This is a genomic window from Butyrivibrio sp. INlla16, from assembly GCF_900104155.1.
Taxonomy (GTDB): Bacteria; Bacillota; Clostridia; order Lachnospirales; family Lachnospiraceae; genus Butyrivibrio.
Genome location: NZ_FMYB01000015.1, coordinates 1 through 93980 on the forward strand (window position 1 = coordinate 1; position 93980 = coordinate 93980).

A 93980-nucleotide genomic window follows, 5' to 3' on the forward strand; every position below is an offset into this window, starting at 1 on the left:
AAGCGAACTTATCGCATGGGTCAAATGGGCAAGGCACTGTAGGATCCCGGTGTTTGTGGAGCTGCAGAGAAAGATCATGCGCCACAAGGATCATATCCTTAACACTATCGAGCTTGGTGTGACCAATGCCCGCATTGAGGCAACCAACAACAAGATAAAATTGCTTATCCGGAAGGCGTATGGATTCAGGGACGTAGACAGTATGATCGATATGGTTTTGCTATACTGTTCTGACCTGAAAATACCGTTACCAAATCGCAACCGTGTAAAGTACGCTTAAGCCGCATGGCATGAGGACTTCAGCGTATTTAACTAACCACACTCATGCCAGAAGAGCCTTATTATTTCCAAAATAAATGTTACAAGGCCAAGTGCAAATGAATACCAGATAACGCTGCCGAATTTCTGTAAAACAGGCTGATTCCAATACCAGGAATCACCGAAATCGAGTGTTATTGCCTTTGAAGCCCATTTAAAGTAGCCCTGGATTACCCCCGTGTCCAGACCGTACTGAGCATTTAACTGTTTAACCCATTCAGAGTAGCTTTTAGCTCCGGGCTTTGTTGATAAAGCCATAGCCTGCTGTTCAACGTATGATGTAGGCATACATCTCATGATAGTGTAAATAATCATAGATACGAAAAACAATAATACTACTGATATGAGTAGACGTTTAAGTATGAATTTCTTCATTGTTGCCTATACTCCTTCTAAATTTAAATATCTTCTACCTGAATAATTCTGAATATTACTCGGGGATTTATGTAATCTATGTAAAATTTCGCAGTGCGAAATATTTTTTTCGAACCCTATTATTTTATAGCATTTTGCTCAAAATGCAACCTTATATCAATTTAAAGCTGTAAAGTAAAAAAGTATAAAAGTACATAACATGTCCGTGGAAGCTAAAAAGCCCCCACGGACAAAGCCATACGTACTTATAATGTTAAATACGAATTACTTAGTCATAAGTCTCTCAATTCCGTTATGAGCACTTGTTGTTGCAAAGAAGTTGTAGTATGTTGTCTCGTCATGAAGCATATCTGAATTCTCAACATCAACACGCTCTGATGAGTAAATTGAGCAGTTCTGTCTCTGATAAATCGGGATTTCTACTGCATAATCTACTACATAATCAAGAGCTTCCTTGTAAATAGCCTTACGTACTGCCTGATCTGTTGTTGAACGACCTTCTACTACAAGCTCATCAAGCTCAGGCTGGTTAATCTTGTACATGTATGCAGAACCACCTTCTGAGTGATAGATCTGATACATATCAGGATCCATTGATCCGCCCCAAGCTGCGCACCAAATCTCAGCTGTGCCGCCTTCTGTTGCAGACCAAAGAACTGAAGAATCTGAAAGGTCATTGATGATAAGATCAAAGCCAATCTTTGCAAGGTCTTCCTTAGCTGCTGTAAGGATACCGAATGAAGGGTGATCACCCTTACCATCAGCAGGAATCATAGCCTCATATGAAAGCTTAGCACCCTCGGGAGCTGCTGTAAGCTTGCCATCAGAAACTGTGTAGCCAGCCTTCTCGAAGAATCCAAGTGCTGCCTGAAGAGCTGCATCATACTTCTCATCCTCGCTCATACCATCTGTATAGATAGGATTTCCATCAACATCTGTTGAGAAAGCTACCTTATAATCAGGATCTGAAGCCTGAGGAGCTGCCCAAGATGTGTTAGAAATAGGATAGTTGATAACATTAGCAGCATCGCCATAGTAAGAATCAACCACAACATCACGATGAACAGCAAGAACAGTTGCAATAGCCTTACGAAGTGCCTTAGACTCTTCGCTTCCGGCATCTGAACCAACCTTAACATTCTGAGAGTTCATTCCGATGTATCCATAACCATTATTATCTACAAGTGAAGTAGAAATCTTGTCACCTGTAAGCTCGCCGTTTGAGTTGTCACCAGCGATCTGCTCAAGTGTTGACTTATTTGCTGAGGGCTCTGCTACATCAAGTGTACCCTGAACAATTGCAGGCTCAGCATCAGACTGCTGAGTAACCTTCATCTGAACTTCCTTAATCTTGGGAGCGCCAAGATAGTAGTTCTCGTTAGCTGTGAAGTAAACAATCTTATTCTCGTATTTGTTGAATACATAAGGTCCTGCACCAAGAGGCTGAGTTGTCTTTGAACGTACAGCTGAAAGATCACCCTTTGTGAATCCGAAGCTATTGTTGTCATAATCATAAAGAGCCTTGTCACCATAGTAGTGAAGAGGACAGATTTCTACAGGAAGGCTATAGATAGCTGTTGCGTCAAGCTTATCCATATGTACAACCATTGAATAGTCGCCTGTCTTCTCGATACCTGTGATAGAAGGAGCAGAATCACCTGTCTCAATTGCATTCTTGTACTCATCTGAAAGCATATCAAGGATTCCGTCGCCAGCCTTCTCCTTGTCAGTAGCTGCCATAACGTCTCCGTCATAAGCTGCAACGATTTCATTCCAGAAATCATCTACTGTAGGAGCTGTGCCACCCTTAACATCGAATGTAGCACCTGAAGGAGCTGTAAGAACGCCGCCTTCTACTGTACCATAGCCCCAGTTTGCCATTGCATTGGCAATAGGATCCTTGGCAATATCTTCATCATCAGATACAGCACCGTTTGCTGTACAGTAATCTGCGATATCATTGATGAACTGTTCCTTAGCTGCAGGGAAATCTGTCTCCCAGAACTTCTTCTGCTGATCTTCTGTGAAGTATGTGAAGTCTGTGTTGTCCTCACCAGCCTTAACAAGAAGGTTGAAGAGTGTATCAGAACCTTTTCTGTAGTCTTCCATACCTGTAATAGGAAGTGCACTGAATGTAGCAGAACCATCATAGGAAGGATCAGCAACAACATACATAGAGAAAATTACATCATCAATAGTAAGAGGCTCACCATCTGAGAAGGTGATATCATCACGAAGTTCAAATGCATAATCTACTGTTCCATCTTCATTTTCAGTAATTACGCAATTTGCAGGTCCCTTGTACTCATAGCTGTTACCATTATATTCCTTTGTTTCTCCGTCGATACCATTCAGAATCATCTCTCCTAAACGATCAACAGTAAGAAGAGGAAGTGATGTCATCTGAGATACGTTATTGTCATATACTGAATTGCAGAAGAAAGGACTGAACTTCTCAGAAAACTCTGATTCTCCAATTACAAGTGGAGCTCCGCTTCCTGTGCTCTCTGTAGCTGTTTCGCCCTCTTCAGTAGATTCAGCAGCTGTAGCATCGCTATCACTGCTCTCCTCAGTAGAAGCATCTGCAGTAGACTCAGCTGTATCTGCAGATTCGGTTGTTGTGCTTGCTTCGCCGCCATTATTAGCATTGCCGCCGCAGCCAACTGCACTGACAACCATTGTTCCGGCAAGTCCTAATGCCAGAAATTTGCCTAACTTTTTCATGTTACCCTCCATTCCGGGGTTTACTCCCCCTGGTATTTATGTGCATCCACACTCGTGGCTGTCACCATTAGTTATTTACCGGATTCAACCGATATACCGGAAAACTTCCTATTGTAATATCTCGCAAAAAAGCACGCGAGAACAATCACCGGCACATGCAGAAACAGGTATATCAGTTCGCGGCCAATATCGTACTGCCCTCTCCTGATAATCAGATAAACAGCTTCGCATACAATGCTTAGAGCTGCCATCACAATCACAGCTATACCGCAAAAATGCATGCGTCCTATGCCCTTGTCATACTGCTGTCTCGTCATTCTCGGAGTAGCGCCCGCAAATTCCACAATTCCTATAAGGAAGAAAAGTACCGGCAAAAACTGAAAGAAATAAGGCAGCACCACCCACAATGTACGTGAAGAGGTCTGATTCACAAGGCCCTGTACCACAAGCGCAGCAAACATTCCCGCTCCGAAAAGCAGACATGGCAAATAGGTCTTTTTCTTTTCTGTTTCGTCGTAAGGAAGCACATAGATATCCCCTTTATAGAAGAATCTATCACGAAACCTCCCTTTTTTATCCATCTCGGGAACATGATCGTAATCGCCCTTGTACGGATTGTGCAGAATACTCATTACCCCAAAAATCCTGTTTCTGTATAAATATAATAAGCGCTCCCGCACTTACACCCTGCAAGTAGGAACGCCGTTGTTCTTAATGTAAGCATTACAATATTAATTATTTTAAATCATAACCGAGATTAAATTATATCAAATAGATGAAATAAGTCAAGCGCTCGCGCACTTTTGTCTTTGTGTGGCGGACACTCTGTTAAGGTAACGTGCTACCTTGGAAACGCGATGAAATCTACATTTTCTTATTTTCTCATAAAAATGGCTTTCCAAATAAACTTTATATTTGACTCGAAGTATCTCTTGAAAAGACGTTTTGGATCCTGGAACAATCTGTAGAGCCATTCCATACCGATCTTCCTGACCCACCTTGGTGCTCTTTTTATATTTCCTGCAAAAAAATTGAAACCGGCACCCACTCCGAGCATAACTCCATGTATCTTTCCTTCATGTGCCGCCATCCATTTTTCCTGCTTCGGAGCGCCGAGTCCTATCCATACAAGGTCTGCACCGGATGAATTGAGCATCTCCACAATCTCTTCATCCTCAGCTTCCGTGAGCTCTCTGAACGGCGGTGAATAGAAGCCTCTGATATCCATTCCCGGAAATCTCTCCGGAAGCTTTTCCTTTAAAAGCGCTATAGTCTCCTCGGATGAGCCATAAAAGAAATGCGACAGTTTTCCGTCCATAGTGGAGTTAAACATTGCCTCCATGAAATCCGGGCCCGCTATTCTCTCCGCTTTGACATATCCGGCTTTCTGAATTCTGTTTACTATAGGCTGTCCGTCAGGAAATGTCAGCGCCGAGGAGTTCTGTATTTTCATATAGTCTGCATTCTCGCTTGCTTCGACAGTAGTATGTACATTACAGAAACAGATATATTTTCCGAAGAAATCTCTGATGTGGCTTCGAACATACCTCACTGCGTTTTCTACATTGGATACAGCAAAATTGACACCCAGTACATTACATCTCTTTACCATAGCGGTATAGTAAGTCGCCTGATAATAGCCAAGCTCTCTTATAAGATTGCCTGTAATCCACTGCCCGTCCATGGACAATGCATAGTAAGTGTTAATACCGACGTTACCAAATCTTCTTACAAGATCATTTCTGACAAAATCTGCCAATTCCAATTTATCGGGAATACATATAAAGACATCACTGCATCCGGAATTTTGAACCGCATCAACCAGTTCTTCCCGTTTCTTTATGACCTCATCCTCATTGGAAAGTCTTACACCCTCCTCAGGATATGCCTCGTCAAGGGGATGTATGCCTTCCAGTGAAAACTCGAGCCCAAGTTCCTTTTCAAGATGAGCCCTTGCCGCATTAATATCTGGTGAATAGACAAGTGCGGCAATCTTTCTCCTGTGGAATTCAGGATTACCGCTTTTGATAAGAATTGCTCTATAGAGCATTCTGAATGTGAAAACAAAGACAAAATTGGTTATAACCAGAATACCCATTGCAAGTCGTGATACCAGCTGGGTATTCTTGGTAGCCATAAGAACTACCAGCAAGAAAACAAAAAGTATCACTTGGTTCTTAAAAAACTCAACAAAAACTTCAAGGGGATCGCAGTCCTCTATCGGCTTATAATCAAGGCTTCTTCCTCTGTAAACATTAACCAGTGTGGCAAACAGAATTTCCATGATGAACAGCATGGAATAGAGCGGTATCATCCACTCCCTCTTAAAATACCACTGAAAACGTAGAGTAATCATGACAATATAAGAAAGCGTAAGCGATACGCCATCAACAAACAATAATATTCTTCTTCTTTTATGTGAGCGTGACATGCTCATAGCAAACGACCCTCATTCCTTGATTATTCGGAGAATCTTTTATTTAAAACATCTGTGGATAATATCAATAACGATGTCCTGCTCCTCCTCAGTCATCTTGATATCCGAAGGAAGGCAGAGTCCCCTCTCAAAAATATCCATACTGATATCGGCGGCAGTTCCCTCATCAATATACGCATTACTGCGACCGCGAAGAATACCCTCCTCTGTCACAAAGATGTTGTTCCTGTAAATCGGCTGCATATGCATGGGTTTCCAGATAGGTCTTCCCTCAGCGTTAAAGCTTGCAATTGCATCCAAAATCTCTGTGGGACAAGATTTCCCGGCTTCGTGATTATAAAGAGCTTTTCTCTCAGACCTCACATGAGGGCACATGGCATCCTTATCAATAATCATGCAGCTAAGCCAATAGTTGGGCTCACAATTATCGGGAACAGGATTCATTGATATGGGAAGATCCTTAAGTCCCTCTTTGTATCTGTCATATACTTTTTTCTTTAAAGCGATATGCTCATCAAGATATGGGATCTGTCCCCTTACAACACCGGCAACAATATTGGACATTCGGTAGTTGTATCCAACCTCCTCATGCTGATACCAGGGAGCATCCTCTCTGGCCTGAGTGCTCAGCTTCCTTACCTTATGACAGTCGGCTTCGCTGTCCGTAAGCAGCATTCCGCCTGAGCTTCCGGTAATAATCTTATTTCCGTTAAAGGAAATAACGCTGTAATCTCCGAATTTTCCGGTCTGTTTGCCTTCATAGGTTGCGCCAAGTGATTCAGCGGCGTCCTCTATTATAAGAGCGCCGTGCCTGTCGGCAATCTCTCTGATCTCATTTATCTTGCCGGGCGTTCCGTACAAATAGGCAACCACTATCAGCTTAACATCAGGATATATCTCAAAGGCCTTCTCCAGAGCTTCGGGGCTCATGTTCCAGCTGTCATATTCCGTATCGATAAAAACCGCTTCTCCACCCTCGTAGGCGACAGGATTAACAGTTGCATCAAAAGTCATATCGGAGCAGAATACCTTATGCCCTGCCAGAGTTCCGACATTTGCGGGCTTTGGTCCGTAGAGCTTTTCACCGGCAAGTCTCATTGCAAGATGAAGCGCAGCAGTTCCGGAGCTCAGTCCTATTGCATACTTTCTTCCGACCTTCTCCTGAATCAGTCTCTCCGATTCATTGATGTTCTCGCCAATGGTTGATACCCAGTTGGCCTCTATTGCCGCATTTATCCACTTAAGCTCGTCTCCGTGCATAGTGGGAGATGAAAGCCATACTTTGTTTTCGAATCTTTTTATTCCTTCAAATCTGTCCATATATACCCTCATCCGTCAGCTTCGCTGACACCTGTCTCCGTTCCACTCCGGTCCGCGCTGAACCGACGTCCCCCGGACGTCGAGCGCCCCCAGGGGAAGGCTTTTTAATATCTAATCATTCCGTCTCATTAATGAGCTCCGCTGCACGTTCGAGCGCCTTCTGGTGCTCTACTGAGTGCGAATCTGCATTATCCTCCGGGTGATAGGTGGTTACTATCTTCTGAACAATCTCTCGTATCTCGTCGGCATGCTCAGCCTTGGACGCTCCGTTCAGCTCCTCAAGCTGTGAAAAGAACTTCATATCATCCATATTTATAGGCTTGCCGATATGTATCATTCTGTTCGCGGTATCCTGAAGACCCTCTTCGTCCATGAGCATCTCCTCATAAAGCTTCTCTCCGGGTCTAAGTCCCGTGAACTCAATCTTGATGTCCTCACCGACCTTATATCCCGAAAGCTTAATAAGGTTTTCTGCCAGGTCAAGAATTCTCACAGGTTCACCCATATCGAGGACAAATATCTCTCCGCCCTTTGCATAGGCTCCTGCCTGCATTACGAGGCTGACAGCCTCCGGTATAGTCATGAAATATCTGATAATATTGGGGTCCGTAACTGTTACGGGTCCTCCTGCCATAATCTGCTTTTTGAAAAGCGGAATAACCGAACCGTTGGAGCCAAGCACGTTACCGAATCTGACTGCAACAAACTCCGTATCATAGTGCTTGTTGAAGGTCTGGACTATCATCTCACAGATTCTCTTGCTGGCACCCATGATATTGGTCGGATTTACAGCCTTATCCGTGGAGATCATGACAAACTTCTGACATCCGTTCATAGCGGCTGCCATCGCTGTCTTAAAGGTTCCGAATACGTTATTTTTAATTGCCTCGTTCGGGCTGTCTTCCATAAGCGGTACATGCTTATGAGCCGCAGCATGGTACACGATCTGAGGCTTGTACTCCTCAAAAATCCTGTTGATTCTGTTTGTGTTACGCACAGAAGCAATAAGGACCACAAGGTCAAGCTCCGGGTGGTTCCTCTTAAGTTCCTGCTGGATATCATAGGCATTGTTTTCGTAAATATCTACGATCACAAGTCTCTCGGGTTTGTGATTTGCGATCTGTCTGCAGAGCTCCGATCCGATGGATCCGCCGCCACCTGTAACAAGTACGGTCTTGCCGCTCACATAGCCTGCAATCTGATTAAGGTCAACCGCAATTGGATCTCTTCCGAGAAGATCCTCAACCTCAACCTCACGAAGCTTACTAACATTAACTTCGCCGTTAACCAGCTGATATACACCGGGAAGTGAACGAAGCTTACAGTTTGTCTCCTTACACAGATCGAGAAGTTTTCTCATCTCACTTCTTGAAAGTGAAGGTATAGCTACTATAATCTCATCAATATCATATAGATCGGCACATTCGAGGATCTTATCTCTGCCACCGACTACACGGATTCCCTGAATATAATGTCCCCACTTGCTTCTGTCGTCATCGATGATACATCTGATAACCATGGTGGAGAAATTGCTGTTTACAATCTCTTTGATAATTATATTTCCGGACTCACCGGCACCTATCACCATTACAGAGATAGTGTTTTTCCTGTTCTCGGTCTTATGCTTTACGCTCCTGAAAAACCTGTAGCTGAATCTGCTTACAAAAATAAGTGTGATCAGAATAAAGGTGTACAGAAAGTAATAGCTCTGCGGAACAGGCTGTCTCCCGACTCTGAAAAACTGAAGGCCGACGGCATTCATAACACCGGAAGCCACACATGCCATAACCAGATTCTGAAGTTCTGTCTCCCCCGCATATGCCCACAAGCTGTTATATAGTCTGAAAAAATAGAAAAACAACAGCGAGAGCACAACATTGATGATAAGAAAGTTCGAAACCGGTTCCATAAATTCATACGGAACAAGATCAATATTGAACTCATATCTCATCAGGAGTGCAAGGTAACTGGCAATTATGATACTGAGAATATCATAGAGGATCAGACCCGTTCTTCTATAAAATTTTGCAAAATTAAATGGTTTCTTTTCCTGTTTCATATCATTTTATAATATCATAAATCGATTTTTTATCATACCTTAGGCAGATTTTCTGTTCTTAAAAGCAATTGGCATAAGCGCCATCAAAAGAGCTACAGCCATGGGATTACTGAACTGGAACACCCACTCTGACAGAGCTGCCACACCCACTCCAACTATCATTGCAAAGGCAAACAATGCTCCGGGTGCGTCATCCCTATTCTTTAAATAGAATATAATCCCGCTGAAAAATGCGCAAACAAACATAAGGAAGAATACGATTCCCGCCAAAATTCCGTTATCATACATCACCTGAAGGTACGTATTATGTGCATGAACCGCTATCTCTCCGGATGGAAGTTCAGCTCCCATCTCATCATGTCCAAAAGGCGTCATCTGCTTAAGATATGCCTTAAAAATAGTTATCCTTCCGTTGGAAAATTCCTCAATTCCGTCCTCCGGTGTTCCGCTGTTTTCTTCAGCGTTCTCCTCCTGAACTTCGTCAGTATTCTCTCCACTGTCTGCGGACGCCATAGCTTCCGCTGCAGCTGCCTCTGCTTCCATTCTGGCAAAGAGCTCATTTCCTCCGGTCTCCATCAGGTATTCCTTTATCTCAGGATCGGTCTGCTTGGAAGCAACTATCTCCGGAAGTGTATACATCATCCTGTCTGACTGATCTTCAGTAAGCGGAACTCCGTTTTCACCTATAGTTGACTTTCCTTTGCTATTGTAGTTCTCGATATCCTCCGGATAATTGTAATCCATCACATCTATATTCAGTATCTTTTCAGCGAAAAGATCCACAAATCTCTCGATACTCATATAGAGATGGCTGTCCGGCTGTCCGCCTCCGTAAAGTCCGAAATTGCCGGTTTCAACCAGGAATTTTTTCGGTCTTGCCACAATTGCCGGCATAGTTCTCTGTAGCATAAATGCTGCCGGAAAACTCAGTATTACCGCAAGTGCCATGGTTCCTATCTGAATCCCCAGATAGCGAAGCTTACCCTTTTTGCAGTCACCCGATGTGAGCACAAACATGCAGATAAACATCACAAGGCATGCAAGGTAGGATGTTCTGGAAATTGTAAACATCATGTAGGATGTCACAAAACCAAATAAAATGAATTCCTTCCAGAGATATTTAATTCTTGCCGCGAAGGACGTCATTTCTCTGGTCAGATATATCTTATACAGAAGAAGCACAGCAGAAGCGCATTCCATCACAGTCATATACTCTGCGGTTATGGTTACCGTATGAAAAACGAAAGCATATCTTCCTGTATTGAATGCCGCAAAGCTTCTATACATCCAGCAATAAAGCATGGAAACTACAAAATTCAGAAGAAGTCCGCCTATGATAAGCTCCGAATACTCCTTAAATCCGTATAACCAGTAACTGAGCATAAGGCCTATGGCAAAAGCTGCAAGTGCAACTCCCCACCATCTTGTATTCCTGAATACTACCAATACTGCAAAAAGCACCAGAAGAACTATTCCGAAAATACTGATCTTATATTGGGATATCGCTTTTTTCTCAGCCTTCTCATGTACTCTGTGATAGAGTTCTACTGTAAAATTCAGCAATATGAAGCCTGCAAGTATAACCACAATAACCCCATAAGTCATTGCAGCATTATGAAGGTCATACTCCTTCTCTGTCTCCGGGAGAAGATGCATGATTCTGTAGATCACTCCGAGCACAATCGCCGCTGCGCAATAGTAGACATTATGTTCCTTGAATATCCTATCCGCAGGAAATAGAAGACACAGGAAAATCAGGAGACAGACCATCTCCTTTCTCTCTGCCAGAGTCTGATAAATAGTATAAAGAGCATTCATGTACTCACAGCAAAACCATATCGCAGCTGCGATTGCAGACATCTGAAGAATGTTTTTGACATTATGCCAGAGCTTTACGTCAAGAGTTGCATCGCTTTCATGGTTTATCGCATAGAATACAAATCCTGCAGCAATTATCACCCCTAACTCAAGGAAAAGATTTTCAACAGGCCTGATGTCAAAATATTTCATCGGCCAGATCAGTATCATCATCGCAAGAGTCATTACGGCAGCGATGGGATTGCCGACATATTTAATAACTTTATGAGCAGAAATAAGCGGATCTTCCTTATCCGCAAAGATCAGTTTTTGCAAACCTAACAGCGCAGCAGCAAGAAGAATAACCACAAGTATGATAAAGCCTGAAACCTTCTTGGAAAGAGGCTGGGTGTAATTATACTTTGCCGCAAGCTGAACGCCTTCAACACCGGTATCATGATATGCAAAGGATACGAAATAGGGTGATGTATCCTCGCCGGCATGCTCATAGGCTACATAATAGGTGGAAAAGGCTCCGTTAAGTATCATGGTGTAGGTCTCACCGACATTGAGGTCAAGCCCCACTCTCACATTAAGATACCCCGGAAGTTCGGAATCCCTCAGATACACAAACCTCTGGTAGACTTCCTCCATATTTTCGTTATAGAATACCAGGCTCATATAATTGCCTAGCTCGACACTGTCAACATATATGTCTATTGATTCAAGCCTGTCATACTGAGCAATAAATTTCTGAACCACATCGTGATAATCATTTACTCTGTCCGAAGTCTGGACAATATCCCCGCCGCCCCTCTCGGTAATGGTTCTTTGCCATATTCTGAGCGGGAACACGGAAACAATTGCCAAAAAAGCAAATATAAGAATTACAGCTCTTATAGCTGCAGATCTGTAAACAACTTTTCTTCTCATAAATCCTCCACTGCATCATTATTATGCAGTAAAACAGTATATATCAGAATCGGAACCGCATACCACAAATAAACTGTATATCTCACAAGGTAAGTCGGCCCAAGCAGTATCGTCATCCATACAAGTCCCAGGAGTATCCAGGGATACATTCCAGCTTCTCTCCTTATCACGGCAGCTGTCATCATAAGATACAAAAATACCCAGAAATAAGCAGCCGGCGAAAACAAAAGTGAAAGGACCGGTATATTCTGCTGGAATTTCTCTATTGAAAGCTTTCTGTAAAAAGCATCTATAAACGGAATCGCACTGTGTCTTTTTCCCGGAAGTTCAACCTCATATCCGAAATAGGAACTGTCCTCATAGGTAAACGTAAACACCGTATTTCCCTGATAAACATTGATAACCGCGCCGGGGTACCAGTAGCCGTAAGAGGTCAGAAACCACCCGTTCAGATAGCTCATGGGATTCTCTATTCCCTTCTTTGCCCAGAGCTTCCAGAAAGAGGCCTTATCCTCCTCATAGGTTTTGTTATCAAAATACATTTTTAATATATCCGAGATTCTGGGTGTGTAGTGTGAAAGAGCCTCCTCGCTCAGATATTTATGTAAGGTCTCCTTCTCCTCCCCGGAAAAATTCTCCGGGTTGTAGTAATAAACTCTCGAAATCTGCTGTATCGGCACAGTAAGCATCTCCTGATGCTCACCCGTCTCGGCAGAGAGCACTGCTCCAATAGCTGTGTTTATGCAAAAATATATGATCACCGGAGCTATAAGAAAAGTTACTCTATGGAACCGATCTTTTTCTCTCATTATCTTTGCCGATATCATCACAACAAGAGCAAAGACAATATAAGCATAAAATCCGTTGTGCCTAAAAAGCATCATCAGCACTGCAGACACAATGATTTCCCAGGCTTTCTTCTTTTTCTCTCCGCGCCCCGTAAGCTCTTCCCACTCCAGCATCAGAACAATCGTCATCACAAGAAATGACGAGAATAGCCCGTCCTTACAAGAACACAGGGTGTACATGACAATTGTGGGAAAAAGTCCGAAAAAAGCTCCTATTATTCTTCTGGCCTTTACTCCTGCCCCGTGTTTTTTGAGGAAATTCAAATAATACGTAAATATATGTGTCATCAGAAGCATCTGACAGAGAATGTAGAAGAATATTCCCGCATTATAGTTTCCCGTAAACTTATGGAAAAATGCCACACTTCCGCCAAGAAGAAGCACATGTAAAAGCGGATGATGAGTATTGAAGCTCCTGCTTAAAACCTCGATAACCTCTGTCTGAGCATCATAGACAAAAAATCCGGGGAAAACTCCGAGTAGCACCACAAAATTGCAGGCCGCCAGCATCATCCACACCTTGAAGAACTCTTCTCCGGTATAGCCGCGCCTACGCGCCGCCTGCAGCATAGTCCTCGCCCCGGTAATTACCGTTATGCCACCCGTTTCCTTATTTTTTCCCGCCTCAAGCCTGCACCAGCTGTACTTAACCGCAGCCGCAATCACTGCTGACAGAAGGAGAAAAATAAGCAGCATCCCGATATTGCCTATATCTATATGATCCGATGTCTCAAGTTGGTATCCCCAAACCAGAGACAGGGACATGCCTACACCAAATAAGACCGGCATCAGCCAGGTCTTATTCTTACTCTTCTGATTTCTCATGCGAAACCTCATCCCGGATAACGTATTGAGGATTGTTATTCTGGGATATATAGATTCTGCCTATATACTCTCCAGCCATTCCCACCATAAGCATGAGCATTCCGCACATGAAAGTTATCGCCGACATAAGTGCCGAAAAGCCCACAGCCGGCAGATCCGGGTACATAATCTTTTTAATCACGGTATATATTCCATACAAAAATCCGATAGCTGCAAATATACCGCCCATCAACGTTCCAATACGAAGCGGCTTAATACTGAACGCAGTGAAGCCGTTTATCCACAAACCCATGAGCTTGGAAAAAGTATAGCCGCTTTCGCCTACTTCCCTTGCTCTGTGGGTAACATCAACATTAACGATATTTCTGGTGGTTCGAAGGACCAGTCCTATGACATACGGATAAGAGCTTTTATACTTGATCATCTCATCCACCACAAATCTTCTGACCGCAAAATAGCTCGACACATGAAGATCCTTGGGCTTACCCAACATAACATTAGCCATCCACTCATTCATGGCCGTGCCGAAATTCCTGAAAAAGTTGTGCTTTTTATGAGCATATCTTGCATAGACAACATCTGCCCCCTTCTCAATCTGATATAGGAGCTTACCAACCTCATCCGCGGGAGTCTGTCCGTCGTCATCAAGGCATACCACAATATCACCCTTGGACGCATTAAGACCCGCCATTATAGCTGCATGCTGTCCAAAATTCTTAGCAAGATTGAAGGCCTTGATCTCCTCATGCTCCTTTACAAGCTCACAGATTTTCCCCCAGGTGTTATCGGGAGAACAATCATTCACAAGAATGATTTCGTAGCTGTAAAGAACCAGCATGTCCATAGCGCCTTCAATTTCATTTATTACGTCTTCAATTGTCTGTTCCGAGCGATAGCAGGGAATCACAAAACTCACTAATTTATTTCGCATATCGTTATTTTACACCATTTCACAGTATCTTTTCCATCAGTATCATGTCCCCGGTCTCACCATCGGAGCACAGCACCTTCGGCAGATCCTCTGTCTTTACAAACCCTGCATGTTCATAGCTTTTAAGTGCAGAGATATTATCCGCAAAAACCCTGAGTATAAGCCTCTTCAGGCCAAGCTTTGATGCTGCATACCTGCACATGAGCTCGGCCGCTTCATTACCGTATCCATGACCTATAGCATCGTCCTCACCGATGAAAATTCCGTACTCGGCGGTTTTCTCCGTCATATCTATATCTCTTAAATATACGCTTCCCACCGGTCTTTCCGCATTGTCACCGGTACCTTCACCATCTGCCGCATCATCCTTTGGACAAATGATAAGCTGTACCACTTCTCCGGTCTCCACCTTGGTCTTCATCCAGTTGTTGTGGATCTCATCAGTGAAAACCTCTCTGTATATAAAATTGTTCCTAACCCTCGGATTGTTTCTCCACTTCACAACCATGGGCGTATCGTCATAGGTTATCTCCCGCAGATAAACCTTATCACCTTCTATTACCTTCATACTCTTAGTTCACTTTCCAAATTATAAACTCCCCGGCGACTTCATCAACCTTTTCCGCCTCTACCGTTTTTCCCGCATCCGCGTAGTATTCCTTCATCCATTCAAGGTCCGTATCCTTATCCGTTATCACGAAGGCTTTATCATCAAAAATCGCATTCCCCATGTTCTCGCTAAGCCCAAAGGCACGAAGCTTTTCCTTCTCAATGGGGCTCTTGGATGCCCAGCCTCCCATCAGCGTAACATTGCTGACAGCATTGCTTTCTCCAAACATCTTCTGAGAATAGGTATACCCGGTATCCTCGTAGGCAACCGAAGTATAGACATCCATAAAATAAAAGTTATCACTGTTCATACTGCAGTAATCATAAAGCTCTTCGTAGGCTTTGTTATATTCTGCTCTTCCCTCACACTCCGCCTCGGTTACGGCCAGAGACGGTCCCATAAACCTGAAACACATTGAAGCAAATGCCACAAGACAGAAGCCCGCAAAAATATGAAGAACCTCGGTCATATAGAGCCTTGGCATATCGCTCTCACTGTCCCTTTCGCGGATAGGTCCTGTCACGACTCTCCTTAGCATTTCTTCCGCAAGCACCACAAGTACTGTAATTTCTATGAGATATAGTGAATGAGTTATCCTTATCGGATCCCTGCCTCTGACCAGAATATAAAGCCATATCAGGGTTCTTCCGGCAAATAACAGCGCAGGTCTCCAGGCTGCGAAAAGCAGTCTGCTCACGGTCTTTTTATGCCTTTTGCTCTCGTATAAAAGCAGCATGACATAGGTGACAAGATACATGATCCACGTCACTATATTCCAGGGAGAATCTGTCATAGGATATTCAAAACCCGCCGGTTTTGCCACACTTCTTAGTCTGTACAAATATGGTGAAATACATCCTGCCAGTCTGTAGAAAACAGATTTCTCATTATATAGCTTTTTCCCATAGGCGGCAATTTCCGCCATCTTTTCCGCATCTATTGCATCATCCAGGCCGAAATTGTAATTGACCAAAAGCTCATACTCACTTTCCTTAAGGCCGATGCTGTCATAGAAATCCTTGTTCTCATCATAAGAAGGTATCTGATAAAAATCGTATACCTCGGTTCTGCTGTCAAAAAATGAATTAAACTCTCTCCAATCCTTTGAGGAATATCCTGCAAAATGAAGGAGTTCGCATATTATCAGCCCCGCTGCAATTGCTATCACAGGCAGAGCATTTTTCTTTAAACCATTTTCCCTAAAAAATCCGTCATCCTCAAATCTGTAAAAGATAACAAGAAGTACAAACGGAAGCATCAACAATGTCATCTCTGACCTTGTAAGAAATGCCAGTATGATAAAACCTGTCGCCGCTATATCCTTCCTCTCAAAGAATAAAACTGCTGCCGCACTGCACATCATTGCTACCACAAAGGTGTACTGAACAATAACAAAATGTCCTCCTACAACAGTAAGGAAAACGGCCATAACCACTAAAATGCATATTATGCGCATCGCTGTCGCCGCTATCTTCGGCGCCTTATGTCCTACCTTGTCTACAAGGATATCCGAAATAACTCCCGCGAAGGATCTGACAAGCACAAACAAGCTCACATATTGACAAAGCAAAAGATATATCCCGTAGTAGTCAATTTTCCCGAACACCTTGTAAACAAGGCTTATCAGGAAGCTTATCGGATAGAGCATCTGGATATTGTGTCCCTCAGGTGTACCCGTGAAAACTCCCGCGAGAATATCCTTCATCAGGACATCATCGTTTAAGTCAAACCAGTAAGAGTACAAAAGTCCCATAACAACTGCAAAAGCAATTGTTATGAGACCTGTAATTATAGAATTGGCTGATGGGAAGCTCTTTTTATTTTCCATGTCACTCATTTTCTACATTGCAATTATATAGCTTTGTAATACTCTTTTACTCGCATTACTACTTCATCAAGATCATCGTTTGTAAGACTATAGTACATCGGCAGTCTAAGGAGTCTTAAGCTTTCCTTGGTTGTATACTTATCCTCGCCGTGGAATCTGCTGTACTTAAGACCGGCTGTGGATGTATGAAGCGGCACATAATGTGAAGCAGGAAGGATATCGTTGGACTTAAGGTACTTTATAAGTCCCTCTCTCTCCTCGAAATCCTTGCACTTTATATAGAACATGTGCGCGTTGTGCTTACATTCCTCCGGAACATAAGGAAGCTCTATTTTACCGGCATCCGAGAGATCGGCAAAAGCCTCCATGTATCTGTTATAGTGATCCATTCTCGCATCATTTATCTCATCTGCCATCTGAAGCTGTGCATAGAGATATGCCGCATTCATATCACTCGGAAGATAGGATGAACCGGGCTGAAGCCAGGTATATTTATCAACCTTTCCAAGCTGGTAAAGTGTTCTGTTGGTTCCCTTCTCCCTTATGATGATCGCATCGTTTACAAAAGTCTCATCGCGAAGAAGAAGCGCTCCGCCCTCTCCCATACTGTAATTCTTGGTCTCATGGAAGCTGTAATTTCCAAAATCACCTATCGCGCCAAGGGCTTTTCCCTTATAGGTAGCCAAAACGCCCTGCGCCGCATCCTCAATAACAAAAAGGTTATGACGCTTAGCGATGTCCATAATGGTGTCCATCTCGCAGCCAACGCCCGCATAATGAACGGGAACAATCGCCCTGGTCTTAGGCGTTATCGCTGCCTCGATCAGATTTTCATCAATGTTCATCGTATCCGGTCTGATGTCGACGAATACCACCTTCGCCCCACGAAGTACAAAGGCGTTTGCTGTGGAAACAAAGGTGTAGGAGGGCATTATCACCTCATCCCCCTCCTTAATACCCGCAAGAATCGCAGACATCTCGGTGGCATGGGTACATGAAGTGGTCAAAAGGCACTTGTTTACACCTGTCTTTTTCTCAAACCACTCGTTATCCTTTTTTGTGTACTCACCATCTCCGCAAATCTTCTGGTTTTCCACACATTCCTTTATGTATTCCATCTCCTTCCCGGTATAGGGAGGTACGTTAAAATTAATTCTCATAATCTCTCACCGATCAGTTTCAAAGTTGTCTGAATCAATTGTCCTTTTGCTCAAGAAAAATCTTTCGTGTGATAAAGTTATATACCATTACTATGCCTGTTGCTCCGAACTTGAAGAACAGGTTCTTTGCAAAGCTTTCGCTCATGATACTCTGAAGCCAGTTCCAGTGCATGTAGATAAGGTCAACACCCACGTAAAGGCAGAGCTCATTAAGTCCCATTCCGATAATGCTGAGGATAAGGAAAATCGTAAACTCCTTTTTCCTGCTCATGTCGTCTCTGCGAACAAAGACAAATTTAAAGCTCAGAATATAGTTCACAACCACCGACACTGTAAAGCCGATAAGTCCCGATATCAAATAGTAATACGGGAAAACCGATGCAATACCAGTCTTGGTAAATACAAAGTTTGCTCCAAGATACAGGAAGTAATCCACAAAAAAGCAGAATACTCCAACCAGTCCAAACTTCATTATCTGTTGCAATAAATTATTCATAATTCCTCCGTTAAATATAGCTTCTTCGCGGAGAAATCTGTCTCCACTTTCACTCACCTCGCCGCATAAACTTCAAAGCGGTCACTTTCAAAGATTTTATTATACTTCAGGGTTTCAAGGAAGTCCAATAACATGGTGTATTTTTTGTCTGCCGTGACTTCTCCCTCAAAGTTCGGGTTTACTATAACCACTGGAAGCTCCGTACTATCGCCCGCCTTAAATTCGGAAATAGCGTCTTCAAATTTTTGTATCGTATTCGAATCAAGATTTGGCCATGTACTGAAAATGGCCGGCTCCATGTCAAGGAGATACGAAAGCCCCGGGGCATTTCCGAACTGTAAAAGCTTTTTATCCCTAAGCCCCTCTTTGCTTAATAGACTACTTAGCTCCGCAAGGCTGTCAGCATTTTCAGGTGTCGTATACATACCCGCTGCCTTGGGAAGCTCCTGCGTCCCGATAAGGGCGGATCTCTCCGTTCCGTCAGTCCCATCCACAAAGCTGTATTTATAATGAAAGATCGTGCTCTGGAAAAATATCAGAACAAGAATCGCCATATACGTAGCCTTCCAGGTAAAGTGCAGTTCCTTTGCACCTGCTGCCTGTCTCACTCTTCTGAACATCCACATGATAAATGGCGCAACAATGAAGAGATTGTTAAGAAGCGGGTAGGTATAGTTATTGCTTCCAAGCGGTGTAATTATCATGATCAAAAGACACGCAAGGCAAAGGCTTCTCTCCGATGCCTGTCCGCGAAGGACCCTGGTAACACCGAGAGCAAAGAAGCAGATACCGCATATCAGGAACATCATCGCCGGTTCAAACATTGAGTCATAGTAAAAATAACTCCTGGTAAATACGCTCTCCTGATAGTAGTAATAGAGCAGCATAAAAATGCCGGCAATATATAATATTCTCTTAATCCAGTAAAATCTTCCGGGCTTCATAAAAAACATGATTGAGCCCACGATCATGCAGGGTATCATGATTACCATATGCTTAAAGCTTGTATACCATGCCGCTAATATTGCTCCTGCCATTCCGCCTGCCGAATAATCCGTTGCTTCGGCGGACATTGAAAACAGCGAGGAAATCATTTCGGGATAAGCTTCAAATCCGTAGGTAATACTGATTGCAATAAAAGGAATGATAAAACCTATCAAATATCCCGCAATGCAAAGTCCGGTTTTTCTCATAATTTCCTTGAAGCTATTTTTGTGGATACCCTCGTAGTACCATAAGATAAGTATCATGGCCGCTTCGACAATATTGGGAAATCTCACCATTACGGAGATTCCAAAGAAGAAACCGGCCAATACAAATTTCCATTTTGTGACCTGATAATCGGTCATGGCATGCATCAAAAGAAGTGTGCCTGTGGTGAAGCAAAAATATGTCAGATAATTATAAAGAATTACTCTGGGACACCAGCAAAGATTTATGGCGATTATTTCACCGATGAACATCATCCAGCCGGGCATCCATCGCTGAAGCAGATAATACGCCACGATTGCAGTCGCACTGATCACAAAGGAGCAGTAAATGTTCATCCCCAGCATGGTTTTTCCGCCGGGAAGCGCCATAAATAATCTGCCCACCATATTGGGAATGTATGTCGCAATGATCCACATGGGATCAAGGTTTCCCGTATACTCGTAATTCCCAAGGCTGTAGGTTGTGTCGGTTATATCAACCCCCTGCGCCACTCCGATAAGAGGGTACAGGAGCAGAATTATAGGAAAAACCCACTTTTCGAGCGGTTCCTGATATTTTTTAAGTCTGAATATTTTTTCTCTGACTGCACTCAGTGTAAGCATACCCTCACCTCTGTTGTGTTACCTTCTGGCTATCAACCCTGTATACCATGTCGCACTTCTCGATGGTCTGAAGTCTGTGCGCGATTATTACAAGAGTCTTCTTTCCGTGCAATCTGTTTATGGAATCCATGATTGCAGCCTCGGTCTCATTATCAAGCGCACTGGTCGCCTCATCGAGAACAAGAACCTCGGGATCCTCAAAGAGCGCTCTTGCGATACCGATACGCTGTCTCTGTCCGCCGGAAAGTCTGATACCTCTCTCACCGATAGTAGTATCAAGTCCGTCGGGAAGGCCTCTGACATATTCATCGAGCTGAGCCTCTTTAAGCGCTGCCCAGACCTTGTTATCATCTATATCCTCATCCGGAATACCAAAAGCAACATTCTTCCTTATGGTTGAATCCAGCATGAAAATTGTCTGCGGAATGTAACCTATATTCTTAAGCCACTCCGGATAATGTTCTCTTATCTCAACGCCATCAGCCAAAATCTCACCGGTCTCAATTTTCAAAAGTCCGAGCATGATATCAACGATTGTTGTCTTACCTGCACCTGAAGTTCCGACAATACCGATTGACTTTCCTACAGGAATTGTCATGTCCGCATTTTTAAGGACGTAAGCCTCGGAATTCGGATAGTGGTAGGTGATGTTTTTAAGCTCTATACTCTTATGAACAGGAAGCTTTTCAACCTGCTTCATCACCCTGTAATCCTCAGCTTTATAGGAAACAGAACCGTCGTTGATCTCCTCCTGGAGGTTATCACTTACGTTCATGAAAAACGGCTCAAAATAAGCTATCGAAGTGAGGTAGTTGTTGATTCTGTTTGCACTGGGAAGGAGTCTTGCCGCAGCTGCACCAACAACGGTGATTGTTCCCACCATGTCATTAAGATCCTTACCGTACGCAATCATAACCAGCATATATCCGATCATTCCGGCTATTCCGATAGTCTCTATAAGAAGTCTTGGCGTTGAATTATAAAGATTGTACTTCTGAACTGCATTCACATAACCGGCACCACAATCTGCATAGCCGTTTATGAAATAATTCTCTTTGTTGGCAATCTTTATTTCCTTGATTCCCATAACAGACTCTTCAATCCACTTAAATAGTCCGCTGTAGTAGTCCTGGTTATCCTGACCGGCCTTAACCATGATTGGCTTGATAATATATTTGATAACCAAAAGAACCGTAACAAGTAATACTGAAATAAACAGTGTCAACTTGAAATCCTTAATAAGCAACATGATAACAAGACATGTAAACACTATTACTTCAGAAATAAGCTGAAGACAACTCAAAATAAGACCATACATATTGTTAACATCAGAGGTTATATTTCTCTGAATTATTGATGTATCAGCATTTAAATAATACTCATAGGGTCTTTGCATGAAGTTGATCATCATTCGCCTTGAAGTAGCAAACTGATTTGTATATACAAACCGAAGCTGTATAACATTTATGATAAAAAGCACTATATTCTTAACTATAAATATCAATATAATGGACAGGAATATCAATATCGCAAACTGCTCTACGCTGCTACATCCAAGGAAATTGTAAGCAGCATAAAGATTTTTGTGTTCCGGTAAATTATCCTTCTCTAAAATCGTCTGCATAGCCGGTATCAGCATTGCAATTCCAAGTGTCTCAAGAATACCGCCCAAAAGCATCATCAGTACAATGAGCACCATCTGCTTTTTCTGACGGCCATCCAATAAGACCATCATCTTGTTATAAATTTTTTTCATGTTTCTCCTATTTAGTCATCAATTATCTGTTCGTTTAGTCGATGGATCTCAGGGGCTTCGTATTTGTCCATGAAATCATCGCCGAGGAAAAGTTTTTCGTCGACGAATTTAATTGAATCCACAACTGTATAAACAGATACTAGTTTATCAAATTTCAGGCCATCGATAAAGTTTAACATCTCCATAGGGAAGGTGCCTGCAAGGAGGATTACCTCCGGGAACTTTGTCTTGTAGTCAAGATAGTCGCGGGGATGTTGTTTTATCATCACTATGGCTTCCTTGCCGTTAACGGTGCCGTAATCTCTGACCAGGTCTTTAAAGAGTCTTTCTCTTGTTTCCAGGTCGCAGAGAGGCTCCGATAATATCAATACCCTCGGCTTGTCCGCGCCTTCCTCAAGCTGCTTTTTGAGCTCATCCATGTTCTCCACAAAGAGCTTCAGCATAAGGTCCTTATCGGACTGTGTGAGTTCCTGAACCAGCGGCTCGCGCGGAACTTCAATGTATTTAGGACAGGGGTAGTCGAGTATAGAGATATCGTTGACCTCCATGTCTATGCAGTATCTGCCCCATCCGTTTTGAATGAAGATGAGTCCGGTTGAAGCAAGCCACGCCTTGAACTTAAAATGTCCGTTGTTGTCGTAGCGCGCCTGGTCACCGTATTTTATGCAGTTAAGTCCGTCCTCCAGAGCATGGTATCTGATCTTCTTGTAGTTCAGATAATAGCCGATTGGATCGGAGTCGCAGAACACATAGATGTCCTTGTACTTTGTAAAATCCACAGGGACATACTTCTCCTGCAGCTGCGCAAATCTCTTACAGAATTTTATTCTGTTTATCATGTTCTTCGGAAGACTTCCGGTATTGGTGCGAAGCGGTGCAAGCTCAGGGAAAAATGTATCAACTTTTTCGTCGTACTCGATGACCTCTTCAAAAAGTCCGCAGTCTCTGGCTCTGTCCACCATGCTTCCAAACTTGTTGCTCATCTTGGAGAGCACAAGCGTGGCGCGTCCCGCCATCTCACTTCCCGCGCCGGCTTTGGAAGCTCCGATTATAGCTCCCGAAAACTGGTGTAATATATGAAATTCCTTAAGGCATGCCACATACACATGATAAAAGGTGTGGCATACATATATTCTCTCGTGCAATTTTTATCTCTTCTTTCTCAAATTCCTGTAAAACCACAACAGCCTGTAATAAGCATAAAACAGCAGATGCGACTTCATCTGCATTCCGATCAGCTTCTTTTCCTCTGCATGGATTCTCTCCAGATAATAGGGGTTATTCTGAAAACCAGGAAAAGCCTCCTTCATCTCTAGCCCCATCTTCTTAGTAAAATCGTAGCACCCCTCGATGTGCTGTTCCTTCGGCATGGCTGAAAACAGTGTGTTTACATAAAACAGCACCGTGTACATAAATTCTATCTCGGGTTTGTACTTCTCAAGATATCCGTTCTCCCTAGCCTCAGCAAGTATCTGTCTGCCCGCCGTCATTCTGTCCTCAAGGTTCTTTTTGGAGACAGTATGAACAGTTGAGGCGTCATGCTGAAAATAGAAGTAGAGTGGCTCCTCAATATATTCAAAATGCTTTACGCGAAGCATCCAGGTATTGCTGACAGCATTGTCTTCGTAGAAAATATCCTCGGGAAAAATGTAGGCCTTTGTCAGCGTACTTCCGTTCTCGGTAACGGAAACCGGCTTTGTATCTCCCATAACAATATTTCTTTTGTAGATCTTCACCACCAGGCTGCCGGTGTCCAGAAGGAGCTTCTTATACTTCTCCTCATCCATCACACCTGTCTGCTCTGCATTATTGTTGTGAACAATCTGACCGGGAGTGAAGGTATAACAATCCACAAGGCTGTAGTCGCAGCCCACCATGTCTGCGCCGGTTTCATCCGCTTTCTTAAGAAGTCTCTCGTAATAATCCGGAACCACCCAGTCATCAGCATCGATAAAGCCAAGCCACTCACCCTTGGCAATTCCAAGTCCTATGTTCTTGGCTCCGCCCTGGTGATGGTTGACCGGACTGTGTATTGCCACAAATCTTCCGGGATAGCGCTTCTCATAATCCTGCATCAGCTCAAGGGAATTATCCGCCGAGCAGTCGTCAACCGCAATTATCTCAATCTCCCCGTCAGGCAGGGTCTGCCCCACAAGTGAATCCAGACAATGTTTCAATTTATCCTCTCCCGCCATATTGTAAACGGGCACAATTACGCTAAGTCTCATAACCTGGAGAGCTCCTCCCCAAGTACTGCTGCTATCTGCTCCATATCAAAACGGTTATAGCGCTGATCAATCCAGAAAGTGAGCATGTTATCCGAAAAATGAGCCGAGCTTTCGCAGGCTTTTGCCGCATCCGGGAGGATCGGCCAAAGTACCGGCGCATAGACACCTTTTTCCGCAAGTATTCTCTCAAAACCATCGCGGGTTATATTTTTTCCTGCCTCTGTGATAGCACTCCTTCTCATAAAATCAATATCAAGCACAATGGGAAGCATAAACGGAGTGTATTTATACTCTCCCTCATAAACCTCCGGAATCTCCGGAAGAAGACTGAATGCTTTCCCGCAAAGAGGCATCTCCGATAACAGTTTATAGAGGCTCCTGTAATTAGCCCTTCTTCTGTCGCTCATTCTGTAGGTATCAAGATCGCTTAAAAGCTCTGCGCTCACATCCGACATATGATAGGGATCAAGTCCGTCACTAAGGCTGTCCTCAGCGTCTGAAAGAAGCTTTCTGAAATGCACCTTAAGCTCCGGATCTCCTTTTTCAAGATATTCACTCTTCTCAGTGAGAGCCTCAAGCCTGAGCGCGGTAAAATCTGTCTCTCCGGTAAGAGCCCCCATCAGAAATTCACTTTTACTTACCGCAAAGGCTCCGTCCGGAACTCCAAGCCATTTGCGTATGCTTCCCACCTGATAATCCGGGATAGCATTCTTTGTTAAATAGGCTTTATCATCAAACAGAATATGCGTGACGTCCTCAATTATCACAGCATCACTACATCTCTCTCTGATGCTCTTCGCAGCATCCGCAGTATCTGACACTCCGAAATAATTCATTATAAGAATGACAGGCTTAAAAGAGCCTACGCCCTTTTCCTTTTCAAGCTCGAAAAAAAGATCCTCCACATCTATACTGAGACCTTCCTTAACCTTGTAATACACAAGCTTAAATCCGCGCACTTCAAAAGGAAGTACCATCGAATCGCATGCAAGTGCCGGCAAAAACGCCGTAAGCGCTCCTTCTTCCCTGGGATTTATGCCATCATCCTGAAAACGGGCGATAATATCGTCTGCCACAAAGCCGATAGCATCCCTTCCGCATCGCAGAAACTCTATATAGCGCCCCGCCTTTTCGGCAACTTCTGAAAGTTCAAAGGTCAAATCCTTTCGCTCTGTAGTTTTTTCTAAATTGAACTCGCTTCCGATTTCGTACATTTTCACTCCCCGATTTCTAAATAATTACTGCCGCCGATTCATCAAAAGATCACTCGTAACTTCCGTGGTAATAGGTCTGTCTTACTTTTCCGTTTTTATATTCCCACACATAGCCTATACCCGTTGAGCTCAAGGCTGTCGGTCCCTGTCTCAGCCCCTCAACATAAATATAATACGTACCTGATTTCTTAAATCTGATGCCCTTGAATCTTTTTATGGTTTTCTGACTCTTCTTTTTTGATGCATGCCCAACCAGGGTATATCCCTTGTCGCGATTCTTCGACACATAGATATTATAACCTTCATTGGCATATTTCACGCGGTCCCATTTGATATTAAGTGATCCGCCCGCAATTTTGACAGCAAAATCATTCCCATAATTATATGACTTTATCATGGGCTGTGCAAAGAGATATATCCTGTCGGACCATTCACTCTCGTAGGTATTCCCGCCCACAAGCGCCACGGACCTTACCTTGAACGAATAGCACTTGTTGTTATCGATCCTTCTGCTGAAAGAATTCTTAAAGGAAACTCCCTCTCTTATGCGCCTTCCGAACCTGTCCATGAAAACATATTTGAAAGTCGCAGCCGTCTGCTTATCCCAGGTGACATATACGGTCTTCTTGTTCGAATACCATTTTGCCTGGGTGAGCCCCGTCACCTTCCCGGGAATAGTTTTCATTATCGCCGTGCCTACGGTTTCTTCCTTATCCCCCTTGGAATCCGTATACAGACACCTTAACGCAACATAATAAATTGTTCCGGGTTTCAGACTTTTAAAAGTATAGCTGATTTCAGTATCTCCAAGAACCACTCCATGCTTTTTTGCTGCCTCCTCAGCTTCACTTTTACTCTCAGCAATCGCCGGATAGTACTCCTTTGCTCCCGGAACCTTGATCCAGTGCATGGTCACGCTGTCGGTGGAATACATCGTCTGCGTGATCACCGTAGAAGCTGCACTTACATGAAAATTGTTTGCAAAGACAATGGAGAACATTGCCAGCACATTCGCGGTCATTATGAAAAACAGCCTTTTAAAATTGTACTTTTTCATGTCAGCTCTCCTTATCTTCTTCTATTTCTTCCTTTTCTGCTCTTTCTTCTTTTGTTCTTAGATGCTGCAGTTCCTACGTTATCGGCCTCTTCCTTCAGAAGCTTGTTGACCTCGGGCTTTTTCTCCTCTTTTTCTTTCTTCTCCTTACCCTTCCTACCGACAATTCTCTTCATGATCAGATTGAAAATGAAGGCCGCCAGAACTATCAGGACAATGATTATCGCCAGTTTCAGGATTTTCTTTATCAGTGTATTGGTATCAACTATAGCATAAACAGCTTCCTCACCGTCCATGTCCACTTCGACATAACTTCCGATCTTTTTGGAGGAAGTGTCCTTCCACTTTCCATCCTTATAAATCTTTACTATAGGATTCTTGTAAGGACTGTAAAGTCTGATCTTCCTGTCTGCAGATTGAATATAGGAACCCTCATGAACATTGATTCGATATACCACCGCTCCTCTCTCGGTGAGTGGCATCTCGGTATTATATGAAGGCTCGTCGACAACCTGTGCATCGATATAAGCATCATCCCCGTAGCTTCCGCCGAGAATCGCTATCGGCTTTCCGGATTCATCATCCTTTCCTTCACTCTCGATTGCTTTGTTTGTGGCAACATATTCACCTGTTAAAATATAGGTTCCTTCCATGACCAGATTGGATACATCCGGCCATTTTACATAGTAACCTTCCCTAAGCTCTTCCTCAGGGAACTCAAGATTGGCAAGGCTCTCTCCATAAGCAAGCTCCTGCTCACCGATTCTTATACCTTCTACCTCAAATATAACCTTAAGATGTCTGAAGGCATCACCTATTCCGTCCTTTTCCAAAAATTTCTTGTACTCCACAGGCTGCGCAATAGCTTCAAAGTTTATGTCATCAATTCCACCGACCTTGTTCTCGACAAAATAATTGCCGCTGATATTATCAAGCTTTGCCTTCCTTGTTTCGGAGTCGGAATTAACTATTCCTGCTATTGAACCGAATCTTTCACTCGGTTCCTCGTGCCATGTCGCCATGGCATTACAGCCCGTTATGGTCGTTCCGTAGCCGGTTATTCCGCCCACATACTTATTGCCTTCAAGGAGGCATAGAGAATCACAGTCTCGAATAATGGACATTGACTGCCCTGCAATTCCGCCCGTATAACTTCCTTCCGTACTTCTGGCGTAGCCGATACCCTCGCAGTTTGACACAATTCCCTGCGCCATGTATCCGACGATAAGTCCCGCTCCGTCCTTCTTTGACTCAACCGTTGCATCATTCGTGCACTCGAAGATAATGTTCTTAAGAGTATATTTACTTCCTCTTCCGATATTCAGATTGCCGGCTGCATTCTCCTCGGGATCCTCTTCGTCAATTGCCATGGAGCCCGCAATTCCGCCTATATCAATGTCTCCCTTGACCGTGCCCTTATTCTTGGAACTGTCAACACGGCCTGTTCTCGCCTGCTGTATATCTTCATCCGATACATCAGTAAAAACAGACGCATCATCGTTATAGATGATATCCAGTCTGTCAGACAGAATATGGTAGATTTCGTTAACCTGATCGTTTACCGCTGCCAGGTTGGCATTGAGCGTGTGGGAAGTGGACTTCCCATCCTGGTTTATATTTTCTATAGAACCCGATATTCCACGCAGATTCGCATGCAGTGAATCAAGGCTTGCATCCCAGTCGCTTCCAAGTCCCGAAAGTCTCAGCTTTTCCTGAGAATTCAGATAATCAATAATACTTCTGGTGCAGTTTGTTGCTTCACGAAGCTCGCCTTCCGCATCCTGCAGCGCATGAATCGCATTCTCGGTTTCTCCGATAACAGCGTCCGTAGCAGAGCTCGCGTAGGGTTTATAGGTCTCAAGAATAGTGGAAGCTCCGCCAAACATTCCGGACACATTGCTTCCCGTCTCGGATGCAAGCTGCTGAAGCTCGGCAAGATAAGCATTCAGCTGCGCCTGCTCTTCAGCTGTCAGCTTCCTCAGCTTTCTGTTTCCGTTTTCATCATAGACATAATTACCGTTCGCATCAGTCTCATACATTAAACGGTTAATGGCTTCCGACAGACTCTCCATCCTCTGAGTCTTCTCGTTAGTGTTGGCCATTTTGTCATAGATATCTCTTTCACTGCTCTCGATCGCATCTCTGTCTTCATCCGAAAGCTCGCCCTCGACGTTGATGTTCTCGATAGCTCTGGCTAGCGCATTATTAAAGTAATACATCTTATCCGACGCACTTGACATATGATCAAGTACCCCGGGGATATTCTGCATAACATATTCAAAGCGCTCAATTACAGCATTAACAACACGGACATTGGCATTTACAGAGGTTGTCAGTTCTCCCGTAAGTGCGCGGCCGTCATCCACAACTCCGTTCGCGTAGCCGGTCAGATCAGTGACATCAGAGGAAATGACATCCACATCTCCGTCCATATCCGTGAGAGTTTTATTAACAAGGTCGTGAAGCTTATCAGCTGCTTCAGGAAGCGTCTGGATATCCTCCGGCTCAAGGTAGGGTTCCATCTGACCGACGATTCCGCCTATATCCTTCCTTCCGTAGATAATTCCCATGTTTTCACAGTAGGACACGATGCCCATCTGTCTTCCGACAATTCCGCCTACATTGTAGCCAACATGCTCATAGCCGATGTTTCCTTTATTCTTACACCTTGCGATATTTCCTTTTGAGTAGCCGGCAATTCCTCCGGTATCAATACCTGAGCGAATTTTCGTCTCATCACTGCTGTCTGAGGAAATGGACTGGATTATACTCTCGCCCTTCTCATCATCCTTTACAACCCACTCAGCGTTATCATTTATACTTCCGTTATTGACGGATTCCGATACTATTCCGTAATTTTTGCCGGTGATTCCTCCTGTGTAGTAATACCCCGATACATGAGCATCATTTGTACACCCGCTTATAAGGCCGGTGTTTTCATTGATGGCTGCTATTGCGCCAACTGTATTATTGCCCTCCAGAATTCCGTTGTAAGTGCAGTTTTTGATAATGCCGAGATTCATTCCGCAGATTCCGCCGGTAAATTTCAGTTCGTCCTTCATCCTGACTTCACCGGATACATTAAGATTCTGCACTATGCCGTTTATTCCTATATATCTGAAAACTCCCGTGATATAGGGATCTTCGGCATTACTGTATCCTTTTATCTCATGACCTTCGCCATTGAAGATTCCGTTAAAAAACGGGATCATCTCAAAATCGGAGCCGGTAAGATCAATATCTGTCTTAAGGCTGACTGTCTTATCAAGAGACCATGCATCGCTCTTACAATTCTTTGAAAACTCAAGGAAATCCTCAAGACTTTCAATGGAAATACTCTTATAAACAATTTCCACCGGTTCATCTTCACCGGCAGCCGCATCTCCGGATGTGACTTCAGAGCCTTGGCGAAGCCTTATCTGATATGCCTCCTCATCGGCAAGCTCATCGCTGCTTTCCTTCTCGCTCTTTTCGAGCATGGAAGTAGTGGCTTCACTTTTAACCCTGTTTCGAAGTCCCTCTATCAGCTCATTTTCAAGTTCATTTATTGCACTAACATCTATGTGCGATGTGCCTGCAAAAACAGCAAACGCCAGTACAGATGCAGACAGTTTTTTCAGGATGAGTCCGGATTTTTTCTTTTTCATGCGTTCTCCTCCTCATTCACTGCGTCTCTGCCCTCAAGAAGCTTTTCGAGGTCCTCCGCGGTAATCCTGGTCGCATCAAGTCTCTCAAGATTACCACTCTGGATGAAGGCTCTCACATCGCCTCTTACAACTGCATGCATCTCACCTATAACCGTTCCGTTGATCTGTCCCTCTATTATGCCGTCAACTCGCATAAGGCCGGTATCGCGCTCCATGGTAAGAGGCAGCGTAACGGCGAATGAAGTTTTGTCTATAATACTTGCTCCTATGAGAAGTATCTGAGGCAGTACGAACATTACCAAAATAATGGATATGACAGTTCCTCGTCCGAGACACTGCCCGATACCGCATATAGCGCCGTCGGAAGTCAGCTGTCCGATTGCAAAGCCTGCAAGCGCAAGCATTGATCCCGAAGTAATAATTGTCGGGAACGCGAAGTTCATAGTCTCAATTATCGCATCCTTATGGGACATCTTATCCTTGAGTTCCATAAATCTTCCGGAAATAACGATCGCATAGTCGATATTTGCACCCATCTGAATTGAGCTGACAATCAGGTAGGTCATGAAGAAAATATTGTTGTTTTCAATGGTCGGGAACGCAAAGTTGATCCAGATAGCTCCCTCGATTACCAGGATAAGGAGCACCGGCATACCCGCTGACTTAAAGGTAAACAGAAGAACTACCAGCACGGCCAGAATTGAAATAACGGTAACCACAGTATTATCCACGGAGAAGGTCTTCTGAAGGTCAAATTGGCTGGTGGCTTCACCTATTACCAGAATTTGACCCTCATAAAAATTGTTCGCCATGGTGTGCATCGAATTAAGGAAATTAAAAGTTTCCTCGCCCTCCTGGGGGAGATTTAAGTACACAAGAATTCTGCTGTAATTTTCACCCTGCAGCTGTTTTTTGACGATATTCATCTGCTCATAAGCATCATCAAGCTTTTCCTGCATGCTCTCATCCAGCGTTACATATCCCTCATCCACCTCATCGTGGAGGAACATGATCATATCAATGAGAGGAACTCTGTAGGTTGATAGTCCGTTCACAAGCTTTGCATAATTCTTGTCGTTTACCGCATAGGCCATGTAAAGAAGCTCTGCCACCTCATAGTCAAGCTCAAGAAGTTCGGAAAACTCTCTCACTGTCAGCTTATCGGCAAGGCAGTAACCGCCCATCGCCTCGATGTTGGCAAGTCCCTGCGCGGACTTTACCTCATCGCACTTAAGGTAGGTCTGAATCAGTCTCTTTTCCTTGTCATAGTTGCCCGCGGGAACCACGACTGCAACCATATTTGAATCCCCGAAGGTCTCGCTTATGAGCTCGCTCGCTATCTGTGTTTCATTTTTAATCGGAGTTTCAACCTTGGAATAACCATAGACAAACGGGCATTTATTCTGAACGATAAATGCCCCTATGATAAGCACCAGGAAAATCGGCGGCACTATAAATCTTGTAAAGAAATCAAATTTTCCCACGAAAGGAATCTTGGGAACAAAGCTCTTGTGCCTTGTTTTATCCATAAGTGATCCGAAGATCATGATAAGACCGGGCATAAGAAGGAAAACTGCAACAAGGCTAAGAACAATAGCCTTGATAAGACATATTGCCATGTCGCGACCTATGCCGAACTGCATGAACATCATGGCAACAAGACCGCCTATGGTGGTTAGGGAACTGGAGGAAATCTCAGGAATTGCTTTACTGAGGGCTATAATATCCGCCTCTCTGATAGGCAGATTTTCATGCTCCTCTTTATATCTGTTACAGAAAATAACCGCATAATCGATTGAAAGCGCAAGCTGAAGTACGATTGTAACGGAATCGGATACAAAAGAAATTGTACCCAGAATGAAATTGGTACCGGCTGACATTACAGCCGCAGCTCCGAAGGTAAGAAGGAGAACCGGTATCTCAGCATAAGTCTGTGAAGTAAGGACCAGCACCACAAGCACAATAACCACAACCAGAGCACTTACGGTTTTCATCTCCTTGGCGATAGTCTCCGCAGAGGCATTGCCCATTGTGGTCGACACGAAAATATCGTAGGAAGAGAGCATTTCTTTAATCTCTTCGAGTCCCTGAAGCGCCCTTTCATCCTTCTCTTCGTACTTGAAAGTAACGTCAAAGAGCGCGGAAAAATTGTTGTAATGATCCGGAGTCTCGTCAAACTGAAGCATCGAGACGTCACCGCGGGCACGAATATCCTCTGCCAGTTTTTCAGCGTCCTCATAGACAATATTAGACACCATAATCTTGGCAGATCCGTAGGTTGTAAACTCTTTTTCCATGAGATCAAGACCGATACTGGTCTCAAAAGAGTCGGGAAGATAAGCCGAGAGCGCATTCTCGACCTTGACCATCCCCGACGCGATAGCACAGAAAATCAGAACTATTCCGAATATCAAAAAGAAAAGGTTACGTCTGTCTACGATAAAGGTCGCAACCTTGACCATGACATTGTCATCTTCCTTCTGAACAGAAGCCTTAGAACGAACTTCTCCGTGTTCAGCCATATTCAATTCCCCCTCAAAGCTTTTACATACAACAAAAAGTCAGTTAACAGCTATAGTACTATGATACCACAAACTCCCGTCAATTCGTTAAAAAACGAATTAAAAATGCCGCTTCTTCCGCTTTTTTTGCGGCATCCTCAGCACTGTCACCCTCTGCTATCACATGTCCCCATCTGTCACCGCTGCTCTTTAACATGGTAGCCTCATCTCCGGACTTTTTATAGATGACAACCTCCGTAACACCGGGCATATTTTCGGCTTCTTCCACGCCTGTAACCGACAAAATGGTCTTAGCCGCATCACCGGTTTCTCCGGATTCACTGACAGCCTCTTTCGCAAACAAAAATCTTATGGCTGAGCCGGCATTCTTGGTACTCTGCCACTTTACCTCTTCCCCAAGTGTCGAGGACAGACAGCAGTCAATAAGATCAACTCCCGTGGAAAGCGGCACCAGCTTAGATGTGATAAAATCACCGCCAAGGCGTGCTGCTATCTCAACAAGCTTCGCTCCGTCCTTTGTGACCTTAATCTCTGTGTGGGATGGACCGTTTTCTATTCCAACTGCTTCTATCGCTGCCCTTGCTACATTCCTGATATCCTCCTGAACAGCTTCCGGAAGTCTCGACGGTTCGGTGTGTCCGGTCTCTACGAAGAAGGGAATCTCTGTGACCATTTTATCCGTTATGGTGATGATATGTGTCTTCCCATCAACTGTGAAGGACTCCACACTGACTTCAGGCCCCTCCATGAATTCCTCCAAAAGGACCTCTCCGCTTCGTGAGTATTCCTTTGTGTAGGCATAGATATTTAAAAGCTCATCCTCTGCGGTACTATTCTTATCTACAAGTACCACGCCTCTGCTGGCTGCATTATCCGCAGGCTTGCAGACAAATCTCGCGCCAAGCTTCTTTGCGGCCTTGAGGAATTCTTCTTTCCCCGAAACTACATAGAACTCCGGAATCGGCACACCCTTTTCTTTCATGCGTCTTCTCATGGCTGCCTTATCCGTTGCGCAGATGGCATTTTCGAAAGAGATATCATTTTTCCTGCCTAGCTGCTCATTAACCCAGGACACGGTCCTTACCGGCATGTCACTGGTAGAAGTGATGATATAGTCGGGTTCATATTTCTTTGCAGCTTCAAGCACAGCTTCCTTATCAATTGTGCTTATGCACAAAAACTCATCGGCATCCTTTATTCCGACTGCCTCCGGATCATAGTCCAGCGCATAGACATACAGTCCCTTTTCCTTTGCTTTTTTAATAGCAGGCACCTGAAGTGCACTCGCTCCCAGTATAAAAATCTTTTTCATCGTAGTTACATCTCCGTCAGTACTTCCGCAATTCTGTCTGCGCCTTGTCCATCGATAAGCTTTTTCAGCTTTCCTGATATTTCAAGGCGCTGTGAAGTGTCCATAGATAACACTTCCTCAAGATATCTGAGTATGGCCGTCATAGTCTCATTGGCATCGTCTCTGAAGTCACCCGCATAGGGTATGTAGCCCTCGTTAGCAAAAAACAGCGCATCAGGCTCCTGGTTTTCCGCAAACACATAACTCACGGATAGAACACCCACCGCACATAATTCATACAGCGTGGTCCCGGCAGGTGTGATCGCCACATCGCAGGAACTCATGATATCCGCAACATTCGATACATTCTGATGAAGGACAACATATCCGTCCTCTATAAACTGCTGAATCTTCTCCATCACACGGTAAAATCTTCCCGCGAGAAGATGAATCTTTTTATCCCTGCTTCCTAAAAAGCCGAGTTCTTTATCTCTAAGAATCGCTGAGACAATAACCTCGGAAAGCCCCATGGTATCTGCGCCTCCGGTTGTCAGGAAAATATTTTTTATCTCTCCCTTATTGTAGCCGTAGGTTCTGTGAGCGCCTTCGAAAGCCTGCGCATTTTCACTTGCGACAAGGTCAATGTTTTGCAGGATCTCACCATCGGTTCCGTATCTCTGGGAGTCACCGGTTATCCCCGTGCCTTCGCTTTTCCTACTCTGTCTCACAAACTGTTCACGGATGGGAATATACTTGGTCCCCAAAAGAAGTTTTGGAGCTTCGCCCTCGTAAAACTCCTCGTAACCAAGTCCCGGTGCTCCAGGGCTGTAATTAAGGAGAACCGAAGCGGGGTATTTTTCCTTTTGCATGTCATCTATGTACATGGTCCTGATGCCATTGGATTCCAGCATCCTTATATACTCGGGAGTCGCATAATAGCTGTCTACAAGCATGCGATTAATCCCCTCCTCATGCAAAAAATCGAGAAGGGTAATTATTTCCTGCTCCATATTTCGCCAATTCGTTTCAAGAATCTGATATTCAAATTCGTCCTTTATGTAGGGCACAATATTATCATCCGCAGACACAAAAACGACAAAGCATTCCAGCTGCAAGAGACTGTGTGCTATTGTCCTGCAGCGCATGATATGCCCTGTCGCCACTATTTCATTTGCATCTACGCGAATTGCAATCTTATTCAATACAACTCCAATCCAGCGGTGTTCCGCGTGTCAGCTTTTGTTTTGCCTTTTTCCCAAGAACCTCTTCATAATACTTGGGCTTCATGCCCTGAATGTTGTAGGATCTAATGCTTCGCACATTTTTATCCGTAAGCACCTCACCCTCTTCAACATCCTCTACTATGAAAAGTGATCTGCGGTTGGTGTACTCTCCCGCCTCAGCCTCTGTCGGTCCGTAGAAAATCTGTCCGAGTGCCAACTCCGCATCGTGAACGCCCTTTACCATGTCGGCGAATTCCTGAGGTTCCATGGAAAAAGCGGAATCCGCGGAAGGAATATTTCTATCAAGGCAGAAATGCTTCTCAATGACTACAGCCCCCAGCGCCGCTGCTGCTATTGCTGCGGTCCCGCCCATCGAATGGTCCGAGAGTCCTATCGGGACTCCGAATTTTACTCTCATATCAGGTATGGTTCTAAGATTAAGATCAGAAGACACCGTGGGGTATACGCTGCAGCACTTAAGCAGAATAATGTTGTCATTACCCTCGGATCTGATGGCATCAACAGCCTCTCTTATCTCCTCCTCGGAGCCCATTCCGGTTGACATGATTATGGGCTTACCGGTTTTCGCAATATATTTTATAAGCGGGATATCCACAAGTTCAAAGGATGCGATCTTGTAGAACTCTTCGCCAATGTTTTCAAGGTAATCTACCGAAGTCGTATCAAAGGGTGTGGAAAGAAAATCAACTCCGCACTCCTCGCACTTTTTCTTTACGGGTTCCATCCACTCCCAGGGAGTATAGGCCTCCTTATAGAGGTCGTGAAGATTGTAGCCATCCCATAATCCGCCGTGAATCTTGAAAGCCTCGGCATCGCAGTCTATGGTGATGGTATCCGCTGTATAGGTCTGTGTTTTCAGACAGTCTGCGCCGGCCTTTGCAGCCGCTTCAACGATCTGCAGGGCATTATCAAGAGAGCCGCCGTGGTTGGCGCTCATCTCGGCAATTATATAGGCGCGGCCATTTTTAAGACATTCTTGTAATTTCATTTGAGTCCTCTTTTCCCCTCATCCGTCAGCTTCGCTGACACCTCCCCCCAAGGGGAAGGCTTATATTTTTTCTTCTCCCAAGGGGAAGGCATATTATTTCAGTATCCCCTGCTCTGTAAGGAAACGGTACTTCAGCTCCGCCAGTAACCAGTCGCTCTCGTTATCGATGTCCTGTGATTCCACCGGATCTATGATGTAGGGTATGGATTTCTCCATGGTTGTATCCTTCTGAATTCTGAAGGCATCGTTTCTGAAAATATAGAACTGTCCGCATTCGTGGTACTGTTTCTGAAGGTCCTGGCTTCTGGTGGTCGCATACTCCGGATGAAGCATCTTCACAAGTCCCTTATCATCTATGAAAAGACCTCTCTGAGGAGGATAGGAAAATTCCTGCATTGGAACAATTGACTCCGCTCCCGACTTTACAAGCTCGTCCATTGCTTCCTTCAGCTTCCTTGCAGTTACAAAGGGAGCTGTGGGATAGATGCAGCAGCCATATTCAAAGCTCTGATCTCTCTTCTCATATTCATCAAGGACTTCTAGAAGAACATCTGCGGTTGTTGCAGTATCATTTGAAGTCTCAGCGGATCTAAAGAACGGGACCTTCGCCCCGGCTTTTTTTGCAATCTCCGCAATCTCCTCATCATCGGTGGATACCATGACTTCGTCGAAGATTCCGGACGCAAGAGCTGCCTCTATGGAATAATTTATTATCGGTTTGCCGCAAAATTCTTTTATGTTTTTACGTGGTATGCGTTTGCTGCCACCACGAGCAGTTATTATTGCAATTGCGCTCATTTTTTGTAATACTCCACAATCTTAGTCACCGCTGCTATAACATCCTGCGCATCCTCATCGGTCATGGCTGCATAAAGCGGTATCGTAATCATCTCATCATAGAGCTTCTCTGCATTCGGGCAAAGACCCTTTTTATATCCCATCTTCTCATAATAAGGGAAATAGTAGGTCGGGATGTAATGTACGTTGCAGATGATATTTTCAGCTCCTAGAGCATCGAAGAACTCTTTCCTTCCGATTTTCAGCTTCCCGGGAACTATCCTTAAGATGTATAAATGTCTGCAGGAATCGGAGTTCTTATCCTCCTTCTGCACGAACAGCTCCGGTATTTTGGAAAAAGCTTCATCATATTTCTTCCTGATAGACTTCCTTCTCTCCACAAATTCTGGAAGTCTGTCGAGCTGACTGCATATAAGAGCTGCCTGAATATCGGTAAGTCTGTAATTCGGTGCAAGCAGGAGCTGCTCATAATACCACGGTCCGTCGCTCTCATGCTCCATAAGGGATTCATCCCTCGTGATTCCATGAGTACGAAGAAGGATCAGCTTTTTATATAACTCCTCATCAGTTGTGACTATTGCGCCACCCTCACCGCCTGTTATGGTCTTCACAGCATGAAAACTGAAGGTTGTCATATCAGCCAGTGTTCCCACATGAACTCCGTTATATTTTGTACCGATTGAATGCGCAGCATCCTCGATCATTACAAGACCATGCTTGTCGCAGATATCTCTTATCGCCTGAAGATCAGCTGTCTGACCGGTATAATCCACAGGAATAACTGCCTTGGTCTTATCGGTGATCTTCCTTTCAACATCTGCGGGATCTATCTGATAGGTCTCCGGATCGATATCAGCAAAAACCGGTCTGCCACCGCAGTAAAACGCACAGTTGGCACTGGCCGCAAAGGTAATGGGAGTTGTTATAACCTCATCACCCTCACCGACTCCGGCAGCGAGACATGCGATATGAAGTGCTGCAGTATCATTGCTTATAGCGACCGCGTACTTTGCTCCTGTTATCTCGCAAAGCTTCCTCTCCATCTCAGTGATGGCAGGACCTGTTGTGAGATAGTCACTTTTTAATACCTCAACAACCGCTGCGATATCCTTATCATTTATATCCTGATGCGAATAGTATAATTTTTTGTCCCTAACGGGCGAACCCCCGCAAATTGCAGGGATTCCGTTTTTATCATTATTCATTTTATGCTCCGATTTTAGTGGTCTACTGCCTCGTGAAGTCTTGCCTTGATATCTTCGACACTCATCCACTCTGTGTTATTGCCTGAGCTGTAGGAGAATCCTTCCGGAACCTTCTTGCCTGCAGGATCAGGGGTCTGTCTGTCATTGAAAGTAACCTGAGGATATACGATAAAGTGCTTATCAAACTCGTAGGTAAAAGGCGCATCCTCCACTGTTACCATGATCTCATCAAGCTTCTCACCCGGACGGATTCCGATCTCTTTTGTTGCGATTCCGGGGCACATAGCCTCTGCCAGATCCGTAACCTTGAAGGAAGGAATCTTGCTGATGAAGGTCTCTCCACCCTTTGCCTCGTTAAGAGCCTTAAGTACGAGCTCAACGCCCTCGGGAAGGCTTATCCAGAATCTTGTCATTCTGTAATCGGTTATAGGAAGCTCTTTTTCACCCTTCTCAATAAGGTTCTTGAAAAGCGGAATGATTGAACCGCGACTTCCCGCAACATTACCATATCTTACAATCGAGAAATTTATGTCCTTATTTCCGGCATAAGCATTAGCTGCGATAAACAGTTTATCTGAAACCATCTTGGTTGCACCATAGAGATTCACAGGGTTAACAGCTTTATCTGTACTGAGCGCAACTACACGTTTAACGCCTGTATTAAGAGCTGCATTAATTACGTTCTGCGCACCGTTAACATTGGTCTTTATAGCCTCGTCCGGATTATACTCGCAGGCAGGCACCTGCTTAAGAGCAGCGGCATGGATTACATAATCAACGCCCTCCATAGCGCGCTCCATACGGGCACCATCCCTTACATCACCGATGAAAAATCTCATCTGATCAGCGTGCTCTTTATACACCTTCTCATTGGCCATGGTATATTGCTTATATTCATCACGTGAATACACGATGATCTTCTTGGGATTGTAGTGCTCAAGAAGATACTCTGTGAAACAATGACCGAACGAACCGGTTCCTCCTGTTACAAGTATGGTTTTATCATCTAATTTCATTTTCTACCTCTTTTCAAAGCATAATTCTAATAGATTATACTATAATCAAGGAATTCCTACAAATTATTGCATCTCATAAACGGTCCACATATCCTTCTGCGATATCTTCCCGCACCAGGAAAATGTCGGATTATTTTTCATAAGTACATTAAGAATCTCGTCCCTGTTGTCATGATCTGCGGCATAAACAGCAAGGATATCGGCACCGGCAATTTCACTATCTGTTATAGCCTCCGTATTATCCGTGTCAACATAGTATAGCTTGTCATACACCAGCAGCTCATCCGTAAGTCTCCAGATATTATCCGGAGTTGCACTGTTATAAATAACCACAGCCTTTGCATCCTGGACCTTCATATCTTCGGAGAATTTGATTCTATCCCTGTCCTCCGGATATAGGAAAAGAACATTCCGGTCTATGAAGAGTCCTTTTGCTGTAATAATTGCAAATATTAAAAAGGTACCCAAAACCGGTATCGCTATTTCTTTTATTTTTCTTGCTCCCACTATGACTCTCAGTCCGATTCTTGTGAAATAAACCGCAAGTAAAAGTATTATCGGATAAATCGGCATCTCATAACGGTTTGAAGTATCGCCAAGAAGAAGCGCGGTTTTGGCAACCACAAAAAAATAACCCGCCGAGGCCGCAAAAAGGCTTCGGATATTTGCGATATGCAGCTTATCCTTCTCTCTTTTTATTCTAAGGAAAAAGAACAGTCCTATCAGAGCAATTACTATCATTACGATAATAAGCCATACCATACCTGACATAAGGTAATCATTTGCAAGGCCAATAAAAAATCCGAATCGCTCTATGATATTGGAGCCATCTGCAAAGGCAGCCTGGGCCTCCTGTCCCCTATACCCCCTGAAGATATGTGAAAGTGACGCCGGATATACAAGAACGGCGCAGCCAAGAGCAAACGCGCAGCCGATACCATATACCAGAATGTATATTAACCGCTTTGCCATAGATGCAGCCTGCCGGATAAACTCACTGTTCTTTGGCATGAGGAACAGGAACCATATTCCGAACGCAAGCCCCATCATTACCATGAAAATCAGGAAATAGTACTGTGTTAGAAATCCCAAAAAGCTTATGACTGCAATGGCTAAAATACTTTTTACGAATCCAATCTTAAAATCTTTATCAAAAGGCTTTGCAAGCGTGTAGCCTTCCATCTCATTTCCCGTATAATACTTCTTGATAAGGTTCATCAGTCTCATGTGACACAGCGCCGAAGCGAGCACGAAAACCGTGAGCCACATATACATCCTTATAAACATCACACAGGATATCGTCATGGGATTAAAACCGTAAGCAAACATCAGGATAAGCCTTAATCCCTTGCTCATGCCCACACTTTTCGCAAGACTGTTTAACAGAAAGAAACTTATTATGAACGCAATTATATTGACGATAAGCCCCTGCCACTTTGAAAAGACCTCCGGTGTCAGTGAACAAACCGTATGAAGCATATCATAAAAAAGCGGAGGATGGACATCCCAGGACTGCACAAGATGAACGAGTCCGTAATTAAATCCCTCGCCCTTTTTCACTACAAACTCATCCCGAAGAGTATCTGTATCCACCCATTCCCTGTCAGGATAGTAGAACCCCAAGCTTCTGTTTGTAGAAAAATATGAATAATACTCATCCTGATGAAATCCCTCTTTTTGTACGCCAAAAAAGCAGATAGTAACTATCTGCAAAACCAGGATAACCAGTAAAAGTAAGTTGTATTTTTTTGCGATTATTTTCATCAAAGTCCTCGAATTTTAGCGTGCACAACCCTGATTGTTTTTGGTGCTATTACAAAAAGAGTAAGATATGTCTTATCCCTTTTAGTCATATACTCATTATTATAGATGTTACTTATATGCTTTCTCAAAAAGCCCACCACGTTCTTTTTATAGAAACGGTTATGGCGATTCATCTTACTGATCGGTATGTGCAGCAGATAATCAAGCCTCTGAATGAGGCAGAATCGCATAGCTTCTTCCTTAAGTTCAGGGAAGCTTTTTTTCACAAGACTTCTTGCAACATCCGCATTTCTTACTATATCCGTAAATACCGGCGGGAAGTAATCCTTCTGATCAGCTTTCTTTCTTGAGTTACTTCCGCTTCTGTAAAAAACATGATAATACTGCTGCGGAAGAATGACGAGCTTCTTCACTCTTTTCAGCATGTGTATCATGAGATAAAAGTCCTCGTTAAGCTCACCCTCCGGGAAGCCTTTGCACTCTCCCTGAAAAAGCTTCCTGCTTGTCAGCTTGGTACAAAATGAGGCGTCACCTGTGTGCATAAGAAGTGTCCTCATATGCTCAGCACCGGTCACAGTGTTTTCCGTAACAGGCGGGATGCAGACATCCGGAAGTCTTGTACCATCCTCTGCAATCTCATCCCTTGAAATCTGAGCCATCAGAACAGGTTCCTTTTCAGTGCTGTTTTTGATTATGGCTTTCATCAAGGTCTCATACATATGCGGGTCCACATAGTCATCCGCATCGACGAAACCTATATAATCGCCGGTCGCCGCACTGAGCCCCAAATTTCTCGCCTTACTGCTGCCGCCGTTATCCTGGTGGAGCAGGAGGATGCGTGGTTTTTCTCCGGCTGCTGCGTTACTGCTATCCTGCGTGGAACTATCTTTTCCGTCAGCATTAAAGCCATGTGAGTCAATGTAATTCTGGACACGAGCGTAGGTATCATCGGTAGAGCCGTCATCCACAACTATGATCTCCAGTAGTTCATCCGGGTAAGTCTGGGCACAGACTGACTCTATGCAGCGGATTATAAGGTCTTCTATGTTATATGCGGGTATGATTATGGTGATTTTCTTTGTAAACAAATTATATTCTCCTGTCCCCTCATTCCAGGTGATTGTCTTCCTTGAGGGTTCGGATGAAGCCCGGCGCTTTAAGCACCTTCGCGATGCTCATGGGGCCATCCTTAGGCGTATTGTAATTCGTGCCGCCGGTAATGCTCTTACAAAATGAAAGGAGTCTTTCTGCCGCGCATTTTGCGTTCCAGGTAGTCACGATCGTTTTGTAGGCATTTCTCTGAAGGGCACGTTTTTCTTCGGTTGATAGATTTATGAAATCTGTGAGTTTTTTCCTAAGCTCATTCTCATCGCAGTTATCAAAGGTAAGTCCGTTTACGCTGTCCTCTATGAGGTAGGGCACAGCTCCGGCTTCAGACGATGCAATAACCGCGCAGGCGCTGTTCATCGCTTCATTTACCACTGCTCCCCAGCCCTCGAGATAATTACTGCCAAAGATGAATACATGGCTTTTTTCCATGATATCACGCACTTTGTCGGGATTCACAGCTCCATGCAAGGTGATATTTGCCAAAAGCTCTTTTTGCCGTATTTCTTTCGAAAGGGCTATGGCAAGCGGTCCGTCTCCGACCACATCTATATGGAAATCCATTCCCTTTTCTCGCAGTATTTCTGCAGCTGTTATCGCAAATTCAGGATGCTTTAACTTGATAAGTCTTGATGCAAGGCAGATCCTAAGCTGATCGCCATCCTTATAAAGCATCCCGTCAAGCTCTTCATCCGTATATTGCCTGAGCGGAGGATAATATCCCCATTTATACATCTTCCCGGGATAAGCACCTATAAGGCTAAAGTCTCCCGAGACATACGCTCCTGCGCAGAGCATATATACCGGCGAATTCTTGTATTTTATATGCTCCTCGTATTTTGCTTTTAAGCCTCTCGGGGAAATTGCCTTCCATCTTCCCTCGCGGTAGATTCTTTCACTGACGCGAATCACTGGTTTTCCGGAGTCGAGCCTTTCTTTTATAAGTCTCTCCGTAAGGCTCGCCTTGTTTTGACCGGTCCAACCGAGCATAAGTACATCGCAGTTTTTTATAAGCGCTGCGCATGCGGCCTCATCCTCGTATATTCTGTGAACATAAGGGATGCTGTCCGTATCAGAATTCCATCCCAGGTTTCGCCGTCCCTCCTCCATGGGCTGTGTCTCTATGAAAGAGAAACCATCGCCTATGCGGGAGTACATCTCATCACAAAGGGGAATCTGGTGGTGGTTTATGAAGTTTGAGATAAAGGTGATATTTAATCCTATCAATTTATGTTATACCCCTCATCCGGCACTTCGTGCCACCTTCCCCCCAGTGGGGAAAGGCATATTATTCTTCATCTATCCCCCAGGGGGAAGGCATATTATTCTTCATCTATCCCCCAAGGGGAAGGCATATTTCTTTATATATCTCCACGAGCCGCTTGAAGTTGGCGGCGGGATCGTGGGTTATCATCGCGTGCTTGCGGGCGTTATCGCCGTACACAGCTGCAATGACCGGTTCTCGGAACATCTGTCTGATACATTTTGCAAGATCCTCGGGATTTCCTGCTTCAAACAAAAGTCCGTCCACATTTTTCTCAAGCATGTCCGGGATTCCGCCGGTATCGGCAGCAACCACGGGAACCCCGAGAAGCATGGCCTCTGCCATGGAATTGGGCGAGTTTTCCAGAATCGAAGGACAAATAAACAGGTTGCACTTAAGAAGCTGTTCCTTCATCTGCTCTGCAGAGAGCTTTCCCAGCATCACAACCTTACCACCGAGTCTGCCCTTTCTTATAAGTCTCTTTAAGTATTTACCATAGGCTGAAATTCTGATAGCCATGGGATACTTGCTCTTTCCCGAGGAATTCTTCTGCTCGTCGGGAATAGTAACTGTCTTCCTTCGTATCTTGCCGATGACACTGTTTCCCGCAACATATATCTTAGTATCAGGAAACTCCTTAAGTATCTCAGGAACCGCTTCCAACACAAAATGAAATCCCTTCAAGGGATAATCTCCCTGTGACAGAAAGATACTGTGCGGAACCGTATTTACAGCTCTCCAAGCATCCTTATAGAAAGTGGGACGCATCGTTTCATTCATCTTGTGATATTTTGCAGTGGGATTTATTTTCGAAGTTGTCTCTTTATCAAAACCGGTTCTCCCCGTGATATGTCCGGTAAGTTTAATGGCTTCTATCTCGTTTTCCGCGCGCTTTGCAAACTTCTCCTTTTGCTGCAAAAGCGAATCATTTTTGTATTTATCACGGAAAGTCATATCATTACAGACACTCTCCGGAAGGTTCGCCATATACACCTTTTCTATCTCGCTGCAAAGCCCCTGTATCCCAAGAAGCGTCCTCTCAGGCTTGCCAAAGGCTCTGATCGCAGCAAGGCTGTGCGGGAACTCTGTCCCGAACACATGGATAAGATCAGGCTGAAAGCTCTCATATATCTCCTTAAACCTGTCCTCCAGCTTCTCATCGTATATCTCAGGCGCATTAAGGTTTTCGGAAAAGCCATAAAAGCTCACATTTTCAATTTTCACAGCATCCCTGCCCATATCCTCTGCGGGAAATGCCACACCCAGTGTGATGTTGCAATTTTCCTTCCCCATAAGGATCTTATCGTAAGCACCTGAGAGCCATCCCTCGCGGTCTGACCATGCAAGTCCTTTCGCCTTTGCAAAAGCAGGGAGCATGATGTTACACACCCATAAAACTTTCATATCTTCCTCATTTAATGCCTTTTAAGCTTATATACCAAACTCTTCACCTTATTATAAGCTCCTGCCGTTTTCGGGTTCTCCGCAATTTTTGTCCGCAGCGGAGCCAGTGTCAGTTTTCTTATAAGATCAAATTTCTGTATCTGCTTCTTCGGAAGGTAGAGATGAATTATCTGCTGCCTCTCCGTCTCCGAAACCTTCCTATTCTCTCTTGTCTCGGAAAAGCCACCTCCCTCGTAATCCGCAATAAGCAGATTCATATAAATAGCCAGCGCCTTCTCAACATAAATGCAGCGGAGGAAGTGCTCGTAGTCGGCCCTCACCTTCCAAACCGTATCGAAGGCATATCTGTACATAAGTCTCTCATCGTAGAAGCATGCCTGATGCGACGGAACATTTCTGTAGCAGGCAAAATCATTGATCTTTGGCACCGAAGAAACCCTCTGTGAGGTTTTCATCTCATATATATCACCGTAGTAAATTGAGGGAACAATCGTACCCGAATTCTTCTCATCAAGCTTTATCTTACTGTGAACCTTTTGAAGCACCTTGCTGTTTGAAAAAATATCGCCGCAATTAAGGAAATAGATAAAGCCCGGCTCTGTATCCTTCGCCTTATTTCCTGCTTCCTCCTTAACAGCACTGACCGCAATATTCATGGCATCGTAAATGCCGTGATCCTTCCCCTTTATAAAAAGAGCTCTTCCGCACTTTTCATCATCCGAAAGGAACTCCCTGGCCTTCTCATAAGATCCGTCAGTGGAGCCGCCATCCTTAATGACAATGGAGACGTCCTTGAAGGTCTGCATTTTTATGCTCTTAAGAGTCTTTAACAGGTCCTCGCCTGCATTATATGAAACTACAATTATCGTAAAAAATGATTTTTTCATATCAACCAAATCCTCGCTCTGAAAGCGTTGCGGGCAGTTCATGGAAAAAGATAGTCTCATAGGGAAGAATTCTTACTCCATCATTTGCTGCCCCTCTCATATACATTATAAAATAAAGGACGCATCCAATTACCGTAAGAACCTTAAGTATCTGCCCCGTCTTATATCGTTTGTAATCAGGATCTGCCATAAGCCTTTTTAGCAGCGCCGGCACGTATAATATCTGTGTCACCATAAAGTAATAGGTAATCCTCGAAACCGTGGGCAAAAAAGAACAGAATACATACAGCAGCAATGCACCTAGATTCGAATAAAAATAGAAGCTCATTTTCTTATCACTTACGATATTCTTCCCAAGCACAAATACAGCTAAAAACAGCACTGCCACGCATCTTGCTATACCTATAGCACTGGTTCCGCCGGATAAATATTCTGTTCCCTCGTAAGAAGGATACAGCTTCGTCGCCACCACCAGATATACATCCTTAAGAAAAATGCAGGAAAAGCAAAGTGCCGAAAGCACTATATACATCCATCTCTTCCACTTCATCGATGCCAGCGGATAAAGCACCAGCACTACTATCAGCGACTTGTGGAAAAGTGCCCCGCACAGAATCAGAATAATAAATCTCGGCCAGTCTCCGTTTAGACAAAAACGAATCGAATACAGCGCCACAGCCAGCGCCAGATAATATCTGACCGTACTTAAGGACTGGAAATAATATCCGAGCAACATAAACATGATAAAGCTCAGAAAAAAATCCTCAGACTGTCTGTACAGCGCAGAAAGGAAAAAGAAAACCGTCACTGCGGCAAAAATTGCAAACACAGCCACATAATTTTCAAATCCCGACAGTGTATAGACAAACTTCGTGAGGTAATTAAACCCGGGTTCCGTCGGAACGTAGGCATTACTGAAGGTCCTGTGCATGAATTCCACATAGTTACTGTAGTCATTTCCGACGTTCAGCCTTATTGCAGACACACCTGATAAAAGCACAAATAGTGAGAAAAGTCCGATTACATTTCTCACTTGCTTTCTGCTGATTCCGCGATATATGTAATTATACTGACCGCTACCTATGACTGCAGGCCTTACATCTCCGCTTTTTATCAGAAATGCGATCGCCAGAGTCACAAGCGTAAGTGACATATAAACTATCATAACCGTTCCAGTCTTCCCTGTCTGATGCCCTTCTTCATAAGTCTGTAGCACTGCCATACGGATTTTTCCCTGCACATCTCATCTCTGTGCACAAGTAAAAAGCGAAGGCTCATAGCTCCCGCAAGCGCTCCGTATAAAAAGTGATAGAGCACTCCTCTGTCAAAGAAAAACTTATCATTAAATCCCGTAAACCAGGTTGATGGTCTGTCGGACTCCTCATGTCCGATTGAAACCCCCGTCCTGTATATCTTTAATCCCTTTTTCAGACAATCGTGAAGGAACAAAGAATCCTCACCGTTGCTGTACTTTGCTCCGCCTCCGAACAAAACGGAAAATTTTACATTAATCCCTTTAAGGGCCGCTGTTCTTGCAGCTATAGCGTAAGCAGGATATCTTCCGTAATTTTTCCAGGTAACCCTTGCAAAGTCTGTGTTGTGATAGGTCTGTCTCCCCTCCACCGCCTTTACATTAAACAAAAGCATGTCTGCCTCGGGGTGAGAATCAAACTCGTTCTCCATAAGAGCTGTGTACCCATCATCAAGAACAATATCCTCATCAATAAACTGCAAAAGCTCATGATCCGCATTTTGGAGCGCCAGATTTCGTGACAGTCCAACACCTCTCTCAGCCTTGTTAATCGTCTTTATCGCATGAGATTTACCCAGTCTGTCGGTATAATCATTTTCCTCAGTAAGATCCCTGTCGCACTGATTCACAATTACCGCATCCGACTGAATATTCATTTTTGACGGAAGCTCTTCCGTATCCTGCTGCACGGCAGCCACAAGCAATTGTATTCTCGACATATCAAAGTCCCAGGTATCTGCTAAGAAACTTCATATCGGCATCAACTATGACAATGCCGTAAATCTTACATCCAAGCTTATTTAAAAGTGAAATAAGGTGCTCTGTCATAGCACCGTTGTGCTCTCCCATTTTTACGGGAATAATAACGCCGTCCACACCTGAAAGCTTCTCGCGGGATTCGTTATCATTTCCGGGAAGAGGCATCGCATTTACAGAGGGCATCTCTCCCGCAAGTCCGTTTCCTATGACCTCGGTCAGCCTCTCTGCTGCTCGCTTTGCATTATCTATTCCATCTTTATCGTCCGCACTTATGAGTGCAATCTTATTATTCGCTTTAAACTTATCCTTAAATACCAGCAACAGCTCATTTCTGAAAAACGAAGGCTCTTCCTGTCCCTTTGAACTTAGAACACCCAGAACCGGAAGGGAATATCTCCTCTCGGCATCCTCGGGAACATATACGGTATCATCCATGGATCTTATAATTAAGAGTCCCAGCGTAGCTATTATAAAGCCGATCACAGCACCGAGAATTACAGCCACTCCCATTCTGTCAGGAATCAGTTCCATTTTGGTTTCTGTTCTTCCGATTAGCTTAATCTGTGTAAAGGCGTCGTTCAGATCACCGTATTTTACAAGAGCATCACCCGCTGCAGCAGCAATCGCTCCCGAAAGTTCCTTGTCAGGATTGGATACAGTAAGAATCATCACTCTCACATCTGAGGGAATATCTGCATTTAAAGAATCCTTAACAACCTGCCTTGAAACTCCCGGTACCTCATGATAACCTGCCTTCTCTAGGTTCTCCATTGTCATATCCAGAATGTTATCTTCTGTTTTGATGGGAAGATCGGTATCCTCATCCTTAACCAGAATATTCCAGGTGTAGGCATTGTAGGCATCCACCTCGCTACCCTTGTTTTCATCGTAGGCAAAGTACAGATAAAGAGTTGACTCTGTCACATAGTTCCTTGCGGGTGCGTATACCACATTTGCGAGAAAATATATGATTCCGGCTACAAGCGCACCGATTACGGCAAAGAGCGGAAGTATCCAGATCTTACGAAGAAGAGTAAGGTAGAATGCTCGAAGGTTTAGTATTTCGTTGTCGTAGTTTTCTCGTTTTGCGGCCATGGTTCCCTCATTATTCAGGTTTCTTCAATGCGGTTGTTTGTGTCTCCTCCACTCCCTCGGTTGCATCGGGAGTAAACAGTATCTTGAGCGTGAGCAGCATAAGCTTGAAATCAAGCCATACTGAGTAATTTTCTATGTAAGCGAGATCGAGCTTTAATTTATCATAAGGTGTCGTATTGTACTTTCCGTACACCTGGGCGTAGCCCGCAAGTCCTGCCTTTACCTTCATTCTGAAGGCAAATTCCGGCATGGTCTCCATGTACTGCTCAATTATCTCAGGTCTCTCGGGACGCGGTCCTATGAAGGACATCTCACCCTTTAAGATGTTGAAGAGCTGTGGAAGTTCATCAATTCTGCAGGCTCTGATAAATTTACCGATAGGAGTTATTCTTGAATCATTCTTGGTCGCAAGCCTTGCAACACCATCTTTTTCGGCATCGACTCTCATACTCCTGAACTTCATGATCTTGAATTCTTTTTGGTTTATTGTGCAGCGAATCTGTTTATACAGCACAGGGCCGTGATCATAAAGCTTTATAACTATAGCTGTTATCAGCATGATAGGCGATGTGAGGATTATCAGGATAAGCGAGCAGATGATATCCACCAGTCTCTTGATGGCACGCTGCTCTACCTTTAAGTAGTACTCTCTAAGAAGCAGTACAGGTGTATCGAACAGATGCATCTGTGTCGATCCCTTAACCAGCACATCAGTAATCTTAGGCATCATATAAACCCTTATAGAATTTGAGTACAAAAACTTAAGCAGTTTATTTCTGTCCTTGGTGGGAATATCCCAGATTACAACGGCATCATATCGCTCAAGGCACTCCCTCTCTATATTCATGAGGCCTTCGCTGATATTCATGCACTTTACAATATTATATTTATCCTGTCTGGAATTGAATTTTCGAAGGATATCATCCACAGGATATTCACCGCTCACAAGAAGCATTTGCCTTGCCGGGAAAATAGCCCTGTATAACCAGTTGGTACAGACGGCCCACAAAAATGAAATCACCATCTGCACAATCAGTATTTCAAGCATCGGAAACGCCGGCACAAGCCAGTTTCTCATAAGTGATATCTGAAAATAAGAAATTACATTAACCATGAAAAGGGCAAAGATCTGAGACAGGAAAATATCCATGGATTTCAGATATCCTATCTTCAAGCCCCCGTAGGTATTCGAGAAAAACAGCATCAAAACGAAATAGATTGCAATCACAAGCACATGTCCGCGGAAATACAACTTAAGACCGGCTCCCAGCTGATATCCGTCCGCGCTTATTCTAGGCGCAGATACCAGCGGGTAATAGGTTTTAATCCAGAAATAGCCATAGACAACAGTCTGCATCAAAAGCCCTATAAGCCCCAGGCATAATACAAATACTCTTTTTATAGATTCAATCTGTTTCATACAATTACCCTTACAGCCGGCGAACAGTCGCTCGAACAGCCCACCCGATAAAATAGTACAGGCTGGCGGCAATAGACAATCCGGCTATTTTTCTGTATAGACCCCAAATTCTTCTGATTGCTGTACATTTATTTGATGAAAGTGATTTAGCAGGTCTTCGGTAGGTCGCAAGAACCTCATCCAGCCCGTAAGCAACCGTTCCCCCTTTTAATATAGTCCACCAGGTTGCCGTATCCTCACTTTCAATCTGAGGCATAAATATTTTTTCCTTATGAAGCACATCCATATCTATCATCACGGTTGTCGTGAAAATAACCGTTCTTGAAAGTGCTTCTTTAAATGTCAATGTAGCGGGAGCATGGACAATTCTCCCTGTGGGATTCGCATTTTCATCCCCAAATTCATAGGACGTAAAAACAAATGCCGCCTTCTTTTCCTTAAGAAACGAAAGCTCCTTCTCAAGCTTATCCGGTTTCCAGATATCATCTGCATCAAGAAAAGCAAGATATCTTCCCGTTGCAGCACTTATTCCGGCATTTCTTGCAGCTGCCGCGCCGCCATTGGCAGCCTTTTTTATAAGCTTTATTCTATCATCACCGACTGCTGCACTCTCTATGAGCGCGGCGCTATTGTCAGAGGAAGCATCATCCACCAGTATAAGTTCATAGTTCTCATAGGTCTGCTGCCCCACCATGGCAATTGTTTCCGAGATATAGCTTTCAGCATTATATACCGGCACCACAATACTTATGCGGTTTTCAAGGCTGCGGTCGTTTCCCATCAGAGTTCTTCCTTAATGATATAAATAGGTCTGTGCTTAACCTCAAGATAAGTCTTGCTCAGATACTGCCCTACTATTCCCAGGCAGAAAAGCTGCACTCCGCTTACCAGTGAAATAATGCACACAAGAGACGGCCAGCCGCTTGTCGGATCTCCGAAAGCTGCCTTTCTGATAATCGTCACAATTATCAGTATTATCGCAAGGAAACAGAACACTACTCCGAGAATCGATGCAAAAGCAAGCGGTACTGTCGAGAACGCAACTATGCCGTCAAGCGCATATAAAAATAGTTTCCAGAAAGACCACTTGGTCTCGCCCTTTTTTCTCTCGATATTTTCAAATTCAAGCCACTTTGTGGAAAAGCCTACCCATCCGAAAAGTCCCTTCGAGAAACGGTTGTACTCCTCCATGGAGAGAATAGCATCCACAAACTGCCTGGTCATCAGTCTGTAATCTCTGGCTCCGTCCACAATTTCCGTTTTGGACATTTTGTTTATGAGACTGTAAAATCTTCTCGCGAAAAAAGATCTGATCGGCGGTTCACCCTTTCTGGTAACCCTTCTTGTAGCAACCGAATCAAAGCCCTCATTAACTATGTAGCCATACATCTCAGGCAACATAGCCGGCGGATCCTGAAGATCACAGTCCAGCATTACGACATAATCTCCCTTGGATTTCTGAAGTCCCGCATAAATAGCGGCTTCCTTTCCAAAATTTCTTGAGAAATTTATAAGATGTACCCTTTCATCGATCTCTCTGAGCTTTTTTACCTCTTGCACGGTATTGTCCTTAGAGCCGTCATTTACATAAATGATTTCCATCGAAACGTCATTATTCTTGAAGAAGCTCTCTGTCTTCATGAGTTCATCATAGAAATCCTTTACATTTTCCTCTTCATTGTAGCAGGGTACGATTATGCTTATAAGCTTCATTATTATCTCTCCGCCCTCATGGGGTTGTTCAAAAAGTCATCATATGCAAGTCTTATGCCGTCTTCAAGCTCTGTCTTGTAGGTCCAGCCGAGTGAAGCAGCCTTGGATACATCGAGAAGCTTTCTGGGAGTACCGTTGGGCTTTGTAGTATCCCACTCAATCTCGCCCTCGTAGCCAACAACTCTGGCAACCATCTCCGCCAGCTCTTTTATTGTGAGTTCCTTACCTGTTCCGGCATTTACAGTCTCGTTGCCGCTGTAATTATTCATAAGGAATACGCAAAGGTTAGCAAGATCGTCAACATACAAAAATTCACGCAGAGGTGAACCATCGCCCCAGCATACAACCTTCTTTTCACCGGCTTCCTTGGCCTCATGGAATCTTCTGATAAGTGCAGGAAGAACATGGGAATGAGTCGGATGATAGTTATCATTGGGTCCGTAAAGGTTTGTGGGCATTACCGAGATATAATCTGTTCCATACTGCCTGTTCAGGAACTCGCAATATTTAAGTCCTGAAATCTTGGCAAGGGCATATGCCTCGTTTGTCTTTTCAAGCTCACTTGTAAGAAGGCAGCTCTCCTTCATGGGCTGCGGCGCCATTCTGGGATATATACATGATGATCCGAGGAACTCCAGCTTCTTACAGCCATTTCTCCAGGCTGAATTTATAACATTCATCTCAAGGATCATATTGTCATACATGAAATCCGCAAGTGCACTCTGGTTAGCTTCGATTCCACCAACCTTAGCAGCTGCAAGGAAAACGTACTCCGGCTTTTCCTTTGCAAAAAACTCCTCAACCGCATCCTGTCTTGTGAGGTCAAGCTCTTTATGTGTACGGGTTATGATATTTGTATAACCCTGTTTCTCAAGTTCTCTTACAATTGCAGAGCCAACCATTCCGCGATGGCCCGCAACATAAATCTTCGCATTTTTTTCCATCATGTGTTTCTCCTAAAATTCAAACTACAATACTCTATTTTACTATAATATGGAGTTTTTTTCCATTTTAACGCCCTGCCGGTAAAAAACCATCCGTAATATCGTTTCCATCAAGTACAAAACCATCGGGAGCAGGTGTCGAAGGAAAGGCATCGTATCCTGTCCTGTCGCCTTCCAGAGGATAATAAATCACAGCATTTCCTATAACCTTCTGTCCTACTTCATACTTATTGTAATCCTGCTGCGAAAGAAGGTACTGAGTTCTGAATCTTGGTACATCATCTTTTATCAGCATTCCGCATTTATAGAACATAAAAACCGCAAACAGTGCTATTACTGCTTTATAGATATATTTCTTCTGTGGCGTATTCACTCTGTTATCAAAAAGAATGACAAACCGTCCCGCAAGAATGGTAACCGGAAGCCACAGATAAACGCATCCGTATCTCACAAGAGGCGCGGTAAAGACAAAATATATCAGTGCAACATAAGAAATTCCTTCAATAAACAAAAAGTCCGAAAGCGCCACTGCTTTTCTCTGACTCAGCATAAATATCTTCTGCACATTTCCGCCGGCACCGTTTTTCTCCTTTTTTGCAGCTGTCATTTTCGAAATAGCATAATAAATGACGCATCCTATGAAAACCGGCAAGCATACCAGATCCATCACGAACATCATTTTGTTAAATAGTGACAGTGCAGAAAACCAAGTGGGAAACCACTGACCAAAAGGGGCATTATACATGGCCACATCGGTAAAGCCTCGCCCGTAAGCAGCAATCTCATGGGCATCGCTTATGGCGGTTTCAACCGGAACCTTCCAGGCGAAGTTAAACAAATCAACTCCCGTAAAAGGATAAACCAGCCATCCCGTCATAACAACATTCCTTACAAAATAGGGAAGTGCTATAAAAATGCAAAACAAAACGCATAATAAGATAGGCTTTAACCCTGCTTTCTTCTGCTTTTTAATAATCCTTACAATAGGGTAAATCGCAAGCAAAACAAGCGGTGCCGCTGACAGCTTAATGGTAGTCACCCAGACCGCACAGATTGCAAGCAGCGCATGCGGCAAAAAAGCTCTCTCATGCATGGAATACAGATCAAGCCAGTGAATTACTATATAGAATACCATTGCCGCCATGAAATAATCCGACGCCGGGGAAACAATCTCATCAAAGATTGTGAAAAGGTAATAAATAGCAATTACCCTCACAAAATCAGATAATACGATGTGTCCTCTTCTTGCTATGCTCTTAAGATCTGCGCACTGCCACGCAAGAAGAAGTGCGAAATATCCTGCCATTGCATGCAGGGATTTCCCTAAGAAAGCACCACTGTACAGGGCTGATAATGCAAAGGACGCGCTGTTATAGCCAAGCCTTAAATGCAAGTTGCCAAGCCCCCTTACCATACCATACTCCTCAATCCATCTGATTGCCTGGGCATGATAAAGATCCGTATCATAATGCATAAGCCCATGGGAAGTTCCATAGGCCATCAAAAGAAAAATCAGCACATAAAGCCAGAAGCTTCCGGATTCTTTTATCTCCCGGATTCCTTCAGTCAGACTCTCTATTATTTCCTCCCTGTACTGGGCAAATAAAATAAGACAGATAAAGATCAGAAGGATATTGGCAGCGAGAGAAACCCTGCCTATGATGCTGAAAAATTCAGCAAGCAGGTTTACCATCAGAATTCCGGCTATAAGTATACTCTCCCTGTATTTGTAGCTATAGGTGAGCTTTTTTTGCCCCTTCGCAGTGGACATGCAACCGATTGATGATATCCCACGCAAAGTGGCAAAGCCGATTATATATGTAGTTATTGACACATAGAGCCAATTAAGTATTACCGCGAGCATCTAATGAGTTATCCTTATCAAAGAATATCCTTTAAATATCTCTCTATAGCTTCATGCCAGTCCGCAAACATGAAATCCGAAGTGAGTTTGAACATGTAGTTCTCAAGTATTGAATAGGCCGGTCTCGGTGCTGCCTGGGGATTTTTAGCGGAATATTCGGCACTTGTGACATGATTTACTTTTGTACTCTTGCCTGCAAGTCTGAAAATCTCCTCTGTAAAATCAGCCCAGTTTGTATCTCCTTCGCAGGTTCCGTGGAAAAGGCCGTAATTTTCTGTCTCAAGAAGGAAATGAATTGCTTTTGCAAGCTCATAGGTACTTGTAGGTGTACCGAGCTGATCGCATACAACACTTACTTCGTCAAGCTTCTCTGAAAGACCGAGCATTGTCTTTACAAAATTTTTACCATCACCGTAAAGCCATGCTGTACGTATCGTAAAGTATCTTTTAGCAAACTTTTCAACAAACTGCTCACCAGCCAGCTTAGTTATACCATATTTGCTGACCGGTCCTGTCTTATCGAACTCTGTATAGGGTCTGTTTCCGTCTCCGGCAAATACATAGTCAGTTGAGATATGAACAAGCTTTGCATCTGTTTCGGTAGCTGCTATTGAAAGATTTCTGGGTCCGATTGCGTTGATCTTATAAGCAAGGTCCACATCGCTCTCCTGTGCATCTACCGCTGTATATGCAGCACAGTTGATTATCGCATAAGGCTTAACCTGTCTTGCAAGCTTTGTAACAGCATCAACATTTGTAATATCAAGAGGAGTTATATCATCTCCCTCAAAAACATCAGTATTAACAAGTTCATATTCACCTGTATTGCCGAGCTCGAGATTAACTGCTCTTCCAAGCTGACCGTTACATCCTGTAACAATTATTTTTTTCATTACGATATCCTTCCTTCTCTAATATGAGTTTACGGACGACATAAATGCCGTCCGTCATATAATTCATATTATTCTCCGAGACCATTTTCTATAGCATTGACCAGGGCTTCCATAGCCTCCGCCTCATCAGGTCCCTCACATTTGAATTCAAGTTCATCGCCGCACTTTATACATGCGCCAAGTACACTTAGTACACTCTTGGCATTAGCCGAATTCTCGCCATACATAAATGTTATGTGTGATTTATAATTCATGGCGACCTTACATAAATTTCCTGCAGGGCGAAGATGCAGCCCTGTTGGATTTTTAATAATCACCTTTTTTGTTATCATACTAATTCCCCTATATTTTTAAGCCGTAGTTCCCCTTTTGAATTACAGCATTACATCCTGAATCAGCTCTGCGAGCTTCTTTGCCTCTTCCTCGATTACTTTCTGGTCCTTGCCCTCTATCATTACACGAACAAGGGGTTCTGTTCCGGATGGTCTGATAAGAACCCTGCCGTCGCCGGCAAACTTCTTATCAAGTTCCTCAATGGCTGTTGCAATCTCGGGATATTCCATATAATGATCTTTCTTATGAGTAGGCACTGTCGCATTGCAAAGAGCTTGCGGCATTACATCCATAATCTGTGCCAGCTCTGAAAGCTTCTTCCCGGTTTCCTTCATAACCTTCAGAAGATGAAGTGCTGAGAGAAGTCCGTCTCCTGTGGTGTTGTCATCAAGGAAGATGATGTGTCCAGACTGCTCTCCTCCAAAGTTTGCGCCAATCTCTTTCATGCGCTCAAGAACGTATCTGTCTCCTACCTTGGTCTTTTCAATCTTGATTCCTTCTCGCTCTCCCATCTTGAAGAATCCAAGATTACTCATAACGGTAGCAACAATTGTGTCCCCTTTAAGTTCACCCTTTTCCTTCATGTGCTTACCGATTATGGCCATAATCTCATCGCCGTTAACAAGTTTTCCATTCTCATCAACTGCCAGGAATCGGTCAGCGTCTCCGTCGAAGGCAAGTCCTATATCCGCCTTCTCGGTAACAACCCTTCCCATAAGCTCTTCCATATGGGTTGATCCACAATTCGAATTAATATTTGTACCGTCCGGGCTTGTATGAATCGCGATAACCTGAGCGCCTGTCTGTCTGATGGTCTCTACGGATGTGTAGGAGCTTGCGCCCTCGGCGCAGTCCATTACAATCTTCATTCCATCGAGTCTTACGTCAACACAATTTAAACTGTGATTGATATACTCCTCTCTGGCATCTGTACGGTTTTTAATCTTACCCACTCCTGCTCCGGTGGGCATTTTTACGCCCTCGAGGTTATTCCTGATAAGCTCCTCGATCTCATCCTCCATGGAATCCGGAAGTTTAAAACCGTTTCCGTCAAAGAACTTGATCCCGTTGAATTCCATAGGATTGTGGGATGCTGAAATTACAACACCTGCATCCACACGATACTTCTTTGTGAGGTAAGCAACTGCAGGTGTAGGTAAAATACCTACATTAACAACATTGGCGCCTACCGAGCATGCCCCTGCCATAAGTGCGGCAGCAAGCATATCTCCTGAAAGTCTTGTATCACAGCCAACCATAATTGTCGGTCTGTGTTTGTTTTCTTTTGAAAGCACATATGCTCCGGCTTGTCCAAGCTGCATTGCAAGACTGGGTGTAAGCTCGTCATTGGCTACGCCTCTCACGCCGTCTGTTCCAAATAATCTTGCCATATATTCCTCCACCTTAATTCTCTTCTAATTTCGTAAGCTTAACGGTAACTTCAACCGTATCGGTGGTTGTCACCCCACCAGGTAGTGAAAGCGATACAGCTGTCCTGTAGGTTCCTGCTGCATCTTCGCCGCCCTCGCTAATCTGTGATACGTCAATGATACCGGATACATCCTTTTCACTGATGGCATTCACATTCGCCGAAAGTCCGCTTACTGAAAGTGTAAAGGTCTTATTATCGTCAACTATCTGAGCATCATATCCCTCAGGGATATTCATAAGTTCGATCTGACTGTAGGGTATGCTGAGTGCTTTATCGCTCTTCTTATCAATATATGCAACAACAGTTGCAATACCATTGAAGTCCTCATCACCAAAGCTTACATTGCCGGGAAGATATGCGGACAGATCTATTGTAGTCGTCAAATCTTCCGTACGTCCCGTCAGATCAAGTGAATCATCAGAAACGGTAATCGTATCAATCTTATTAAGCACTGACATTCTTCCTGCAAGCAGAACACTGTCTGTATCGGTATCGATCTCTCCGGTAGCAACATATCCTTCAGCCGGAACTCCTGATACCTGATATGTTACAGGAACTCTCTTGGTTGCCAGGATTGTTACACTTACACCCACTGAGGTGCTGCTAAGCTTCAGATTATCCTTCGAAACTTCTCCGCCATCTGCATCATAAAGATGAATCTCTGCATTGGTTCCGATATTCGTGGTATAACCGGTTACTTCGACGTTTACAGAAGCTGTCTTAACACTCTGAACGATTGATTCTGCACCTGTAATTCTGATCTGGTTCTGATCAGTAACGACATCACCTATTATATACCCATCAGTCAAGGTACCCGTCGTAGAAGCAGAAATAGGAAGTGTCTTGGAATCTCTTCCCTCTATATTCAGCTTAACGGAATCTATCGTTCCCGTTATGCTCTGAATCTGATTTACATATTTATTTGTGTTAAGCTGAATTGCAACATAGTATGTGCCATCGATATTAGTGGTATTCTCAAGATCGGCTATGGCAACGACATTATCCCTGCTAAGGGAATCAACTATGGATCTGGGTGCATAAACGGTGACCGTGGATATTACATCACTGTCCTCCAAAACCTGATACACCTGATTGTTATCCGTTATACTGTTTGCATTTCTGAATGTGACCGGAACATTGCTGAATCTCACTGAATCAACAGGGTCACTTATGTTTGTAACCAGGAACCAAAGAAGTGCGGCAAATAAAAGCGAAGCAATCTTCAGCCCCAGATTGGCAGTCAAATTTAGCTTCTTCATTTCGCCTTTCCTTTCACCGTTTTGTTACTTATTATTTTTTTCTTTTTGTCCTTCTTTTCTTTCTTATCTTCAGTAGCCTTATTCTGTATCTGTCTCAGTCTCTCTCTCAGGCGCTCACTGTCGACTGCTCTCTCGAGCTCTCCCATGTAAGCAACACTTATTTTTCCTGTCTCTTCGGAAACAATTATGGTAAGTGAATCTGTAACCTCGGAAACACCGACACCTGCACGATGTCTTGTTCCAAGCTCTTTTCCAAGCTCCATATTGTCGGAAAGAGGGAGATAACAGGTAGCCGATGTTATTCTGTCACCTCTGATAATAACCGCACCGTCATGGAGAGGTGTATTGTGTTCAAAGATGTTGATAAGAAGCTGGCTTGTAACCATTCCATCAATATCAATACCCGTTCTCTCGTATTCATTAAGAGAAGAAAGCTGCTCAATAACAATAAGCGCACCCGTTCTCACCTTGGCCATCTCCACGCAGGCCCTTATAATCTCATTTATTGTCTTATCTGAAAATCTTCCCTCTTCCGTTGTCTCAGTAAAATTGAGGAGTCCATGGAAAAAGTTTCTTCTGCCTATACCTTCGAGCGCCTTTCTCAGTTCCGGCTGCAAAATAACAACCATAGCCGTTACAGCAATTCCAAATACGTTCCTTACTATCCACAGGATGGTCGACATATTGAATGCTGCGGCAATAACTATAAAGACAACAATAACTACGACCCCTTTTAAAAGGGACCATAGTCTCGTGTTTTTGGCCCAAACCAGAATATGGTAGATTAGGAACGCTATGATCAGCATTTCGATGACATCAAGCGCCCTGACTCTTGGCATATGCAGGCTTGTCAGATTGTTTTCAAGAAAAAATACGATCTGTTGCATCTATCTTACTCGCCTCGGTCTTTACCTCTGTAATCCTTGCCCGCACCGGATACATTTATCTTCTTAACCTTCGGTGCAGGAGTGGAAACCGTAACCTTCGGAACGGCCTTTACATAATAGTAGTACTCATCGTCTTCAAACTGCACCTTCTCAATTCTCGTATAATCCAGATTAAAGGCAAAGAACTGAAGCACCATGAGCAATAAAATTGAAATAATTGTCTGCACGATAACTCCCAGGAAAGAAAGACCCGTGCTGTAAATCATGTCGCCTACAAGCAGACATATTATATTTGCAAGAGATCCTGCAATAATAGCTATGGTCCATGCGTGATCAACCGACATGCGTCGTATGACATAAACAATTGCAAGAGTAATTGCAAAAGCTACAATGAACACCCACATACGCTTATTGGATAAAAGCTCCGAAATGATAGTCCGGAACTGTACTGCAGATTCCTCTATCTGTGATCCTGTCAGTGTAGTAGCGTTCCCGGAAATATAATTCACAAGAAATGCAACTATTATTCCAAAGGACATTGAAACAATTGAAGCAGGTGTTCCCATAAGCCCCAGAGCGATAGGCATCACATAAGGAATGCTCAAATAAAAACACATAGGTGTCAACATTACCGCAATTGTATCTTTCGGTGAAAACCTGAAATAAAGCAGAAACATCAAAAGAAAAACAATGAGTGCAACTACCGCGCAAAACAGAGATAATTTATAAAGATGTGCCAAAATAAATCCGGCAGATATAAGCACCATAAAATTGGAAGGCATTATGGAACACAATAGTGCAGCCATAAGTAATATGGGCAGTTTTGTCAGATTAGCCTGATAACCGATCTTATTACCGATCATGGTAAACGCGATCAGAGAAAGTAAAAACTTCCAGATATATGTTATGTATAACTCATATTTTAAATAAAAATTCTTGATATATTCTCGTATTTCCAGTAAAGACGTCATTTTCCTTATTCCTTTTCATACATTCTGCCAAGCTTCTTAAGGCAGGAGTAATATGCCCTCATATTCTTTCGCATTTTTCCGTATCGGATAGAATAAACGATGTATGAAATCACTGAATATACAGCTACAAGCGCAATGTAGTAGACCAAATATTTCCGTGCGGTTGCAGCAATATCTGTATTGTATACGTCCTGCAGCACATCAGAAAAATGATACATCACATAGGCAGCGACCAGTATCAGATATACCACTGTGGCACTGATAATAGACCTCAGCACCTGGAATCCGACATAGTCGCTGCGAAAATACGAATTTATAGCGTTATTCTCTTTCCCCTCACGCTGCTCGTAGGCAGCCATCCTGGTCATCAGGATAACTCTCTCCTCGTTTAACATTATAGTCCTCAGGTTTTAAGAAATTTCATGCCGGACGTCGAGCTGGGCTGCTGGGCCTGTTTCTTTGCAAGTTCAGCCGCAAGAGCCTGCTGACGCTGTTTAACGGTATCATTAAGCGCATTAGTAACCGTAGCCTTGCACTTAGCACAAAGCCTACCTGTAGCAATACGCGCTCCACAATTCTCACATGTAATCTGAATCGGAGAATTCTCGGTAAACATAAGTCTCTCTTCAAGGATCCACTTCTTAATCTGCTTTGCTGGACAAGAGCAGTCCTCGGCAATCTGCTTGAGACCGCTTCCGGGATTCTCCTGAATGTACTTCTTTACCTCCTGGAATTTCTCCTCAATCTCCTTCTTGCAAACATCACACAACATCTCGCCGGCAATGTAATTAAACATCTTGCCACATCTTGAACAATTACGAATATTACTCATGATATCCTCCTATTAGCAGTGCATATTTTTCACACCACCTGGCCTATTGCAAGCGTAACAAAGAATATCCTTTCCACCCCGTGTCTTCGGAATTCTCTTGCGAGCTCGTCCATAGTACTGCCGGTCGTGTAAATGTCATCAACAAGGATAATACACTTAAATTTTACATCATTTTGGCTTATATTAAAAGCCTTTTTCAAATTCGAGCGGCGCTCGGAGGAGTCAAGCATCTTCATGGGAACCGTGTCTCTGACTCTTCTTACGATATCATTTCTGACAGGTACTCCAATCCTTTTTCCAAGGGCATCCGCAAATACTTCCGCCTGATTATAGCCTCGTTTTCTCTGCTTTTTGTCATACATCGGCACCGGTATTACGGCATCCGCACGCATCGCTTTCATGGCTTTTCCAAGATATTGCATTGCAGCTTCCCCGTAATAATCGGCATATTCTCTTCTTCCCGAATATTTGAACCTGTATATGGATCCGGAAATGGATCTGTATCTGAAAACACCGAACCCCCTGTCAAAATAATGTCTTGTTTTTTCACAGTCGGGACAATACTCCTTATCCGCATCAGATAAAGGTTTACCGCATTTCATGCAGATAATTTTGCCTGCAGGCTTTATCACCCTTTTACACTCCGGATGTATCAGCCCTTCCTTACGTTTTACAATAGTGTCGCAGACCGGACATCTTCTGGGATACAGAATGGAAATGACCCCCTCGAGAAGTTCCTCAGCCTGCATCCGCCACCTCCAGAATCCTTGTCTTTAATCCCGTATAGCGTCTAAGCTGCTCCTCATTTCCTATCATTGTATCAATAGTCTCTGTATTTCCCAGAACCACAACACATTTCTGAGCCCTTGTCACGGCCGTATACAAAAGGTTCCTGTTAAGAAGCATTCTCGGCCCTCCAAGAAGCGGCAAAATAACCGCCGGATACTCGGAGCCCTGAGACTTGTGTATGGTTATCGCATAGGCATGCTCAAGGTCATCAAGTTCGGAAAAGGGATAGGTCACACATTTTCCCTCATCGAATTCAACCGTCATCTCTTTCATAACGGTATTGATATCCTTCACAACACCCATATCACCATTAAAAATGCCGAGTCCCTTTTCGATAACAATCCCGTTTTTTCCGCATATCTCCCACTCAGCCTGATAGTTGTTGTGAATCTGCATCACGCGGTCTCCCACACGGATAACCCTCTCTCCATGCACATATTCTTTCTTCCTGCTGTCGGCCGGATTCAGATAATTCTGCAAAACGCTGTTAAGTGTCTGCGCCCCGAGAGGTCCTCGCTTCATGGGCGTAAGCACCTGAATATCCTCAGATCCGGCATCAACATAGCCAGGGAGCTTATCTCTGATCAGCTCGATCATATGCTTGTAAATGACATCCGCGTTATCTCTTTTAAGAAAAAAGAAGTCTTTACTCTTATTATCCAGCTTTATAGGCTCTCCATCCTTTATATGGTGTGCATTCATTACAATATCACTCTGCTGCGCCTGTCTGAAAATCTTTTTAAGTGTAATGGTTGTAAAGCATTCACTCTCTATAAGATCGCGCAGCACCTGCCCCGGGCCGACGCTCGGAAGCTGGGAACTGTCGCCCACCAGAATAAGATGTGTTCCCGGTATTACAGCCTTTAAAAGCGATGCAAAAAGATGCATATCAACCATGGACATCTCATCGATAATTATGGCATCAGCCTCAATCGGATTGTCAGCGTTTTTGTCAAAATGGAGCCTTGTCTTCTCTCCTCGGTCCTCCAACGGCGCTCCGCCGCCCATTCCGAGAAGTCTGTGGATAGTTGAAGCCTGATAGCCCGTTGCCTCGGTCATTCTTTTCGCCGCACGCCCGGTAGGTGCCGCCAGAACTATCTCCATCTGCTCCTCTGCATAATATTCAATAATCGTGTTTATAGTTGTAGTCTTACCTGTCCCGGGACCGCCCGTAATGATAACGACACCGTTTCCGGCACTTGAAGCTGCTGCTTTTCTCTGCAGTTCATCCAGCTCAATACCACGCCTTTTCTCAATCCTTTTTATTCTGTCCTCAAGGCTTTTTTCGCTCTCATGTGAGACCTGCAGATTAAGCTCTCGAAGCATAACAGCTATTGCCTGCTCCTCATAGTAGTAGGATGCAGCATATACTTCATCACCCCCCTTGTAGATGAGTTTTCGCTCCACCATGAGATTATCCATCTGCATTCCTATGCTGTCCTCAGTTACTCCGAGAAGCTCCCCGCTCCTTTTTATGAGTTCGCTCTTTGGAAGAAAACTGTGACCGTCCTGCGCTCCCTCGAGCAGCACATAGAGAATTCCGCTTCTTATTCTGTAATCGGAATCTACGCTGATTCCCACCTTGGACGCAATTTCATCGGCGGTTTTAAAGCCGATTCCCTCGATATCATCAGCAAGCTTATAGGGATTCTCCTTCAGAATCCTGTAAACCTGATTGCCATATTTTTCATAAATCCTGACTGACATGTTGCCCGTGATTCCGTATCCGGACATAAAAACAAAGGCATCTCGCATCTCTCTCTTATCCGCAAGCTGAATGGCGATATCTCTTGCTTTTTTCTCACTGATGCCCTTGATCTCTGCAAGCCTTTCCGGCTCATCCTCTATTATCCTGAAGGTATCCTTACCGAATTTCTTTACAATTCGTCTCGCCATAGTCTCGCCGATTCCCTTGATGGCGCCGGAGCCTAGATATCTCTCCATCGACTCCGTATCATCCGGGGCGGCGATCTTATAGCCGGTCACCTTTATCTGTTCACCATAAACAGGATGTTCTGTCATCTCTCCCGATATCTCAAGAGTATCCCCCTCATCTACATCTATAAAGCTCCCGACACAGGTGATTTCCTCACCGTCGCTGACAAAAACCATAACTCCATAGCTTCTGTCAGGGCTTCTGTATATAAAATGATCTATATATCCCTTTACTTCCATTTTCCTCCCAAAGGACAAAACTATTCCCTCTTCGTTTAAAAAGAGGGAATAAATAATTGCTTATAATTTATAAATCGTAATTTCTCTTCATGTTCTCATACAGCATCTGGGCCAGTCCCACGCTCTGTTTGTCAGCTCCTGTAGCCGCTATATCCTGAATTGTCAGATCCTTGAAATAGTCAACCATTTTCCCCATGGATCCCGACTCATCCTTGCTGAATACCTTGGCTGTCTTCTCATAGCCCTTGTAGATCTGTTCCATGAAGTATGCCTCAAACTGCTTGCAGGCATCCATGAGCTCTTTATCTACCTGAGCCTTATCCTCCTCCGTCTCGATTCGTCTGACTTTGGAGGCAGCCGAGTTTATCTTCTCGGATGCAGCCTGGCTGCTGGCGTACTGTGAAATTCCCGATAAGCTGTTCATTGAATTCATATCAATAGCCATATCTTATACCCTTATTATCTCTTCAGACCGTTTGCTGTCTGCATCATCTCATCAGTTGTGGTAATCGCTGTAGAGTTCATCTCATAAGCTCTCTGCGCTACGATAAGGTTAACCATCTCAGTCGCAACATTTACATTAGAGCCTTCCAGATATCCCTGAACCACCTGGCTTCTTCTGATACCGGCTGTTGTGGCTTCGGGTAGAGCATTACCGCTCGCCATTGTTGCCATAAAGCTTGTATCTCCGACTCTCTCAAGTCCCTCCGGATTTCTGAACTGGAAGAGAGCAATTGTTCCTATATCCTGTCTGTCCTGGTTCGCATCGAGGTAATAAAGATTACCTTCCTGGTCGCAGGTAATATCTGTAGCCTTAACGGTTTCTGCATTAACAACCAGAGGCTGTCCGTCTATTCCGAGAACCGGATTACCTTCAGAGGTTGTAAGCTCCAGCGTATTCTGCTCTGTAAGCGCCCATACAAAGTTACCGTTTCTGGTGTATCTGAGATTAGCGGCATTCAAATCCTGAGCGTCTGTCGAATATACAAAGAACCCGTCTCCCTGAATCGCAAATGCCGAACTGGAATCGTTGTCCTGCATATTTCCCTGTGTAAAGAAGGAATTGATGGATGAAACTCTTACGCCAAGACCAACGTCCGAATTAACAGGTGAACCTGTGGTCTGTACCGTCTTGGTTTTCAGCTCCTGATAAAGTAAGGATTTGAATTTTGCGCTCTGCGCTTTATAACCCGCGGAATTGACATTCGCGAGATTGTTTGCGATGGTATCAACGTTTGTCTGCTGAGCATTCATTCCGGATGCTGCTGTCCATAAGCTTCTTACCATATAATACCTCCTGGCAATTTAGAAAAATAACCTTCATCTTGTAATATAGCCATATTCTGCCAATTAATTTATCGGCATTTTATCAGGCATACTTAACCTTTATTAAGTAATTCTTCCAAGCTGATTCACTGCTATATCAAGAGTGTCATCCTCTGCCTGCATTGCCTTGGCATTGGTATCGTAATTTCTCTGAATGGTGATAATATTGGTCATCTCATTGACCACACTGATATTGGATGACTCCAGATATCCCTGATTAACCGTAGCATTAGCTGCCTCGGCAGTTGTGGATACCACCTGAGCTCCGCCGTCACCGATGATAAAAGCATTATCCTGATATCTCTGTAAAAACTGCGGAGAATCAAAGCTTGCCACCTGAACCGTAGCAACGACATTCTGATTCTGGATAATTCTGCCGTCCTGTAAAATTGTAGTATCCGCCAGGGGATCAATCTGAATAGGATTATTGTTGACATCCAGGACATTATTACCCTCGCTGGTGACAAGGTAGCCATCCACTGTAAGGGTAAAATTACCGTCTCTGGTATATTTGATAAGCTGTCCGCCTCCATCCGGATCATCGGAGGCAAAGGAAGTAGCAAAAAATGCATTACCGCCGGCGGTCATGTTGTCATTAACCTGATCGGCATCAACATTCGGAAGCCCGTTATTAAGAGCGAGATCAAATTTCTGCTCAGTATGTCTTAAGGCTCCCTGTTCAAAATTGGTATAGGACCCGGCAAGTTTAACGCCGGGATTCATAAGGCCGAGTCTCCGCGCTGTCCAGGGTGCATCGGAGTAATCCTTGATCTTCAATCCCAGAAGATCACGGAATGAACGGCTTACCGTACGTTCCTCCTTGAAACCGGTGGAGTTCACATTGGCAAGATTATTGGTCTCAATATCCATGCGACTCTGCTCGTTGATCATACCTGTATACGCGGTGTACAGACCTTTTACCATATTTACCTCACTAAGTGATTACTTGTTAGCCTTCGCGATATCCTGCAAGGAACTCAACATAACGTCCTGTTCCTATTGCCACCGCAGTCATGGGATCCTCTGCTGTCACGGTATTGATACCTGTCTTGGATGCGATCAGGTCATCAAGTCCGCGAAGAAGGCTGCCGCCACCTGTAAGGACGATTCCTCTGTCTGCGATATCTGCAGCAAGTTCCGGAGGAGTCTTCTCCAATACGCTGTGGATAGCTTCCACGATCTGGGCTGTGGTCTCTCTCAAGGCCTCTTCAGTTTCTTCTGAGGACACCTTAACAGTCTTCGGAAGACCTGTTACAAGGTTACGTCCTCTAACATCCATATAATCGGCTTCTGCTCTGGGATATGCTGCACCAATCTTGATCTTGATATCCTCGGCTGTTCTCTCACCGATAAGAAGATTGTGCTTTTTACGCATATATCTGACAATGGCTTCATCAAAATCGTCGCCCGCAATCTTTACAGATGTGCTGACAACAGTTCCGCCAAGGGAAATAACCGCGATATCGGAAGTACCACCACCTATATCAACGATCATGTTGCCGCAAGGCTTTGTAATATCTATTCCTGCGCCGATTGCTGCTGCAATGGGCTCCTCAATGATACGAACATCTCTGGCACCTGCCATAAGAGTTGCATCCTCAACCGCTTTACGCTCAACCTCTGTAACCCCACTGGGTACACATACTGCTATAAGAGGCTTTCTGAAGGTTCTGTGTCCGATTGCCTTGGTGATGAAGTACTTCATCATCTGCTCGGTAACTTTATAATCTGAAATAACACCCTGTCTGAGCGGTCTTACCGCAACGATATTGCCGGGTGTACGTCCAAGCATCAGTCTCGCATCCTCACCGATAGCCTTGATCTTCTCGGTATCTCTGTCATACGCTACAACCGAGGGCTCCTTCAAAACTACACCCTTACCACGGATGTAAACAAGGATACTTGCTGTTCCTAAATCGATTCCTATATCTGTATACTGCATGTAATCTATTACCCCTTTCTGGAAATAAGGCTCAGAGCGCATAGTCGCTCACAATAACTTTAATAATGATATAATTCATCTGCCATTATAAACCAATGGGGCAAGTTTTTAAACATCTAATCGTATTTTTTATTACTATGTAGTATTTACACACATGGAATAACGCATTAAAACACCTACACCTAATCAGTATTTTTATCGGCAATACTTTATAAAAACTTTATACTTTTATATAAAAAATTTTCATTTTTTCTCGAGCATCTTTTTGATATAGGCACCTGTATAGGACTGTTTACACTTCGCCACCTGCTCAGGTGTACCCGAAACCACAACGGTTCCGCCGCCGGAGCCGCCCTCGGGGCCCATATCTATGATATAATCTCCGGTTTTGATGACATCAAGGTTGTGTTCAATGACGATAACCGTATTGCCCGCTTCCACCAGCTCATGAAGAATTTTCACCAGTTTTTGTACATCTGCAAAATGAAGACCTGTCGTAGGCTCATCCAGAATGTAGATGGTCTTACCTGTACTTGCTCTGGAAAGCTCTGTTGCAAGCTTTATTCTCTGAGCCTCACCTCCGGAGAGCTCCGTGGAGGGCTGTCCCAGTTTGACATAGCCAAGTCCCACATCGTACAGGGTTTTGATTTTTCTTCTTATGGTCTTTATGTTTTCAAAGAAAGGCAGCGCCTCTTCAACTGTCATATCAAGAACATCGTAGATATTCTTTCCTTTATAATGCACCTCCAGCGTTTCTCTGTTATAGCGCTTTCCACCGCAGACCTCGCAGGGAACATATACATCCGGAAGGAAATGCATCTCGATCTTGATGATTCCGTCTCCTCCGCAGGCTTCGCAACGTCCGCCCTTAACATTGAAGGAAAATCTTCCCTTCTTATAGCCTCGTGTCTTGGCGTCGGGAGTGCCCGCAAAGAGATCTCTTATCATATCAAACACACCTGTATAGGTGGCAGGATTGGATCTGGGGGTCCTTCCTATGGGCGACTGGTCAATTGCGATGACCTTATCAAGCTGTTCTATGCCCTCGATCCCCTTATGTTTACCCGGAATACATCTTGCTCTGTTAAGATCTCTCTCCAGGTGCTTATACAAAATCTCATTTACAAGCGAGCTCTTGCCCGATCCGGATACACCGGTAACAATAGTCAGAACGCCGAGAGGAAACTTTACATCTATATTCTTAAGATTGTTCTCCTCTGCCCCCTTGACCTTGATCCAACCGGTCGGTTTCCTTCTGTGATCCGGGACCTCTATTTTAAGCTTACCCGAGAGGTACTGTCCTGTGATGGACTCCTTAACCTGCATGATCTCTTCAGCTGTTCCGGCAGCAACAATCTCACCGCCATGCGAGCCCGCACCAGGCCCCACATCCACGATGTAATCAGCTGCCCTCATGGTATCCTCGTCATGTTCGACCACAATGAGAGTATTTCCGAGATCCCTGAGATTCTTAAGTGTATTCAAAAGTTTGTCATTATCTCGCTGGTGAAGACCAATACTGGGCTCATCAAGGATATAGCATACTCCGCAAAGCCCTGAACCTATCTGCGTCGCAAGTCTTATGCGCTGTGCCTCTCCACCAGATAGAGTTCCGGTTGCTCTGGAGAGCGACAGATAATCGAGTCCCACATCTATAAGGAATCCGACTCTGGCTCTAATCTCTTTCAAAACCTGAGCTCCTATAAGCTCCTGCTGCTTTGTAAGCTTTAAATTCTCAAGATATTCATGGAGTTCTCCGATTGACATTGAGGTAATCTCAAAAATATTTTTATCGTCAATCGTAACAGCCAGCGAATCAGCCTTAAGTCTCTGACCCTTACATGCAGGGCAGGGAGTGATGCGCATATACTGTTCATACTCCGCCTTCTGATTTTCCGAGTAAGTTTCGCGATATCTCTGCTCCACATTTTTAATGAGTCCGTCAAAGGTGATGGGATATCTTCCCTCACCTCTCTGTCCGGTGTACTCGACCAAAACCTCCCTGTCTGCACCGTGAACCAGCATGTCTCTTACTTTCGTAGGCAGCTTCTCATAGGGTGTATCAAGGCTGAACTTGTAGGACTTTGCCAGTGCTCTAAGCATAGCATTGGTAAAGCTTCCCTCCTTACCCGAGGACTGCCATCCCATAACCTGAAAACAGCCCTCACTTATGGAAAGCGACTTATCGGGAATCATGAGATCCTCATCAAATTCCATCCTGTAACCAAGTCCCGTACACTCGGGACAGGCACCGAAGGGATTATTAAAGGAAAAGCTTCTGGGTTCGATCTCGGAAATACTGATGCCGCAATCCGGGCACGCAAAGCTCTGGCTGAAGTTCATAGGCTTTCCGTCTATGACATCAACCGTAAGAAGCCCCTCCGCAAGATTCAGAGCGCTTTCTATGGAGTCCGTAAGCCTGCCTCTAAGTTCCTCGTTATCAGCTCTGATAACAAGTCTGTCGACTATTATCTCAATATTATGCTTAATATTTTTATCAAGCTTGATCTCTTCCGAAAGGTCATACTGGCTGTCATCAATTCTCACACGTACAAAGCCCGCTCTCTTCGCTCTGTCGAGAACCTTGGCATGCTCACCCTTCCTGCCTCGAACGACAGGGGCGAGTATCTGAAATCTTGTACCCTCCTCCAGGGACAATATCTGATCCGCCATCTCATCGACGGTCTGCCTTCTGATCTCTCTGCCGCAGTTAGGGCAGTGCGGTATACCTATACGGGCATAGAGAAGTCTAAAATGATCATATATCTCTGTCACCGTACCAACTGTGGATCTCGGGTTCCTGTTTGTGGACTTCTGATCTATGGATATAGTAGGCGAGAGACCCTCTATTTTCTCAACGTCAGGCTTATCCATCTGTCCCAGAAACATTCTCGCATAGGAAGACAGAGACTCCATATATCTTCTCTGCCCTTCCGCAAAAATCGTATCAAAGGCCAGGGAGGATTTTCCCGATCCCGACAGTCCCGTAAATACAGTAAGAGTCTCCCTGGGGATGTTGACCTCCAGGTGCTTTAGGTTGTGTTCGTTTGCTCCGCGAACACGTATGTAGTCGTGTATATCTTCTGATAGTATTTTTTTCGCCATTTTATGCCCTCATCCGGCGCTACGCGCCACCTTCCCCCAGGGGGAATGCTTTATTTTGTCACCTCTAATAGATGCTTCTTCAGATCAATCATCTGGTCGCGCAGCATCGCAGCAGTCTCGAAATCAAGGTCGACAGCCGCCTTCTTCATGCGCTTCTCAACATCCTTGATAACCTTCTCGAGTTCCTTCTTATCCATGGACTCGGGATCCTTCTCAAACTGTACCTCCTGCTTCGCAACAGCCTTGGTAACACTGATGAGATCTCTGACAGCCTTCCTGATGGTCTGCGGTGTGATGCCGTGCTCTTCATTGTACTCCTGCTGGATTTTCCTTCTGCGCTCTGTGATCTCTATCGCATTCTTCATGGAATCCGTCATATTATCGGCGTACATAATGACACGTCCGTCCGCATTTCTTGCTGCACGTCCGATGGTCTGTATAAGAGATGTTTCTGAGCGAAGGAATCCCTCCTTATCGGCATCTATGATAGCCACAAGCGCTATCTCGGGAATATCAAGACCCTCTCTAAGCAGGTTGATTCCCACAAGAACATCGAATACATCAAGTCTCATATCCCTGATAATCTCAGACCTCTCCAAAGTATCTATATCAGAGTGCATGTATCTCACCCTGATGCCTGTATCTGCTAGGTACTCTGTGAGATCCTCCGCCATCTTCTTGGTAAGGGTTGTTATAAGCACCTTATTGTTTCTGGCAGTCTCCTTATTGATCTCCGTAATCAGGTCATCAATCTGTCCCTCGACAGGTCTCACCGAGATCTCCGGATCAAGAAGTCCCGTAGGTCTGATAATCTGCTCGGCGCGCAGTAGCTCATGCTCCGCCTCGTAAGGGCCGGGCGTAGCCGAACAGAACAGCATCTGATCAATATGTGTTTCAAACTCCTCGAAATTCAGCGGTCTGTTATCAAGAGCCGAAGGCAGTCTGAAGCCATAGTCCACCAGCGTGGTCTTTCTTGATCTGTCCCCATGGTACATAGCGCCTATCTGCGGAATAGTCATATGGGACTCATCGACAATTATCAAAAACTCTCCATCAAAGAAGTCCATAAGCGTAAGCGGCGGTTCACCCGGCTTTGCAAAATTTAGATGCCTCGAATAATTCTCAATGCCTGAACAAAAACCGGTCTCTCTCATCATCTCAACATCAAAATTCGTTCTCTCAGCGATTCTTTGAGCCTCGATCAGCTTATCCTCGCTCTTGAAAAACTTCACCTGCTCATCAAGCTCGGCTTCGATATTCTGACAGGCCAGATTTATCTTCTCCTGAGGAACTACATAGTGCGATGCGGGATAGATCATAACGTGAGTCAGCTCATTTCTCACAGTGCCCGTCACAGGCTCAACCTCACAGATTCTGTCTATCTCATCTCCGAAAAGCTCAATCCTTATAAGATAATCATCCGCCTGGGCAGGGAAAATCTCTATGGTATCGCCTCTTACTCTGAAATTACATCTGTTAAGATCAAGGTCATTCCTTGTATACTGGATTGCCACCAGGTCCTTCAGTATCTGTTCTCTGCTTCTCTCCATCCCGGGACGAAGCGAAATAGACATCCCCTTGAATTCATCGGGACTTCCAAGACCGTAGATACAGGACACGCTGGCAACAACTATGACATCCTTCCTCTCCGAAAGTGATGCCGTAGCCGAAAGCCTGAGCTTATCAATCTCATCATTTATCGAGGAGTCCTTGGCAATGTAGGTATCCGTCTGAGGAACATAGGCCTCGGGCTGGTAATAATCGTAGTAGGATACAAAGTATTCGACCGCGTTATTTGGGAAAAACTCCTTGAATTCACCGTAGAGCTGCCCCGCCAGAGTCTTGTTATGACTTATCACAAGAGTCGGCTTATTCAGCGCCTGAATTACATTTGCCATCGCAAAGGTCTTACCGGATCCGGTAACTCCCTGAAGAGTTTCGAACTGATTCCCCGCTTTAAATCCGTTTACTAGAGCCTCTATCGCCTGCGGCTGATCTCCGGTCGGCTTATATTCTGATTTAAGTTCAAAATGATCCATGATATTACCTCAAGTATTCTTCCGAACATATTTTCGATATATCACTTATTCTATCATATCATTTATAAAAACTCAATCGTATCAAATGTTCTTACAATATCTATAAAAAGCTCGGGTTCATGCGGCTTTTGGCCAAAATACCCCTCACCTTTTCCTGGCTTTTCTCTGTCAAAAAGCCTCACCAAAATACTCTTCTTTTTCTTCCGGGTTTTTATCATCAGAAGATCTGCCGGTATATCACTGACTCTTGAATATCTTTCGCCGGCAACAGGCGCGCAGCACCTTTTAATTACTCGGCACATCTCATCTTTGAAGGCATCAGATACATTTGACCCGGAAAGCAAAACCTCCATCGTTCTTCCAAGCTGATAGATATCTGTTGCAAAGCACTCAGAAGAAAGGCCTCCGTATTGCTCGGGCGCCGCGTACCCTTTTGTACCCGCACCTGTAATACTGCTGTTTTTCATAGCCTCTTCTCTCTCATAACCCGCGTAAATCGCCGCTGTTCCGAAATCAATAAGGTAAAGCTTACCCTCCTTAGAGGTCATGATATTCGAAGGCTTTATATCCCTGTGGATGACAGGTGTCCTAAGTTCATGAAGAGCACCCGTAATTTTGCAGATATCTGTGAAAAGTGCCTTTAACTCATCTTCACTGCTTTCTCCAAGGTCCGCGTGTTCAAGCGTAAAACCACCCAGATACTCCATAACCATCTCTCTTTCGGAAAATGACAAAGGCTCCGGGGAATACTTATATCCCGCATTTTTAAGATACCTAAGGACCCGCCATTCATTTTCAAGCTGAAGCAGCGCATTTTTCCCTCTGCTTGCCCTTTTGACAACGCAGAATTTGCTTTCTCCCTGCAGAACCCCGAGGTAAACCTCAGAATTACCGCCTCTTCCTATACGCTTTTTTGCTACTACTTCACACATACCGCCGCTGCCGTGACAGGTCTCTTCTCTCCTCTGCTCCATAGCTGGCTCCTTAAGTACTCAATATTTTTTTGCATCTCGTTATTGCCAACGCACATCTGCGGGCAAAGTCTCCTATGAATTTCTGTATCTCTCTGCCTTTCAAAAAATGCACTGTTTGCAGCTATCAAAGTGCTTCCTTCGGGAAGCCTCCCCTCGAGATAATAGTATTGTCCATGCATAATTACATCATCTTCCTCGAAAAGATCGGTCGCACCAAGCCTTCCGATGCGCATAACCCTGTTGCATCCTCTGTTCATAGCATAGTAATTTATTCCCTTCATTACCAGCACCGTAATGTCGGGCGTACTCTTTCCAACCAGAAAGCCACTATGGCCAAACTTCTTAAACAACCTCTGAAGAAGTGCCGGTACATCCTTATCATAGCCTTTATGTATCAGCTTTTCGGCATTTCTTATAATCCTGTCGCTTAGTTTCTTATTGGCTCCACAGGAGCTGAGCACCATTACCACCAGATCCGACCTGTCTTTTAAATGTATTCCCTTTACCAAAAGTCCGTCATTATTAAGTTTTTCTCCCGGCTCACGAAGCGTGGCCGCATAGTAATCCATTTACCACACACCCTTTCATAGTTAATTTATTAAAGAATGGAAATATATCCGCGAATCCGGATACGGCTTAGAATTTTAAAAACAGAAGAAACTATATCGCAAAAAATATTTTTTGTAAAGAATATTTTTTAAACAAAATAAAAGCGCCTCTGCCCAAATCGGCAGAAGCGCAGTAACATAACGCCAATATAAAATTTTTACGCTGCATCATCAAGTGCAGAGCTCTTGATTTCTTTCTTAATGATCTCAATAGCCTTGTTCAGCTGATTGTCCGTACCATCCTTGTTGTACTTTTCATAATCAAGCGCAATCTCCACATCGGGAGTAATTCCGACACCATTAATATCTGTGCCCTTGGGTGTGAAATAATTACTGATTGTAAGCTTAACGGCAGTCCCGTCGGTGAAGGGGAAAATCCTCTGTACCACACCTTTTCCATAGGTGGTCTCACCAACGATAGTGCCCTTGCCATAGTCCTTAATAGCTCCGGACAAAATCTCCGATGCACTTGCAGAATAACCGTTTACCATCACAACCAAGGGGATGTCGATTTCATTCTTTCCATCGCACTCATAATCTTCTCTGTTGCCATCTCTATCCACCGTATATACAATATCTCCCTTAGGCAGAATCTGTCTTGCAATCTGGCATACAGCAGAAAGACTTCCGCCGGGGTTGGATCGAAGATCAAGAATAAGCGCCTTCATACCTTTTGACCTCAGCTCAGTCATACCCTCGGTAAACTGCCCCGGTGTCACGGAATCGAATTCGGTGATGCCGAGATATCCTATATCGTCTTCAAGCATCGTGGTATTAACTGTCTGGGTCTCAAGCTTATCTCTTTCAACCTCGAATTCCAGATAATCCGGCTCTCCTTCGCGGTAAATGGTAATCTTTACCTTGGTGCCGATCTCGCCGCGTATAAGCTGTACTACTTCATTCAGAGTCAGTCCCTGTACGTTCTCTCCGGCAACCTTATAGATTACATCATTTGCTTTAATGCCGATCTTTTCGGCAGGTGAATCCTTAATTGTTCCTGTTACTCTCGGAAGATTGGTGTCCTTGTCCATGCTGACATAGGCACCTATACCATAGTAAATACCCTCTGTATCCGACATCAGATCCTCGTACTCGGAAGTGGTATAGTACTCGGAATACGGATCCTGCAAAGATGAAACGACGCCCTTGTAAATAGCATCCGCTTCAGCGGCCCGGTCAACCTCGGTCTTGTAATAATAATTATTTATTGTATCCTCTATGACCTTAACCTTATTGATGGTATCATCGCTCATAGCGGTATTGGTACTATCCTTTTTCGAACCGAAAATCGAAAAGCCCTTCGCCCTTATCACAAACAGTCCTGCAACTATCAGCACTGCAGACAGAAGAAAACCTGCTGCAAGTCCAATAAAAAGCAGACTGATCTTATTTTCCTTTGGTTCCATAGTGGTACTTCCTTTCAGTCTCAGTCAGCTCCCATCAGAGGAGTGGCTGAATAAAAATGTATCATTTCAGATAATTCCACGGGCTTACATAACTTCCGTTAAGTCTTACTCCGAAATGAAGGTGCGGTCCCGTAGATCTGCCGGTCGAACCGACAGAGCCGATTCTCTGGCCCTTAGTCACCTCAGCTCCTGTTGAAACGCTGAGCGAGGATGCATGCATATAAATCGTATACAGTCCGCTTCCATGGGATATCATAACATAGTTTCCCATTGTCGAATTATAAGCAGCCGCCACAACCTTGCCGTCATAAGCCGCAAGTATGGCAGAACCGCTTGCTGCAGCGAGATCGATGCCGTTATGCATCTTCTGAATCCCCAGTGTGGGATGCATTCTCATACCATAGTCATCCGATATTCTTGTATATGAAGGACAGGGAAAAGTGAACATTCCTCCGTCATACTTTCTTGCATTCTGAGCCGCAAGCTCAGCCTTTTCTGCCTCAACAGCCTTCTCAAGAGCTGCGATTGTGGCATTTTCTTCCGCAATCTGTTTCTCATACTCCGCGATGGCAGCCTCTTTATCCTGAATGTTCGCGGAAAGCTTGGTTACCTCCGTATTCTTCTCAGCGATAAGAGTCTGAAGATTGCCTTCCTCTATAACAACCTCTGCCTTGGCTTCATCAAGGGTTTTCTTCTCCTCCTCAAGAACCTCTTTTGTAAGAGTGGTGAGTTCCGTCTGTGCTATATACTCATCGAGCCTACCCTTGTCATAGGCTGACAGTTCCTCTATATACTCTACCTTATTAAGCATATCTGAAAAGGTCCCCGTCTCCAGTAAAAGCTGGAAGTAAAGTGTATCTCCCCTCTCATACATGAAACGGATTCGCTTTTTCATAGCTTCATACTGCTCGTTCTGGATTCTGATATCCTCCTCGAGCTCAGCCGTTGTCTCTTCTATATCTTTTTCTTTCTGTTCAATCTTATCACCGAGATCCTGTATCTTCTTCTGAATGTCATCAAGGTTTGCATCCAGCTTGGTGATATAGGAATTCAGATCCGACTTCTCTTTTTCAAGAGATTTCTTAACAGACTGCAAATCGGTGAGAGAGCTCTTCATGGAATCCCTCTCCTTCTTCGCGTCTTTGATCTGTCCCTCTTTTTTCTTTATACTCTCCGCAGTTACAGCGGCGCGCACAGGTGTCCCCGCAAAAGAAACTGTGCCTGCAAGCAGGCACAGAACCAGAACTGACCCTGTTATTCTTTTCCCAAATGTCGTACTAATCAAAATCCGGCAGCCTCCCCATAAACTCCGTTGCTCTTATACATGAAGGTGTTTACGTACAGTTGTAACACTTCCAAGGAAACCGATTCCCACTCCTATAAGAATTGAAATAGGTGTAAGAGCTTCAAAAATCTTTCCTACCGGAAGAATATCCAGTATTGAATTAAGCATAGAAAATCTGATTGCCAGGAATTCTTTTGCCTTATTGTAGATAAAATAAATTATCACAAGCGGGAAAAGTGAACCTATAAGTCCGATAATAATACCCTCTATGACAAATGGCGCACGCACGAAAAAGTCCGTGGCACCGATGTACTTCATGATATTTATCTCTTCTTTTCTGACCGAAATTCCTATCGTAACCGTGTTGCTGATAAGGAAAATTGAAACCAGCAAAAGAATTCCGATTATTCCGAGTGATACATAAGCTATCAGGCTGTTGATTCCGCTCAGCGTGGAAGCCGTAACCTCAGATCTGTTGACCATCCTTACGCATTCTATCGATTCGAGATAGGTTACCAGCGCAGGCTGCATGGACACATCATTTAAGTAAATCTGAAGGTTCGCAGAATCCTCCAACGGGTTCTCCGTAAAGCCGTCCGCATACTCTCCAAGGTAATCGGTTTTAAATCCCTCCCAGGCATCCAGAGCAGAAATATACTCAACTCTGCTGACCTCAGGTCTCTTTTCAATCAGAGATTTGGTCGCAAGGATTATATCCTCCGTCGTTCCCTCATTGAAAAATACCGTAACGGAAACTCCCTCCTCAGCTGTCTGAACCACATGCTGAAAATTGGTTACTATCGAATAAAATATACCAAACAGGAACAGGCAGGCACTGATTGTTGCAATTGATGCAAGCGTATACCATCTGTTACGACCAAGGTTCCTAAAGCCCTGTCCTATTGTATAGAAAAAACTACTCATCCTCATCGTGATACTCACCCTCTTCTTCGTCGTGAATCACGACGCCTTTTTTCATAGTAATAACGCGCTTGTGCATCGCGTTAACAATCTCCCTGTTGTGTGTAACAACAATTACCGTCGTCCCGTTAAGGTTGATCTGCTCCATGAGCTTCATGATCTCCCAGGTATTACCGGGATCGAGGTTACCCGTAGGCTCATCCGCAAGAAGTATCTCCGGCTTATTTACAATAGCTCTTGCAAGGGCAACTCTCTGCTGCTCTCCGCCTGCAAGCTGAGTTACCTTACTCTTGTATTTTCCTGCAAGTCCCACCATTGCGAGAACCGAAGGAACATTTCTCTTGATATCTCTGTTGGACTTCTGGATTATTCTCTGGGCAAAAGCGACATTTTCATAGACATTTCTGTCCTTCAGAAGTCGGAAATCCTGGAATACTATTCCAAGCTTTCTTCTGAACTTCGGGATGTTTCTGTGTCTCATTCTGCCAAGGTCCTGTCCCATAACGGTGATAGTTCCGTCAGAAGGAACAAGCTCCCTCAGAAGCAGCTTTATCAGGGTGGATTTACCCGATCCGCTGTCTCCTACTATAAAAACAAATTCACCCTTCTTTATGTGAAGGGTGACTCCATTTAAAGCTGGTGCTCCCGTAGAATAAGATTTTGTCACGTTATCGAGCGTGATGATCTCATCCTCCGAAACCGGTCCGGCGGCACGTTTTCTTCTGTAAACTTTTTCCATACTTATTACTCCTACTACTTAACTGTATCGCGATCCTACGTATTCTTAGTATCGCTCCATGTATTTCATGTATCGTACAACCATCAGTGCAATCTTGAATGTGATGGCGTCATCGAATACACGAAGATCAAGACCTGTGCTCTTTTGGAGCTTATCAAGTCTGTAAACCAGAGTGTTTCTGTGAATAAACAGCTGTCTGGAAGTCTCTGAAACATTAAGGTTATTTTCAAAGAACTTATCAATCGTCGCAAGTGTCTCCTGATCGAATCCATCGGGATTTTTACCGCCGAATATCTCACGGATAAACATCTTGCAAAGCGGAATGGGCAGCTGATATATAAGTCGTCCGATGCCAAGCTCCCCATAGCTTATAACCTTGCGCTCATCGAAGAAAATTCTTCCTACGTCTAGCGCCATCTTGGCCTCTTTATATGAACGGCTGACTTCCTTAATCTCTCCTACAACAGTACCGATGGCAATATGAACGTTGGTTATGCCCAGGGACTCAAGATGCTCCTGGAGTTCTCCCGCAGACTTTGAAATCTCTTCGGGTTTGCTGTATTCGGACACATCCTTAACGACAATAACATTGTCCTCATCCACTTCTGTCACAAAATCACCGCCGTTACCGGTGCCATGAGTTCTTATAAGCTCAAGCACATTGTTCTCACGAACCTTATCCGCGGAAACAATCATGGTTACACGCTTGGAATCGGACGGAATGTGAAGTTTCTTAGCTCTACTATATATATCCACCAGAAGAAGGTTGTCAAGGAGCAGGTTCTTGATGAAATTGTCCTTATCAAACCTCTCTTTGTAAGCAACAAGCAGTCCCTGGATCTGATATGCGATCATCTTGCCAATAGTATAGGTGCTCTCACCGCTTCCCGCAGCGATCAGTATATACTCGAGCTGCTGCTCATCATATACCTTGAAAAACTGATAGCCCTGCACTTCCTGAGAATCAGCAGGTGATCTGACAAAATCACGAACAGAATCACCCATGTTTGTAAAGTCGGGTCTTGTTGCGGCAACCTCGTTTCCATCTACGTCAAGTACGCATAAATCCACATGTGCTATGCCTTTTAAGCCGTCTATGGTATTTTGAAGGATCTGATTTGAAATCATAATTAATCTCCCAAAATTAATTTTTCATTGTTCTTATTTTATTCTACTCGATAAATGCATAAAAATCCACAAATTTTATCTGTTTTTTTGTTGATTTTCCATAATAATTTTTGAGGGTGTTTTTTCCGATATAAGAAATGGATAAGGATACATGTGCAGTGGTGTGATTTTACACCAAAGCAGTACCCAAAAATGCCTAAGGAGGTGCCTATGGACATACCTGAATTATCAATGGCATTATCGGCAAGCAAGCTTCAATCTGACTGGGGAACAGCTATGCTCTCCAAGAATCTTGACGCTCTGCAGGATGTCGGCAACACCATTGAAGAAATGATCGATGTGTCCGCCCTCGAAAGGTCAGTCAACCCGAACCTGGGTGGCACAATCGACATCCGGCTGTAAATTCAGCCACGAACGGACACCCCACACATATCATATTATTGTTTCAGCCTCGTTACGCAGAGCGTATAATCGGCTGAAAAATAACACGATATGTGTGGGGTGTCCTGTTTCTTGCCTTTATTATCCCCTCATCCTTATCTCATCTGTGCCAATCTCGATTCTGCCTTCCTTGAGGAGGTGGCCGATGGCGCGTTTGAATTCGTTTTTACTCATGGACATTTCGTCGCGGATGAGTTGGGGGTCGGCTTTGTCGGTAAAAGGAAGGCGGCCGCCGTTTTCCTGCATAGCTTCGAGAATAGCCTCCGCATCAGAGCCGATCTGAAGATATGCTTTCTCGCGAACACTGAGAGTGAGCTTTCCATCGTCGCGAACCTCTACCACTCTGGCGGTTATCTCATCGCCGATCTTGATATCTCCGTACAGCTCCTTCTTGGGAATGAGAGCTGAGAAAATATCGTCAACAGCCACGAAAACTCCGAAGTTTGAACTGGTCTCATAGACTGTTCCGCGAACTCTGTCATCCTTGTGATAAGGGCTGTCGGTTCTAAGGAACTCATATACATTCATAGTAACCGCAAGTCTTCCGGATTTATCCACATAAAGGGCACAAAGAACACTCTCGCCCTTCTTCACTTTTCTGGTCTGCTCTCTGAAGGGAAGAAGCACGTCCTTCTCAAGTCCCCAATCCATAAATGCTCCGATTTTTCCTACATCGGTGACAGTGAGCATATTGACGTCGCCCAGCATGAGCTTGGGAGTCTTGGTCGTGGCGATGAGTCTGTCATCCGAATCCTTGTAAAGGAAAACGGTAAGTTTATCTCCTATCACTGAGCCCTCGGGCACCTGCTTTTTAGGCAAAAGCACCTTGTCCTCGTCGCCCTGCTTCTCTGCAAGGTAAACTCCGAAATCCACCTGTTTAATAATTATCAGTTCCTGTTTTTCTCCGATTCTTAACATTTCTATAATCCTTTTATTTCTATTATTGCATATGGTTTGCCGGCATCATCGTTTATATACGTGAGATAGCTGTCTTCCCCCACATAAACCACCGGTTGTACCTCATCTCTCAGATGCGCCTGCTGCCTATACTCCGCTCTTATCTGAATCTTTTCCCTGCTCCTTGCAAGGTTCCTCAGCTTATCCAGATCATTTTTCTCCGCCACATAATCGAAAGCCTGAAGCGCAATACGTATGTACTGCCCGTTGTTCACATGAAGGTTTGAATCAAGATGATGCATCCCGATTATCTTAGAAGGCGCCTTGAATGTCGCTGCACCCTCCACCGGGCGAATCTTTCTTGAGGCGTAGTCCATTGGGAGCTTCTCATCAAGAGGATAGGTAGCAATTATATCATCGTCTATCCTAACCGGTGTCCCTTTTTCCATATTGATCAGTGTCCACACGGAATTCGCAACCGCAAGCCTCTCGCCATCCTCGGTATCCATATAAAAATTTCTGAGTCCGAAAAATCCGTTAAGCTCATAGGGTACGGTACCCGTCACAACCCTTTCGCCAAGCCCCGGCAATCTGTTCACCACCACCTGCCAGCTGTTTAAAACCCAGGCCGTTCCCTTTTTTGCCATCTCTTCTATGGTCGCAGGGCCTTCCTGTGTCTGAAAAGTCGAGCAGTCCTGGAAATAATCTATAAGCGATTCAAATGTAAGATAATTTTCTATATCCGTTTCCGAATACCGTATTCTTGAATTAAATGAGTACATTTTTTTAAATCCTCTTCTTAATTATCATAGCACAAATCGCTGCCGTTAGCGGCATAAGCATCACGACGCAGTATTCGTACCTAAAGTCCACCACCGGAGCTGCTATAAGGAGCGTAAGCACAAGCGCTGCCTGCAGTATCACAAAAACCGAAAGCTTTCCGCCCATAGTCTTTTTCTTCCAGAGCATCATAAAAAGGACAAAAACCACAAGCCATGTGTAAGCTCCGGCGCACCATAGCATCCCGTAAAGCGGCACAAAGCTTCCGAGCTTGATAAGAATTTCCTTTCCCTTTACAACCGCTTTTCCTCCTATAAGAGGCGTAGGCACAAGCCCATAGGAATTGCCCATTATGCCGTCGATATTCCCCACATCATAGGAAACATCAGGATACACGTATCCGCCCTCAAGGTCAAACCAGGCTCTTATATAATGCACGGGATGCGCCAGTCCAAGTCGCATCCACAGCCCAAGATAGGCACCTTTGTTATTCTCGATAATCTCGGGATGCCCTACCCTTACAAGTTCCTTGATATTATCCGCAAAATCCGGAGCATAAAGCTCATGGATATAGGTGGTGTCTATGACCGCCTCCACCAGTTCCCTGTCACCGGAAGATAATTCCTCATCCTCCACCAGAACTCTCGCCACCTGCTGAAGAGGCAGTGATAGCGATTCCGTAAAATCAGGCTGCACAACACCTGCAGCATTCATAACAGGTCCCTTTATCAAAAGGGCAATCACCACTGCGGCTATTACAGAGACAAGCGCCTGCCTCATATTTTTCCTGAAACCATAGATGAAAAACGGCGCACATACCAAAAATGCATACCAACCGTTCGATCTGAAAACAGACATCAAAACCGAAAGAACTGCAAAACCGGCGAAATCCATAGCTCCCGGATTTTCCTTAAAGCTCATCTCACAGAGCCTGCATCCAAGCAGCATAACTATCCCCGCAAAGGGAATGTCCTTCCAGATGGTAACTGAAAACACCGCATTAAACGGTACCAGCGCAAAGAATGCAAGAGACAAAAAAGCAGGGACAGCTTTTCCCGTAACCCTTTTTACCTGCACCACTACTCTCGAACAGCAAATAGCAAAAAAGATCATCTGTGCCACTGTATAGAAACTTATCGCTTTATTCACATCACCCGTGACCGACATGCCAAGCTTATAAAACAGTGCTATCAACATCGTATGCGCTATCGGATGATGATTGGAAAGTGGATTCACTCCGATAACCTGCTCATATTGCACGATGGAATCTGCGGTCATGATCCCGGGGTATTCATATAGAAAGTATGGGAGCCAGCACAGAAAGCAAATCGCTGCGGCCAAAAAGAAAACTGCTGTGTCACTAAGAGTATTTACCCCGGCACCTGCCTTTTCAACAATCTCATCATCACCCTTTGCAGAGCCCTCTTTAGGAATAGGAAACGGATTCCCAACCTTCAAAACCAGCTGAAACACCCTAAAATACGAAAGGAAAATTCCCACCAGCATAATGGCAATTCCAAGAAGCCTGAACAGGGCACTGTCAAAACGAGCCACCGCTCTTTTCCCGTACAAAAATATCACTGCGGCCGTCAATATCGCGGACATCACATATATAGGCAAAAAGAGCTTCCGCTTTCTGTTTTTTCTCGCCTTCACCCCCATCGCACAAAACAGCGCAAAAAAGACAAGTGTCAGCGGATTTCTGACTGTGATCCCCAGCATGAGCTGAAGTCCCCATGTACACAAAAATGCCACAAGAGCATTATTCAATTCTTTTTTCTCCAAAACTTCCATATCTGTTATAATCCTTGTAGAAATAGCGGACCGAAAGGAACTACATTATCGCATGAACAGTCAAAACTTACCATCAGACAACACAATAAAAGTCCATGAGCTTATTTACTACATATATTTCCTTTTGCTTTTTGGCGCAAGAGCCATCGGACTCTATGACGGACAGCCCGTTTACAACGCCTGCCTTGTCCTTGGCATGCTCGCTTTTATCATCAAAATCGCGGCCACAAGGCACACACTTTACGAATACATCGCAGGAATTGCCTTTCTGGGAACCGGCGCACTGACCTACCTCTGCTCCGGGGAAAAAGGTCTCCTTATCTACTTTACCATGATGCTCGGCATGAAGGGTATACGTGAAAAAAAGGTTGCAAAGCTGGGACTCATCATCCTTTCCGTCTCCTACTTTGTCCTCTACCTGCTCTCCGTCACCGGCATCATCTCCGAGCTAAATCACATGAATAAGCGTGGTGACTTCGGATATCTCCTTCGTCATTCCCTGGGATATCCCTATCCCAACACCGCGCACACAACGCTTTTAATACTGATTATCTTATTTTTCTATCTATATGAAGCGAAGGATCTTAGAACCCTCCTCAAGGCTTCGATCATAGCCTTGCTCCTTAACTTGTATGTTTATCTCTACACGGTAAGTCTCACGGGACTTATATCCATCTGTTTGTACCTTGTCATAAACATCTATCTTCAGGTAAGGAAAAACCGCACCAAGGCAGAGGACACAATTATCTCGCTGCTCTTTCCCGCTATAGTTATCTTCTCGATCGCGGGACCTCTCATTGCAAAGGGCAGTGCTTTTGAATTCCTGAATAAGCTTCTTCACAAGCGCTATGAATATGCGCTGTATTTCCTGACCAATGAAAAGATTACACCCTTCGGTTCTTATTTCAAAGTGCCGCCCACCAACTGGTATATGCTCGACAACTCCTTCCTGTATCTGTTTTTGCAGCTTGGAGTGGTACCTTTCGCTCTGGTCTGCGCTCTCTATATTATGTGGATCGGAAATCTCGTAAAGGGAAACAAAACCCGGGAGCTGGCAGTCATCATCACCTTCTGCTTTATCGGAATGAGTGATCCCTTCCTGTTTAACCTAAGCTTCAAGAATCTGACCTTCATATTCCTTGGCGCTTACCTTTATGATTCTCTGAAAAAAATGGAGAACACGCTTCCCGCCGTACTGAGCAAGGAAATAATTATCCTTCCGTTTGGCGAAAAAGAAATATCTGCTTTCAAAAACGGATTTGCCATTCCCGGAAAAATCCTGTCAAAAAGCTTTTATGAAATCAGCATACACCTCGTAAGGTATGCGCTCATTTTCGCAGTAATCGGGCTTATCGGCTGCGCTTTTTATACAAAAACTCACACTGAGCCCAAGGTTCTGTATGTCGATACAAAAATCGCAGATCCGTACTTCAAGCACAAAAATATTGAAATGACTCAGGCCGATGTCGATGCCGCACTGGCTGCCGGAGATCTCGTCGAAGGCTACGACAGCGACGATCCAACCATGTATGTGTTTAAGAAAAATGCTCCGCATATGGAATATATACGAAGCACTCTGACCTTCGGTATCTGGGCCGGTCTTATTGCGGCTCTGATAATATCAATTGTCGGATCCGCCCGCAAACGATGAGATTTCTCTTACATACTCATCGTAGTCTCTAATGTATTCACTTGCGTCATAGTGCTCGCTTGCAAGGACAAGCAGCACGGAATCGGCGCTGAAATCGTACATCTCCTTCCAAACCATGTTAGGAAGATATATTCCGGTATTCGGTCTGTTCAGACAGAAAATCGTCTCATTCCCCGCTCCGTCCATAACCTTAACCTTACTGGTTCCCGCCACGTTTATAAGCACAAACTCAGTCCTCTTATTCGCGTGCTGACCGCGAACAACGGTTGCGTCACTTCCATACATATAGAAGGCTCTCTTTATATCGAAAGGGATATCCTTCCCACCTTCCACGATGACAAGCTGACCTCTCTCATCACCCATGTCCTTGAATTCTATCATCTTTACGCGGTCCATATGATTAAGCATAACTAAACTCCCACACGTCAATAATTGAACGAAACTTAATACTTTTTTAATTGAAAGACTCTTTATATAAGACTAAAATTATAAAAGAGGCTACGTTACATTATAAATTAAGATTGGGGGTTTGTGCAATTTAAGCACAAAGGACAGACATGAATTTCTTCAAAAAATGCATGAACCAGAAATGGTTTCCTTACACAGTGGCATCCTGTTCCGCAGTACTTGTTTATCTTGGCGTGTCACACATTAACCTGCTGTTTAAAGGAATAGCTGTACTTGGGAAATATTTTTCACCGGTAATAACTGGACTGATCCTGGCATATGTTCTGCATCCGCTTGTTGCCTTTTTCGAAAGGACTATCCTTTCAGGAATAAAACAAAACGGAATAAGAAGGTCTCTGGCAATACTTCTCTCTGTCATGGTTGTACTGTTGTTTATCGCAATACTGATGATTGCCCTGATTCCTCAGCTTGTAGACAGTATTACGACTTTTGTGTCAAACCTGGACAGCTATGCACGTTCGTTGGAAAACCTGCTGAATAACTTAAATGTCCAGGCAGGTAACTTCCATATCAACCTTTCCGGAATCATAGGCAAGATCAATACCTTCCTGTCGCAGTTTGCACAGAAGCTCCCTCAGGCCATGTCCCAGATAATAAATGTATCTGCCGGCATAGGTAAGGGATTCTTCAACTTTATCCTTGGCTCTATCCTCGCCCTGTACTTTCTTGCAGGCATGGAAAAGCTTCAGGCCGGAAGTGTCAGGCTTATGAAGGCATTTATTCCTGACAGCTTTTATCAGAGAATGAGCACATTCTGGAGCACCTGCAACGATATCCTGAAGCGCTACATCGCAGGAGATCTTCTGGATGGACTAATCGTCGGAATAGTAAACTGGTTCTTTATGACAGTGACCGGCATGTCCTACTCAGTGCTGATCTCACTGTTTGTCGGAGTAACCAATCTCGCGCCTACCTTCGGACCCATAGTCGGTGCCATTATAGGTGCTTTCATCCTGGTTTTGGTAAATCCTATCCATGCACTTATCTTCCTCATCTTCACAATAGTGCTGCAGACAGTTGACGGATATATTATCAAACCCAAACTTTTCGGAAATACACTTGGTGTCTCAGCCGTTTGGATACTTGTTACTTTGGTAGTCGGCGGGCGCATGTTCGGCGTTGCCGGAATCATGCTTGCCATTCCGTTTGCCGCTATCTTTAACTTTACATATCAGAATTGGATTCAGAAAAGAGAGGCTGCTCTTGCCGATAAAGCAGAACCCCCTGAAGAGGAATAATTATGAAGGTAGAGGAGTACACTTATCAGGAACTTAAGCACATGCTCGATTACATGAAGCGGATGTACGATACCGTCCGCCTCGTTGACCCTGTCGAATGCCGCGTGATCAGTGTGGACACCTCAGGAGAACTCCACTATGAAAAGGAGTGTTATTCCGCATGGAATGCCGCCTCCCGCTGTTCCAACTGCGCCAGCTACAGAGCGGTTATGAGCAGTCAGCGCCAGACCAAGGAAGAGGTGTATGACGGTCACAGATTCTTGGTACAGTCTATTCCGATAAAACTCGTACTCCCTGACAGAAATAATTTTTCCTGCGTAATGGAACTGATTACTGTCGATGACAAGGAAGGCGAGACATTACCGCCTACTCATCAGATATTAACCGGTGAGGATGAAAAACAGGTCTCCCAGGGCATGACCAAGACCGATTATCTCGTTACTCACGACCTTCTCACAAGACTTAATAACCTCGACGGAATCTGCCGCGAGGTCAGAAGAATTCTCGTGGAGGATCCCGATACCAAACGTGTTCTTATCACGGGTGATATCCGTCACTTCCGAACTCTTAATGAGCGCTACGGTGTTCAGCGCGGAAATGAAGTCCTGATTGCCATCGCTGATATGCTAAGAAGAAACTGCGGCGAGGATACTGTTTACGGCAGGACCCACGCAGATCACTTTGTTCTATGCATGCCCGAAGAGCGTTTCGATGAGGGCGTTTTTATGAACGCCGTGGAAGAAATCGGACAGATGATAGACACAGAGAATTATCACCTGTTTTTCCATCTCGGAGTTTTCAGGATTGATGATCCCGATATCCCGGTAACAGTTATGATAGAGCGTGCAGACCTTGCTCTTAAGTACCTTCACGACAGAAGAGAAAACGTTCTGACCTTCTATACCAATAAGCTCCTTAAACAGGCTGAAAATGAAATAGAATTCCTGAACGCCTTTCCCAAAAATCTTGAGGAGGGTCAATTCCATATTTTCCTTCAGCCAATCTTCGATCAAAAACAGCGCGTGACCGGAGCTGAGGCTCTGACCAGATGGATAAAACCCGACGGATCGATAACTCCGTCGGATAAATATATTCATATTCTTGAAAAAAATGACAATATCGCAAAACTAGACTGCGAGAACTGGGAACGAGTCATGAAACAGCTTCGTTCCTGGCAGGCCACCGTTAGAGATCACCTTGTTATTTCTGTTAACGTCTCTCCAAAGGATCTCTTTTACATGGATGCTCTCAAAAAGGTCAAGGAGCTGGTACGTGCCTACAGCGTCGATCCTAACAAGCTTATCCTTGAGTTTTCAGAGAGAGATCTTATGAATGACACAGAGCTTCGACTTGAGATCCTGGACAAATTCAGGGCAGAAGGCTTTAAGGTAGCGATAGACAATTTCGGCGCAGGGGATTTCTCCATAAATATGTTAAAAGAGCTCCAAGCCGACTATATAAAACTGGACAAGACCTTCATTGACGATGCCTTAGCAGATCCCCGGAGCAAGATCGTACTTGAAGCCTGTGTAAAACTTATCCATCAGCTTGGCATGAAGGTTGTGGCAGAGGGTGTTGAAACACAGATGCAGTTCGATTACCTGAAATCCATCGACTGCGATAGATTTCAAGGTTATTATTTTACCCCGGCCATTCCAATCCAGGAATTCGAAGAGAAGTATTAAAATTAAAACGCCCCGTGCATTGCACGGGGTTTACTATTACCGCAAGGAGATGCGGGCCACATCATAAATTATTAATGGCAGGTGCTGGTACATCATGAAGAGGATGTGCACCGTGATAGGTACGTATATGTTTCTGGTCCAGAAGAATGCTACTGCGTAGGGAAGAGCAAGCACCATGGCTTCCACAACACCAAGGGGCAGATAAGCATAACTGAAACCGCAAAGTATAAGTCCCAGTGAAAAGCTCACAAGAGCTGATGTACAGGAATCAAAATTCATGATTGCTTTTCTGAAGAACAATTCCTCTGAAATAGGACAGAGAAAAAGAATTGTTATGGCATACAGGAATTCTCCGATATAGCTGTTTTCCCAGGTAATACCATAGGTTCCGTCCAGCGCTCCGATGAAACTGGGCTGGATGAGGCGGAACTTTATCATGTAGCAAGCCTGCGCTGCTAAGACAGTAAGTGCAACGGGTATCCAGAATTTCTTGATACTCTTAAAATTTTGCGTATACTCTCTGATTGAAAAATCTCTGGCGAAATAAACAGCCAGTACCAGATAGAACACAAAAAATATGTAAAGCGTCTTAAACGGCTTTATTATACAAAATATGATAAAAAGCACTTCCCATATAATCGGAAAGGCCAGATTCTTAATCTGAGATTTCACAACTCACCTCTAAGTGTATAATATCTGATTGATTATATCACATTACTCCGATGTCTGCTCAAATACGGTAAAAAAAATCCTCAGAGGAACTCTCTGAGGAAAAACTGGGCTAGTAGGATTCGAACCTACGAAATGACGGAGTCAGAGTCCGTTGCCTTACCGCTTGGCGATAGCCCACCGACAAGATTGTATTATACGTATGTTTATCCATTAATGCAAGCACTTTTTTTAAATTTTTATAATTTTATTTTCCGGTTTCCTAAAACACTATTCTATAAGCCAATTTCCGCATTATTTTCAAAAAAGGTGTTTGAAATTTAATTATACATGTATTATTATAATCCAGACGAGGACGTTAATTTTGACGCCCTCGTTTTTTTGTTTTTCAGGAAAGGATGATTCTTATGTTACGCGAGGCAAAATATGTAAATGCAATTTATAGAAGCGGAAGCTTTTCAAAGGCTGCTGCGGCTCTGTTTATTTCCCAGCCCTCTCTCAGCGCCACTATAAGGAGGCTGGAAAATGAACTTGGGACCACATTGTTTAACAGGTCCACAAATCCTATCTCTCTAACCGATGCGGGAAGGCAGTATCTTTTATATGCCGAGAAATTCATGGCTCTGGAAAATGAGGCGCAGAATTATTTTGAAAGCCTGAAAAATTCCGACCAGGGACATCTCAATTTCGGAACCACCAGCTTTTATTGCTGCTATTCACTTCCGATACATCTCAATCCATTCCGCAGCAAGTATCCCAACATAAGTATCAACCTGAATGAAAATACCAGCAGTGAAGAGATGATCAAAACACTCCGCCTGGGCCAGATTGATTTTGCTTTGAGCAGTAATCCTGTAGGCTTTGAAGAATTCAAAAAACTCTTCTTTCTTAAGGAACAGCTTATTCTCGCTGTACCGGGTGCCTGGGAGGTAAATGGCAGCCTTATAGACTATCAGCTTTCCTTCAAGGATGTCCTTAACGGAAGACAGCGAAGCCAGACCTGTCCCAAGGTATCTCTTGAGCGCTTTAAGAATCTTCCCTTTTTATCACTAAGGGAGGGCAACGATCTTTACACAAGAAGTAAAGAACTCTTCGACCATGTAGGCAGCGTTCCCACAGTATATATGTATCTGGATCAGATTCCCACCACCTATCACCTTGTCACCTATGGTTACGGCTTTACAATTATCCGCGACACCACACTGCACATAGTTCCGTCTCCTCCAAAGCAAAATAAAAACCAGGTCGTCTTCTATAAAATCGATGATGATCTGGCACTCAGAAATATATATTTTTATTATCAGAATTCCTTAACCATAACACCTGCACAGGATGCTTTCATGCGATACACAAGATATAACTGCGGAACCGAAGAGGCATTTTCATAGAGGAGCAGCGCCCACCGAAGTGAGCGCTGCTATATTTTTTATTCTGCCTTTTTTCTTGTATATCTCGGAATGATATATCCGCTTGTGTTATAGGTATACTCATACTCTGTATTTACAAGTGTTACCGATGAGGGCTGATAGAGTGGACATATGATAGCCTGCTCTTCCATAATCTCTTCCATTCTCATCTGAGCTGCAAGTCTCTCTGCTTCCTTATCACTTGTTGCAAGTTCGCCGATTACCTTGTTATACAGCTCCATGTACTCATCATCATGGAATCTCTCATAGTTAAGTCCCGAACCATCGATCCACATATCAAGGAAGGTTGCCGCATCCTGATAGTCACCGTACCATCTTGTGATACCAAAGTCGTAATCACCGTTGCCCATATCCTGGAGTCTCTGGTTATAAGAAGTACTTCTCAAAGTGATAACCAATCCGGGAAGCTTCTCCTGAAGTTCAGCCTGGATATCGGCTGCAATAGCTGCAAGGTTACTGTCATCGTTATATAGGAATTCAAGTTCAATGGTATCCGTTCCAAGTTCACTCTTTGCTGCTTCAAAGTACTCAGTTGCCTTATCCGGATCGTATTCGTTAAAAGTAGGATTACCTGCATAATCACGATAATAGGTTCCGTCAGAGGTAGCTGCAAAGCTTGCGGGAATAATATAATCTGCTGCAACAGACTGATCACAGAGGATGTTATTTACAATGGGCTCCTTGTTGATCGCAGTACTGATTGCAAGTCTGAGATTCTGATTTGAAAGGTACTCATTTTCTGTGTTAAATGCTATGAAGAACAGTCCTCCGAGGAGCTGTACCTGCATTGACTCATCGCCTTCATACTTTGCAATGTAGTCGCCGTTAAGGGTTACGCTGTCAAGTTCTCCGCTCTCCCATGCCAATACTTTCTGCTGTGCATCAGTTAAAAGTGAATAATGAATTGTTGATACTTCAATTTCATCTGCCGCGTAATAATCAGGGTTTCTTGAAAGTGTATAGGTTGTTCCGCCAACTTCCCACTCACTCATTACGAATGGTCCGCAGTATATGGAATGCTCTTTATCAAGCATGAACTGGTCTCCGGCTTCTTCAGCAAACTTCTGATCTATCGGCATGAAATATGAGCCTGCTGCCAAAATGGAATCGAAGTAAGATTTAGCTGCTGTAAGCTTAACCACAAAGGTGCTGTCATCAGGAGCACTGATACCGAGATCTTCGGGAGTATATCCATCTGCCCCGCTTATTACTTCCTGGGCATTCTCAATACCTGCGGTAACAAGCATATATGAATAAACACAGCCCATATCAGGATCTGCAAGACGTCTCCAGCTGTAAAGGAAGTCATTTGCCGTTACCTTATCACCGTTTGACCAATATGCGTCGTCGCGGATATGGAAGGTATAGGTCAGACCATCTTCGCTTATGTCCACCTTATCAGCAAGTCCGTAAGAAATCTTGCCGTCCTTATCATATTTGTAAAGACCCTCATTTGTGTTGGTTATCATTCCCATCGATGTTGCCGAATAGTTCAGATTGGGGTCCAGTGAATTCAATTCTTCTGTAAGTGCATACTTAAGGTTAATTCCCTCTGCTGCAGATGCGGTTGTTCCGCCGACACCGCTTGCGGATTTTGCACCCGAGCCTCCGCAGCCGGTAACACTGATTGCCAGTGACATTGTCATCGTGACTGCCGTAGTCAAACCAATTACTCTCTTCAATAGATCTTTTTTCATAAGCCTCTCCTCTCTCCGCTGTTAAACTGCCATCCAGCGGGCAACCTCCTCGTCAGTTCCAAGAACCATGTGATTTTCAGATAGATAATGTGCTGTCCCTTTGCTGTAATCCACCATCTCCTTAGCTTTGTCGTAGGTGACAAGCTTCTTGGTGGGCTCTGTCAGCGGATTTGGTTCCGGAATCGCCGACAACAGGGATTTTGTATATGGATGTACAGGATGTTCAAATATCTCCTCCTTTGTACCCATTTCAACGAAGTGTCCCAGATGGATAACCCCGATGTAATCCGAAATATATTTCACCATCGCAAGATCGTGTGCTATGAAAAGATAGGTAAGTCCCCTCTCTTTCTGGAGATCCTTCATGATATTTACAACCTGCGCCTGAATAGATACATCCAGAGCACTTATGCACTCATCCGCGATAATAAGTTCCGGCTCCATGATCATCGCTCTTGCAATGCCGATTCTCTGCCTCTGACCACCTGAGAACATATGGGGATATCTTCCTGCCTGTTCGTGGTTTAGTCCTACTCTCTCGAGCATTGCGTATACCTTTTCTTCTCTCTCCTTCTTTGACTTGCAAAGATGATTGGAATCAAGTCCCTCGGCAACGATATCAATTACCTTCTTCCTGGGATTAAGACTTGCCATGGGATCCTGAAAAATCATCTGCATCTTGCTTGTGAGATACTTTTTCTTTTCGGCTGTCATCTTTCCGGACACTTCCTTGCCGCCCAGGATGACCTTTCCTTCCGTGGGATCATAGAGCCTTATAATGGCACGTCCTATAGTTGATTTTCCGCTTCCGGATTCTCCCACCAGCCCGAAGGTCGAGCCCTTCTTAATCTTAAAAGAGACATCATCCACGGCCTTGACTGTAGTCTTACCGCTTTTAAAATATTGCTTTAGATTTTTAACTTCCAAAAGAGTAGTATTTTCCATGATGTTCTCCTCCTAATATATAGTTGTGGGGTTAAGTTACCTAACAGCCAGCTAGGCCTTAGCCCTCTTGTTGCTTAAGCTGTACAATGATAAGGCATTGGTCTGACCTTGTTCTCCTAGGACCACTTAGCGTCCGTTAGAAAGCCCGTCAGCCAGCTTATCATTTGCAGCTGTTCGTTTTATGTAGGTAGGACTGTCTTGTACACGTCCGGTTAATACCACAGGAGATAGAATAAGCAATGGGGAATGCTGGACACCATGCAAATTCAATGTTGGGGAGGAACCTTATTTATGATGTACAATGCAGTTGGAATTGATGCTTCTAAAGGAAAG

76 protein-coding genes and 1 tRNA gene are annotated in these 93980 nt (G+C 44.2%); 6 read left to right on the forward strand and 71 right to left on the reverse strand.

What is annotated here, in order from left to right:
* A partial coding sequence (locus BLR42_RS08755) for a transposase (protein WP_139165127.1) occupies positions 1-280 on the forward strand: 280 nt, incomplete at its 5' end.
* 32 nt (positions 281-312) lie between these two features.
* Here the strand turns inward: BLR42_RS08755 and BLR42_RS08760 are convergent.
* The 63 genes from BLR42_RS08760 to BLR42_RS09070 form a co-directional block, all read right to left on the reverse strand.
* Positions 313-693 (reverse strand): ABC transporter permease family protein, encoded by a 381-nt coding sequence (locus tag BLR42_RS08760; RefSeq protein ID WP_242879283.1) that lies wholly within the window; start codon positions 691-693, stop codon positions 313-315.
* 264 nt (positions 694-957) lie between these two features.
* Positions 958-3417, reverse strand: coding sequence for an ABC transporter substrate-binding protein (locus BLR42_RS08765; RefSeq protein WP_091868427.1), 2460 nt, complete (start codon positions 3415-3417; stop codon positions 958-960).
* A gap of 71 nt (positions 3418-3488) precedes the next feature.
* A complete protein-coding gene (locus BLR42_RS08770; RefSeq protein ID WP_091868330.1) occupies positions 3489-4049 on the reverse strand; it encodes a hypothetical protein in 561 nt (186 codons plus the stop codon).
* Between the two features lie 242 nt (positions 4050-4291).
* Complete coding sequence (locus BLR42_RS22320; protein ID WP_139165130.1) at positions 4292-5854, reverse strand: WecB/TagA/CpsF family glycosyltransferase; 1563 nt, start codon at positions 5852-5854, stop codon at positions 4292-4294.
* 39 nt (positions 5855-5893) lie between these two features.
* A complete protein-coding gene (locus BLR42_RS08780) occupies positions 5894-7174 on the reverse strand; it encodes a DegT/DnrJ/EryC1/StrS family aminotransferase (protein ID WP_170832693.1) in 1281 nt (426 codons plus the stop codon).
* Positions 7175-7289: 115 nt separating this feature from the next.
* The gene (locus BLR42_RS08785; RefSeq protein WP_091868332.1) at positions 7290-9233 is read right to left on the reverse strand and encodes a polysaccharide biosynthesis protein; all 1944 of its coding nucleotides are present in this window, start codon (positions 9231-9233) and stop codon (positions 7290-7292) included.
* Between the two features lie 39 nt (positions 9234-9272).
* The gene (locus BLR42_RS08790; RefSeq protein ID WP_091868334.1) at positions 9273-11963 is read right to left on the reverse strand and encodes an O-antigen ligase family protein; all 2691 of its coding nucleotides are present in this window, start codon (positions 11961-11963) and stop codon (positions 9273-9275) included.
* Positions 11960-13636, reverse strand: coding sequence for a DUF6020 family protein (locus tag BLR42_RS08795; RefSeq protein ID WP_091868336.1), 1677 nt, complete (start codon positions 13634-13636; stop codon positions 11960-11962). Before BLR42_RS08795 ends, BLR42_RS08790 begins: the two co-directional genes overlap by 4 nt.
* Positions 13617-14567, reverse strand: coding sequence for a glycosyltransferase family 2 protein (locus BLR42_RS08800; RefSeq protein WP_091820085.1), 951 nt, complete (start codon positions 14565-14567; stop codon positions 13617-13619). The genes BLR42_RS08795 and BLR42_RS08800 overlap by 20 nt, the downstream gene beginning before the upstream one ends.
* A gap of 19 nt (positions 14568-14586) precedes the next feature.
* Complete coding sequence (locus BLR42_RS08805) at positions 14587-15135, reverse strand: GNAT family N-acetyltransferase (protein WP_091868338.1); 549 nt, start codon at positions 15133-15135, stop codon at positions 14587-14589.
* Positions 15136-15139: 4 nt separating this feature from the next.
* On the reverse strand, positions 15140-17005 hold the full coding sequence (locus BLR42_RS08810) for a hypothetical protein (protein ID WP_139165131.1): 1866 nt from the start codon (positions 17003-17005) through the stop codon (positions 15140-15142).
* Between the two features lie 23 nt (positions 17006-17028).
* Complete coding sequence (gene rffA, locus BLR42_RS08815; protein WP_091868342.1) at positions 17029-18165, reverse strand: dTDP-4-amino-4,6-dideoxygalactose transaminase; 1137 nt, start codon at positions 18163-18165, stop codon at positions 17029-17031.
* 34 nt (positions 18166-18199) lie between these two features.
* On the reverse strand, positions 18200-18661 hold the full coding sequence (locus BLR42_RS08820; RefSeq protein ID WP_091868433.1) for a GtrA family protein: 462 nt from the start codon (positions 18659-18661) through the stop codon (positions 18200-18202).
* Between the two features lie 53 nt (positions 18662-18714).
* A complete protein-coding gene (locus BLR42_RS08825) occupies positions 18715-20475 on the reverse strand; it encodes a hypothetical protein (protein WP_091868343.1) in 1761 nt (586 codons plus the stop codon).
* Between the two features lie 4 nt (positions 20476-20479).
* Entirely contained in the window at positions 20480-22231 is a 1752-nt protein-coding gene (locus BLR42_RS08830; RefSeq protein WP_091868345.1) for an ABC transporter ATP-binding protein, read from the reverse strand.
* An 11-nt stretch (positions 22232-22242) separates the two neighbouring features.
* Positions 22243-23376 (reverse strand): glycosyltransferase family 52, encoded by a 1134-nt coding sequence (locus BLR42_RS08835; RefSeq protein ID WP_091868347.1) that lies wholly within the window; start codon positions 23374-23376, stop codon positions 22243-22245.
* 3 nt (positions 23377-23379) lie between these two features.
* On the reverse strand, positions 23380-24459 hold the full coding sequence (locus tag BLR42_RS08840) for a glycosyltransferase family 2 protein (RefSeq protein WP_091868349.1): 1080 nt from the start codon (positions 24457-24459) through the stop codon (positions 23380-23382).
* A complete protein-coding gene (locus BLR42_RS08845; RefSeq protein ID WP_091868351.1) occupies positions 24456-25673 on the reverse strand; it encodes an aspartate aminotransferase family protein in 1218 nt (405 codons plus the stop codon). The genes BLR42_RS08840 and BLR42_RS08845 overlap by 4 nt, the downstream gene beginning before the upstream one ends.
* A gap of 49 nt (positions 25674-25722) precedes the next feature.
* Positions 25723-26730, reverse strand: a complete 1008-nt coding sequence (locus tag BLR42_RS08850; protein ID WP_091868353.1) for a hypothetical protein — start codon at positions 26728-26730, stop codon at positions 25723-25725.
* An 11-nt stretch (positions 26731-26741) separates the two neighbouring features.
* Positions 26742-30374, reverse strand: a complete 3633-nt coding sequence (locus BLR42_RS08855) for a hypothetical protein (RefSeq protein WP_091868355.1) — start codon at positions 30372-30374, stop codon at positions 26742-26744.
* The gene (locus BLR42_RS08860; RefSeq protein WP_091868357.1) at positions 30371-32896 is read right to left on the reverse strand and encodes an MMPL family transporter; all 2526 of its coding nucleotides are present in this window, start codon (positions 32894-32896) and stop codon (positions 30371-30373) included. Before BLR42_RS08860 ends, BLR42_RS08855 begins: the two co-directional genes overlap by 4 nt.
* Positions 32897-32975: 79 nt before the next feature.
* Positions 32976-34208 carry an ATP-grasp domain-containing protein gene (locus BLR42_RS08865; RefSeq protein WP_091868359.1) on the reverse strand — a complete coding sequence of 411 codons (1233 nt, stop codon included), beginning with the start codon at positions 34206-34208 and terminating at the stop codon, positions 32976-32978.
* 5 nt (positions 34209-34213) lie between these two features.
* On the reverse strand, positions 34214-35389 hold the full coding sequence (locus BLR42_RS08870; protein WP_091868362.1) for a PseG/SpsG family protein: 1176 nt from the start codon (positions 35387-35389) through the stop codon (positions 34214-34216).
* On the reverse strand, positions 35382-36419 hold the full coding sequence (pseI, locus tag BLR42_RS08875; RefSeq protein WP_091868363.1) for a pseudaminic acid synthase: 1038 nt from the start codon (positions 36417-36419) through the stop codon (positions 35382-35384). The genes BLR42_RS08870 and pseI overlap by 8 nt, the downstream gene beginning before the upstream one ends.
* A 93-nt stretch (positions 36420-36512) precedes the next feature.
* Entirely contained in the window at positions 36513-37217 is a 705-nt protein-coding gene (pseF, locus tag BLR42_RS08880; RefSeq protein ID WP_091868365.1) for a pseudaminic acid cytidylyltransferase, read from the reverse strand.
* Positions 37214-38422: a UDP-4-amino-4,6-dideoxy-N-acetyl-beta-L-altrosamine transaminase gene (pseC, locus tag BLR42_RS08885; RefSeq protein ID WP_091868367.1), complete on the reverse strand. Its 1209-nt coding sequence runs from the start codon at positions 38420-38422 to the stop codon at positions 37214-37216. The genes pseF and pseC overlap by 4 nt, the downstream gene beginning before the upstream one ends.
* Positions 38423-38436: 14 nt before the next feature.
* Positions 38437-39438, reverse strand: coding sequence for a UDP-N-acetylglucosamine 4,6-dehydratase (inverting) (gene pseB / locus BLR42_RS08890; RefSeq protein ID WP_091868370.1), 1002 nt, complete (start codon positions 39436-39438; stop codon positions 38437-38439).
* Positions 39439-39501: 63 nt separating this feature from the next.
* Positions 39502-41202, reverse strand: a complete 1701-nt coding sequence (locus BLR42_RS08895) for a hypothetical protein (RefSeq protein WP_091868372.1) — start codon at positions 41200-41202, stop codon at positions 39502-39504.
* On the reverse strand, positions 41202-42290 hold the full coding sequence (locus BLR42_RS08900; RefSeq protein ID WP_091868375.1) for a glycosyltransferase family 2 protein: 1089 nt from the start codon (positions 42288-42290) through the stop codon (positions 41202-41204). The genes BLR42_RS08895 and BLR42_RS08900 overlap by 1 nt, the downstream gene beginning before the upstream one ends.
* A gap of 19 nt (positions 42291-42309) precedes the next feature.
* Entirely contained in the window at positions 42310-43536 is a 1227-nt protein-coding gene (locus BLR42_RS08905; RefSeq protein ID WP_242879284.1) for a glycosyltransferase family 4 protein, read from the reverse strand.
* A 106-nt stretch (positions 43537-43642) separates the two neighbouring features.
* On the reverse strand, positions 43643-44977 hold the full coding sequence (locus tag BLR42_RS08910; RefSeq protein WP_091868377.1) for a glycosyltransferase family 4 protein: 1335 nt from the start codon (positions 44975-44977) through the stop codon (positions 43643-43645).
* An 11-nt stretch (positions 44978-44988) separates the two neighbouring features.
* Positions 44989-45864 carry a glycosyltransferase gene (locus tag BLR42_RS08915; protein ID WP_170832694.1) on the reverse strand — a complete coding sequence of 292 codons (876 nt, stop codon included), beginning with the start codon at positions 45862-45864 and terminating at the stop codon, positions 44989-44991.
* Between the two features lies 1 nt (position 45865).
* Positions 45866-47086 carry an EpsG family protein gene (locus tag BLR42_RS08920; protein WP_242879285.1) on the reverse strand — a complete coding sequence of 407 codons (1221 nt, stop codon included), beginning with the start codon at positions 47084-47086 and terminating at the stop codon, positions 45866-45868.
* A complete protein-coding gene (locus BLR42_RS08925) occupies positions 47026-47835 on the reverse strand; it encodes a glycosyltransferase family A protein (protein WP_091868381.1) in 810 nt (269 codons plus the stop codon). The genes BLR42_RS08920 and BLR42_RS08925 overlap by 61 nt, the downstream gene beginning before the upstream one ends.
* Position 47836: 1 nt before the next feature.
* Positions 47837-48970, reverse strand: coding sequence for a YveK family protein (locus BLR42_RS08930; protein WP_091868383.1), 1134 nt, complete (start codon positions 48968-48970; stop codon positions 47837-47839).
* A 10-nt stretch (positions 48971-48980) separates the two neighbouring features.
* Positions 48981-50390: an exopolysaccharide biosynthesis polyprenyl glycosylphosphotransferase gene (locus BLR42_RS08935; RefSeq protein ID WP_022760313.1), complete on the reverse strand. Its 1410-nt coding sequence runs from the start codon at positions 50388-50390 to the stop codon at positions 48981-48983.
* A 10-nt stretch (positions 50391-50400) separates the two neighbouring features.
* Positions 50401-51171 (reverse strand): glycosyltransferase family 2 protein, encoded by a 771-nt coding sequence (locus BLR42_RS08940; protein ID WP_091868385.1) that lies wholly within the window; start codon positions 51169-51171, stop codon positions 50401-50403.
* Positions 51171-52103 (reverse strand): glycosyltransferase family 2 protein, encoded by a 933-nt coding sequence (locus tag BLR42_RS08945; RefSeq protein ID WP_091868387.1) that lies wholly within the window; start codon positions 52101-52103, stop codon positions 51171-51173. Before BLR42_RS08945 ends, BLR42_RS08940 begins: the two co-directional genes overlap by 1 nt.
* Positions 52104-52105: 2 nt before the next feature.
* The gene (locus BLR42_RS08950; protein ID WP_334291320.1) at positions 52106-53047 is read right to left on the reverse strand and encodes a GDP-L-fucose synthase family protein; all 942 of its coding nucleotides are present in this window, start codon (positions 53045-53047) and stop codon (positions 52106-52108) included.
* A gap of 67 nt (positions 53048-53114) precedes the next feature.
* Positions 53115-54911 carry an LIC_10190 family membrane protein gene (locus tag BLR42_RS08955; protein WP_091868391.1) on the reverse strand — a complete coding sequence of 599 codons (1797 nt, stop codon included), beginning with the start codon at positions 54909-54911 and terminating at the stop codon, positions 53115-53117.
* A 17-nt stretch (positions 54912-54928) separates the two neighbouring features.
* Positions 54929-55804, reverse strand: a complete 876-nt coding sequence (rfbD, locus tag BLR42_RS08960) for a dTDP-4-dehydrorhamnose reductase (protein WP_091868393.1) — start codon at positions 55802-55804, stop codon at positions 54929-54931.
* Between the two features lie 68 nt (positions 55805-55872).
* The gene (locus BLR42_RS08965; protein ID WP_091868396.1) at positions 55873-56136 is read right to left on the reverse strand and encodes an HPr family phosphocarrier protein; all 264 of its coding nucleotides are present in this window, start codon (positions 56134-56136) and stop codon (positions 55873-55875) included.
* 42 nt (positions 56137-56178) lie between these two features.
* Positions 56179-57528, reverse strand: a complete 1350-nt coding sequence (gene glmM, locus BLR42_RS08970; RefSeq protein ID WP_091868398.1) for a phosphoglucosamine mutase — start codon at positions 57526-57528, stop codon at positions 56179-56181.
* A gap of 13 nt (positions 57529-57541) precedes the next feature.
* On the reverse strand, positions 57542-58828 hold the full coding sequence (locus BLR42_RS08975; protein WP_022760321.1) for a CdaR family protein: 1287 nt from the start codon (positions 58826-58828) through the stop codon (positions 57542-57544).
* Positions 58825-59715, reverse strand: coding sequence for a diadenylate cyclase CdaA (gene cdaA / locus BLR42_RS08980; protein WP_022760322.1), 891 nt, complete (start codon positions 59713-59715; stop codon positions 58825-58827). Before cdaA ends, BLR42_RS08975 begins: the two co-directional genes overlap by 4 nt.
* 5 nt (positions 59716-59720) lie before the next feature.
* Positions 59721-60686, reverse strand: coding sequence for a hypothetical protein (locus tag BLR42_RS08985; protein WP_022760323.1), 966 nt, complete (start codon positions 60684-60686; stop codon positions 59721-59723).
* Between the two features lie 5 nt (positions 60687-60691).
* On the reverse strand, positions 60692-61081 hold the full coding sequence (locus BLR42_RS08990) for a hypothetical protein (RefSeq protein ID WP_022760324.1): 390 nt from the start codon (positions 61079-61081) through the stop codon (positions 60692-60694).
* Positions 61082-61089: 8 nt separating this feature from the next.
* Entirely contained in the window at positions 61090-61518 is a 429-nt protein-coding gene (locus BLR42_RS08995; protein ID WP_022760325.1) for a flagellar protein, read from the reverse strand.
* Positions 61519-61547: 29 nt separating this feature from the next.
* Positions 61548-62267 carry a ComF family protein gene (locus tag BLR42_RS09000; protein ID WP_091820048.1) on the reverse strand — a complete coding sequence of 240 codons (720 nt, stop codon included), beginning with the start codon at positions 62265-62267 and terminating at the stop codon, positions 61548-61550.
* Entirely contained in the window at positions 62257-64482 is a 2226-nt protein-coding gene (locus BLR42_RS09005) for an SF1B family DNA helicase RecD2 (protein WP_091868401.1), read from the reverse strand. Before BLR42_RS09005 ends, BLR42_RS09000 begins: the two co-directional genes overlap by 11 nt.
* Before the next feature lie 67 nt (positions 64483-64549).
* Complete coding sequence (locus BLR42_RS09010; protein ID WP_022760328.1) at positions 64550-64927, reverse strand: rod-binding protein; 378 nt, start codon at positions 64925-64927, stop codon at positions 64550-64552.
* Between the two features lie 14 nt (positions 64928-64941).
* The gene (locus BLR42_RS09015) at positions 64942-65769 is read right to left on the reverse strand and encodes a flagellar hook-basal body protein (protein WP_022760329.1); all 828 of its coding nucleotides are present in this window, start codon (positions 65767-65769) and stop codon (positions 64942-64944) included.
* Between the two features lie 102 nt (positions 65770-65871).
* A complete protein-coding gene (locus tag BLR42_RS09020; protein WP_022760330.1) occupies positions 65872-66732 on the reverse strand; it encodes a flagellar hook-basal body protein in 861 nt (286 codons plus the stop codon).
* Between the two features lie 25 nt (positions 66733-66757).
* Complete coding sequence (locus BLR42_RS09025) at positions 66758-67750, reverse strand: rod shape-determining protein (RefSeq protein WP_022760331.1); 993 nt, start codon at positions 67748-67750, stop codon at positions 66758-66760.
* A gap of 243 nt (positions 67751-67993) precedes the next feature.
* The gene (gene uvrA, locus BLR42_RS09030; protein ID WP_091868403.1) at positions 67994-70855 is read right to left on the reverse strand and encodes an excinuclease ABC subunit UvrA; all 2862 of its coding nucleotides are present in this window, start codon (positions 70853-70855) and stop codon (positions 67994-67996) included.
* Between the two features lie 50 nt (positions 70856-70905).
* Entirely contained in the window at positions 70906-72894 is a 1989-nt protein-coding gene (gene uvrB, locus BLR42_RS09035) for an excinuclease ABC subunit UvrB (protein WP_026498322.1), read from the reverse strand.
* Positions 72895-72956: 62 nt separating this feature from the next.
* The gene (locus BLR42_RS09040) at positions 72957-73868 is read right to left on the reverse strand and encodes a serine/threonine protein kinase (protein WP_091868405.1); all 912 of its coding nucleotides are present in this window, start codon (positions 73866-73868) and stop codon (positions 72957-72959) included.
* Positions 73814-74437 (reverse strand): hypothetical protein, encoded by a 624-nt coding sequence (locus tag BLR42_RS09045; protein WP_091868407.1) that lies wholly within the window; start codon positions 74435-74437, stop codon positions 73814-73816. The genes BLR42_RS09040 and BLR42_RS09045 overlap by 55 nt, the downstream gene beginning before the upstream one ends.
* Positions 74438-74634: 197 nt before the next feature.
* Positions 74635-75882 (reverse strand): S41 family peptidase, encoded by a 1248-nt coding sequence (locus BLR42_RS09050; protein WP_091868409.1) that lies wholly within the window; start codon positions 75880-75882, stop codon positions 74635-74637.
* A gap of 61 nt (positions 75883-75943) precedes the next feature.
* Positions 75944-77167, reverse strand: a complete 1224-nt coding sequence (locus BLR42_RS09055; RefSeq protein WP_242879288.1) for a murein hydrolase activator EnvC family protein — start codon at positions 77165-77167, stop codon at positions 75944-75946.
* A 33-nt stretch (positions 77168-77200) separates the two neighbouring features.
* Complete coding sequence (gene ftsX, locus BLR42_RS09060) at positions 77201-78097, reverse strand: permease-like cell division protein FtsX (RefSeq protein WP_022760338.1); 897 nt, start codon at positions 78095-78097, stop codon at positions 77201-77203.
* The gene (ftsE, locus tag BLR42_RS09065) at positions 78084-78827 is read right to left on the reverse strand and encodes a cell division ATP-binding protein FtsE (RefSeq protein ID WP_022760339.1); all 744 of its coding nucleotides are present in this window, start codon (positions 78825-78827) and stop codon (positions 78084-78086) included. Before ftsE ends, ftsX begins: the two co-directional genes overlap by 14 nt.
* Positions 78828-78872: 45 nt before the next feature.
* The gene (locus BLR42_RS09070; RefSeq protein ID WP_022760340.1) at positions 78873-79955 is read right to left on the reverse strand and encodes a PucR family transcriptional regulator; all 1083 of its coding nucleotides are present in this window, start codon (positions 79953-79955) and stop codon (positions 78873-78875) included.
* 210 nt (positions 79956-80165) lie between these two features.
* Between BLR42_RS09070 and BLR42_RS09075 the strand changes: the two genes are divergently transcribed.
* Positions 80166-80357, forward strand: a complete 192-nt coding sequence (locus BLR42_RS09075) for a YjfB family protein (protein WP_022760341.1) — start codon at positions 80166-80168, stop codon at positions 80355-80357.
* Positions 80358-80477: 120 nt separating this feature from the next.
* Here the strand turns inward: BLR42_RS09075 and BLR42_RS09080 are convergent, their stop codons facing one another.
* Genes BLR42_RS09080 through BLR42_RS09090 form a run of 3 tightly spaced genes read right to left on the reverse strand, consistent with a single transcriptional unit; the run spans position 80478 to position 83867 of the window.
* A complete protein-coding gene (locus tag BLR42_RS09080) occupies positions 80478-81314 on the reverse strand; it encodes a CvfB family protein (RefSeq protein ID WP_091868411.1) in 837 nt (278 codons plus the stop codon).
* Positions 81315-81316: 2 nt separating this feature from the next.
* Positions 81317-82075 carry an acyl-[acyl-carrier-protein] thioesterase gene (locus BLR42_RS09085; protein WP_091868413.1) on the reverse strand — a complete coding sequence of 253 codons (759 nt, stop codon included), beginning with the start codon at positions 82073-82075 and terminating at the stop codon, positions 81317-81319.
* A 4-nt stretch (positions 82076-82079) separates the two neighbouring features.
* Positions 82080-83867, reverse strand: coding sequence for a DUF6020 family protein (locus BLR42_RS09090; protein WP_091868415.1), 1788 nt, complete (start codon positions 83865-83867; stop codon positions 82080-82082).
* 52 nt (positions 83868-83919) lie between these two features.
* On the opposite strand from BLR42_RS09090, the gene BLR42_RS09095 reads away from it, so the two are divergent.
* Positions 83920-85518 carry a hypothetical protein gene (locus BLR42_RS09095; protein WP_091868417.1) on the forward strand — a complete coding sequence of 533 codons (1599 nt, stop codon included), beginning with the start codon at positions 83920-83922 and terminating at the stop codon, positions 85516-85518.
* Here BLR42_RS09095 and BLR42_RS09100 read toward each other — a convergent pair.
* Positions 85489-85926, reverse strand: coding sequence for a sugar 3,4-ketoisomerase (locus BLR42_RS09100; protein WP_242876618.1), 438 nt, complete (start codon positions 85924-85926; stop codon positions 85489-85491). The genes BLR42_RS09095 and BLR42_RS09100 overlap by 30 nt on opposite strands.
* Positions 85927-86075: 149 nt before the next feature.
* Between BLR42_RS09100 and BLR42_RS09105 the strand changes: the two genes are divergently transcribed.
* A complete protein-coding gene (locus BLR42_RS09105) occupies positions 86076-87224 on the forward strand; it encodes an AI-2E family transporter (RefSeq protein WP_091820036.1) in 1149 nt (382 codons plus the stop codon).
* 2 nt (positions 87225-87226) lie between these two features.
* On the forward strand, positions 87227-88909 hold the full coding sequence (locus BLR42_RS09110; RefSeq protein ID WP_091868419.1) for an EAL domain-containing protein: 1683 nt from the start codon (positions 87227-87229) through the stop codon (positions 88907-88909).
* A gap of 36 nt (positions 88910-88945) precedes the next feature.
* Here the strand turns inward: BLR42_RS09110 and BLR42_RS09115 are convergent, their stop codons facing one another.
* Both BLR42_RS09115 and BLR42_RS09120 read right to left on the reverse strand, forming a co-directional pair.
* Positions 88946-89581: a CPBP family intramembrane glutamic endopeptidase gene (locus BLR42_RS09115; protein ID WP_022760349.1), complete on the reverse strand. Its 636-nt coding sequence runs from the start codon at positions 89579-89581 to the stop codon at positions 88946-88948.
* Positions 89582-89685: 104 nt separating this feature from the next.
* Positions 89686-89758: transfer RNA gene (locus tag BLR42_RS09120), tRNA-Gln, on the reverse strand.
* A 227-nt stretch (positions 89759-89985) separates the two neighbouring features.
* Between BLR42_RS09120 and BLR42_RS09125 the strand changes: the two genes are divergently transcribed.
* Positions 89986-90966, forward strand: coding sequence for a LysR family transcriptional regulator (locus BLR42_RS09125; protein WP_170832697.1), 981 nt, complete (start codon positions 89986-89988; stop codon positions 90964-90966).
* Between the two features lie 38 nt (positions 90967-91004).
* On the opposite strand, the gene BLR42_RS09130 is transcribed toward BLR42_RS09125, so the two are convergent.
* Together BLR42_RS09130 and BLR42_RS09135 are read right to left on the reverse strand one after the other, a co-directional pair.
* Positions 91005-92702, reverse strand: a complete 1698-nt coding sequence (locus BLR42_RS09130) for a peptide ABC transporter substrate-binding protein (protein ID WP_091868423.1) — start codon at positions 92700-92702, stop codon at positions 91005-91007.
* A 21-nt stretch (positions 92703-92723) separates the two neighbouring features.
* Positions 92724-93647, reverse strand: coding sequence for an ABC transporter ATP-binding protein (locus tag BLR42_RS09135; protein WP_091868425.1), 924 nt, complete (start codon positions 93645-93647; stop codon positions 92724-92726).
* Positions 93648-93980 lie beyond the last annotated feature (333 nt).

Excerpts from the sequence above, each read along its gene's own strand:
- ftsE (WP_022760339.1), bottom strand. The coding sequence starts at position 78,827 with ATGGAAAAAGTTTACAGAAGAAAACGTGCCGCCGGACCGGTTTCGGAG.
- BLR42_RS09100 (WP_242876618.1), bottom strand. The coding sequence starts at position 85,926 with ATGCTTAATCATATGGACCGCGTAAAGATGATAGAATTCAAGGACATG.
- BLR42_RS09105 (WP_091820036.1), top strand. The coding sequence starts at position 86,076 with ATGAATTTCTTCAAAAAATGCATGAACCAGAAATGGTTTCCTTACACA.
- BLR42_RS09090 (WP_091868415.1), bottom strand. The coding sequence starts at position 83,867 with ATGGAAGTTTTGGAGAAAAAAGAATTGAATAATGCTCTTGTGGCATTT.
- BLR42_RS09015 (WP_022760329.1), bottom strand. The coding sequence starts at position 65,769 with ATGGTAAGAAGCTTATGGACAGCAGCATCCGGAATGAATGCTCAGCAG.
- BLR42_RS08765 (WP_091868427.1), bottom strand. The coding sequence starts at position 3,417 with ATGAAAAAGTTAGGCAAATTTCTGGCATTAGGACTTGCCGGAACAATG.
- BLR42_RS09070 (WP_022760340.1), bottom strand. The coding sequence starts at position 79,955 with ATGATTTCAAATCAGATCCTTCAAAATACCATAGACGGCTTAAAAGGC.
- BLR42_RS08935 (WP_022760313.1), bottom strand. The coding sequence starts at position 50,390 with ATGAAACAGATTGAATCTATAAAAAGAGTATTTGTATTATGCCTGGGG.
- BLR42_RS08965 (WP_091868396.1), bottom strand. The coding sequence starts at position 56,136 with ATGATAACAAAAAAGGTGATTATTAAAAATCCAACAGGGCTGCATCTT.
- BLR42_RS08810 (WP_139165131.1), bottom strand. The coding sequence starts at position 17,005 with ATGGAAAATAAAAAGAGCTTCCCATCAGCCAATTCTATAATTACAGGT.
- BLR42_RS08780 (WP_170832693.1), bottom strand. The coding sequence starts at position 7,174 with ATGGACAGATTTGAAGGAATAAAAAGATTCGAAAACAAAGTATGGCTT.
- BLR42_RS08860 (WP_091868357.1), bottom strand. The coding sequence starts at position 32,896 with ATGGCTGAACACGGAGAAGTTCGTTCTAAGGCTTCTGTTCAGAAGGAA.
- uvrA (WP_091868403.1), bottom strand. The coding sequence starts at position 70,855 with ATGGCGAAAAAAATACTATCAGAAGATATACACGACTACATACGTGTT.
- BLR42_RS09025 (WP_022760331.1), bottom strand. The coding sequence starts at position 67,750 with ATGCAGTATACAGATATAGGAATCGATTTAGGAACAGCAAGTATCCTT.
- pseB (WP_091868370.1), bottom strand. The coding sequence starts at position 39,438 with ATGAAATTAGATGATAAAACCATACTTGTAACAGGAGGAACCGGTTCG.
- BLR42_RS09040 (WP_091868405.1), bottom strand. The coding sequence starts at position 73,868 with ATGGAGCAGAGGAGAGAAGAGACCTGTCACGGCAGCGGCGGTATGTGT.
- BLR42_RS08820 (WP_091868433.1), bottom strand. The coding sequence starts at position 18,661 with ATGAATAATTTATTGCAACAGATAATGAAGTTTGGACTGGTTGGAGTA.
- pseC (WP_091868367.1), bottom strand. The coding sequence starts at position 38,422 with ATGAATAATGATAAAAACGGAATCCCTGCAATTTGCGGGGGTTCGCCC.
- BLR42_RS09095 (WP_091868417.1), top strand. The coding sequence starts at position 83,920 with ATGAACAGTCAAAACTTACCATCAGACAACACAATAAAAGTCCATGAG.
- BLR42_RS09050 (WP_091868409.1), bottom strand. The coding sequence starts at position 75,882 with ATGGAACCAAAGGAAAATAAGATCAGTCTGCTTTTTATTGGACTTGCA.
- BLR42_RS09085 (WP_091868413.1), bottom strand. The coding sequence starts at position 82,075 with ATGTACTCATTTAATTCAAGAATACGGTATTCGGAAACGGATATAGAA.
- BLR42_RS08850 (WP_091868353.1), bottom strand. The coding sequence starts at position 26,730 with ATGAAAAAGTACAATTTTAAAAGGCTGTTTTTCATAATGACCGCGAAT.
- BLR42_RS08955 (WP_091868391.1), bottom strand. The coding sequence starts at position 54,911 with ATGCTCGCGGTAATACTTAATTGGCTCTATGTGTCAATAACTACATAT.
- cdaA (WP_022760322.1), bottom strand. The coding sequence starts at position 59,715 with ATGCAACAGATCGTATTTTTTCTTGAAAACAATCTGACAAGCCTGCAT.
- BLR42_RS08825 (WP_091868343.1), bottom strand. The coding sequence starts at position 20,475 with ATGCTTACACTGAGTGCAGTCAGAGAAAAAATATTCAGACTTAAAAAA.
- BLR42_RS08975 (WP_022760321.1), bottom strand. The coding sequence starts at position 58,828 with ATGAAGAAGCTAAATTTGACTGCCAATCTGGGGCTGAAGATTGCTTCG.
- BLR42_RS08995 (WP_022760325.1), bottom strand. The coding sequence starts at position 61,518 with ATGAGTAATATTCGTAATTGTTCAAGATGTGGCAAGATGTTTAATTAC.
- BLR42_RS08845 (WP_091868351.1), bottom strand. The coding sequence starts at position 25,673 with ATGTACGAAATCGGAAGCGAGTTCAATTTAGAAAAAACTACAGAGCGA.
- BLR42_RS08985 (WP_022760323.1), bottom strand. The coding sequence starts at position 60,686 with ATGACGTCTTTACTGGAAATACGAGAATATATCAAGAATTTTTATTTA.
- BLR42_RS08770 (WP_091868330.1), bottom strand. The coding sequence starts at position 4,049 with ATGAGTATTCTGCACAATCCGTACAAGGGCGATTACGATCATGTTCCC.
- BLR42_RS09135 (WP_091868425.1), bottom strand. The coding sequence starts at position 93,647 with ATGGAAAATACTACTCTTTTGGAAGTTAAAAATCTAAAGCAATATTTT.
- BLR42_RS08945 (WP_091868387.1), bottom strand. The coding sequence starts at position 52,103 with ATGAAGCTTATAAGCATAATCGTACCCTGCTACAATGAAGAGGAAAAT.
- pseI (WP_091868363.1), bottom strand. The coding sequence starts at position 36,419 with ATGAAATTACAAGAATGTCTTAAAAATGGCCGCGCCTATATAATTGCC.
- BLR42_RS08940 (WP_091868385.1), bottom strand. The coding sequence starts at position 51,171 with ATGGGAAACGACCGCAGCCTTGAAAACCGCATAAGTATTGTGGTGCCG.
- BLR42_RS09130 (WP_091868423.1), bottom strand. The coding sequence starts at position 92,702 with ATGAAAAAAGATCTATTGAAGAGAGTAATTGGTTTGACTACGGCAGTC.
- BLR42_RS08760 (WP_242879283.1), bottom strand. The coding sequence starts at position 693 with ATGAAGAAATTCATACTTAAACGTCTACTCATATCAGTAGTATTATTG.
- BLR42_RS08910 (WP_091868377.1), bottom strand. The coding sequence starts at position 44,977 with ATGAAAGTTTTATGGGTGTGTAACATCATGCTCCCTGCTTTTGCAAAG.
- BLR42_RS08865 (WP_091868359.1), bottom strand. The coding sequence starts at position 34,208 with ATGAAAAAGATTTTTATACTGGGAGCGAGTGCACTTCAGGTGCCTGCT.
- ftsX (WP_022760338.1), bottom strand. The coding sequence starts at position 78,097 with ATGAGGATGAGTAGTTTTTTCTATACAATAGGACAGGGCTTTAGGAAC.
- BLR42_RS09010 (WP_022760328.1), bottom strand. The coding sequence starts at position 64,927 with ATGGCTATTGATATGAATTCAATGAACAGCTTATCGGGAATTTCACAG.
- rffA (WP_091868342.1), bottom strand. The coding sequence starts at position 18,165 with ATGAGAATTAATTTTAACGTACCTCCCTATACCGGGAAGGAGATGGAA.
- BLR42_RS08925 (WP_091868381.1), bottom strand. The coding sequence starts at position 47,835 with ATGTCGAGAATACAATTGCTTGTGGCTGCCGTGCAGCAGGATACGGAA.
- BLR42_RS08790 (WP_091868334.1), bottom strand. The coding sequence starts at position 11,963 with ATGAGAAGAAAAGTTGTTTACAGATCTGCAGCTATAAGAGCTGTAATT.
- BLR42_RS08920 (WP_242879285.1), bottom strand. The coding sequence starts at position 47,086 with ATGGCAGTGCTACAGACTTATGAAGAAGGGCATCAGACAGGGAAGACT.
- BLR42_RS22320 (WP_139165130.1), bottom strand. The coding sequence starts at position 5,854 with ATGAGCATGTCACGCTCACATAAAAGAAGAAGAATATTATTGTTTGTT.
- BLR42_RS08950 (WP_334291320.1), bottom strand. The coding sequence starts at position 53,047 with ATGGAAAAAAATGCGAAGATTTATGTTGCGGGCCATCGCGGAATGGTT.
- glmM (WP_091868398.1), bottom strand. The coding sequence starts at position 57,528 with ATGGCAAGATTATTTGGAACAGACGGCGTGAGAGGCGTAGCCAATGAC.
- BLR42_RS09075 (WP_022760341.1), top strand. The coding sequence starts at position 80,166 with ATGGACATACCTGAATTATCAATGGCATTATCGGCAAGCAAGCTTCAA.
- BLR42_RS08930 (WP_091868383.1), bottom strand. The coding sequence starts at position 48,970 with ATGGCCGCAAAACGAGAAAACTACGACAACGAAATACTAAACCTTCGA.
- BLR42_RS08990 (WP_022760324.1), bottom strand. The coding sequence starts at position 61,081 with ATGTTAAACGAGGAGAGAGTTATCCTGATGACCAGGATGGCTGCCTAC.
- BLR42_RS08805 (WP_091868338.1), bottom strand. The coding sequence starts at position 15,135 with ATGAAGGTAATAGAAGGTGATAAGGTTTATCTGCGGGAGATAACCTAT.
- BLR42_RS09020 (WP_022760330.1), bottom strand. The coding sequence starts at position 66,732 with ATGGTAAAAGGTCTGTACACCGCGTATACAGGTATGATCAACGAGCAG.
- BLR42_RS08840 (WP_091868349.1), bottom strand. The coding sequence starts at position 24,459 with ATGAGACTTAGCGTAATTGTGCCCGTTTACAATATGGCGGGAGAGGAT.
- rfbD (WP_091868393.1), bottom strand. The coding sequence starts at position 55,804 with ATGAAAAAAATAATTGTTACAGGATGTAACGGTCAGCTTGGAAGAGCA.
- BLR42_RS09125 (WP_170832697.1), top strand. The coding sequence starts at position 89,986 with ATGTTACGCGAGGCAAAATATGTAAATGCAATTTATAGAAGCGGAAGC.
- BLR42_RS09110 (WP_091868419.1), top strand. The coding sequence starts at position 87,227 with ATGAAGGTAGAGGAGTACACTTATCAGGAACTTAAGCACATGCTCGAT.
- pseF (WP_091868365.1), bottom strand. The coding sequence starts at position 37,217 with ATGAGCGCAATTGCAATAATAACTGCTCGTGGTGGCAGCAAACGCATA.
- BLR42_RS08800 (WP_091820085.1), bottom strand. The coding sequence starts at position 14,567 with ATGCGAAATAAATTAGTGAGTTTTGTGATTCCCTGCTATCGCTCGGAA.
- BLR42_RS08895 (WP_091868372.1), bottom strand. The coding sequence starts at position 41,202 with ATGAAAATAATCGCAAAAAAATACAACTTACTTTTACTGGTTATCCTG.
- BLR42_RS09080 (WP_091868411.1), bottom strand. The coding sequence starts at position 81,314 with ATGTTAAGAATCGGAGAAAAACAGGAACTGATAATTATTAAACAGGTG.
- BLR42_RS08785 (WP_091868332.1), bottom strand. The coding sequence starts at position 9,233 with ATGAAACAGGAAAAGAAACCATTTAATTTTGCAAAATTTTATAGAAGA.
- BLR42_RS09000 (WP_091820048.1), bottom strand. The coding sequence starts at position 62,267 with ATGCAGGCTGAGGAACTTCTCGAGGGGGTCATTTCCATTCTGTATCCC.
- BLR42_RS09005 (WP_091868401.1), bottom strand. The coding sequence starts at position 64,482 with ATGGAAGTAAAGGGATATATAGATCATTTTATATACAGAAGCCCTGAC.
- BLR42_RS09045 (WP_091868407.1), bottom strand. The coding sequence starts at position 74,437 with ATGGATTACTATGCGGCCACGCTTCGTGAGCCGGGAGAAAAACTTAAT.
- uvrB (WP_026498322.1), bottom strand. The coding sequence starts at position 72,894 with ATGGATCATTTTGAACTTAAATCAGAATATAAGCCGACCGGAGATCAG.
- BLR42_RS08830 (WP_091868345.1), bottom strand. The coding sequence starts at position 22,231 with ATGAAAAAAATTTATAACAAGATGATGGTCTTATTGGATGGCCGTCAG.
- BLR42_RS08795 (WP_091868336.1), bottom strand. The coding sequence starts at position 13,636 with ATGAGAAATCAGAAGAGTAAGAATAAGACCTGGCTGATGCCGGTCTTA.
- BLR42_RS08915 (WP_170832694.1), bottom strand. The coding sequence starts at position 45,864 with ATGAAAAAATCATTTTTTACGATAATTGTAGTTTCATATAATGCAGGC.
- BLR42_RS08855 (WP_091868355.1), bottom strand. The coding sequence starts at position 30,374 with ATGAAAAAGAAAAAATCCGGACTCATCCTGAAAAAACTGTCTGCATCT.